The organism is Nocardioides sp. Root240 (genome assembly GCF_001428825.1).
In the GTDB taxonomy this organism is placed as follows: Bacteria; Actinomycetota; Actinomycetes; order Propionibacteriales; family Nocardioidaceae; genus Nocardioides.
In genome coordinates this window covers 66,784-179,958 of the sequence record NZ_LMIT01000012.1, presented here as the reverse complement: position 1 = coordinate 179,958, position 113,175 = coordinate 66,784, and the positions used below count along the sequence as shown (strand labels likewise).

General features: G+C 72.2%; 107 protein-coding genes and 1 tRNA gene (1 of these 108 only partly in view). 64 read left to right on the top strand and 44 right to left on the bottom strand.

What is annotated here, in order from left to right; all coding sequences use genetic code 11:
- On the top strand, positions 1–732 hold the 3' portion of the coding sequence (locus tag ASE20_RS17255) for an alpha/beta hydrolase (protein WP_056895815.1). The gene continues 231 nt to the left of window position 1, outside the view; the window shows 732 of its 963 coding nt (coding positions 232–963); the start codon falls outside the window, past its left edge; the stop codon is at positions 730–732.
- Positions 733–755: 23 nt separating this feature from the next.
- Here ASE20_RS17255 and ASE20_RS17250 read toward each other — a convergent pair whose 3' ends face one another.
- The 4 genes from ASE20_RS17250 to ASE20_RS17235 form a co-directional block, all read right to left on the bottom strand.
- Complete coding sequence (locus ASE20_RS17250; RefSeq protein WP_056895814.1) at positions 756–1,619, bottom strand: LLM class flavin-dependent oxidoreductase; 864 nt, start codon at positions 1,617–1,619, stop codon at positions 756–758.
- A gap of 27 nt (positions 1,620–1,646) precedes the next feature.
- On the bottom strand, positions 1,647–2,786 hold the full coding sequence (locus ASE20_RS17245) for a sensor histidine kinase (protein ID WP_056895813.1): 1,140 nt from the start codon (positions 2,784–2,786) through the stop codon (positions 1,647–1,649).
- A complete protein-coding gene (locus tag ASE20_RS17240) occupies positions 2,783–3,469 on the bottom strand; it encodes a response regulator transcription factor (protein ID WP_056895812.1) in 687 nt (228 codons plus the stop codon). Before ASE20_RS17240 ends, ASE20_RS17245 begins: the two co-directional genes overlap by 4 nt.
- 182 nt (positions 3,470–3,651) lie before the next feature.
- Positions 3,652–4,368: a flavodoxin family protein gene (locus ASE20_RS17235; protein ID WP_056895811.1), complete on the bottom strand. Its 717-nt coding sequence runs from the start codon at positions 4,366–4,368 to the stop codon at positions 3,652–3,654.
- Positions 4,369–4,478: 110 nt separating this feature from the next.
- On the opposite strand from ASE20_RS17235, the gene egtB reads away from it, so the two are divergent.
- From egtB to ASE20_RS17215, 4 genes are all read left to right on the top strand, one after another.
- Positions 4,479–5,762: an ergothioneine biosynthesis protein EgtB gene (egtB, locus tag ASE20_RS17230; protein ID WP_056895810.1), complete on the top strand. Its 1,284-nt coding sequence runs from the start codon at positions 4,479–4,481 to the stop codon at positions 5,760–5,762.
- The gene (gene egtD, locus ASE20_RS17225; protein ID WP_056895809.1) at positions 5,759–6,730 is read left to right on the top strand and encodes an L-histidine N(alpha)-methyltransferase; all 972 of its coding nucleotides are present in this window, start codon (positions 5,759–5,761) and stop codon (positions 6,728–6,730) included. Before egtB ends, egtD begins: the two co-directional genes overlap by 4 nt.
- Positions 6,731–6,837: 107 nt before the next feature.
- Positions 6,838–8,475 carry an alpha/beta hydrolase gene (locus ASE20_RS17220; RefSeq protein ID WP_056895808.1) on the top strand — a complete coding sequence of 546 codons (1,638 nt, stop codon included), beginning with the start codon at positions 6,838–6,840 and terminating at the stop codon, positions 8,473–8,475.
- 51 nt (positions 8,476–8,526) lie between these two features.
- Complete coding sequence (locus ASE20_RS17215) at positions 8,527–9,501, top strand: hypothetical protein (protein ID WP_157538545.1); 975 nt, start codon at positions 8,527–8,529, stop codon at positions 9,499–9,501.
- Between the two features lie 41 nt (positions 9,502–9,542).
- Here the strand turns inward: ASE20_RS17215 and ASE20_RS17210 are convergent, their stop codons facing one another.
- From ASE20_RS17210 to ASE20_RS17200, 3 genes are read right to left on the bottom strand one after another with little or no spacing between them, the layout of a single operon-like run.
- Positions 9,543–10,313, bottom strand: coding sequence for an MBL fold metallo-hydrolase (locus ASE20_RS17210; RefSeq protein WP_056895806.1), 771 nt, complete (start codon positions 10,311–10,313; stop codon positions 9,543–9,545).
- A 55-nt stretch (positions 10,314–10,368) separates the two neighbouring features.
- Complete coding sequence (locus ASE20_RS17205) at positions 10,369–11,103, bottom strand: sterol desaturase family protein (protein ID WP_056895805.1); 735 nt, start codon at positions 11,101–11,103, stop codon at positions 10,369–10,371.
- Entirely contained in the window at positions 11,100–11,831 is a 732-nt protein-coding gene (locus ASE20_RS17200) for a FadR/GntR family transcriptional regulator (protein WP_056895804.1), read from the bottom strand. The genes ASE20_RS17205 and ASE20_RS17200 overlap by 4 nt, the downstream gene beginning before the upstream one ends.
- A gap of 99 nt (positions 11,832–11,930) precedes the next feature.
- On the opposite strand from ASE20_RS17200, the gene ASE20_RS17195 reads away from it, so the two are divergent.
- Together ASE20_RS17195 and ASE20_RS17190 are read left to right on the top strand one after the other, a co-directional pair.
- Positions 11,931–12,728 (top strand): SURF1 family protein, encoded by a 798-nt coding sequence (locus ASE20_RS17195; RefSeq protein WP_157538544.1) that lies wholly within the window; start codon positions 11,931–11,933, stop codon positions 12,726–12,728.
- The gene (locus tag ASE20_RS17190; RefSeq protein ID WP_056895802.1) at positions 12,725–13,084 is read left to right on the top strand and encodes a DUF3817 domain-containing protein; all 360 of its coding nucleotides are present in this window, start codon (positions 12,725–12,727) and stop codon (positions 13,082–13,084) included. The genes ASE20_RS17195 and ASE20_RS17190 overlap by 4 nt, the downstream gene beginning before the upstream one ends.
- Before the next feature lie 6 nt (positions 13,085–13,090).
- Here ASE20_RS17190 and ASE20_RS24820 read toward each other — a convergent pair whose 3' ends face one another.
- The gene (locus ASE20_RS24820) at positions 13,091–13,228 is read right to left on the bottom strand and encodes a hypothetical protein (protein ID WP_157538543.1); all 138 of its coding nucleotides are present in this window, start codon (positions 13,226–13,228) and stop codon (positions 13,091–13,093) included.
- Between the two features lie 137 nt (positions 13,229–13,365).
- Here ASE20_RS24820 and ASE20_RS17185 point away from each other — a divergent pair, with 137 nt between their 5' ends.
- Positions 13,366–13,908 carry a peptidylprolyl isomerase gene (locus ASE20_RS17185; protein ID WP_056895801.1) on the top strand — a complete coding sequence of 181 codons (543 nt, stop codon included), beginning with the start codon at positions 13,366–13,368 and terminating at the stop codon, positions 13,906–13,908.
- A 7-nt stretch (positions 13,909–13,915) separates the two neighbouring features.
- Positions 13,916–14,842, top strand: a complete 927-nt coding sequence (locus tag ASE20_RS17180) for a rhomboid family intramembrane serine protease (protein ID WP_056895800.1) — start codon at positions 13,916–13,918, stop codon at positions 14,840–14,842.
- Between the two features lie 294 nt (positions 14,843–15,136).
- Here the strand turns inward: ASE20_RS17180 and ASE20_RS17175 are convergent, their stop codons facing one another.
- Positions 15,137–15,643: a cell division protein CrgA gene (locus ASE20_RS17175; protein ID WP_082612517.1), complete on the bottom strand. Its 507-nt coding sequence runs from the start codon at positions 15,641–15,643 to the stop codon at positions 15,137–15,139.
- Between the two features lie 71 nt (positions 15,644–15,714).
- Here ASE20_RS17175 and ASE20_RS17170 point away from each other — a divergent pair, with 71 nt between their 5' ends.
- Complete coding sequence (locus ASE20_RS17170; RefSeq protein WP_056895799.1) at positions 15,715–16,515, top strand: DUF881 domain-containing protein; 801 nt, start codon at positions 15,715–15,717, stop codon at positions 16,513–16,515.
- 24 nt (positions 16,516–16,539) lie between these two features.
- Here the strand turns inward: ASE20_RS17170 and pknB are convergent, their stop codons facing one another.
- The 7 genes from pknB to ASE20_RS17135 all read right to left on the bottom strand — a co-directional run bounded on the left by pknB (position 16,540) and on the right by ASE20_RS17135 (position 25,532).
- Positions 16,540–18,486, bottom strand: a complete 1,947-nt coding sequence (gene pknB, locus ASE20_RS17165; RefSeq protein ID WP_157538542.1) for a Stk1 family PASTA domain-containing Ser/Thr kinase — start codon at positions 18,484–18,486, stop codon at positions 16,540–16,542.
- A 67-nt stretch (positions 18,487–18,553) separates the two neighbouring features.
- Entirely contained in the window at positions 18,554–20,050 is a 1,497-nt protein-coding gene (locus ASE20_RS17160) for a serine/threonine-protein kinase (protein ID WP_056895798.1), read from the bottom strand.
- Complete coding sequence (locus tag ASE20_RS17155) at positions 20,047–21,558, bottom strand: peptidoglycan D,D-transpeptidase FtsI family protein (RefSeq protein ID WP_056895797.1); 1,512 nt, start codon at positions 21,556–21,558, stop codon at positions 20,047–20,049. Before ASE20_RS17155 ends, ASE20_RS17160 begins: the two co-directional genes overlap by 4 nt.
- Positions 21,559–21,616: 58 nt before the next feature.
- Positions 21,617–23,002 carry an FtsW/RodA/SpoVE family cell cycle protein gene (locus ASE20_RS17150; RefSeq protein WP_056895796.1) on the bottom strand — a complete coding sequence of 462 codons (1,386 nt, stop codon included), beginning with the start codon at positions 23,000–23,002 and terminating at the stop codon, positions 21,617–21,619.
- Positions 23,003–23,012: 10 nt separating this feature from the next.
- Positions 23,013–24,338, bottom strand: a complete 1,326-nt coding sequence (locus ASE20_RS17145; RefSeq protein ID WP_056895795.1) for a PP2C family protein-serine/threonine phosphatase — start codon at positions 24,336–24,338, stop codon at positions 23,013–23,015.
- Positions 24,335–24,802, bottom strand: coding sequence for an FHA domain-containing protein (locus ASE20_RS17140; protein WP_056895794.1), 468 nt, complete (start codon positions 24,800–24,802; stop codon positions 24,335–24,337). The genes ASE20_RS17145 and ASE20_RS17140 overlap by 4 nt, the downstream gene beginning before the upstream one ends.
- A gap of 4 nt (positions 24,803–24,806) precedes the next feature.
- Positions 24,807–25,532 (bottom strand): FhaA domain-containing protein, encoded by a 726-nt coding sequence (locus ASE20_RS17135; protein WP_056895793.1) that lies wholly within the window; start codon positions 25,530–25,532, stop codon positions 24,807–24,809.
- A gap of 179 nt (positions 25,533–25,711) precedes the next feature.
- Here ASE20_RS17135 and ASE20_RS17130 point away from each other — a divergent pair.
- The 3 genes from ASE20_RS17130 (at position 25,712) to ASE20_RS17120 (ending at position 28,232) form a co-directional block, all read left to right on the top strand.
- Positions 25,712–25,795, top strand: a tRNA-Leu gene (locus ASE20_RS17130).
- Between the two features lie 161 nt (positions 25,796–25,956).
- Positions 25,957–27,369 carry a WS/DGAT/MGAT family O-acyltransferase gene (locus ASE20_RS17125; RefSeq protein ID WP_056895792.1) on the top strand — a complete coding sequence of 471 codons (1,413 nt, stop codon included), beginning with the start codon at positions 25,957–25,959 and terminating at the stop codon, positions 27,367–27,369.
- Positions 27,370–27,392: 23 nt separating this feature from the next.
- The gene (locus tag ASE20_RS17120; RefSeq protein ID WP_162261024.1) at positions 27,393–28,232 is read left to right on the top strand and encodes an alpha/beta fold hydrolase; all 840 of its coding nucleotides are present in this window, start codon (positions 27,393–27,395) and stop codon (positions 28,230–28,232) included.
- A gap of 1 nt (position 28,233) precedes the next feature.
- On the opposite strand, the gene ASE20_RS17115 is transcribed toward ASE20_RS17120, so the two are convergent.
- Positions 28,234–29,256: an AraC family transcriptional regulator gene (locus tag ASE20_RS17115; RefSeq protein WP_056895790.1), complete on the bottom strand. Its 1,023-nt coding sequence runs from the start codon at positions 29,254–29,256 to the stop codon at positions 28,234–28,236.
- Between the two features lie 113 nt (positions 29,257–29,369).
- Here ASE20_RS17115 and ASE20_RS17110 point away from each other — a divergent pair, with 113 nt between their 5' ends.
- The 6 genes from ASE20_RS17110 (at position 29,370) to ASE20_RS17085 (ending at position 36,148) form a co-directional block, all read left to right on the top strand.
- Complete coding sequence (locus ASE20_RS17110) at positions 29,370–30,500, top strand: saccharopine dehydrogenase family protein (RefSeq protein WP_056895789.1); 1,131 nt, start codon at positions 29,370–29,372, stop codon at positions 30,498–30,500.
- Between the two features lie 2 nt (positions 30,501–30,502).
- Positions 30,503–32,059: an AMP-binding protein gene (locus tag ASE20_RS17105; RefSeq protein WP_056895788.1), complete on the top strand. Its 1,557-nt coding sequence runs from the start codon at positions 30,503–30,505 to the stop codon at positions 32,057–32,059.
- A 109-nt stretch (positions 32,060–32,168) separates the two neighbouring features.
- On the top strand, positions 32,169–32,966 hold the full coding sequence (locus ASE20_RS17100; protein WP_056895787.1) for an SDR family NAD(P)-dependent oxidoreductase: 798 nt from the start codon (positions 32,169–32,171) through the stop codon (positions 32,964–32,966).
- An 8-nt stretch (positions 32,967–32,974) separates the two neighbouring features.
- Positions 32,975–34,216, top strand: a complete 1,242-nt coding sequence (locus ASE20_RS17095; protein ID WP_056895786.1) for a thiolase family protein — start codon at positions 32,975–32,977, stop codon at positions 34,214–34,216.
- Positions 34,217–34,239: 23 nt separating this feature from the next.
- Entirely contained in the window at positions 34,240–34,641 is a 402-nt protein-coding gene (locus tag ASE20_RS17090; protein ID WP_056895785.1) for a hypothetical protein, read from the top strand.
- Positions 34,642–34,687: 46 nt separating this feature from the next.
- Positions 34,688–36,148 (top strand): DUF1254 domain-containing protein, encoded by a 1,461-nt coding sequence (locus tag ASE20_RS17085; RefSeq protein ID WP_056895784.1) that lies wholly within the window; start codon positions 34,688–34,690, stop codon positions 36,146–36,148.
- Between the two features lie 206 nt (positions 36,149–36,354).
- Here the strand turns inward: ASE20_RS17085 and ASE20_RS17080 are convergent, their stop codons facing one another.
- The gene (locus ASE20_RS17080; protein WP_056895783.1) at positions 36,355–37,074 is read right to left on the bottom strand and encodes a GAF and ANTAR domain-containing protein; all 720 of its coding nucleotides are present in this window, start codon (positions 37,072–37,074) and stop codon (positions 36,355–36,357) included.
- 249 nt (positions 37,075–37,323) lie between these two features.
- On the opposite strand from ASE20_RS17080, the gene ASE20_RS17075 reads away from it, so the two are divergent.
- The gene (locus ASE20_RS17075; protein ID WP_157538539.1) at positions 37,324–38,220 is read left to right on the top strand and encodes a hypothetical protein; all 897 of its coding nucleotides are present in this window, start codon (positions 37,324–37,326) and stop codon (positions 38,218–38,220) included.
- Positions 38,221–38,238: 18 nt separating this feature from the next.
- Here ASE20_RS17075 and ASE20_RS17070 read toward each other — a convergent pair whose 3' ends face one another.
- Complete coding sequence (locus ASE20_RS17070; protein WP_056895781.1) at positions 38,239–38,727, bottom strand: winged helix-turn-helix transcriptional regulator; 489 nt, start codon at positions 38,725–38,727, stop codon at positions 38,239–38,241.
- Positions 38,728–38,745: 18 nt separating this feature from the next.
- On the opposite strand from ASE20_RS17070, the gene ASE20_RS17065 reads away from it, so the two are divergent.
- Entirely contained in the window at positions 38,746–40,032 is a 1,287-nt protein-coding gene (locus tag ASE20_RS17065) for an MFS transporter (RefSeq protein ID WP_056895780.1), read from the top strand.
- 9 nt (positions 40,033–40,041) lie between these two features.
- Here the strand turns inward: ASE20_RS17065 and ASE20_RS17060 are convergent, their stop codons facing one another.
- Entirely contained in the window at positions 40,042–42,207 is a 2,166-nt protein-coding gene (locus tag ASE20_RS17060; RefSeq protein WP_056895779.1) for an MMPL family transporter, read from the bottom strand.
- A 140-nt stretch (positions 42,208–42,347) separates the two neighbouring features.
- Here ASE20_RS17060 and ASE20_RS17055 point away from each other — a divergent pair, with 140 nt between their 5' ends.
- From ASE20_RS17055 to ASE20_RS17030, 6 genes are read left to right on the top strand one after another with little or no spacing between them, the layout of a single operon-like run.
- Positions 42,348–43,487: a sensor histidine kinase gene (locus tag ASE20_RS17055; RefSeq protein ID WP_157538538.1), complete on the top strand. Its 1,140-nt coding sequence runs from the start codon at positions 42,348–42,350 to the stop codon at positions 43,485–43,487.
- Positions 43,469–44,119, top strand: coding sequence for a response regulator (locus tag ASE20_RS17050; protein ID WP_200952850.1), 651 nt, complete (start codon positions 43,469–43,471; stop codon positions 44,117–44,119). The genes ASE20_RS17055 and ASE20_RS17050 overlap by 19 nt, the downstream gene beginning before the upstream one ends.
- Positions 44,120–44,150: 31 nt before the next feature.
- Positions 44,151–44,771, top strand: coding sequence for a nitroreductase family protein (locus ASE20_RS17045; protein ID WP_056895777.1), 621 nt, complete (start codon positions 44,151–44,153; stop codon positions 44,769–44,771).
- Positions 44,768–45,217, top strand: coding sequence for a hypothetical protein (locus tag ASE20_RS17040; protein ID WP_056895776.1), 450 nt, complete (start codon positions 44,768–44,770; stop codon positions 45,215–45,217). The genes ASE20_RS17045 and ASE20_RS17040 overlap by 4 nt, the downstream gene beginning before the upstream one ends.
- Before the next feature lie 37 nt (positions 45,218–45,254).
- The gene (locus ASE20_RS17035) at positions 45,255–45,659 is read left to right on the top strand and encodes a hypothetical protein (protein WP_056895775.1); all 405 of its coding nucleotides are present in this window, start codon (positions 45,255–45,257) and stop codon (positions 45,657–45,659) included.
- Positions 45,660–45,672: 13 nt separating this feature from the next.
- The gene (locus ASE20_RS17030) at positions 45,673–46,152 is read left to right on the top strand and encodes a glutathione peroxidase (protein ID WP_056895774.1); all 480 of its coding nucleotides are present in this window, start codon (positions 45,673–45,675) and stop codon (positions 46,150–46,152) included.
- Positions 46,153–46,228: 76 nt separating this feature from the next.
- Here ASE20_RS17030 and ASE20_RS17025 read toward each other — a convergent pair whose 3' ends face one another.
- Together ASE20_RS17025 and ASE20_RS17020 are read right to left on the bottom strand one after the other, a co-directional pair.
- On the bottom strand, positions 46,229–48,601 hold the full coding sequence (locus tag ASE20_RS17025; protein ID WP_056895773.1) for an MMPL family transporter: 2,373 nt from the start codon (positions 48,599–48,601) through the stop codon (positions 46,229–46,231).
- Positions 48,602–48,668: 67 nt separating this feature from the next.
- The gene (locus ASE20_RS17020) at positions 48,669–49,259 is read right to left on the bottom strand and encodes a TetR/AcrR family transcriptional regulator (RefSeq protein WP_056895772.1); all 591 of its coding nucleotides are present in this window, start codon (positions 49,257–49,259) and stop codon (positions 48,669–48,671) included.
- Positions 49,260–49,390: 131 nt separating this feature from the next.
- Here ASE20_RS17020 and ASE20_RS17015 point away from each other — a divergent pair, with 131 nt between their 5' ends.
- Complete coding sequence (locus ASE20_RS17015) at positions 49,391–49,900, top strand: hypothetical protein (protein WP_056895771.1); 510 nt, start codon at positions 49,391–49,393, stop codon at positions 49,898–49,900.
- An 11-nt stretch (positions 49,901–49,911) separates the two neighbouring features.
- Complete coding sequence (locus tag ASE20_RS17010; RefSeq protein WP_056895770.1) at positions 49,912–51,429, top strand: flotillin family protein; 1,518 nt, start codon at positions 49,912–49,914, stop codon at positions 51,427–51,429.
- On the opposite strand, the gene ASE20_RS17005 is transcribed toward ASE20_RS17010, so the two are convergent.
- Both ASE20_RS17005 and ASE20_RS17000 read right to left on the bottom strand, forming a co-directional pair.
- A complete protein-coding gene (locus ASE20_RS17005) occupies positions 51,426–52,124 on the bottom strand; it encodes a response regulator transcription factor (RefSeq protein ID WP_056895769.1) in 699 nt (232 codons plus the stop codon). The genes ASE20_RS17010 and ASE20_RS17005 overlap by 4 nt on opposite strands.
- Positions 52,125–52,134: 10 nt before the next feature.
- Complete coding sequence (locus tag ASE20_RS17000; RefSeq protein WP_056895768.1) at positions 52,135–53,385, bottom strand: sensor histidine kinase; 1,251 nt, start codon at positions 53,383–53,385, stop codon at positions 52,135–52,137.
- 156 nt (positions 53,386–53,541) lie between these two features.
- On the opposite strand from ASE20_RS17000, the gene ASE20_RS16995 reads away from it, so the two are divergent.
- From ASE20_RS16995 to ASE20_RS16960, 8 genes are all read left to right on the top strand, one after another.
- Positions 53,542–53,844: a hypothetical protein gene (locus tag ASE20_RS16995; protein ID WP_056895767.1), complete on the top strand. Its 303-nt coding sequence runs from the start codon at positions 53,542–53,544 to the stop codon at positions 53,842–53,844.
- Positions 53,831–55,174 carry a cytochrome P450 gene (locus tag ASE20_RS16990; protein WP_225869129.1) on the top strand — a complete coding sequence of 448 codons (1,344 nt, stop codon included), beginning with the start codon at positions 53,831–53,833 and terminating at the stop codon, positions 55,172–55,174. Before ASE20_RS16995 ends, ASE20_RS16990 begins: the two co-directional genes overlap by 14 nt.
- A 268-nt stretch (positions 55,175–55,442) precedes the next feature.
- A complete protein-coding gene (locus ASE20_RS25950; protein ID WP_056895766.1) occupies positions 55,443–56,951 on the top strand; it encodes a fatty acid desaturase in 1,509 nt (502 codons plus the stop codon).
- The gene (locus tag ASE20_RS16980; RefSeq protein ID WP_225869128.1) at positions 56,951–57,151 is read left to right on the top strand and encodes a ferredoxin; all 201 of its coding nucleotides are present in this window, start codon (positions 56,951–56,953) and stop codon (positions 57,149–57,151) included. The genes ASE20_RS25950 and ASE20_RS16980 overlap by 1 nt, the downstream gene beginning before the upstream one ends.
- Positions 57,152–57,159: 8 nt before the next feature.
- A complete protein-coding gene (locus ASE20_RS16975) occupies positions 57,160–57,777 on the top strand; it encodes a TetR/AcrR family transcriptional regulator (protein WP_056895765.1) in 618 nt (205 codons plus the stop codon).
- A 91-nt stretch (positions 57,778–57,868) separates the two neighbouring features.
- Complete coding sequence (locus ASE20_RS16970) at positions 57,869–59,092, top strand: M15 family metallopeptidase (protein WP_225869127.1); 1,224 nt, start codon at positions 57,869–57,871, stop codon at positions 59,090–59,092.
- Positions 59,093–59,157: 65 nt separating this feature from the next.
- The gene (locus ASE20_RS16965) at positions 59,158–60,321 is read left to right on the top strand and encodes a CaiB/BaiF CoA transferase family protein (protein ID WP_056895763.1); all 1,164 of its coding nucleotides are present in this window, start codon (positions 59,158–59,160) and stop codon (positions 60,319–60,321) included.
- Between the two features lie 327 nt (positions 60,322–60,648).
- Complete coding sequence (locus tag ASE20_RS16960) at positions 60,649–62,133, top strand: DEAD/DEAH box helicase (protein ID WP_056895762.1); 1,485 nt, start codon at positions 60,649–60,651, stop codon at positions 62,131–62,133.
- Positions 62,134–62,217: 84 nt separating this feature from the next.
- Here ASE20_RS16960 and ASE20_RS16955 read toward each other — a convergent pair whose 3' ends face one another.
- The 6 genes from ASE20_RS16955 to ASE20_RS16930 all read right to left on the bottom strand — a co-directional run bounded on the left by ASE20_RS16955 (position 62,218) and on the right by ASE20_RS16930 (position 68,160).
- Positions 62,218–62,922, bottom strand: a complete 705-nt coding sequence (locus ASE20_RS16955) for a MerR family transcriptional regulator (protein ID WP_056895849.1) — start codon at positions 62,920–62,922, stop codon at positions 62,218–62,220.
- 53 nt (positions 62,923–62,975) lie between these two features.
- Entirely contained in the window at positions 62,976–63,545 is a 570-nt protein-coding gene (gene lepB, locus ASE20_RS16950) for a signal peptidase I (RefSeq protein WP_082612512.1), read from the bottom strand.
- Positions 63,542–65,530: an Ig-like domain repeat protein gene (locus tag ASE20_RS16945; protein WP_056895760.1), complete on the bottom strand. Its 1,989-nt coding sequence runs from the start codon at positions 65,528–65,530 to the stop codon at positions 63,542–63,544. The genes lepB and ASE20_RS16945 overlap by 4 nt, the downstream gene beginning before the upstream one ends.
- Before the next feature lies 1 nt (position 65,531).
- Positions 65,532–66,320, bottom strand: coding sequence for a hypothetical protein (locus ASE20_RS16940; protein WP_157538536.1), 789 nt, complete (start codon positions 66,318–66,320; stop codon positions 65,532–65,534).
- An 81-nt stretch (positions 66,321–66,401) separates the two neighbouring features.
- Positions 66,402–66,710 carry a MarR family transcriptional regulator gene (locus ASE20_RS16935; RefSeq protein WP_056895758.1) on the bottom strand — a complete coding sequence of 103 codons (309 nt, stop codon included), beginning with the start codon at positions 66,708–66,710 and terminating at the stop codon, positions 66,402–66,404.
- Positions 66,703–68,160: an APC family permease gene (locus tag ASE20_RS16930; RefSeq protein ID WP_162261022.1), complete on the bottom strand. Its 1,458-nt coding sequence runs from the start codon at positions 68,158–68,160 to the stop codon at positions 66,703–66,705. Before ASE20_RS16930 ends, ASE20_RS16935 begins: the two co-directional genes overlap by 8 nt.
- A gap of 192 nt (positions 68,161–68,352) precedes the next feature.
- On the opposite strand from ASE20_RS16930, the gene ASE20_RS16925 reads away from it, so the two are divergent.
- From ASE20_RS16925 to ASE20_RS16890, 8 genes are all read left to right on the top strand, one after another.
- Positions 68,353–69,564: an acetyl-CoA C-acetyltransferase gene (locus tag ASE20_RS16925; RefSeq protein ID WP_056895756.1), complete on the top strand. Its 1,212-nt coding sequence runs from the start codon at positions 68,353–68,355 to the stop codon at positions 69,562–69,564.
- A 43-nt stretch (positions 69,565–69,607) separates the two neighbouring features.
- Positions 69,608–71,797 (top strand): 3-hydroxyacyl-CoA dehydrogenase NAD-binding domain-containing protein, encoded by a 2,190-nt coding sequence (locus tag ASE20_RS16920; protein ID WP_056895755.1) that lies wholly within the window; start codon positions 69,608–69,610, stop codon positions 71,795–71,797.
- A 141-nt stretch (positions 71,798–71,938) separates the two neighbouring features.
- A complete protein-coding gene (locus ASE20_RS16915) occupies positions 71,939–72,661 on the top strand; it encodes an ABC transporter ATP-binding protein (protein WP_056895754.1) in 723 nt (240 codons plus the stop codon).
- Between the two features lie 48 nt (positions 72,662–72,709).
- Positions 72,710–74,170, top strand: a complete 1,461-nt coding sequence (locus ASE20_RS16910; RefSeq protein WP_157538535.1) for a hypothetical protein — start codon at positions 72,710–72,712, stop codon at positions 74,168–74,170.
- Entirely contained in the window at positions 74,167–74,952 is a 786-nt protein-coding gene (locus ASE20_RS16905) for an SDR family NAD(P)-dependent oxidoreductase (protein ID WP_056895752.1), read from the top strand. The genes ASE20_RS16910 and ASE20_RS16905 overlap by 4 nt, the downstream gene beginning before the upstream one ends.
- Positions 74,949–76,019 (top strand): phosphotransferase family protein, encoded by a 1,071-nt coding sequence (locus tag ASE20_RS16900; protein WP_056895751.1) that lies wholly within the window; start codon positions 74,949–74,951, stop codon positions 76,017–76,019. The genes ASE20_RS16905 and ASE20_RS16900 overlap by 4 nt, the downstream gene beginning before the upstream one ends.
- Complete coding sequence (locus tag ASE20_RS16895; RefSeq protein WP_056895750.1) at positions 76,019–76,714, top strand: histidine phosphatase family protein; 696 nt, start codon at positions 76,019–76,021, stop codon at positions 76,712–76,714. Before ASE20_RS16900 ends, ASE20_RS16895 begins: the two co-directional genes overlap by 1 nt.
- Position 76,715: 1 nt before the next feature.
- Positions 76,716–77,801 (top strand): VanZ family protein, encoded by a 1,086-nt coding sequence (locus ASE20_RS16890; protein WP_056895749.1) that lies wholly within the window; start codon positions 76,716–76,718, stop codon positions 77,799–77,801.
- On the opposite strand, the gene ASE20_RS16885 is transcribed toward ASE20_RS16890, so the two are convergent.
- Complete coding sequence (locus tag ASE20_RS16885) at positions 77,791–78,411, bottom strand: DUF3558 family protein (RefSeq protein ID WP_157538534.1); 621 nt, start codon at positions 78,409–78,411, stop codon at positions 77,791–77,793. The two genes, ASE20_RS16890 and ASE20_RS16885, sit on opposite strands and share 11 nt — an antisense overlap.
- A 281-nt stretch (positions 78,412–78,692) precedes the next feature.
- Entirely contained in the window at positions 78,693–79,454 is a 762-nt protein-coding gene (locus ASE20_RS16880) for an SDR family oxidoreductase (protein ID WP_056895747.1), read from the bottom strand.
- A gap of 95 nt (positions 79,455–79,549) precedes the next feature.
- On the opposite strand from ASE20_RS16880, the gene ASE20_RS16875 reads away from it, so the two are divergent.
- From ASE20_RS16875 to ASE20_RS16865, 4 genes are read left to right on the top strand one after another with little or no spacing between them, the layout of a single operon-like run.
- Entirely contained in the window at positions 79,550–80,140 is a 591-nt protein-coding gene (locus ASE20_RS16875; protein ID WP_056895746.1) for a PadR family transcriptional regulator, read from the top strand.
- Complete coding sequence (locus ASE20_RS24815; protein ID WP_157538533.1) at positions 80,137–80,277, top strand: hypothetical protein; 141 nt, start codon at positions 80,137–80,139, stop codon at positions 80,275–80,277. The genes ASE20_RS16875 and ASE20_RS24815 overlap by 4 nt, the downstream gene beginning before the upstream one ends.
- Positions 80,274–81,002 carry an ABC transporter ATP-binding protein gene (locus ASE20_RS16870; RefSeq protein ID WP_056895745.1) on the top strand — a complete coding sequence of 243 codons (729 nt, stop codon included), beginning with the start codon at positions 80,274–80,276 and terminating at the stop codon, positions 81,000–81,002. Before ASE20_RS24815 ends, ASE20_RS16870 begins: the two co-directional genes overlap by 4 nt.
- Positions 80,999–83,659, top strand: coding sequence for an ABC transporter permease (locus ASE20_RS16865; protein ID WP_056895744.1), 2,661 nt, complete (start codon positions 80,999–81,001; stop codon positions 83,657–83,659). The genes ASE20_RS16870 and ASE20_RS16865 overlap by 4 nt, the downstream gene beginning before the upstream one ends.
- 171 nt (positions 83,660–83,830) lie before the next feature.
- Here the strand turns inward: ASE20_RS16865 and ASE20_RS16860 are convergent, their stop codons facing one another.
- Both ASE20_RS16860 and ASE20_RS16855 read right to left on the bottom strand, forming a co-directional pair.
- Entirely contained in the window at positions 83,831–84,697 is an 867-nt protein-coding gene (locus tag ASE20_RS16860; protein WP_056895743.1) for a hypothetical protein, read from the bottom strand.
- Positions 84,694–85,194, bottom strand: coding sequence for an RNA polymerase sigma factor (locus ASE20_RS16855; RefSeq protein ID WP_056895742.1), 501 nt, complete (start codon positions 85,192–85,194; stop codon positions 84,694–84,696). The genes ASE20_RS16860 and ASE20_RS16855 overlap by 4 nt, the downstream gene beginning before the upstream one ends.
- A gap of 144 nt (positions 85,195–85,338) precedes the next feature.
- Here ASE20_RS16855 and ASE20_RS16850 point away from each other — a divergent pair, with 144 nt between their 5' ends.
- The 13 genes from ASE20_RS16850 (at position 85,339) to ASE20_RS16790 (ending at position 101,079) form a co-directional block, all read left to right on the top strand.
- Positions 85,339–86,871 carry a carboxypeptidase regulatory-like domain-containing protein gene (locus tag ASE20_RS16850; protein WP_157538532.1) on the top strand — a complete coding sequence of 511 codons (1,533 nt, stop codon included), beginning with the start codon at positions 85,339–85,341 and terminating at the stop codon, positions 86,869–86,871.
- A 53-nt stretch (positions 86,872–86,924) separates the two neighbouring features.
- Positions 86,925–87,533, top strand: coding sequence for a TetR/AcrR family transcriptional regulator (locus ASE20_RS16845; RefSeq protein WP_056895740.1), 609 nt, complete (start codon positions 86,925–86,927; stop codon positions 87,531–87,533).
- Complete coding sequence (locus ASE20_RS16840; protein ID WP_056895739.1) at positions 87,530–88,372, top strand: TIGR03084 family metal-binding protein; 843 nt, start codon at positions 87,530–87,532, stop codon at positions 88,370–88,372. The genes ASE20_RS16845 and ASE20_RS16840 overlap by 4 nt, the downstream gene beginning before the upstream one ends.
- Positions 88,372–90,096, top strand: a complete 1,725-nt coding sequence (locus ASE20_RS16835) for an acyclic terpene utilization AtuA family protein (protein WP_056895738.1) — start codon at positions 88,372–88,374, stop codon at positions 90,094–90,096. The genes ASE20_RS16840 and ASE20_RS16835 overlap by 1 nt, the downstream gene beginning before the upstream one ends.
- Positions 90,093–91,244: an acyl-CoA dehydrogenase family protein gene (locus tag ASE20_RS16830; protein ID WP_056895737.1), complete on the top strand. Its 1,152-nt coding sequence runs from the start codon at positions 90,093–90,095 to the stop codon at positions 91,242–91,244. The genes ASE20_RS16835 and ASE20_RS16830 overlap by 4 nt, the downstream gene beginning before the upstream one ends.
- Complete coding sequence (locus ASE20_RS16825; protein ID WP_082612524.1) at positions 91,244–91,714, top strand: SRPBCC family protein; 471 nt, start codon at positions 91,244–91,246, stop codon at positions 91,712–91,714. Before ASE20_RS16830 ends, ASE20_RS16825 begins: the two co-directional genes overlap by 1 nt.
- Positions 91,711–93,312 carry an acyl-CoA carboxylase subunit beta gene (locus ASE20_RS16820; RefSeq protein ID WP_056895736.1) on the top strand — a complete coding sequence of 534 codons (1,602 nt, stop codon included), beginning with the start codon at positions 91,711–91,713 and terminating at the stop codon, positions 93,310–93,312. The genes ASE20_RS16825 and ASE20_RS16820 overlap by 4 nt, the downstream gene beginning before the upstream one ends.
- An 8-nt stretch (positions 93,313–93,320) precedes the next feature.
- Positions 93,321–95,285, top strand: coding sequence for an acetyl/propionyl/methylcrotonyl-CoA carboxylase subunit alpha (locus ASE20_RS16815; protein ID WP_056895735.1), 1,965 nt, complete (start codon positions 93,321–93,323; stop codon positions 95,283–95,285).
- Entirely contained in the window at positions 95,285–96,454 is a 1,170-nt protein-coding gene (locus ASE20_RS16810) for an acyl-CoA dehydrogenase family protein (RefSeq protein ID WP_056895734.1), read from the top strand. Before ASE20_RS16815 ends, ASE20_RS16810 begins: the two co-directional genes overlap by 1 nt.
- A 157-nt stretch (positions 96,455–96,611) precedes the next feature.
- Positions 96,612–96,992: a PLD nuclease N-terminal domain-containing protein gene (locus tag ASE20_RS16805; protein WP_056895733.1), complete on the top strand. Its 381-nt coding sequence runs from the start codon at positions 96,612–96,614 to the stop codon at positions 96,990–96,992.
- A 56-nt stretch (positions 96,993–97,048) separates the two neighbouring features.
- Positions 97,049–98,938 (top strand): sulfatase, encoded by a 1,890-nt coding sequence (locus tag ASE20_RS16800; RefSeq protein WP_056895732.1) that lies wholly within the window; start codon positions 97,049–97,051, stop codon positions 98,936–98,938.
- A 28-nt stretch (positions 98,939–98,966) separates the two neighbouring features.
- Positions 98,967–99,887, top strand: a complete 921-nt coding sequence (locus tag ASE20_RS16795) for an AEC family transporter (RefSeq protein WP_056895731.1) — start codon at positions 98,967–98,969, stop codon at positions 99,885–99,887.
- A 67-nt stretch (positions 99,888–99,954) separates the two neighbouring features.
- A complete protein-coding gene (locus ASE20_RS16790) occupies positions 99,955–101,079 on the top strand; it encodes a YihY/virulence factor BrkB family protein (protein ID WP_082612508.1) in 1,125 nt (374 codons plus the stop codon).
- An 8-nt stretch (positions 101,080–101,087) separates the two neighbouring features.
- On the opposite strand, the gene ASE20_RS16785 is transcribed toward ASE20_RS16790, so the two are convergent.
- The gene (locus ASE20_RS16785) at positions 101,088–101,846 is read right to left on the bottom strand and encodes a tyrosine-protein phosphatase (protein ID WP_056895729.1); all 759 of its coding nucleotides are present in this window, start codon (positions 101,844–101,846) and stop codon (positions 101,088–101,090) included.
- A gap of 116 nt (positions 101,847–101,962) precedes the next feature.
- On the opposite strand from ASE20_RS16785, the gene ASE20_RS16780 reads away from it, so the two are divergent.
- A complete protein-coding gene (locus ASE20_RS16780; RefSeq protein ID WP_056895728.1) occupies positions 101,963–102,460 on the top strand; it encodes a SigE family RNA polymerase sigma factor in 498 nt (165 codons plus the stop codon).
- Positions 102,457–103,155: a hypothetical protein gene (locus ASE20_RS16775; protein WP_056895727.1), complete on the top strand. Its 699-nt coding sequence runs from the start codon at positions 102,457–102,459 to the stop codon at positions 103,153–103,155. Before ASE20_RS16780 ends, ASE20_RS16775 begins: the two co-directional genes overlap by 4 nt.
- 8 nt (positions 103,156–103,163) lie before the next feature.
- Here ASE20_RS16775 and ASE20_RS16770 read toward each other — a convergent pair whose 3' ends face one another.
- From ASE20_RS16770 to ASE20_RS16730, 9 genes are all read right to left on the bottom strand, one after another.
- Positions 103,164–103,973, bottom strand: coding sequence for a DUF1295 domain-containing protein (locus ASE20_RS16770; RefSeq protein WP_225869126.1), 810 nt, complete (start codon positions 103,971–103,973; stop codon positions 103,164–103,166).
- Positions 103,970–105,277, bottom strand: coding sequence for an SAM-dependent methyltransferase (locus ASE20_RS16765; protein ID WP_082612507.1), 1,308 nt, complete (start codon positions 105,275–105,277; stop codon positions 103,970–103,972). Before ASE20_RS16765 ends, ASE20_RS16770 begins: the two co-directional genes overlap by 4 nt.
- The gene (locus ASE20_RS16760; protein ID WP_056895726.1) at positions 105,277–106,551 is read right to left on the bottom strand and encodes a class I SAM-dependent methyltransferase; all 1,275 of its coding nucleotides are present in this window, start codon (positions 106,549–106,551) and stop codon (positions 105,277–105,279) included. The genes ASE20_RS16765 and ASE20_RS16760 overlap by 1 nt, the downstream gene beginning before the upstream one ends.
- Positions 106,548–108,608 (bottom strand): FAD-dependent oxidoreductase, encoded by a 2,061-nt coding sequence (locus tag ASE20_RS16755; protein WP_056895725.1) that lies wholly within the window; start codon positions 108,606–108,608, stop codon positions 106,548–106,550. The genes ASE20_RS16760 and ASE20_RS16755 overlap by 4 nt, the downstream gene beginning before the upstream one ends.
- On the bottom strand, positions 108,608–109,363 hold the full coding sequence (locus tag ASE20_RS16750) for an anti-sigma factor domain-containing protein (RefSeq protein ID WP_056895724.1): 756 nt from the start codon (positions 109,361–109,363) through the stop codon (positions 108,608–108,610). The genes ASE20_RS16755 and ASE20_RS16750 overlap by 1 nt, the downstream gene beginning before the upstream one ends.
- Positions 109,360–109,965, bottom strand: a complete 606-nt coding sequence (sigK, locus tag ASE20_RS16745) for an ECF RNA polymerase sigma factor SigK (RefSeq protein ID WP_056895723.1) — start codon at positions 109,963–109,965, stop codon at positions 109,360–109,362. The genes ASE20_RS16750 and sigK overlap by 4 nt, the downstream gene beginning before the upstream one ends.
- A gap of 40 nt (positions 109,966–110,005) precedes the next feature.
- A complete protein-coding gene (locus ASE20_RS16740; protein ID WP_056895722.1) occupies positions 110,006–110,674 on the bottom strand; it encodes a fasciclin domain-containing protein in 669 nt (222 codons plus the stop codon).
- A gap of 104 nt (positions 110,675–110,778) precedes the next feature.
- Positions 110,779–112,278 carry a molybdopterin-dependent oxidoreductase gene (locus ASE20_RS16735; protein WP_056895721.1) on the bottom strand — a complete coding sequence of 500 codons (1,500 nt, stop codon included), beginning with the start codon at positions 112,276–112,278 and terminating at the stop codon, positions 110,779–110,781.
- Positions 112,279–112,320: 42 nt separating this feature from the next.
- Positions 112,321–113,079, bottom strand: a complete 759-nt coding sequence (locus ASE20_RS16730; RefSeq protein WP_056895720.1) for a hypothetical protein — start codon at positions 113,077–113,079, stop codon at positions 112,321–112,323.
- Positions 113,080–113,175 lie beyond the last annotated feature (96 nt).

Sequence of the window (113,175 nt, the reverse complement as noted above, 5' to 3'; positions counted from 1 at the left end):
ACCGGCGTCCTGCCCGTCATCCTCTACGTCCACGGCGCCGGGTGGGTTTTCGGCGACGCCCACACCCACGACCGGCTGGTGCGCGACCTCGCGGTCGGGGTCGGCGCGGCTGTCGTGTTCCCGGAGTACGACCGGGCGCCCGAGTTCCAGTACCCCCACCAGCTCGAGCAGGAGTACGCCGTCGCGCAGTGGGTCACGCAGCACGGCTCCGAGAAGGGCCTCGACGGCGCCCGGATGGCCGTCGCCGGAGATTCAGTCGGCGGCAACATGAGCGCTGCACTCACCCTGCTAGCCAAGGAGCGCGGCGACGTCGCGTTCCGCTTCCAGGTCCTCTTCTACCCCGTCACCGACGCGGCCTTCGACACGCAGAGCTACCACGACTTCGCCGAGGGCTACTTCCTCGCTCGCGAGGGGATGAAGTGGTTCTGGGACCAGTACACGACCGACCCCGCCCAGCGTGCTGAGATCACCGCCTCGCCGCTGCGTGCGACGGCCGAGCAGCTGGCCGGCCTGCCGGCGGCACTGGTCATCACCGCCGAGGCGGACGTCCTCCGCGACGAGGGCGAGGCCTACGCCGCGAACCTGCGCCGCGCGGGCGTCGATGTGACCGCGACGCGCTACCTCGGCACCGTGCACGACTTCGTGATGGTCCACGCGCTGCACGACACCGCCGCCGCGAAGGGTGCGATCACGCAGGCGGTCGGCGCGCTGCGCGCCGCTCTCGCGGAGTAGTCAGGCCGGCGACGGAGCCGACGTCAACGCTGCGACTGACAGGCGGCGGCGATCTGCTCGAACACCGCCGGGTCTCTGTCCCACAGGCTGTCCGGACGCGGCCAGTGGATCGCGATGTCGGTGATACCGAGCTCGGCGTAACGCCCGGCGAGGTCCTCGAAGGAGTCGAGCGACTCCAGCCACGGCTCGTCGGTGAAGCCGGTGAGGAGCAGCCTCGGGACACCCGTGACGTCGCGGCCGATGTCGGCGCAGGCCTTCTCGAAGAGGGCGCTCTGGCGTCGTACCTCCTCGTACGGCGCCTCCGAGCTCGGGTTCGCCACCCAGCCCTGGCCGTATCGCGCGGCGAGGCGTACGCCGCGCGGGCCGCCGGCGGCGATCCAGAACGGCGGCCGCGGGCGCTGGACGAGGCCGGCGCCGATGTGGGCGTCGGCGGCGGTCCAGTACTCACCCGCAGTCGAGACGCCGACGTCGCTGAGCAGCGCGTCGAGCTGCTCGACGTACTCGGCGAACCGGTCAGCGCGCTCGCGGGGTGTCCAGGTCCGGCCGAGGATCTCGCCGTCTGACTGGGGTGAGTCCCCTCCCGCGCCGATGCCCACGGTCAGCCGGCCGCCGGAGATGCGGTCGATCGTCCGGAGCGCGGCGGCGGTCGGGATCGGGGTGCGGAAGTTGGGGGAGGTGACGAGGGTGCCGAGGCGGATGCGGTCGGTCACGGCTGCGGCGGCGGCGAGGGAGGTGGTGGCCTCGTCCCAGGGGGTGTGGCCGCGCCAGGCCAGGTGGTCGTAGACCCAGCCGCCGACGAAGCCCATCTCCTCGGCCTGCTGCCAGTGGGAGCGCAGGGTCGGCCAGTCGTGGATCGGCCACAGCACGACGTGCAGGTTGATCGCCATGCGCCCAGTGTGCCTTCAGCACGGGCGTCACGCCTGGCCGAACACTCCCAGCGGCAGCTGGACCGAGAAGCAGCAGCCCGGCGCCTCGTTCGCCACCCGCACCGCACCGTGGTGCGCCTCGACGATCCCCTTGACGATGGCCAGGCCGAGACCGGCTCCGGCGCCGTGGCGGGCGTCGACCTCCGGCGTGCGGGCGGTGGTGCCGCGCCAGGCGACGTCGAAGAGGCGGGGCAGGTCGGCGGCGGGGATGCCGCCGCAGGCGTCGCGCACCGACAGCTCGACGGCGTCGTCGGTGACGCGGCCCGAGACGGTGACGACGCCGTCGGCGGGGGTGTGGCGCACGGCGTTGACGAGCAGGTTCGCGACCACGCGGGACATGCCGGCGGCGTCGGCGGTGATGGTGGTGCCGGGGGCGACCCTGCCGTCGATGCGGACGCCGGCGGCGCGCGCGACGGGGGTGGTGCCGGCGATCGCCTCGGAGACGATGTCGCCCAGGTCCACCCGAGCCGGTACGACGGGCAGCAGGCCCGCCTGGATGCGGGACAGCTCGAACAGGTCGTCGACCATGCGGACGATCCGGTCGACCTCCGAGCGCATCTGGCGGTGGTAGCGCGCGGGGTCCTCGGCCATGCCGTCCTCGAGCGCCTCGGCCATCGCGCGCAGGCCGGCCAGCGGGCTGCGCAGGTCGTGGGAGACCCAGGCGACGAGCTCGCGGCGCGACTCCTCGAGACGGCGCTCGCGCAGGCGGGCTTCGCGGAGCCGGGCGCTGGTGCGCTCGAGCTCGGCCGAGAGGCCCTGCAGCTCGGCGGGGCCGGCGGCGGAGGCGGCGTACTCGCCGGTCTCGCCGAAGCGGCGGGCCGCGTCCTGCAGGTCCCGCGCCCGACGTACGACGGCCTCCCCGACCACCGACGCGAGGGCGACCGCGACCAGGCCGGCGACCAGGCACACCAGGAGCACGACGCCGCGGTCGTGCGGGGAGATGAACATGGCGTCGGCCGTGCCGACCACCCCGGCGACCACGACGCCCACGGCGACGAGGGCGACCAGGACCAGCCCGAGACGCAGCGAGCGGCGCGCGGTGACCCGCGCGACGGCGAAGCCGCCGAGCCCGACGAGGCTGGTCCAGCCCGCGGCGATCAGCACGACCTGGAGCTGGTCGCCGCTCATGGGGCGAAGCCCTCCCAGCGGTAGCCGACGCCCCACACGGTCACGAGGTGGACCGGATGGGTGGGGTCGGCCTCGACCTTCTCGCGCAGCCGGCGCACGTGGACGGTGACGGTGGAGTGGTCGCCGAACGACCAGCCCCACACCTCCGACAGCAGCTCCTCGCGCGAGTGCGCGATGCCGGGGTGGGAGACGAGGAAGTGCAGCAGGTCGAACTCGCGCGCGGTGAGCGCCACCGGCGTACCCCTGATCGTCGCGACCCGGCTGCCACCGTCGACGACGAGGGCGCCGTCGTGGACCGGCTCGGTGCGCGTCCGGGAGGGCTCGCCGGCGCGGCGCAGCACCGAGTCGACCCGGAGCACCAGCTCGCGGGGGCTGAACGGCTTGGTGACGTAGTCGTCGGCACCCTGCTCGAGCCCGACGACGCGGTCGGCCTCCTCGCCGAGCGCGGTCAGCATGATGATCGGTACCTCGCCCTGCGCCCGCAGCCGGCGACACACCTCCAGGCCGTCGATGCCGGGCAGCATCAGGTCCAGGACGACGAGGTCGGCGCCCTCGGCGTGCATGGCCGCGAGCGCGGCCTCGCCGGTGCCGACATCGGCCACGCGGTGGCCGCCGGCGCGCAGGTAGGACACCGCGACCTCGCGGACCGTCGGGTCGTCGTCGACGACCAGCACCTTCGCCACGGCAGCACGCTAGGGCATGTCAGGCAATGCCTGGCGGCGCCGAAGCCGCCCGGCACGCACGCTGGCGGCGTTGCCGATGCTGGAAAGACGCCCAGTCTGACTGCGCACCGGCGCCTTGCCATCGCACGCGCCGGACGCCTTCGGCATCCACCGAGCATTGCCTGACATGCCCTGGCCGCTGGTCAGCGGTACTCGGGGTTCTCGTGGTCGAAGCGCGCCCCGGCGTCCCACGCCGAGCGCTGGTTGCCGTACGCCGGGATCCCGTCCTGGCGGCGCAGCATCCGGGCCAGGTGCATCAGGTTCCACGTCATGAAGGTGGTGTTGCGGTTGGTGAAGTCGTTGTCGGGTCCCCCGCTCCCCTCATCGAGGTACGACGGCCCCGGCCCCGCCTCGCCGATCCAGCCCGCGTCGGCCTGGGGCGGGATCGTGTAGCCGAGGTGCTGGAGCGAGTAGAGGATGTTCATCGCGCAGTGCTTGATCCCGTCCTCGTTGCCGGTGATCAGGCAGCCGCCGACCCGGCCGTAGTAGGCGTACTGGCCGCGCTCGTTGAGCTCGCCGCTGCCGCCGTAGAGACGCTCGATGACCTGCTTCATCACGCTGCTGTTGTCACCGAGCCAGATCGGCCCGGCCAGGACCAGGATGTCGCTGGCCATCACCGTCTCGTGCAGCGCGGGCCAGTCGTCGGTGGCCCAGCCGTGCTCGCGCATGTCGGTGTAGACGCCGGTCGCGATGTCGTGGTCGATGGCGCGGACCGAGTGCACGGTGACCCCGTGCTTGCGCATGATCGCGGCGCTCACGTCGACCAGCCCGCCGGTGTGGCTGAGGTCGGGCGAGCGCTTGAGCGTGCAGTTGATGAAGGTCGCCGTGAGGTCACTGAAGTCGAGGTCCTGGTCGGTCATGCCGCCAGCATCTCCCCGGACGGCCCCGAGCGGGGTCCCCAGATGTGAACAAATGCTGACGTCCTCCGCCGAGGCTGGCCGTTGTCGGTGGGCCCTCCTAGTCTCGAATCATGACTGCGACCACGTGGACGGCAGACAGCCTCCTGACCCGCTTCGACGAGGTCAGGTCCCACACGGAGCTCCTCGCCGCTCCGTTGTCCCCCGAGGACCAGACCGTGCAGTCGATGCCGGACGTGTCGCCCACCAAGTGGCACCGCGCGCACGTGACGTGGTTCTTCGAGACGTTCCTGCTCGCCGACAACGAGGCCGGCTTCGCGCCCTTCCAGGACAAGTACTGGTTCCTCTTCAACAGCTACTACGAGGCGGTCGGGCCGCGCTACAACCGCGCCGAGCGGGGGGTGATCAGCCGGCCGGGTGCGCACGACGTCGGGGTCTACCGCGCCAACGTCGACGACCGCGTCCGCGACCTCGTCAGCACCCTCGACCAGGGCACGATCGACAAGCTGGCGGGCACGATCGAGCTCGGCTTCCACCACGAGCAGCAGCACCAGGAGCTGCTGCTGATGGACATCAAGCACGTCCTCTCGCTCAACCCGCTCCTGCCCGCCTACGCCGGCCGCCCGGCGCCGAGCGTCGACGCGACCGAGCTCGGGTGGGTCGAGGTGGAGGGTGGACTGGTCGAGATCGGGCACCGGGACGCCGGGTTCTCCTTCGACAACGAGCTGCCGCTGCACCGCGTGCACCTGGAGCCCTACCGGCTGGCCGACCGGCTGGTCACCAACGGCGAATGGCGGGCGTTCATGGACGACGGTGGCTACCGCCGCCCGGAGCTGTGGCTCTCCGACGGGTGGGCGCAGGTCAGGACCCACGGCTGGCAGGCGCCGTTCTACTGGACCGAGGTCGACGGGGTCTGGTTCGAGCACACTCTCCACGGCACCTTCCCGGTCGACCCGGCGCTGCCGGTCAGCCACGTCAGCCACTACGAGGCCGACGCCTACGCCGCCTGGGCGGGCAAGCGGCTGCCGACCGAGGCGGAGTGGGAGCACGCCGTCCGCACCGATGAGCAGGAGGTGCCGGACGGCGCCAACCTCGCCGACACCGAGACCTGGCACCCCCGCGCCGCCGGCGCGCTGACCGGCCGGCTGCGTCAGGCCTTCGGCGACTGCTGGGAGTGGACCTCGTCGGCGTACCTGCCCTATCCCGGCTTCCACCCGGCCGAGGGCGCGATCGGCGAGTACAACGGCAAGTTCATGTCCAACCAGATGGTGCTGCGCGGCGGCTGCGCGCTGACGCCTCCGGGCCACGCGCGGGCCAGCTACCGCAACTTCTTCCCCCCGGGCGCGCGCTGGGCGCTGTCCGGCGTCCGCCTCGCCGATGGAGGAGAGCCCCGATGAACGCCCGCCACGAGCCCGACACCGAGACCGCGCAGCAGGCGGATGCCAGCCTGGTCGACGACGTACGACGCGGGCTGACCCGCCACCCGCGGACCCTGCCGCCCCGCTGGCTCTACGACGACCACGGCTCGGCGCTGTTCGACGAGATCACCCGGCTGCCGGAGTACTACCCCTTCACCGCCGAGCACTCGATCCTCCAGGCGCACGCCGACGAGATCGTCACGGCGAGCGGCGCGACGACGCTGGTCGAGCTCGGCAGCGGGACCAGCGAGAAGACCCGCCTGCTGCTGGACGCCTTCACGAGCACGGGCCAGCTCGCGAGGTTCGCGCCGGTCGACGTGTCCGAGGCGACCCTGCGCAGCGCCGCGGAGCAGATCGCCGGCACCTACCCCGGCCTCGAGGTGGTCCCGGTCGTCGGTGACTTCACCCTCCACCTCGCGCAGCTGCCGCAGGGCGGCCGCCGGATGGTCGCCTTCCTCGGCGGCACGATCGGCAACCTCTACCTCGAGGAGCGCAAGGCCTTCCTCGGTGCCCTCGCCGACCTTCTCCAGCCCGGCGACTCTCTGCTGCTGGGCACCGACCTGGTCAAGAGCGCCGACCGCCTCATCGCAGCCTACGACGACAGCCAGGGCGTGACGGAGGCGTTCATCCGCAACTCGCTGACCGTCCTCAACCGCGAGCTCGGCGGCGACTTCGACCAGGCCGGCTTCTCCTACATCCCGTTCTGGGACGCCCACATGGAGCGGATGGACATGCGGCTGCGCTCCGAGGTGCCCCAGCGGATCACGCTGCCGGGCGCCGACCTCGTGCTCGACCTGGCGGTGGGGGAGGAGCTGCGGGTGGAGATCTCCACGAAGTTCCGCGTCAGCAAGATCGCCGCCGAGCTGGAGACGGCCGGCCTCGCGGTCGCGCGGGTGTGGACCGACGAGCCGGGCGAATTCGCGCTCACCCTTGCGGTCAAGAGCTGAATCCGCCGAAATATCTCCTGTTTTGGGGGTGGACGCCCGCGTCCGAAAGGGGCAGGGTCGGATCCGGCCGGGTCACCCGGCACGACCCAACTCGGAGGGATGAACACGTGAAGAGAGCACTGACGATCATCGCGTCAGGCCTGACCGCAGCGGCCCTGGTGGTCCCGGCGGCGAACGGTACGGCGGCCCCGACCGCCCAGGGCAAGGACAAGTCGCACGGCCTGCCGTCGTACACACCTCCCGCGCCGGCGTGGGGCGAGTGCGCGAGCGCCCGGCTCAAGGCGGCCGGTGCGGAGTGCGCGATGCTCGAGGTTCCCCTCGACTACGCGAAGCCCGGCGGCGACAAGATCCACATCGCGGTGAGCCGCAAGCTGCACACCGACCCCGACTACAAGGGCATGATCGCGGTCAACCCCGGCGGTCCCGGTGGCTCCGGCCTGATCTACTCCATCCTCGGCGGCGCGATCCCGGACGGCGTCGGCGCGAAGTTCGACTGGTACGGCTTCGACCCGCGCGGCGTCGGGAGCAGCGAGCCCTCGCTCAGCTGCGACCCGGACTACCCGGGCGCCGGCTACGACCGGCCCAACTACGTGCCCGTGCGTGCGGCCGACAAGGCGTGGTGGCGCACGACCACCCGCGACTACGCCGACGCGTGCAAGGACGCCGACGCCAAGGAGCTCCTCGGCCACCTGCACACCACCGACGTCGCCCGCGACCTCGACAGCCTGCGCAAGGCGGCCGGCCAGGAGAAGCTCAACTACTACGGCTTCTCCTACGGCACCTACCTCGGCCAGGTCTACGCGACGCTCTTCCCGAAGCAGGTCGGCAAGATGGTGTGGGACGGCGTGCTCAACGCCGACAACGCCTTCTACGAGGCCAACCTCGACCAGAACGTGCAGTTCGACAAGAACCTCGACACCTACTGGAAGTGGATGGCCGCCCACGACACGGCCTTCGGCCTCGGCACCGACTGGCGCGCGATCAAGCGCGGCTACTACCAGCTGCGCCGCCAGCTGGACGCGACCCCGGCGGCCGGTGGCCAGCTCGGTCCCGACGAGCTCGACGACGTCATGCTCAGCGCGGGCTACTACGTCTACGACTGGGTCGGCCTCGGCGAGGCCTACGCCAAGCTCGTGAAGACCGGCGACGGCGCCGACATCCTGGCCAACTACGGCGGCCCGGGCGACGACAACGGCTTCGCGGTCTACAACGGCGTCCAGTGCACCGACGCGGTCTGGCCCGGATGGCGCAGGACCGAGCGCGACGCGTGGCGGATCCACCGCAAGCACCCGTTCCTGACGTGGGGCAACACCTGGTACAACGCGCCCTGCCTCAACTGGCCGGCGCCGTCGCGGACCGCGATCCAGGTCAGCGGACGCCAGGTCACCTCGCGGATCCTGATGATCGGCGAGACCAACGACGCGGCGACCGTCTTCTCCGGGGCGATCGCCACGCGCAAGGCGTTCCCCTCGTCGTACCTCATCGAGGGGGTCGGCGGCACCACCCACTCGGGCTCGCTGTCGGGCATCGCGTGCACCGACGACACCATCGCGCGCTACCTCGACACCGGTGAGCTGCCGCGGCGCCGTCCGGGCAACCACAGCGACCAGCTGTGCGACCCGGTGCCCGCTCCCGAGCCGGAGCCGGCCGCCGCCCTGCAGCGCCGGGCCGCGACGGTGACCGGTGACCGGATGCCGGCCGTGCTGCGTGCCGGACTGCAGGAGGCACAGGCCACCGGACGCTGACCGGCGCTTCGCGAGCCTCCGCCGGGCTCTCCTCATGGCAGACTCAGCGCCGTGAGGGGAGCCCGGTCCAGCGTGGTGCTGGCGTGCGCGTTGCTGGTCAGTGCGTGCAGCAGCGATCCGAAGCCGGTCTACCAGGAGGCGCCGGCCCCCGAGGCGGTCGTCACGGAGTACGACGCCTCCCTCGAGCCGTCCGCCGCGGTCCTCTCGCTCGTGCCCGAGGACGCCACCACCCTCACCGTCACCGACTTCGACCAGCTGCGCCTGGTCCTCGGGTTCGCCTCGCTCGACAGCGCCAGCCCGGACCCGCAGCGCACCCGCTTCTGGGCCCGCGCGGCCCGTAGCGACGCGCTCTCCACCGGCCTGCTCCGCCCCGTGGATGCCCGGCTGCGCGCGGACTTCGGCTTCGGCCAGGACGACGTCGCGTGGGAGGCGTCGTACGCCGGCGGTGCGTCGGGCTGGGTGATCGCCTTCGCCGACGACGTCGCGATGGCCGCCGTCCAGCGCGCGGTCAGGGCCGGCATCGGTCCGCTCGAGGGCGCGGTCGTCGACGCCGACCGCCACCTGGTCACCTCCGCCGCCCTGCCCGACACCGAGGCGTCGTGGGGCGTCGAGCCGATCGTGCAGTCCCTGGTCGGCCGCGAGGCGATCTCGACCTTCGTCGACCGGTCCTGCCTGGACTTCGACGACGTCTTCGGCGCGGGCATGCAGGCCCAGCTCGCCGAGGCGCCCGCCGCCGCGCTGCGCGCGCTCGACGAGCTGGACGCCTACTCGGTCGCCCTCGGCGCCGAGCTGGCCACCGTCCAGCTCGGCCCGAAGCGCGCGGACGCCTTCGACCGGGTCCGCGTGGCCGAGGTGATGCCCCCGACCGACCCGGACTTCGGGGTGGTGATGAGCCGCGGCGTCGCCGACCCGTCGACCGGCCGGCTCGGCTACACGATCAGTGACCCGGCCGCGGCAGCCGAGCTGACGCGCACCCGGCAGCTGCCCTTCGCGGTCTGCCGGAGCCTCGGCGTCTCCGCTGGCTGAGGTGCGACGGGCGCTGGCGCACCTCAACCAGCGGTGAGGGTTCAGCGCAGCGCGTCGTACTGCCCCTTGTCGTGGGCGCAGAAGATCGTGACCTCGTCGCCGTGCGCACCCGCGAGCTCCTGCAGGCGCTCGAGGTTCGCGACCCGCGCGCGGTTGTCGACGGCCATCAGCCGCTGGAAGGCCGCGAGCGAGGCCGGGCAGCGCGGCGGGTCGGCGAGCTGGTCGCCGTGGAAGAACGCGTCGCCGGCGTGGAACAGCCAGCGGCCGTCGTCCCCGCGCACCGCGATGCCGGAGTGGCCGCGCGTGTGCCCGTGCAGGGGTACGACGAGCACGTCGTCCGCCAGTGCCTTCACCGACGCGAAGCCGAACCAGTCGTCGCCGCCCTCGCGGTGCTCGACCCAGAGCGGGTGGTGGGCCCACTGGCCCTGGACGTAGCGCGCCTTCTCCCGCATCGACGGATGCTTCGCGGCGCCGAGCTCGGTGGCGTGCACGTGGATCCGCGCGTTCGGGAAGTCGCCGATCCCGCCCGCGTGGTCGAGGTCGAGGTGCGTGAGCACGATGTCGGTGACGTCGGCCGGGTCGTGACCCAGGGCCCGCACCTGGGCGACGGCGGTCTCGCCGGCGTCCAGTGCCGGCCGGACGGCGAGGAGGAAGGGCCGGCCGAGACGGCCCTTGTCGGCGAGGTCGCCGGTGCCGAAGCCGGTGTCGACGAGGACCAGGCCGTCGGCGCGCTCGAGGAGCAGGACGTGGGCGACCATCGGCGGCGCGAGGGCCGGCCGCATGGTCGCGCAGTTGAGGTGGTGGATGCGCACGGCCCCGATCCTCACAGGACCGGGGCCGGAGCGATACCTACCGCAGCAGGATTTCCTACAGGGACAGGTCGTGCAGCCGCTGGACGGTGGGGGACGTGGGCACCGTGCTCGGGTCCGGGGCGGTGCCGAGGAGCCGGTCCGCCGTACCGGCACTGGTGACGGTGAACCAGTAGTGCTCGCTCTTGTAGTGGTGCAGCCGGTGGTTGCGCCAGATCTTGCGGTACGCCGCCGACTTCGGCCGGTAGTCGCTGTGCAGCAGGTAGTGGGTCCACTCGTAGGTCGCCATGATCACGTAGACCGACAGCAGCATCGTGAACATCGAGGAGGTCGTCGGCATCACCAGCCACCAGACGAGGACGTTGAGCGGCGCGAGGTACAGCGAGACCTGCCACGGGATGAACACCAGCGGGATCTCGCGGGGGTTGCTGTGGTGGGCGCGGTGCTTGCGCGATAGCAGCGGGTCGACTGTGAGGCCGGCGACCTTGCGCGGCTTCCAGTGCAGGATGCCGACGTGGATGCCCCACTCGACGAAGGGCAGGATCGCGACGAGCCCGACCGGGATCGCCAGCTCCCACCACGATCCCGGGCCCGACAGGACCCGGCCGACGAGCGCGCCGACGATCACGGTGCCGAGCAGGTAGGGGCTGGGGTGCTTCCAGAACTCGACGACGACCTGCGCCATCGTGGCGTTGGTACGACGACCGGCGGACCTCTCGCCGACGTACTTCCCGTCGAGGCGCGCCTCGTCGGCGGCGACCTGCTGGGCGGCGTGCACCTCGCGCGGGCTCATCGGCTCTCCTCCGTGGTCTCCAGGGCGGCGAACGCCGCGAGCAGGGCGTCCGCGGTCGGGGTCAGCACCCGGGCCGCGGCGGCGCGGGCGGTGGCGGCGTCGCCGGCGCGGACCGCGGCGGCGAGCATCCGGTAGGGCTCGACCTGGCCGACCTCCTCGCCGAGGACGGCGGCGAGCACGGGCAGGGCGGGTTCGTAGGCGGTGCGCAGGCTGTTGAACATCAGCCGGAAGACGAGGGAGTCGGCGCCGTCGACCAGTAGGTCCCAGTAGTCGAGGGCGAGCTCCTGCCACCGGACGGTGTCGTCGGTGGCGGCGAGCTCCTCGATCACCCGGTCGAGGGCGGCCGCGAGGACCGGGCCGCCCCGCTCGGCGGCCCTGGCGGCGATGCCGGGACCGACCTCGGCCCGGGCCTCGACGACGCTGCGCGCGACGGCCGCGTCGAGCCGGCCCCCGCGCACCAGCAGCCGGGGCAGCAGGTCCAGGCCCGCGGAGCGCCGGAAGTCGCGGACCATGGTGGCGCCGCCGTGGCGCACCTCCACGAGCCCGGTCTGGGCGATCCGCTGCAGCGCCTCGCGGACGGCGGGGCGGGAGATGCCGAGCACCTCGGCGAGGCGGCGCTCGCTGGGCAGCGGCTCACCGACGGCGAGCTCGCCGTCGAGGACGTCGTCGAGGACCTGGTCGAAGACCTGGTCGGCCACGGAGCGGCGGGTCACGGGTCGCAGTGCCATGCCGACGACCGTACGACGGGCTGGCCCGATGGTCAAGTGGTCATACCAGTTGGACGGGCCGATGCCGCCGGACCGCGACGGCGCTCGTAGGCTGCAGGGGTGGTGCGATGGTGGAGCGTGCGGCTGTGGGGCGCCCACCTCCTCGCGCTCGTGTGCGTCGGCTTCGCGGCCGGCATGGGCGTCTGGCAGTACGACGCCTGGCAGGAGCGGCGCGCGGCCGAGCAGGTCGACCTGACCGAGGCCGCACCGGTCCCGATCACCGACGTCCTCGGGCCCGACGACCCGTTCCCGACCGCCGGACTGGGTCGTCCGGTCGAGGTGCGCGGCACCTTCCTCGACCAGGGCACGGTCCTGGTTGCCGACCGCACCGGTGCCGACGGTGCCGAGGGCCGCTGGCTCGTGACGCCGCTGAGCGTCGGGGCCGCCGACCAGCCCGCCGTGCCCGTCGTCCGGGGGTGGGTGCCGGCGGACACCCCGATCGACGACGTCCCGGCCGCACCGGCCGGCGAGGTCGAGGTGACCGGCTGGCTGCAGCCGACCGAGTCGGCCGAGGACCTCGACACCGACCCCGACGACCGGGTGATCCCACGGCTGCGGGTGGCCGACCTGGTCCAGCTCCTCGACGACCAGGACCTGTACGGCGCCTACGTGGTCGCCCGCGCCACGCTGCCCAGCGACGCGGACGCCGGCGTGGTCGCCGCCGACCTCGACCAGCTCCCCGCGGCGAGCCGGTTCACCGGCCTGCGCAACATCCTCTACGCGATCGAGTGGTGGGTCTTCGCTGCCTTCGCCGTGTTCGTCTGGTGGCGCCATGTGCGCGAGGCCACGGCGCAGCCCCCCTTCGAGGAGGCCGCGGACGAGGACGCCGAGGGCGGGGCCGTACCCTCGGAGCCGTGACCAAGCTCTTCCCCGTCTACCGCGTGCTGGCGCTCGTTGTCGGCGTCCTGCTGCTCGTCGGCACCCTGGACGCGCTCCTCAAGTACGGGCACCACATCATCGCTGCGGACTCGTGGGCGGTCGGCTCCGACCTGCAGCAGTTCGGCGAGGACTTCGCCTGGATCTGGATGTTCCACGGCTTCATCTACATCGCCTACGTGGTCGTGGCGTTCCTGCTCAGCACCGCCGCGCGGTGGTCGCTGCCGCAGCTCGCGCTGCTCCTCATCGCCGGGCTGGTCCCCGGCCTGATCTTCTGGGTCGAGCACCGGGTGGCCGCCCGCCTGCGCGAGGAGCACCCGGAGCTCGCCCGGACCTGACCGGTCTCAGGCGCCCGGACCACCCGGACCTGCGGACTGCCACTGGGAGGCGCCGCCGCCCTGCAGCTTCTTCGCGACGGCGGCCACGGCCGCGCCGACCAGGCCCACCAGCACCAGCTTCTTCAGCACCTTCATCCTGCTCACTCCTCCTGCTCGCCGGGACGGAACTCCGCTCCCAGCATGGTCCACGGCGCAAGCCTCGGGCGTGCTCGTAGGATCGAGCAGTGGCCGGTCATCCTGGACCGGCCGATCGACCACGAGCTCATGAGACGAGGCACTCCATGGCAGACCAGCAGGCCGTCCTGAAGACCAACAAGGGCGACATCACGGTCAACCTGTTCCCGAACCACGCACCGCTGACGGTGAAGAGCTTCGTCGGCCTGGCGACGGGCAACCCGGTCGAGGTCACTCCCGACGGCCCGTACACCCCGGACCGTCGCGGCGGCTCCGCCGGCAGCGGCCCGTTCTACGACGGCGGCACCTTCCACCGGATCATCCCCGGCTTCATGATCCAGGGCGGCTGCCCCGACGGCATCGGCACCGGCGGCCCCGGCTACCAGTTCAAGGACGAGCCGCACCCCGAGCTCACCTTCGACAAGCCCTACCTGCTCGCGATGGCGAACGCCGGCCCGGGCACCAACGGCTCGCAGTTCTTCATCACCGTCGGCGCGACCACGTGGCTGAACTTCAAGCACACCATCTTCGGTGAGGTCGCCGACCAGGCCGGGCGCGACGTCGTCGACGCGATCGCCGCCGTCCCGACCGGCCGCAACGACAAGCCGGTCGAGCCGGTCGTCATCGAGTCGGTCGAGATCAAGGGCTGACACCTCAGTGACCAACCCTCCGGTCGGGGTGCCGACCTGTTACCGGCACCCCGACCGCGAGACCTGGATCCGCTGCCAGCGCTGCGAGCGGCCGATCTGCCCCGACTGCATGAAGGACGCCGCGGTCGGCTTCCAGTGCCCGTCGTGCATCGCCGAGGGCCGCAAGACGGTGCGCGAGGCCAGGACGGCGTACGGCGGCGTGATCTCCGCGAACCCGGGCGCCACCTCGGCCGTGCTGATCGGCATCAACGTGCTGGTCTGGCTGGCCATCGTCGCCAGCGGCGGCAACGACAGCCCGGTCGTCGCCTGGCTCTCCGTGCACCTGTGGGGCGTGTGCCAGGACGGTGACGCGCAGTACTACCTCGCGCAGCAGTTCTGCGAGGCCGGTGCGTCGTCGACCTGGATCCCCGGGCTGCACGACGGTGCCTGGTGGCAGCTGGTCACCGGCTCGTTCACCCACGTCGAGCCGTGGCACATCGGCATGAACATGCTCGCCCTGTGGCAGCTCGGCCCGATCGTGGAGCGGCTGTTCGGCCGGGGTCGCTACCTCGCCCTCTTCCTGGTCTCGAGCATCTCGAGCACGCTGGCGGCGTACTGGCTCTCCGGCGAGTACACCTTCACGGTCGGTGCCTCCGGCGTGATCTTCGGGCTGCTGGCCGCCTGCCTGGTCGCCGCCTGGCGCTCGGGTGCGGACCTGTCGATCTTCCGGACCACGATCATCCTGGCCGTCGTGATCAGCATCCTGCCGGGCGTCTCCTGGCAGGGACACCTCGGCGGCTTCGTGGGCGGCGCCGTCGCCGCGGCGATCCTGGTGTTCGCCCCCAGGGGCCAGCACCGGTCGTGGGTCCAGGCCGGCGGGCTCACCGTGCTCAGCGTCCTGATGCTCGCGGGCGTGGCGCTCCGGGTCGCCACCCTGGGCTCCCTCGGCGCGTGAGCCAGGTCGGTGGTTGAGGTGCGACGAGCGCCAGCGAGGAGCCTCGAAACCTCCGGGCCCGTTGCACCCGACCCTCGTGGGCTCAGTCCCAGCAGCATGGCCAGTGGTTTCGAGGCTCGGCGCCAGCGCGCCTCGCACCTCAACCCCCGGGGAGTGGTTGTCCCCAGGGTTTTCCACCGCTGTGGAGGAATCACAACCATGTAGTTCTCCCCAGCTGGGGAGAAAGTTGTGGGAAACGAACGGCGCCGGTGGACCAGGTCCACCGGCGCCGCGTTGCTCCTGGGGAGCAGGGGCTCACTCCCAGCGGGTCGCGAAGGTGAAGCCGACCGCCATGAAGCCGATTCCGACGAACAGGTTCTTCTGGCCGAGGTCGTTGAGGATCGCGATGTCCTTCGGGTTGTCGCCCGTGAGGAAGATGTAGAACACGCAGATCCACAGCAGGCCGATCAGGAAGCAGCCGAGCATCCCGATCACGACGCCGCGGCCACGGCCGAGCGGGGTCTTCGGGTGCGCGGAGACGGCGAGGCCGAGGAAGAGCGCGAGGAAGCCGATGAGGTAGTTCTTGCCCTCGAGGTCGGCGAAGAAGGACGGGCCGCCGGGCTGGTTGGGCTTGCCGTCGGAGCCGATGCTGCCGAAGCCGTCGGTCGGCCGGATGCCGAAGTAGTAGTAGAAGATCCACCCGATGCCACCGAGGATCAGCAGCAGAGCGATGGCGAAGCGCAGGCTCACCACGGGGCCGCGGTCGGCGTCCGCGAACACGTCGCCGTCCTTGTTCTTCGACAGGCGGGGCAGCTTGGCCACGTCAGGGCTCCTCGATCGCTTTCGGCCGGGGTGTCGGCCGCTCGGTAGGTGGGGGGGTGGACACTGTCAGTATGACGGGTACGCACGCGGGCGCGCCGCCGGGCCACCGCACCAGCAGGTCGCGGGCCTGGCGGATCGGCACCCCCGTCGTGGCGCTGCTCAGCGGCAGCCTGCTCGCCGTGTCCGCGGCCAACAGTGACGGCACCGATCTCCGGCCCGGACGCTACACCGATCTGGCCGGTCTCGTGGAAGCCGAGGCGAAGGACTACCAGGGCGTCGAGGACCGGTTCAACCAGCTGACGGCCGAGGTCGACCGGCTCGGCGCCGGCGTCAGCGACCGCGGCGTCGACCGGGCCCGCCGTGAGGTGGCCGAGCTGCGCGACCCCGCGGGCCTCACCCCGCGCGAGGGCCAGGGCCTGCGGATCACCATGTCGGACTCTCCCGACGAGCTGGTCGACGAGGCGATCGAGTTCAACAAGAACGCCGCTCCCGAGGACAAGCTCAAGCTCAACCGCTTCGTCGTCCACCAGCAGGACATCCAGGCCGTGGTCAACGCGCTGTGGTCCGGCGGCGCGACCGCGGTCACCATCGCCGGCCAGCGGGTGATCTCGACGACCGGTATCAAGTGCCGCGGTCCGGTGGTCCAGCTGCAGGGCGTGCCCTACTCCCAGCCGTTCGTGATCGAGGCGGTCGGCGATCAGTCGGCGCTGCTCGGGTCGATCGACGCGGACCCGCTGGTCAGCGGCTTCCGGACCGACGCGCTCAACTCCCAGATCGGGATCGGCTGGACGATGGACGCCGAGGAGCGGGTCAAGGCGCCGGCGTACGACGGCCTGCTCGACCTGCAGTACGCCCGCCCCCTGCGCCGCTGACCCCCGCCGGCCCAGCGGCTCCGGTCAGTCCTGCACCAGCCCCGGCAGGAGCCGGCCGACCTGGCCGGGACCGCCGCCCGGGCCGCCGCCCGGACCCGGGTCCGTGGGATCGGTCGGGTCGGTGCCCGCCGCGACCTCCGCGCCGTCGGAGATGCCGTCGCCGTCGGAGTCGGGGTTCGCCGGGTCGGTGCCGGCGGTGACCTCGTCCTCGTCGGAGAGCCCGTCGCCGTCGGTGTCGACCGGCTCGACCGGCTTGACGTAGATCGAGACGAACATGACCACGTCGTCGCCCTGGTTGCGGGTCTCGCCGCCGGCAGGGAGCTGCTCGGTGATCCGGCCCTTCGGCTGGCTGTCGTCGTCGGCGGCCGCGTCGCGGAAGATCGGGTTGAACCCGGCGTCGCGGATCAGCTTCTCCGCCTGGGCGCGCGTCTTGCCGACCACGTTCGGGACCTCGACCGGGCCCTCGGACACGCACAGCTCGACCATCGCGTCGGGGCCGACCGGCTGGCCGGCGATCGGCGTCTGCTGGACGACCGTGCCCTTCGGGTCGTCGGACTCGCACTGGGTGATGCTGATGTTGGCCTTGAGGATGCCGGCGTCGGTGAGGGTCTTGATGGCCAGCGCGCGGCGGCTGTTGGTGACCGACGGCATCGGGAAGTCGCACACACCGCTGGAGAGGGTGAGCGTGACGACGGAGTTGGGGTCGACGTACTCGCCGCCGCCCGGCTCCTGCTTCACGATCGTGCCCTCCGGCATCTGGTCGTCGCACTGCACGGCGCTCTGGTCGCTCTCGAGCCCGGCGTCGCCGATCTCGGTGCGCGCGTCCTCGAGCTCCTTGCCCACCACGCCGGGCACCGCGACCTGGGTCGGGGTGTCGTCGAAGAGCTTGGGCCACACCACGAAGGCGGTGCCGAAGAGGGCGAGCAGGAGCACGGCCAGAAGCACCCACAGGCCGACCCGGCTGCGGCGGTCCTGCTCGGCCGGCAGCACGGCGGGCCGGACCGCGGTCTCGGCGTGGGTCTCGCGCGGCTGCGGCACGGGCGCGGCGACGGGGACCGGGCCGGTGCCGGCGTCGGCGACCGCGGCCTGCACCGGACGACCGGCGAGGTAGCGCTCGATGTCGGCGCGCATCTGGGCGGCCGACTGGTAGCGGTCCTCGACGCGCTTGGCGAGCGCCTTCATGACGATCGCGTCGATGTCGGGGGTGAGGTCGTGCTCGTGCCGCGACGGGGGTACGGCGGGCTCGCGGACGTGCTGGTAGGCCACGGCCACCGGGGAGTCGCCCACGAACGGCGGGCGCCCGGTCAGCAGCTCGTAGAGCAGGCAGCCGGCGCTGTAGACGTCGGAGCGCGAGTCGACGGTCTCGCCGCGCGCCTGCTCCGGGGAGAGGTACTGCGCGGTGCCGACCACGGCCGCGGTCTGGGTCATCGAGGACTGGGCGTCGCTCATCGCGCGGGCGATGCCGAAGTCCATCACCTTCACGTCGCCCGCGGGGGTGAGCATCACGTTGCCGGGCTTGATGTCGCGGTGGATGATCCCGGCGCGGTGGCTGTAGTCGAGGGCCGAGAGGACGCCGCTGGTGATCTCGAGGGCCCGCTCGGGCAGGATCTTGCGGCCCTCGCGCAGGATGTCACGCAGGGTGCGCCCGGCGACGTACTCCATGACGATGTAGGGGACGACCTCGTCGGTGCCGTCGGCCTGGCGCGCGCGCTCCTCGCCGGTGTCGTAGACCGAGACGATGGCGGGGTGGTTCAGGGACGCCGAGGACTGCGCCTCGCGGCGGAAGCGGGCCTGGAAGGTCGCGTCGCTGGCGAGGTCGGTGCGCAGCCGCTTGACCGCGACCACGCGGCCCAGGCGGGTGTCGGTGCCCTTGCGGACCTCGGCCATGCCGCCGCGGCCGAGCAGCTCGCCGAGCTCGTAGCGGCCGCCGACGACCGGTCCGCCGGTGCCGTCGTTGGGTGGGTTGCTCATTCCGGGGCCCCCGATCGATTGTTCGCGGAGGAGCGAAGCGGGGGAGCGAAGAATCGGGCGGGGTGGATCATCCGTCGGCCCCCAGGTCGCTGAGCAGGTCGGTCGGGTCGGTGGTGGGATCGGTGGGCGTCGTCGGGTCCGTCGGCGTGGTCGGGTCCGTCGGGGTCGTCGGCTCCGTGGGCTCGGTCTGCTCGACCGGACCCCAGTAGGAGATGACGACGGAGTCGCCCTCGTCGAGCGTGCCGGCCGGCGAGATGTCCGCGACCGTGCCCTCGGCGCACTCGCCGGTGTTGGTCCGGTCGTAGGCCTGCACCGACACCTGCAGGCCCAGGTCCCGCAGGTCGCTCTGCGCGTCGCGGTAGTCGACGGTGCAGACGTAGTCGCCGGCGTCCACCTCGACGGTGGTGTCCGCGGTCGTGGTCCCCTCGGTCGGGGTGGTCGGCGTGGTCGCCGCCGACGTCGGGTCGTCGACGGTCGGTTCCTCGTCGTCGCCACCGCCGAACAGCAGGATGGCCGCGACGACCGCCGCGACGACGAGCAGGATCACCGCGATCGCGGCCGGCCACGGCGACTTGCCGGGCTGCTTGCGCTCCTCCTCGCCGGCGTACGCCGACGGCGAGTCCAGGCGGCGCATCGGGGCCCCGGGCACGGGGACCGGCGCGGCGACGACCGGCGGCATGACCTGGGTCGCGCCCTCGGCCGGCGTGGGCGGGGGCGCGACGGCGGCCGCACCGCTGGGGTTGCGGAAGGCCTCGGCGAACGCTGCGCCGTCGACGTACCGCTCGGCGGGGTCCTTGGCGAGGGCGCGCGTGACGACGGCCGCGAGCGGCGCGGGCACCGTCGCGGGCAACGGCGGGATCGGCTGCTGGAGGTGCGCGAGCGCCGTCGCGACGGGGGTCTCGGCCTCGAACGGGCGGCGCCCCGTCAGGCACTCGAAGGCGACCACGCCGAGGGAGTAGACGTCGGACGCAGGCGTCGACGGGTTGCCCCGCGCCTGCTCCGGGCTGAGGTACTGCGGGGTGCCCATCACCGAGCCGGTGCGGGTGAGCGCGACCGAGTCGGCGGCGCGGGCGATGCCGAAGTCGGTGATCTTGACCTGGCGGTCGGGGGTCACGAGCAGGTTGGCGGGCTTCACGTCGCGGTGCACGATCCCGGCGCGGTGCGCGACGCCGAGCGCCTCGCCGGCCTGCGCGATCAGGTCCTGCACGACGGCGGTGTCGAGGGTGCGGCCGTTGCTGCGGGCGGTGGCGAGCAGGGCGGACAGCGGCTGGCCGTCGACCAGCTCCATCACGAGGTACGGCGGCAGGTGGCCGCTCTCGTCGGCGCCGTAGTCGTAGACGCCGGCGATGCCGGGGTGGTGGAGCGCGGCGGCACTGCGCGCCTCGCCCTCGAAGCGGGTGCGGAACATCGGGTCGTCGGCGTACTCGGCCTTGAGGACCTTGACCGCGACCGGCCGGTTGAGGCGGGTGTCGGTGCCGCGCCAGACCACACCCATGCCGCCCGTGGCGATCACCGAGTCGAGGTGGTAGCGCCCCGCCCGGTCGGCGAACTGCTGCTCGGTCACTTGTTCAACACCGCTTCCATCACTGCCTTCGCGATCGGGCCGCCGAGCTGGCCGCCCGCGATCTCCTTGCCCGGCGCCTCCTGGATCATCACCGCGACGGCCACCTGGGCGTTCTGCGCCGGGGCGAACGAGACGAACCAGCCGTAGGGCGGCTTGCCCTCGACGCCGCGCTGCGCCGTACCGGTCTTGCCGGCGACGCTGACGCCGTCGATCGCGGCGGGCGAGGCGGTGCCGTCGTCGACGGTGGACACGAGCAGGTCGGTGAGCGCTGCGGCGGTCTGCGGCTTGATCGCGTCGCGCAGCTTCTCCGGCTCGGTCGTCTCGAGCACGTCGAAGCTCGCGGTCTGGATCTCGTCGACGAGGTAGGGCTTCATCAGCCCGCCACGGTTGGCGATCGCCGAGACGACCATCGCCATCTGCAGCGGCGTCGCCTGCACCGAGAACTGGCCGAAGCCCGACCGGGCGGTCTCCGCGTCGTTGAGCTCACGCGGGTCCTGCTGCTTGCCGTCGATCGTGTCGACCACGCTCTTCGGGAACACCGACTGCGCCTGAGGTCCGAGGTCCTGGAGGTAGTCGGTGTTGAAGCCGAAGGCCTCGGCGGTGTCGCGGAGCTTCTCCGGCCCGACCTTGACCGCCATCTTGGCGAAGGCGGTGTTGCAGGAGTTCTCCATCGCGGCGGCGAAGGAGATCGTGGTGGGGCTGCAGCCGCTGCGGCCCTCGTTGTCGATGACGTTGTGCGAGCCGGACGTGCCGGGGGCCTGCCAGGTCGCGCCGGACGGGACCTGGCTGTCCTGGTCGTAGACACCGGCGTCGATCGCGGCCGCCGCGGTCACGACCTTGAAGGTCGATCCCGGGAACAGCCGGGTCTGGATGGCCCGGTTGAGCAGCGGCTGGTGCTTGTTCGAGTCGAGCCGGTCGTAGGCGTTCTCGCGGGTCTCGCGGTCGTGGGACGCCAGCTGGTTGGGGTCGTACGTCGGGAAGGACACCATGGCGAGGATCCGGCCGGTCTTCGGCTCGATCGCGACCACCGAGCCCTCGCCGTCGGGGCCGACGGTGTCGCGCAGTGCCCGGTAGGCGGCGCGCTGGGCCTTCGGGTTCAGCGTCAGCGAGACGTTGCCGCCCTGGTTGGTGTCGCCCTTGAGCAGGTCGACGAGACGGTTGACGAACAGCCGCGGGTCCTCACCGGAGAGCACCTTGTTCTGGCTGCGCTCGATGCCGGTCTGGCTGCCGAGCTGGAGGTAGCCGGTGACCGGGGCGTACAGCTCCTTCTGCGGGTAGACCCGCAGGTACTTGTACTGGTCGTCGACCGGCTCGCTGCGCGCGATCGCGTTGTCGCCCACCTGGATCAGCCCGCGCTCGCGGCTGAACGCCGCCGCCGCGACCCGGGCGTTGCGCGGGTCGGTGTTGTAGTCGTCGGAGCGGAAGAACTGCAGGTACGTCACGTTCGCCATCAGGGCGAGGAACAGGAACATGCAGAAGATCGAGACCGCACGGATCGGCTTGTTCATCGCACGCCCCCTCGGGGGCGTGCGATGAACAAGCGCTCGTCCTGAGCCTGTCGAAGGGTCACGACGGCACCACCTTCACGATCTGGGTCGCCTGCTCGTCGGGGTCGTCCTCGGCCTCGGTGAGGTCGGGCAACGGCCGGCGGGCCTGGTCGGAGATGCGCAGCAGGATCGCGATGATCACCCAGTTCGCGACGAGCGAGGATCCGCCGTAGGACAGGAAGGGTGTCGTGAGGCCGGTCAGCGGGATCAGCCGGGTCACGCCGCCGATGACGACGAAGATCTGCAGCGCGAAGACCGCGGCGAGACCGGTGGCGACCAGCTTGCCGAAGCCGTCGCGCGAGATCAGCGCGGCGCGCAGGGCGCGCTCCACGACGAGGCCGTAGAGCAGCAGGATCGCCATCACCGCGGTGAGGCCGAGCTCCTCGCCGATCGCGGCGAGGATGAAGTCGGACTCGGCGTAGGGCACCTTCTCGGGCATGCCCTCGCCCAGGCCGCGGCCGACCATGCCGCCCCACGCGAAGCCGTAGAGCGCCTGCACCAGCTGGTAGCCGCTGCCGTCGGGGTCGGCGAACGGGTCGAGCCAGATGTCCACGCGCGACTGGACGTGGGAGAAGAGCTTGAACGCAGCCGTCGCGCCGCCGAAGAAGAGCAGGCCGCCGACCACCAGCCAGCCGGGCCGTTCCGTGGCGACGTAGAGCATGACGAGGAACAGGCCGAAGAAGAGCAGGCTGGAGCCCAGGTCGCGCTGCAGCACGAGGATGCCGAGGCTGACGGCCCACATCATCAGGATCGGGCCGAGGTCGCGACCACGCGGCAGGTCGATGAAGACCACGCGGCGCCCGGCGAGCGCGAGCGCGTCGCGGTGGACGACGAGGTAGCCGGCGAAGGTGATGACGAGCAGCACCTTCGCGACCTCGCCCGGCTGGAAGCTGAACGGGCCGAGCGCGATCCAGATCTTGGCTCCGTTGATGGTGCGCCCGATGCCCGGGAGCATCGGCAGGATCAGCAGCACGATGGCCGTCAGGCCCGAGGTGTAGGTGAACCGCGCGAGCAGGCGGTGGTCGGGGAGGATGATCAGCGTCCCGACGAAGAGGACGACGCCGAGCGTCATCCAGGTCAGCTGCTGGCTCGCGAGGGCGGTGTCCTTGGCGAGGTCGAGACGGTGGATGACCGCCAGGCCCAGGCCGTTGAGGGCCGCGACCACCGGGAGCAGCACCGGGTCGGCGTACGGCGCCACGATGCGCACCGCGACGTGGGCCGCCACCACGAGGATCGTCAGCCAGCCGCCGTACCCGATGAGGTTGGTGGGCACCTCGCCGTCGACACCGAGGCCGACCGCGGCGTAGGCGCCGATCCCCACGACCAGCGCGAGGACCAGGAGGAAGAGCTCCGCGCCCCGCCGGCGGCGGTGGACGAAGCCCATCAGGGCGGAGTTGGAGGCCATGTCAGCGCGGTCAGTCGATCGGCTCGAGGTCGGTGGCGGTGCCGGACTGCGCGTCGGTCGCGAGCTGCTCGACCTTCTCGCGGGCGGCGTCGTAGTCGTTGCCGTAGGAGATGCCGTCCTCGACGATGCTCTGCTTGTCCTCCGGCAGGTCGGCAAGGGCGACGTCGGAGACCTCGAAGACCTTCGACAGGCCGGGGACCTCCACGCCGCGGAAGATCACGACCTTGCCGGCGTCCTCGCCGACGTAGTACTGCCGCTGGCTCCACCACCAGGCGGTGCCGAGCACGACCCAGACCAGGCCGACGGCCACGGCGAGCGCGAGCAGGCGGCGCGGCCAGATGAAGCGCGGCGGGGGCTGCGGCGCGTAGCGCATCGCCTCGGGGTCGTACCGCGGGTCGGCGGCGATCGCCTCGACGCCCTCGGGGATGTCGGGGATCTCGGCCGTCACCGGCTCGAGCTCGCCGGTGTCACCCGAGCGGTGGCCGCGGAAGAGCGCGCGTGGCCGGCGCTGGCGCAGGTCGGCCGCGGCGCCGACGACCATCGGCTCCGGCGCGACGTCGTCGGGGGTGGCCTCCGCGACGTCGGCGACGACGCAGGTGACGTTGTCGGAGCTGCCGGCCTCGAGGCTGGCGCGGACCATCTCGATCGAGGAGAACTCCGGCGAGGCGCCGGTCAGGATCTCCGCGATCCGGGCGTCGACCAGTACGCCGCAGGCGCCGTCGCTGCAGAGGAACAGGCGGTCGCCGGCGACGAGCTCGAGCGCGAACAGGTCCGGCTCCACGTCGTGGAGGCCGTCGAGCGCCTTGAGGATGAGGTTGCGGTGCGGGTGCACGCGCGCCTCCTCCTCGGTGATCCGGCCCTCGTCGATCAGGCTCTGGACGAAGGTGTGGTCGCTGGTCAGCTGCGAGAGCTCGCCGTCGCGCAGCAGGTAGGCGCGCGAGTCGCCGACGTGGCCGAGCGCGAGCCGCGAGCCGTCGAAGAGCGCGACCGTCGCGGTCGTGCTCGTGCCGTTGAGCGCGGGGTCCTGGTCGACCTGCGCACCGATGGCGACGTGGGCCTCGTGGATGCCGTCGCTGACCCGGTCGAGGGCGTCGGCCGAGCCGGGCGGGACGTCGAGCGAGCGGAGCTCGTTGACGGCCGTGCCGGAGGCGATGTCACCGCGGGCCGCGCCCCCGACGCCGTCGCACACGGCGAGCAGCCACGGGCCGGCGTACCCGGAGTCCTGGTTGTCCTTGCGGACCCGGCCGACGTCGGAGACGGCGTAGAAATCCAGGCGCAGCGGGGGCTTCGGCGCCCGCACGGGCCTGTCGACGGTGTCGTCCGTGGGGTCGGTCACTTCCGCAGCTCCACGATCGTCTTGCCGACACGAACCTGCGAGCCGAGGCCGATCGGGACGGGCTGGGTGATCCGCTGGCTGCCGAGGTAGGTGCCGTTGGTGGAGCCGAGGTCCTCGACGTACCACTGCCCGCCGCTCGACACGATCCGCGCGTGGCGGGTGGAGACGTAGTCGTCGTCGAGCCGGATCGCCGCGTCGTTGCCGCGCCCGATCAGCACCGGCGCCTGCGCGAGGTCGGCCGTGATGCCCGTGTTGACGCCCTGCACGACCGCGACGTGGGTCGGCTGGCCGCGTCGCGGGGACGGCGGCGGCTTGGGTGCGCGCGGCTGCTTGCCGGGCGCCGCGGGCGTCGGGACGCGGGCGCCGAACATGTCGGAGCGGATCACCGAGATCGCCGACAGGACGAAGATCCACAGGATCGCGAGGTAGGCGATCCGGACGAGGAAGAGGGTCAGCTCGGACACGTCTTCAGGCCTCCTGGAGCAGTCGGAGGGTCAGCGAGGTGTGCCCGATCTGCACGCGCGAGCCGTCGCGCAGGTGGGCGCGGGCGACCTTCTGCCCGTCGACGCGGATGCCGTTGGTGGACCCCATGTCGTGGACCTCCACCTGCACGGGGCCGTCGGGCGTCGTACCGCTGGGGGAGGGGCTGGTCACCAGGAACTCGGCGTGCCGCCGGCTCACCCCCGGGTCGTTGATGCGGATGTCCGCCTCGCTGCCGCGGCCCACCACGAGGCCCGGCGCCACCAGCGGGTGCTGGGTGCCGTTGACCTCGAGCACCGCGCGGGTGCGCTGCGTGCTGCTGCGCCGGGCGTGGCCGGTCACCGCGGCCTCCGCCTGGCTGCGCACCCGGAACCGCCCCGTGCCGAGGTCACCGGCCGGTTCGAACACGATCCGGATCGGCCCCGGGAAGACGTAGGACTGCAGCTCGGCGTGCTCCGTCAGCTGCTCGCCCAGCTCGTTCTCGAGCGCGGAGTCGTAGGGCCCCAACCGCTCGAGGTCGCCCTCCGACAGCTCCACGACGAAGCTGTTGGGCACCAGCCGCCGCTGCCGCGACAGCACCTGGGCCTTGTTGTCGAGCTCGCGCTGGAGCGCCGCCGCGATCTCCACGGGCTGCACCGCGCTGCGGAAGGTGCGGGCGAACACGCCGGAGATCGCCTGCTCGAGCCGCTGCTCGAAGCGTTGGAGTCCCCCCATGTGCCTGCCTCCTCTCCGCGGTCCGGTTGGTCCGGGGCAGCACGACGTGCTCGGCCGCCCGGGTCACTCGATCGTATCGGTGGCGGCCCATCGTCCCCGGTACATCGTCGCCTGCCCCCCGGTTTTGGGTGCCGGGTCACTCCTGGGATAGCCTTGCCCGGCTGCCGAAGGGCAGTGACGCGCGAGTGGCGGAATAGGCAGACGCGCACGGTTCAGGTCCGTGTGTCCGAAAGGACGTGGGGGTTCAACTCCCCCCTCGCGCACGTGAGAAGGCCCCGGGATCTCCCGGGGCCTTCCGTCATTTCCCCCGACGGTGAGGTCCCCAGGAGGCCTGTGCGGGCCTGTCGTGCGATCACAAAAGCCTGACGTGCCGTGACAAGACCACGGCAGCACGCGGTTCCTAGGCTCGCCGTCGCCGGGCGCGGTGCCCGACTGGACCCTGACGAAGGCAGCGTGGCTGATGGCCGAGCATCTCTCCCCGACGGACGCATCGATGCTGGCGATCGAGGATCCCGACCACGGGAGCCACATCCAGATCGTCTACGTGTTCGAGGGCACGCCGCCCACGCAGGCCGAGCTCCGCGAGACCGTGGAGCAGCGGCTGCTCGGTGCCCCACGGTTCCGGCAGCGCGTGGCACGGGTGCCGTTCAACCTGGGCCGGCCGGCGTGGGTCGAGGACGAGCGGTTCGACCTGGACCACCACCTCCGGCGTACGGCGTTGCCGGCGCCCGGGGGCGAGGAGGAGCTGCGTGCCCTCTCCAACCGGCTCCTCCAGCAGTCCCTCGACCCCGGTCGTGCGCTGTGGGAGATGTGGCTCGTCGAGGGCCTGGCCGAGGACCGGTTCGCCGTGATCCACCGCGTCCACCACTGCATGGTCGACGGCGTCGCCACCCAGGACATCTCAGGGATGATGTTCTCCCCGACGCCCGAGGAGGACCGGCCGCCGGTCGAGCCGTGGACCCCGTCCGGCGGACCCTCGCGGGCCGGGCTGCTGGTCTCCGGGCTGTCCGACCTGGCCGTGCACTCCGGGCGGGCGCTGTCCGGCCTGGCGCGGGCCTCGCGCACTCCGAGTGCCCTGTGGCAGGGCGTGGTGGACAGCGCGCGGACGGTCGGCACCCTCACCGGGGTCTCCGGCGCCGTACCGGCGACGATCGTCAATCGGCCGGGAGGTCCGCGGCGTCGTACCGACTGGGTCCGGGTGCCCATGGACGACCTGCGGATGACGAAGAACGCCTTCGGGACGACGCTCAACAACGTGGTGCTCGCCGCCTCGACCGCCGCCCTGCGCCGCTACCTCGAACGTCAGGGGGAGCCGCTCGCCGACGGCATGCGGGCGATGGTCCCGGTCTCCGTGCGGCTCGACCCCGAGAAGGGCGCCTTGGGCAACCAGGTCTCCGCGATCTACCCCGAGTTGCCGGTCGGCGAGCCCGACCCCGCGCGGCGCGTGGCGATGATCGCTGCCGAGGTCGAGCGACTGCGCGCGGGGCAGGGCGTCGCCCTCGAGCGCCTGATGAACATCGGCGGCTTCGCGCCTCCGACGATCATGGAGCAGGTCCAGCGGCTGCTGCTGATCAACCCCGGCGGACACAACCTGGTCATCTCCAACGTGCCCGGGCCCGGCACGCCGTACTACCTGCGCGGCCGCAAGCTGGTCGAGGTGCTGGCCTGCGGTTCCACGATGCCGCGCCACGGCCTGAACCTGGTGATGATCTCCTACGTCGGCACGCTGTACGTCGCCATCTGCTCCGACCCCGACGTGGTGCCCGACGCCGCCGGCTTCGCCGCGGACCTCGAGGCCTCCTTCGCGGAGCTGCGCGACCTCGCCCCGGCCCGATGAGCCCGATGAGCCCGATGAGCCCGATGAGCCCGCACGACCGACGCCTGCGCCACGGGCGGGTCCGGGTGGTCGACGTCGGCGCCGGACCGCCCCTGGTGCTGCTCCACGGGCTCGGCGGCACGTGGCGCAACTGGGAGGCCAACATCCCCGCGCTCGCGCGCCGTCACCGCGTCATCGCCCCGGACCTGCCCGGGTTCGGCGACTCCGAGCCGTACGCGGGCCGGGTGGACGCCGCGCGCTACGTCGAGACCGTGGTGGAGCTCCTCGACCAGCTCGACGTGGGCACCGCGACCTTCGTCGGCAACTCGATGGGCGGGCTGATCACGATGGAGGTCGCCGTGCGCCACCCCGAGCGCGTCGACGCGACGGTGCTCGTCTGCTCCGGCGGCCTCCCGTTGACCTCCGCGCGCCACCGCCTGCTCACCCTCCCGCAGGCACGCATGATGAACCGCTTCCTGCGCCTGCACGCGGTCCGCTGGGTCGTGCGGCGCAGCGAACGGGTGCGCCTCCTGCTCGGCGGACGGGTCTTCCACGACGCCCGCTCGGTCCCCCCGGAGCTGCTCGGCGTCGCCCTCCGTGGGCTCGCCGGCGTGGGCTTCGACGCTGCCCTCGCGGCCGGCGCCGGCTACGACGCGCGGCTGCGAGCGCCCGCGATCGCCTGCCCGACACTCCTCCTGTGGGGTCGCGAGGACCCGCTGCTCCCGGTGGCGATGGGGCACGAGCTCCACCGGCTGATCCCCGGCTCCAGCCTGGAGGTCTGGGACGACACCGGCCACTGCCCGATGCTCGAGCACCCGGCGCGCTTCGACGAGCGGGTCACCGCGTTCGGCGAGCAGGTGCGCTCCGAGCGTCCCGCGTCCTGATTCAGCCCGGGCGCTGCGCTGCCCGCCAGGCGCGCGGGGACGTACCGCTCCAGCGACGGAAGGCGTGCGAGAACGAGCTCTGCTCGACGTACCCCAGGAGCCCTGCGATCTGCTGGACGGACCGGTCGGGGTCCGCGAGGTACTCCAACGCCTGTTCGCGGCGCACGTCGTCGACGAGACGCTCGAAGACCACCCCCTCGGCGGCCAGCCGGCGCTGCATGGTGCGCACGCTCACGAAGTGGTGCTCGGCGATGACGTCCAGGGTGCAGCCGCCGGTCGGGAGGAGCTCGCGCACCAGGGCGAGGATCTGGTGCTCGAGGGTGAGCCCCGACGAGGCGATGATGCTGTCGAGGTAGTCGCTGACGATCGCGCGGATCTCGGGGTTGTTGCGCGGAATCGCGCGTTGCATGTCGGCGTCGAAGTAGTCGACGCCGTAGGCGCGCTCCTCGAACCGGACCGGGCAGCCGAAGACGCCGTCGTAGAACTCCTGCTCGAGCAGCCGCGGGTGGGAGAAGTAGACGCCCCTCAGCCGCGCCGACGGTCCGGCGACGAGCGGCAGGATCTTCGTGGTGACCGCAAGACTCCACTCCTGGAACTGCCGGCTCGGCGCGGGCACCCGGAGGGTGTAGACCGTGCGGGGACCGTCAGGGGTGTCGACGAGCGCGATGTCGAAGGCGCTGAACAGCCCGTTGAGGTAGCGGATGCTGGACTGGTAGGCCTCGCGTGCCGTCGCGCAGTTCAAGGCCGCCACCATCACCGGCCCGATCGAGTCCTGTCCCTGGGCAATGCCGACGCGGATGCCGAAGTCCGGACAGGACAGCTCCTGCGCGGCGGCCTCCATCAGGCGCAGCAGCGGCGCTGCCGCGATGGCCTCCTTGCCCTGGTCGGTGACGCGCAGGGAGACGTGGAAACGGCGCTCGTAGTCCTCGGGGTCGCCGCCGAGCTCCTCGATGACCTGCACGAACGAGCTGACCACCCACGCGCGCAGGTACGGCTCGTTCGGGGTTCGCGCGGTCGCCGGCACGGTGTCATCAGATCACAAATGGCTGACGCTCGGCGACAAAACCAGGACCCCCTCGCCTCCCTACGCTCGACGAGATCCGAGAGCCGGATCCACGCACCACAGGGAGGTCCGAGATGGCGAAGTACCCCGTCGTTGTGTACGGCGCGAGCGGCTACACCGGCATGCTGGTGATGGACTGGTTGATCGACCAGGACATCGCGTTCACCGCGGTGGGCCGCGACGCCGGCCGCATCAAGGAGATGATGGCCGAGCGCGTGGTCCGCCTCGAGTCCGCGACCTACGAGATCGTCGAGGCCGAGCACGACGTCGCCGCGCTCGCCGCCGCCTTCACCGGGGCGAAGGTCGTGTGCAACACCGTCGGTCCGTTCGGGAAGTTCGGCCCGGTCGCCATCGAGGCGGCCCTCCGGGCCGGGTGCCACCACCTCGACACCACGGGCGAGCAGGGCTACACGATGGCGATCCGCGAGCAGTTCGGCGAGGAGTACGCCGAGGCCGGCCTGGTCCTGTGCCCGTCGTTGTCGTACATGCACACCATCGCCCAGATCGCCGCCGAGCTGACGCTCGAGACGCCGGGCATCGACTCGCTGGAGACCGCCACGATCGTGCGCGGACCGCGCGAGGGATCCGGTGTCACCGTCGGCTCGACCGCCTCGATCTTCGAGAGCTTCCGGCACCCGCAGCACCACCTGTGGGACAACCGCCTCGTCGCGTGGGGCATGACCGACCACTTCGAGATCTCGGTGCCCGAGCTGCTCCGCCCGGCGCTCGCCCTGCCCTGGGGCGGGACCTCGCTCCCGGTCTTCTACCAGGACGACTCGCGGGTGCGCTTCTGCAGCTCGCTCACCAGCTTCTACGACAACCCCGCCATGACGCTCGTGCTCGCCGTGGCCGAGCAGTGGGAGGCCGAGCTCCAGCACCTGCCGGTCGAGTCCCAGGAAGCCGCCATCGCGCAGATCGTGGCGTCCACGACGCCGAGCATGCCGCCGCGCGAGCGCACCACCTTGAACCGGTCGATCGACATCGCGATCGGGCGGGGCCAGCTGGCCGGCGTACGGGCGAGCGTGTCCAGCGTGGCGCCCTACATCACGACCGGCGCACTGCAGGCCGCGGCCGCGATGAAGCTGGTCGAGGGGGAGACCGACGCGGTCGGCTTCACCTCGGGTTGCAAGGCCTTCGGTCACCGCTACCTGCTGGGCTTCCTCGAGCAGCGCGGACTCGCGCGCGCGTCGGTCAGCGAGCTCTGACCATGGCCGTCATCGACTTCTTCGACCGCGGCTGGCGGGGCAACCCCGACGGCATCGCCTACGTCCAGGACGACCGGACCTACACCTTCCAGGAGGCCGGCGAGCTGTCGTGCCGGGTCGCGAACGCGTTGCTGGCCGACGGGCTGCCGAGCGGCACCAAGGGCGCGGTCTGGGCGGGCAACGACGTGACCGCGTGGGTCTGCACCCTCGGCCTCTGGCGGGCGAACATGACCTGGCTGCCGGTCAACGCCCGCAACTCCCCCGAGGAGAACCTGCGGATCCTCGATGCCTTCGACTGCGAGGTCGTCTTCTTCCAGGCTGCCTTCGCGCCGCTCCTGGGCGACCTGCGTGAGCGCCTGCCGAAGGTGCTGCGCTGGGTGTGCCTCGACGGTGAGGTCCCCGGTGCGGTCACGCTCGACGCCTGGCTCGACGGCCAGTCGACCGCCGATCCGGCCCTCGTCGTGGATCTCGACGACGTGGTGTCGATCTCGCCGACGGGCGGCACCACCGGTCCGCCGAAGGGCGTGATGAACACCCACCGCAGCATGCAGACGTTCATCGCCCACTTCCTCATGGCCTTCCCCTACGGGCCCGAGGAGCGCCCGGTGAACCTCGCCGCCGCGCCGATGACGCACACAGCCGGCGCGCTCTCGTTGCCCACGACGGCGCGTGGCGGCACGGTCGTGGTCGTCACCAGCCCGCAGCCCGACGTCCTGCTGGACCAGCTGGTCAAGCAGCAGGTCACCGAGCTCTTCCTGCCGCCGACGGTGATCTACCGGCTGCTCGAGGCCCCCGGCATCGAGCTGGTCGACGTCTCGTCCCTGAAGTACTTCCTGTACGGCGCCGCGCCGATGTCGGTCGAGAAGCTGAAGAAGGCCGTGGAGGTCTTCGGCCCGGTGATGGCGGGCGGGTACGGGCAGACGGAGGCACCGGCCTCGATCGCCTTCCTGCCGCCGGCCGAGCACTTCCGTGGGGACGTCCTCGCCACCGACGAGCGGCTCTCCTCCGTCGGGCGTCCGAGCCCGCTGGTCCGCGTCGAGATCCTCGACGACGACCACCGCGTGCTGGGCCCGGGTGAGACCGGTGAGATCTGCGTGCGTGGCGACCTGGTGATGAAGGGCTACTACAACGCCCCCGAGCAGACGGCGGAGACGATCGTCGACGGCTGGCTGCACACCGGCGACGTCGGGCACCTCGACACGGAGGGCTACCTCCACATCACCGACCGCAAGAAGGACATGATCATCACGGGTGGCTTCAACGTCTACCCGAGCGAGGTCGAGCAGGTCATCTGGTCGCACCCGAAGGTGCAGGACTGCGCGGTGATCGGTACGCCGGACGAGCAGTGGGGCGAGGCGGTCAAGGCCGTCGTCGAGCTCAACCCGGGCGAGACCCTCGACGGGAACGAGCTGATCGCCCTGTGCAAGGCCCGGCTCGGCTCCGTCAAGGCGCCCAAGAGCATCGACTTCGTCGACGCCCTCCCGCGCAGCGCCGTCGGCAAGGTGCTCAAGAAGGACCTCCGCGCCACCTACTGGGCACGCGCCGAGCGCGCGATCTGAGGACCTCCTGATGCCCGTCATGCTGCCCGGCCTCGCCGGAGGCACCTGGCCCGCGCGTCCTGAGCGCGCCCGCCGTCTCGCACCCTCCCTCAGCAGAAGGACCCTGTTCATGACATCTCTCGCAGGCAAGGTCGCCGTCGTCACCGGCGCCGGCTCCGGAATCGGCCGTGCTCTCGCGGTCGAGCTGGCGAACCGTGGCGCGCGGGTCGCGATCTCCGACATCGACGCCTCCGGTCTGGAGCAGACCCGGGCGCTGTGCGGAGGTGCGGACGTGCGCTCCTACAAGCTCGACGTGTCGCGCGCCGAGGAGTTCACGGCGCACGCCGCCGAGGTGCTGGAGGACTTCGGCACCGTGCACCTGGTCTTCAACAACGCCGGTGCCACCCTCATCGGGACGCTCGAGCACACCGAGGTCGAGGAGATCGACTGGCTGCTCGGCATCAACCTGCGCGGCGTCATCTGTGGCACGAAGGCGTTCCTCCCCACGATGCTCGCCCAGCGCGAGGGCTGGATCGTCAACATCTCCAGCATCTTCGGCCTGGTCGGGTACGGCGGGCAGTCGGCCTACAACGTCACGAAGTTCGGCGTGCGGGGCCTCACCGAGGCGCTGTGGTCGGAGCTCGAGGGAACGGGCGTCGAGGCAGTGCTGGTCCACCCCGGTGCGATCGCCACGAACATCGAGCGCGCCGCGCGACACACGGTCAACGCCGGCAAGGTCGAGGCGGACCTCGCGGCGAGGACCGGGACGATGCTGGTCACGCCGCCGGAGGTGGTCGCCGGCAACATCCTCGACGGCATCGAGAACGGCCGCCGCCGGATCCTGACGGGCAAGTACTCCCGCTCGATCTTCTGGCTCACCCGGCTGATGCCCAACCGCTACCCGGCCGTCCTGAAGCGGATGGTCTGAGGCACCCCATGACGGACGTCTACATCGCCGGCATCGCGATGACGGTCTTCGGCCGGCATCCCGCCCGGTCGCTGGAGGACCTCGCCGGCGAGGCCCTCCGGGGTGCGTTGAGCGACGCGGGTTGCGACGTGAAGGACCTCGGCGCGGCCTACTACGCCGGCGTGACGAACGGGCCCCTGCAGGGACAGCTCTCGATCCCCGGCCAGGTCGTCCTGGGCAAGGTCGGCGTGGAGGGGATCCCCGTCTTCAACGTCGAGAACGCCTGCGCCTCGGGGAGCACCGCCGTGCACCTGGCCGTCCAGGGCCTGCGCGCGGGCAGCACCGACGTGGCCCTGGCGCTCGGCGCCGAGAAGATGAACGTCGCCGACAAGGCCCGGACGCTGGCCCTCTTCGAGGGCGGCTGGGACGTCTCGCGCGCCGACGAGAACTACGAGGCGCTGGTCCGGCTGGGCGAGGGCGTGACCGTTCCCGAGGGCTCGGAGTCGGACCGGCCGTACAGCCGGTTCATGGCGGTGTACGCCGCGCTGGCCCGTCACCACATGGCCACGTGGGGCACGACCGCACGCCAGATCGCCGCCGTGTCGGCCAAGAACCACCAGCACTCGGTGCACAACCCGTTGTCACAGTTCCGCACGCCGTACACGGTCGAGGAGGTGCTCGCTGCGCCGCCGATCACCCATCCGTTGACCCTGCCGATGTGCGCGCCGACCTCGGACGGCGCCGCAGCGGTGGTGCTGTGCACCGAGGAGGGCCTGCGCCGGATCGGGGCCGACCGGTCCCGAGCGGTCCGCGTGGCGGCCAGCGTGGTGCGGAGCTTCACGCACCGCACTGCGGACGAGTTCGAGCAGGGCGTCGGGCGGCGAGCGGCCCAACAGGCCTACGCCGACGCCGGGCTGGCCCCGTCCGACATCGACGTCGCGGAGGTCCACGACGCCTCGGCCGTCGGCGAGATCATCCAGGCCGAGAACCTCGGGCTGGTCCCCGACGGCATGGGCGGTCCCGCGGCCGAGCGCGGCGACTTCTCCCTCGGCGGCCGGATCCCGATCAACACGTCCGGCGGACTGGAGTCGAAGGGCCACCCGCTCGGTGCCACCGGGATCGGCCAGCTCTTCGAGCTGACCACACAGCTGCGCGGCGAGGCCGGACCCCGGCAGGTCGACGGCGCCCGGTGCGCCATCCAGGAGAACGGCGGCGGCCTCGTCGGCATCGAGGAAGCCGCTGTCGCCGTCCACATCCTCACCCACCCCTGATCGTCACGAGACCGGAGATCACCATGCCCGCCCGTCAGGCCCGGATCCTGTTCCGCACGGCCGCGCTGTTCAACGCGGCCGCCGTCCTGCTCTTCCTGCCCGCGCTCGGCCTCGCCGAGGACCTCGGCCTGCGCCCAGTGCCCACCGACACGGTCTTCTCGCACATCGGCATCGCGGCCATCGGGCTGTTCGGCGTCGGCTACTGGATGGCGGGCGGTTCGCCTGACCGGAACCGCGGCATCGTCCAGCTCGGCCTGGCCGGCAAGGTCCTCGTGGTCGCGATCGTCGCCGGCCACCTCGTCGACGGGACGGCCAACGGGCGCCTGACCGCGGTGGTCTCCGGCGACGTCGTCTTCAGCCTGCTGTTCGCCTGGTACCTCGTCGCGACCAGGGTCCCGGCGCCCGCCCGGCCCCCGTCCGGCTGACCGCCACCGACAACCCGACCCCTCACCCCGAAAGAAGGAGCACCTCGTGCACCAGCACACCCCCCGGCGGCTTCGCCGGCTCGTCACCGCCACGACGCTGGCCCTGGCCACGCTCGGAGCCGCGTCCACCCTCGCCGGCACGGCGTCGGCCGACGCCACGTCCGACTACGACCGCGGCTACGCACTCGGGCTGGAGGCCTACAAGTACGGCCTGCCGCTGCTCGAGGTCGACAAGACCCAGCGCCTCCAGACGAGTGTCGACATCAGCAACGGGCACGGCTACGGACCCGAGAACCAGTTCAACGCCTTCCGGGACTTCTCCGACCCGGCCGACCACTGGGTGGTCTCTCCGAACCTGGACACTCTCTATGCGACGGCCTGGCTCGACCTCAGCGACGGCCCGATCGTGATCACGATCCCCAAGGTCAAGGGGGATCGCTACTGGAGCCTGCAGATGCTCGACCCCTACACGGAGACGTTCGGCAACCCCGGCTCCGTCCAGGGAACCGAGCCGGGCGCGTACGCGCTCGTCGGTCCGGGGGACGCCGCGACCGTCCTTCCGAAGAAGGTGACCAGGATCCGGTCGGCGTACGACCGGGTGCTGATCATCGAGCGCATCTACGCCGACAACGGCGACCCCAAGGACATCGAGAAGGTCCGCGACCTGCAGGACAAGTTCACGATGGTGCCGCTGAGCGCGTACCCACGGAAGAACTGGCAGCCTCCCGTGCCGGCCGACCCCGACACCACGATCGACCAGCAGTCGCTGCCGACCGGCATGGCCTACTTCGACAGGCTCGGTGAGCTGCTCGCCGAGTTCCCGCCCCCGGCGGCCGACCAGGCCGAGATCGACAGGATCGGCGCGATCGGGGTCGGCCCGGGCCGGACGCCGTCCACCGATCCCACACTCAGCCCGGAGACGGTCGCCGGCATGACGGCCGCAGTCGCGGATGCGCGGGGGCGGATCGCCGCCGACACGCAGGCGCTGCACGCGACGTCGTTCCCGACGCACAACGGCTACCTGACGCTGGCCGCCGGTACGTACGGGACGAACTACCAGCTCCGCGCGATGGTCGCCCAGATCGGCCTCGGTGCGCAGACACCCGACCAGGCGATCTACTCCCTCGGCTTCGCCGACCGGCTCGGCGCCCCGCTGTCGGGCAACAAGAGGTACGTCATCCACCTGCCGGCCGGCTGGGCCCCGCCCGTCGACGCGTTCTGGTCGGTGACCATGTACGACGCCGCGCAGTACCTGGTCGAGAACGAGATCGACCGCTACGTCATCAACGACCGCTCGGACCTCCAGCGGAATGCCGACGGCTCGATCGACCTGTACGTCCAGAGCACGCCGCCGAGCGACCCCGCGCAGGCGCAGAACTGGCTGCCCGCGCCCGCCGGCTCGTCGTTCCGGCTGGGCTGGCGCCTCTACGCCCCGACGCCCGACCGGATCGCCGGGATCGTCGACGGCACCGGCTGGAACCCGCCGGCGATCATGCCGGCGTCGTAGGAGCCCGCTCGGTTCGGGTGACCCGAACCTGATCCCGACGAGGGTCCCGGTCGAACGACCGGGACCCTCGTTGTTCGCGGGCTTCCTCGGGGGGCGGCCCCCACCGGCCGATTGTTGGACCGGAGGGGGCCTGACCACCGTCCGTCCGCATGCGGCAATCGTGTGGCTGTCCGCGCCGTACCCGCTCGGGTCGGGCGTACCCCGCGTCAGTCGGAAGCGGTCTGACCCACGTCGCTGTCGGCGACCACCCGGCGCGCGACCTCGGCGAGGCGGACGTTGAGGTGGTTGGAGGCGGTGCGGAGCTTCTCGAACGCCTCGGCGTCGCTGATGCCCTCGGTCACCATGAGGACCCCGACGGCCTTGCCGATCTCGCGGTTGTTGATGAGTCCCTCGAGGAGGTTCTGCGCGCCGGTCTTCTCACGGGCGGCCGTGATCGCCACCGAGGCGAAGGAGGCGAGAATCGCGCCGACCTCGGCCCCCTCCTGGGTCAGAGCGCCCGCCGTGTCGGAGAAGAGATTGAGCGCGCCGACCTTCTGCGGTCCCGCCGAGATCCGGTAGCCGACCATCCCGCGGACGGGGGTCTGGGCCAGGACCCGCTCGGCGAGCCGCGGCCAGGTGGGGTTCCGCGTGATGTCGGGGTCGCAGTCGAAGCGATCGGTCAGTATCGCGTCGACGCACGGGCCCTCGCGGACCTCCCACTCGGTGCGGTCGATCAGCGCCGCGACGTCGTCGGTCGTCGCCTCGAGCGTCGGGGACCGGCCGGCGCTGATCGTCGTGATGCACGCGTGGTCGCAACCGGGGACGACCTGCACGGCGATCCGGCAGATCTCGTCGTAGATGCCGGCGAAGGACTCACCCTGGTAGACGAGCTGAGCGAGCTGCTGGAAGGCAACAGCGGCCTGGTCCAGTGGAACCGAGCTGGTCATCGCCACCCACCTCCACGAATGCTGTGGTGCGTTCATCGGCACCGTCCAACACCGACCCATTTCTCGAGCCGCGGAGGAAGTATCGCACGGGGCTCGGTGAGCGAGGGATGGCCATGGCACCGGATCGGTGACATAGTCGAGAACGGCTCAAACAGTGCGGGCCACCCCAGGTCGACGACCCGCGGCAGGCGTTCCACGAGGACGCCACCGGGATCCTCGGTCGCGACCTCCTCTCGGGGTGGATTCCACATGGCACTCGATTTCGTCGTTCCCGGCCGGTTGATACCGGTCCTCCAGCACCATGACGTGGAGCAGGTACGGCGCTCCGCCCGTCAGGTGGCGGACCGTGCGCGGTTGGGCGCTCCTGACCTGGCCGCCCTCGCCCAGCACGTGACCGAGATGGCCACGGGCCTGGCCGCCGCCAGCGGAGGCTGGGTGAGCGTGCGCGACCTCGGCCCGGTCGGCGGGCCCGGCGTGGAGGCCACGGCCTTCGGCCGGGCGGACGCCCTGACCGACGCGGTCACCCCGACGTGGAACCGCTTCCCGGCGTCGCCGTCGGAGGCCGGGTCGGCGTACGTCACGGGGCTGGTCGCCGCCGCGGACGACGCGGGTGGTGCCCACGGCTGGCGGGCGTGGCACGGGCCGACGAGCCTGGGCATCCTGGTCTGTGCCGCCGTCGACGGAGGTCCGCAGGGCGCGCAGCTGCTGGAGCGCGCACTGTCCTTCCCCGCCGTGACCACGCCACGAGCGACCCTCCGGGTGCTCCACGGGATGCTCGCGGGCACAGCGGGTGTCGCCGCGGCGGCCATCGAGGTCGACCTGGCCGCACGCACCGCGCGGGCGGCCTCGGTGGGGGACGTCGTCGTCGACCTGCTGGCCGACGGGGTCCGGACGGTGGCCCCGGCACGCTGCGGCGTGGTCGGCGTGGGGAGCAGGCCGCCGGGCCTGCGGGGGGACGAGGTCACCGTCGGGTGGAGCCGCGGGCTGTCCGTCGTCGTCCACACCGCCGGCATCGAGGGCGACGGGTGGACCGCGACCGGTGGTGCGGGAGCGCACCCGGCGTTGCTGTGCGCCCGGCTGATGCAGGAGCACCGCACGGCCGCGGAGGACGCCTGCGTGGTCGCCGTCCGGGTGGGTCTTCCCTGACGATCCCCGGCCGGGGCCTCAGGCGCCCGCCGGCCGCAGCTGGTGCTCGGTCCCCAGCCACGGCTTGACCCACGTCATGTCCTCCGGCCGCAGCGGCTCGCCGCAGGACGAGCAGCGCTCGCCGTCGGTGGTCTCCCGGCCGCAGGGCTGGTGGACCAGCGCCATGTGAGCGCCACCGTCGGGCTCGACGGTGTGCTTCTCGCCCCAGATGGCGAGGTGGTGCAGCAGGGGGAGCAGGTCCGCGGCGGCGGGGGTGGCGACGTACCGCTGCCGGGTGCGGCCGCCGCGCTCGTAGTCGACGACGTCGAGCAGCCCCGCCTCGCGCATGGCGCGCAGGCGGCGGGAGAGCACCGCCTCGGAGATGCCGAGGTTGTCGCGCAGCTGCTCGAACCGGCCGGTGCCGTGGAGCACGTCGCGCACGATCAGCAGCACCCACGGGTCCCCGAGGACGTCGAGGGAGCGGCGGATCGGGCAGTACTCCGTCGACCAGTCCGAGCGCAGCGGCATGCCTGCTAGCGTAGCGCCGTGACTTCGTTGAAGAAAGCCAGCCACCTGCACCCCGCGTGGGTCGTGGCGGCGGTGGCCTTCCTGGCGCTCGTGGGCGCCGCCGGGTTCCGGGCCGCGCCGGGCGCGCTGATGGTGCCGCTGCACGACGAGTTCGGCTGGTCGACGAGTGTCATGTCGCTGGCGGTGAGCATCAACCTGCTGCTGTTCGGCCTGACGGCGCCCTTCGCGGCGGCCCTGATGGACCGGTTCGGCGTACGACGGGTGGTCGCCTCCGCCCTGACCCTCGTCGCCCTCGGGTCCGGTGGCAGCGTCCTGATGACCGCGTCGTGGCAGCTGATCGTCTTCTGGGGCGTGCTGATCGGGCCGGGCACCGGGTCGATGGCGCTGGTGTTCGCCGCGACCATCGCGAACCGGTGGTTCGAGCACCGCCGCGGCCTGGTGATGGGTGTGCTCACGGCCGGCTCGGCGACGGGGCAGCTGGTGTTCCTGCCGGTCGTGGCGAGCCTCGCCGACGGTGCGGGCTGGCGGCCGGCCTCGCTCGTGGTCGCGGCGGCGGCGCTGGCCGTCGTACCCGTGGTGTGGCTGGTCGTGCGCGACCACCCGGAGGACCGTGGCGTCCGCCCGTACGGCGCTGCGGAGGACTGGACGCCGCCGGCGCGGCACGTGGGCGGCGCCACCCGCCGCGCCCTCGAGGGCCTGGCCTTCGCGAGCAGGCAGCGCGCGTTCTGGGCGCTGGCCGTGGCGTTCGCGATCTGCGGGGCGACGACCAACGGCCTGATCGGCATCCACTTCATCCCCTCGGCCCACGACCACGGGATGTCCAGCACCACGGCCGCCGGCCTGCTCGCCGCGGTCGGGGTCTTCGACATCGTCGGCACGATCGCCTCGGGCTGGCTCACGGACAAGTTCGACCCGCGGGTGCTGCTCGTCGCCTACTACCTGTTCCGCGGCCTCGGTCTGCTCCTGCTTCCCCAGCTGCTCGCCGCGAGCGTGCACCCGAGCATGGTGCTGTTCATCGTGATCTACGGCCTCGACTGGGTCGCGACCGTGCCGCCGACCGCGGCCCTGTGCCGCGAGATCTTCGGGGACCGCGGCACGATCGTGTTCGGCTGGGTGTTCGCCTCGCACCAGATCGGGGCGGCCGTGGCGGCCCTCGGAGCCGGCGTGATCCGCGACGGCTTCGGGACCTACACCTACGCCTGGTGGGCGGGCGCGGGACTCTGCGCCATCGCCGCGGTGCTGTCGGTCGTGGTCGGCACGACGGCGACCGACCGCGAGCCGGAGCCCGCGGTCGGCACCACCTGAGCCGGACCCTCAGCGCCCGACCGGCACCAGCAGCTGGTCGGGGAGCTGACCGGGTGCCACCACCGGTCCAGGGGTACGACGCCGGCGCGGCCACGCCCGGTCGCCGAGCAGCACCAGCACGGCCGGCAGCACGACCAGACGGATGAGGGTGGCGTCGACGAGGATCGCGGCCGCGAGGCCGACGCCCATCATCTTCATCTCCAGCATGGAGAGGGTCGCGAAGATGGCGAACACCGACACCATCACCGCCGCGGCGCTGGTGATCACGCCCGCGGTGTCGGCGATCCCGCGGTGCACGGCCTGGCGGACGGGCAGCCCGCCGTCGACGAGCTCACGGACCCGGCTGAGCACGAACACGTGGTAGTCCATCGAGAGGCCGACCAGCACGACCAGCACGAACACGGGGATCCAGTCGATCACGAAGCCGGGGCTGGTGAAGTCGAGCAGGGACTCGCCGACGCCGTGCTGGAAGACGATGGACAAGATGCCGAAGGCAACGCCGACCGACGCCAGGTTGAGCACGGTCGAGACCACGCCGAGCAGCACGCTGCGGAACGCGGCGATCATCATCACCATCGTCAGCAGCAGCACGAACCCGAGCAGGATCGGCATCCGCTGGCCCTGCTTGGTCGCGTAGTCGAGCGACTCGGCGGCGCCTCCGCCGACGTACACGTGGGCGCCGTCGAGGGAGTCGAAGACCTGCGGGACCAGGGAGGTGCGCAGCCGCTCGATCGCCGTGGTGGCGCGGTCGTCGGACTCGTCGTACGGCAGGGCGAGGTCGATCACCGACGTGCGTCCGTCGGCGGAGGCCTGCACCGTCGCGCCACTGGTGACGAAGCCGTCCTGCCCGGCCGCGGTGGCGAGCTCCTGGAGGCCGGCCGCCGCGGCGGGGGCGTCGACACCTGTGACGACGACCTGCGCGGAGGTCCCTTCCGACGGGTACGCCGCCGTGATCGCCCGCAGCGTCTGCACCGCCGGGATGTCGTGGGGCAGCGTCTCGGCGCTGGCCTGGTGGGTCTTCATCGACAGCGCGGGCACGGCGAGCGCGAGGACCACGGTCGAGGCGACGACCAGGGCGGCGACGGGGTGCCGGACCACCGGGCCGAGCAGCCGTCCGCTGATCGAGCCCGTGCGGGTGCGTCGGGTGAGTCGCCACAGCAGCGGGACCCGCGGCCGGTCGACCCAGCGCCCGAGCTTGGCGAGCAGCGCCGGCAGCACGGTGATCGAGCCGAGCACCGCGACCGCGACGACGATGATCGAGCCGGTCGCGAGCGAGTTGAAGGTGACGTCGGTGAGCACGAAGAGCCCCGCCAGGGCGGCGATCACGGCCCCGCCGGACACGAGGATGGCGTGGCCCGAGGTCTCTGCCGCGATCGCGACGGCATCGATCGTGGTCCTGCCGGCGGCGCGCTCCTGCCGCTCGCGCTTGAGGTAGAACAGCGAGTAGTCCACGCCGACGGCCATGCCGATCAGCACGATCATGCTGGTGACGGTGGACTCGGCCGGGACCAGGTAGGACACCGGGGCGCTGATGCCGATGGTGGCCGTGACGCTCGTCGCCGCGAGCAGCACCGGCAGCCCGGCCGCGACGAGGGCGCCGAACGCCAGGAGCATCAGCACCAGCGTGATCGGCAGGCTGATGAACTCCGCCGAGTGCAGGTCCTCACCGACCCGCTCGTCGATGGCGGCGTCGATCGTGACGTCGCCCGCCTGCGCGACCCGGAGGTCCGGATGCGCGGACTGGACGGCGGCCGTCGCGTCGAGCAGCGGGTCGGCGTCGACCTCGTCGGACGTCAGCTCGACGGGGACCATCAGCGCCGTACCGTCCTCGCTCGGCACCGGCTCGCCGACGTCCGCGACGCCGGGCAGGCCCGCCATCCGCGACGTGACGTCGGCCGCGGCCGAGCGCGCCGCGGCCTGGTCGAGGGACCCGGACGCGGCGGTGATCAGGACGTTCTCGGTGGGCGGGTGGTCGAGGCCGGACCCGTCGAGCAGCGCCTCGGCCCTCCCGGAGTCGCCGACGCGGTAGTCGGCGTCGGAGACCTCCTTCGTGGGGACGGCCATCGCCAGGCCGACGGCGACGACGACGAGCAGCAGCCAGGCGCCGATGGCACGCCACGGGTGGGTGGCGCTCCAGCGCGCGGCGCGGCTGGGCAACGCGGAGAGGTGGGACATCGCGGGACTCCTCGGGGGCTTCAAGGTCGGTACCGACGAGCCTGTCGTCGTACCCGCCCGGGGTCAGGGGTGGTGCGTCCCGACCGGTGGTGGTGCCTGCACCACTGCCCTCCCGACCGAAGTCACGACAGGATGGGGCGGTGAGCAGGTGGCCCGAGCACGACGTCGAGGCGCGTGCCGGCCGCTGGGCGGTGACCGGGTACGCCGCCCTGCAGGTCCTGCTGTTCGTGCCCGTCGTGGTGGCCTTCGTGCTCGTGGTCGTCAGCGCCGCCCTCGTCGTGGTCTGGCTCGGTGTGCTCCTCCTCGCCGGCCTGCTGCCGGTCATGCGCGGCCTCGTCGGGTGGCACCGCACGATGTCCGGCCGGATCCTCGGCGCGCCGACGACGGCGCCGTACCTCCCGCTCCCGGGCGGCCCGATCGCCAACCTCCAGGTGCGCGCGGCCGACCCGATGACCTGGCGGGACCTGCTCTGGATGCTGTGGGCGATGAGCGTCGGCTTCGTGGTCTCGCTGCTGGCGGTCGTGCTCCTCCTCGGCGTCGTGACCTGGCCCGTGTGGTGGTACGGCGTCGGCCCGCTGATGCGCGCCCGGGCGTGCGTGGACCGGGCGCTCCTGACGGTCGGGCGGACCGAGCACCTCGAGCGCCGCGTGCAGGCGCTCACCGAGTCGCGGGCGGTCGTCGTCGACCACTCGGCCGCGGAGCTTCGCCGGATCGAGCGGGACCTGCACGACGGCCCGCAGGCCCGGCTGGCGGCCGTCTCGCTCCACCTCGGCCTCGCCGACGACCTCTTCGAGTCCGACCCGGACGCCGCGCGCCGGCTGATCAACGAGGCCCGCTCGACCTCGTCGGCGGCGCTCGGCGAGCTGCGTGACGTGGTCCGGGGTGTGCACCCGCCGGTGCTCGCCGACCGCGGCCTGACTGGCGCGGTCTCGGCGCTCGCGCTCGACATGGCGCTCCCGGTCGAGCTCGCGCTCGACGTACCGGACCGGTTGCCGGCGCCCGTGGAGTCGGCCGTCTACTTCACGGTCGCCGAGTGCCTCGCCAACGCCGGCAAGCACGCCGGCGCCGACCAGACCTGGATCAGCCTGCGGCACGCCGACGGCGTCCTGCGCGGCGAGGTCGGCGACGACGGTCGCGGCGGCGCGGACCCGAGCACCGGGTCCGGTCTGCAGGGGATCGCCGCCCGCCTGGCCGCGTTCGACGGCATCCTGTCGGTGTCCAGTCCGGCCGGTGGGCCGACCGTCGTCCGTTGGGAGGTCCCGTGCGCCCCCTCCGCCTAGTCCTCGCCGAGGACCACGCGCTCCTGAGGGCCGGCCTGACCCAGCTCCTGGAGGCCAAGGGCTTCGAGGTGCTGCACGCCGTCGACAACCTGCCGGCGCTCGAGCAGGCGCTCACCGACCCCGAGGCCGACGCGGCCGTGGTCGACGTCCGGATGCCGCCGACGTTCACCGACGAGGGCCTCCGCGCCGCGATCGCCGCCCGCACCCGCCGTCCCGGCTTCCCCGTGCTCGTGCTGTCGCAGTACGTCGAGCAGCTCTACGCCCGCGAGCTGCTGGCCAGCGGCGAGGGTGCCGTCGGCTACCTCCTCAAGGACCGCGTCTCCGACGTCGCCGAGTTCGTCGACGCCCTCCACCGGGTCGCCGACGGTGGCACCGTGCTCGACCCGTCGGTCGTGGCCGCAGTCCTCGAGCGCCGCCGCGACACCCCGCTGGAGCGGCTCACCGACCGTGAGCGCGAGGTGCTCGGGCTGATGGCCGAGGGCCGCGCCAACGCAGGGATCGCGCAGGCGCTCGTGGTGACCGAGAAGGCCGTCGCCAAGCACATCAACAGCATCTTCACGAAGCTCGACCTGCCCGCCGACACCGACGACCACCGCCGGGTCCGCGCGGTGCTGGCCTACCTGCGCGTCTGAGTCCGGGCCCAGCGCCCGCGATACTCGACCCATGAACCCGGTCGCGATCGCCGAGCCGCTCCGCTCCCGCTGGAGCCCCAGCGTCTTCGACGCCCAGCACGAGCTCACCGACGCCGAGATCACCCGGTTGCTCGAGGCCGCCCAGTGGGCGCCGAGCTCGGGCAACCGCCAACCCTGGCGGTACGTCGTGGCGACCCGCGGCAGCGCGGCGCACCGGGTGCTGGTGCCGCACCTGAGCCGCGGCAATTCCGGTTGGGTACCGCGTGCATCCGTGGTCTTCTTGTCGGTCGTCGTGCTGGGCACCGACGGCGACGAGCTCAAGGACGTCCTGATCCCGGCCCACGACGTCGGCCAGGCTTCCGCGCACCTGACCCTGCAGGCGCACGCGATGGGCCTGCACGCCCACCAGTTCGGGGGTTTCGACCACACGGCGGTCGCCGCCGGGCTCGGCATCCCGGACGACGCCCGGGTGCTGGCCGGCATCGCGGTCGGCGTGCGCGGCAATCCCGAGGAGGTGCCCGAGCGCGACGCCGAGCGCGACCAACGGGCCCGCAGCCGGCGCCCCCTCGCCGAGACCGCGTACGACGACCGGTGGGATCACCCGTGGCCCGGTCTCGCTCCTTCCGGACCCACCACCGCCGAGCAGGGATGAGGCCCGGCAAGGGCCCGTTCGTCGCGCTGCTCCTCGTGGCGGCCGTGGCCAACCTGCCCTTCGTCCACCACACCTGGCAGCAGTGGCGGATCGACCGCGACGGCGTCCACGTCACCGCGGAGGTGACCGGCACCGACGTGCTGCGCTCGGACCACTACGTCGTCCGCCTCCGCCTGCCCGAGGACATCGACCCGGACCGGCGGACCTGGCCGATCGAGGTCGACCGGTCGGCGTACCGGACGGCGGAGGACAGCGGCGAGATCGGCGTGACCGTGCTGCCCGGCCACCCGTCGGCGCAGCGCGTCGACGGCGAACGGGCCGACGCGCTGGGCTGGATCATCATCGGCGCGGTCGACCTCCTGCTGGTCCTGCTGGCACTGCTGCTGTGGACCGTGCGCCGCCGCATGACCTCCGACGTCATCGCCGGGAGCACCTCCGAGGAGTGAGGCTCGGGGTCAACCGATCCGTCCCGAGGAGGACACCATGACCACGATCACCGCTCCCCGCACCGCTCCGGCCCTCGCCCGTCGTACCCGCCTGTGGTTCGGGGCCGACGCCGTCGTCACCGCCACCAACGCGCTGGCCTACCTCGTCCTCGCCGGACCGCTGGCCGACCTGCTCGGGGGCGAGGCGGGTGCCTACCGCGAGCTCGGCCTCTTCATGGTCGGGTACGCCGTCGTGGTCGGCCTGTACGCCCGCAGCCGGATGCCCTCCGGTGCCGGCTGGGCGATCGTCGCCGGCAACGCGGTGGGGGTCCTCGCCTCGCTCGAGATCGCGGTCACCGGCGCCTTCGGCCTCGAGAACGCCGGCCGGGTCTGGGCCGTCGCGCAGGCGCTCGTCGTGGCCGACCTCGCGCTGCTCCAGGCGCGCTCGCTTCGGGCGCGCTGACACACTGGAGGCCATGACCACCCTCCACGACTTCTCCGCCACCGCCATCGACGGCAAGCCCGTCGAGTTCTCGTCCTACGACGGCAAGGTGGTGCTGGTCGTCAACACGGCCTCGAAGTGCGGTTTCACCCCCCAGTTCGAGGGACTGCAGGAGCTCTACGACACGTACGGCGACCGCGGCTTCACCGTCCTGGGCTTCCCGTGCGACCAGTTCGCCAACCAGGAGCTCGACGGCGACGACGAGATCGCCGGCTTCTGCCAGAAGAACTACGGGGTGACCTTCCCGATGTTCTCCAAGATCGACGTCAACGGCGACGAGACGCACCCGGTCTACCAGTGGCTGAAGTCCCAGAAGGGCGGCCTGATCGGCGGCGGCATCAAGTGGAACTTCACCAAGTTCCTCGTGGGTAAGGACGGCCAGGTCATCGGCCGCTACGCGCCGACCACCAAGCCCGAGAAGATCGCCGGAGACATCGAGAAGGCCCTCGGCTGAACCGGACCCACCCGCAGGTACGACGAAGGTGCCGCCCCGGTGGGGGCGGCCCCTTCGTGCTGTGCGGACCCGGGCGTCAGACGCCGGCGAGCTCGCGGTCCTGGTCGAGGTCGTCGTCCAGGTCGCCCGTCGGACCGGCGGAGGCCGGGTGGCGCTCGAGGGACTCACCCTCGACGTCCACGTTCGGCAGGACCCGGTCGAGCCACTTCGGCAGCCACCAGGCCTTCTCGCCCAGCAGGTAGAGCGTCGCGGGGATCAGCACCAGCCGGACGATGAAGGCGTCGAACACGATGGCCGAGGCCAGCGCGAATCCCATCGACTGCACGATCGGCTCGCTCTGCAGCATGAAGGCCGCGAACACCGCGATCATGATGGTCGCCGCCGCGGTGACGACGCGGGCACTGTTGCGGAAGCCGTCGACGACCGCCTCGCGGGTGCTCATGCCGTGGACGTGCGCCTCGCGCATCCGGGTCACCAGGAACACCTGGTAGTCCATCGCCAGGCCGAACACCAGGCCGATCAGGAAGATCGGCATGAAGCTCACGATCGGCTGCGGCTCGAAGAGCCCGAACATGCCCTCCTGGAAGACCGCGACGGTCGCGCCCAGGGTGGCGAGCACCGACAGCAGGAAGCCGAGGGTCGCGGTCAGCGGCACCAGGATCGAGCGGAACACCAGCATCAGCAGCAGGAACGCCAGGCCGATCACGATCGCCAGGTAGATCGGCAGCGCCGAGCTGAGGCGGTCGGAGATGTCGGTGGTGATGGCGGTCAGGCCGGTGATGCCGATCGTCGTACCGGTGTCGGACTCGATGCCCGCCTGGCCGTCGCGCAGCGCGAGGAGCAGGTCCTGGGTGGCGGTCTCGTCCGGGCCGGAGGACGGGGTGACCTGGATCATCGCGCCGGTGGCGGCCGCGGTCTGGTTGCCGTCGGCGTCGTAGGTCGCGTTGGTCGCGACGACCTGGGCGTTGGCGACGTCGGGCAGGCCGTTGATCCAGCCGGTCACGTCGTCGAAGGCGCGGTCGCGGCCGCCCTCGGCGACGTCGGTGGCGTCGACGACGGCCAGCAGCGGACCCTCGCGACCGGGGCCGAAGTGCTCGGAGATCAGGTCGGAGGCCTGGCGCTGCGTGGTGGCCGGTGCGGCGGTGCTGTCGGTCGGGAACGCCAGGTGCAGGTCCTTCAGCGGTACGGCGAGCGCGCCGAGGCCGATCACGACGACGGCGGCGAAGGCGACCGGGTAGCGACCGACGGTGCGCGCCCAGCGCACGCCGTTGTTGAGGATCTGACCGGACTCGTCACGCCGCGGCTGGTAGCGGCGTACCCGGCCACCGAAGGCCTTGGACTTCAGCATGCCGAGGACGGCGGGCAGCAGGGTCAGCGCCACCAGGACGGCGACGAACACGGTGGCCGCGGCAGCCAGGCCCATGGCGGTGAGGAACGGGATGTTCACCACGGCGAGGGCGGACAGCGCGATCAGCACGGTCAGGCCGGCGAACACGACGGCCGAGCCGGCGGTGCCGACGGCGATGCCGATGGCGTGCTCGCGGTCGTCGGTGTGGTGCAGCTCGGTCCGGTAGCGGGCGAGGATGAAGAGCGCGTAGTCGATGCCGACCGCGAGGCCGATCATCGAGGCCAGCATGGTCGTCGAGGAGTTGAGGTCCATCAGCGCGGTCATCGCGGTGACACCGGACAGGCCGATGCCGACGCCCATGACCGCGGTGACCAGCGGCATGCCGGCGGAGACGAGCGAGCCGAAGGTCAGCACCAGCACGACGAGCGCGACCGCGAGGCCGATCAGCTCCGAGGTCATGCCCATCTCGGGCTGGGTCTTCGAGCCGGCGCCGTTGACCTCGGCGGTGAGGCCGGCGTCGCGGGCGGCGTCGAGCGCCTCGTCGAGCTGGTCGATGCTGGCCTGCTCGACGTCGGCGGGCGTCTTGACGTCCCACGAGAAGGTCATCAGGCCGACCCGGCCGCCCTCGGCGGACGGCGAGACGGCAGCGGCGTCGGCCTTCGCAGCGGCGACGTCGCCGTCCGCGGCCTTCGCCCTGTCGACGTACGCCGAGCGCTGGGCGTCGGCGAGCTCGACGGGGTTGCCGAGGCTGGGGTTGGCGGCGGCGTCGTCCGACATCTGCGGCAGGGCGCGGATGTCGTCGACCAGGTCGGCGACGACCGGGCCGTAGGTCTGGTCGTCCAGCGTGTGGCCGTCGGGCGCGACGAGCACGACGTTGACACTGGCGTCGTCGAAGGCGTCCCCGGAGGCCGGGAACAGCTCCTTCTGGATCTGCGCGGCCTTCTCCGAGGGGATGCCGGGGATGCTGAACTCGTCGGTGAAGGGCTTCGCGACGGTGCCGGCGAGACCGCCGACGACGACGGCGAGCATCAGCCAGGCGGCGATGAAGAACGGCCAGCGCCGGTAGGCGGTGGAGCCGAGCTTGGCGAGCAGGCGGGCCATGGTGAGGTCTCCTGGTGGGTGGTGCCCGGGGTCTCCGGACGGGATCGGGTGGGGAAGGGGCGGAACGTCAGGCGAGGGTGCTGCGGATGTCGGCGACGCAGTCGTCGAAGTGCTCCGAGAACGTCCGGTCGGCATCGGCCGCGAGGCGCTCGAGGGCGTCGTCGAAGCAGGTGATGAGGACGCGCAGGATGGTGCGGACCCGGAGGTCGGGGAAGTCGTCGCCCTCGCGTTGGCGGATGCAGTCGCCCAGCAGGGTGGCGGCGACCTCGAAGCGTTCGTGCACCAGCTGGATGAGGCGCGGGTCGTTCATGATCGCCTCGCGCACCGCCGGCAGGTGCTGCTCGTTGCCGGCCTTCTCGCGGGTCGCCTCGTGGGCGAGCACGAGCAGGTCGTCGAAGAGCCGCCCCGTCGGGCCGCCGGCGACGAAGGCCTCGACCTGCAGGTCGTCGACCTCCGGCTCCGGGCCGAGGACGACCTCGGCCTTGCCGTCGAAGTAGTTGAACACCGTCCGGCGCGACACGTCGGCGGCAACGGCGAGGTCGTCGATGGTCCAGCCGTCGAAGCCACGCTCGACCGTGAGCTGCACCGCGCACTGCTGGAGGCGCAGCGCGGTCTGGTACCGCTTGGCCTCCCGGCGGTTCGTGCACAGTTCGCTCATGAGTGCATCTTTGCACCCACTGGGCATATGGTGCAACTTTGTGACGGCCGTCACCCGGTTTCCGGTGAGTGTTCACTGGATACGATCTGCGCATCCCCGCCGGACCTCCGGCCCGACAGCCCGGAGTGTGCGTGACCGTCTTCCTCGTGCTCGGCCTCGTCGGTCTCGGCGTGCTGCTGCTCTCGCTCGTGGCGGGCGACGTGCTCGACGGCCCGTTCCACGCGCTCGAGGCCGACTGGATCTCGACGGCTGCGCTCGGCGGCTTCGTCTCCGCCTTCGGCTTCGGCGGCGCGATCGCCGACGGCACTGGTGCGCCGCTGCCCGTCTCGCTCGCCGTCGGGGCCGGGTCCGGCGTCGTGGTCGGCTGGTTCGCGCTGTGGCTGACCCGGCTGGTCAAGGACGGCCCGAGCGACGGGACCGTCTCGATCGGCGACAGCGTCGGCCAGGTCGCGAAGGTGATCACCGCCATCCCCGCCGAGGGGTACGGCGTCGTACGCGTCGTCGTCGGCGGTCACCCCCTGCAGCTGAACGCCAGCGCCCACCTGCCCATCGAGGCCGGTGCCCAGGTCAACGTGACCGGCGTGCTCTCCCCGACCGCGGTCAGCGTGACCGAGGTCTGGCAGTCCCCCTCCCCTGAGTGAAAGTGGAAGCCATGAATACCGCCGTCTGGGTGCCGATCGCCGGCATCGTCGTCCTCCTGGTGCTGCTGGTCCTGCTGGTCACCAGCCGCTACAAGGTCGCCGGACCCAACCAGGCGTTCATCGTCACCGGCCGCAAGGGCAAGGCGGTGATCAACCCGGAGACCGGTGAGCTGACCACCGACCTGTCCGGCCAGAAGGTCGTCCTCGGTGGCGGTGTCTTCGTGGTGCCGTTCGTGCAGAAGCTGGCCACGATGGACCTGTCCAGCCGCCGCATCTCGGTGCAGATCCGCGGCGCGGTCTCGGGCCAGGGCATCAAGCTCAACCTCGACGGCGTCGCGATCGTCAAGGTCGGCGGCAACGCCGACCAGATCCGCCTCGGCGCGCAGCGCTTCCTCTCCCAGCAGGGCGACATCGAGACGTTCACGCAGGAGGTGCTGGCGGGTGCGCTGCGCTCCATCGTCGGCGGCCTGACCGTCGAGCAGATCATCCGTGACCGGGCGGCGTTCGCGCAGCGCGTGGCCGACGAGTCCGAGAGCTCGCTCACTGGTCAGGGCCTGATCCTCGACGCCTTCCAGATCCAGGACGTCACCGACGACGGCACCTACCTGGCCGACCTCGGTCGACCGGAGGCCGCGCGCATCCAGCAGGCAGCGGCCATCGCCGAGGCCAACGCGCGCCAGGCCGCCGAGCAGGCGCAGATCGCCGCGGAGCAGGAGATCGCGGTCGCGCAGCGCACGCTCGCGCTCAAGCAGGCCGAGATCAAGGCCGAGACCGACGCCGCCGCCGCCCAGGCCGCCGCCGCCGGTCCGCTGGCGCAGGCCGAGCGGGACCAGGCGATCTTCGCCGAGCAGGAGAAGGTCGCGGTCCAGCAGGCCGCACTGACCGAGCGCCAGCTCGAGACCCAGGTCCGCAAGCCGGCCGACGCGGAGCGCTACCGCGTCGAGCAGGAGGCCGAGGCCCGTCGTACCGCTGAGATCGCGGCGGCCGACGCCCGCAAGGCCGCCACCATCGCGGCCGCGCAGGCCAAGGCGGAGGAGACCAAGCTCAGCGGTGAGGCCGAGAAGGGCCGCCGTGCCGCGCTGGCCGAGGCCGAGGCGATCGAGGGCATCAAGCGAGGCGAGGCCGAGAAGGGCCGTCGTCTCGCGGAGGCCGACGCGACCCGCGCCGAGGGTGAGGCGCAGGCCGCCGCCACCTTGGCCATCGGCCAGGCCGAGGCCGAGGCGATGGACAAGCGGGCCGAGGCGTTCGCCCACTACAACGACGCCGCCGTCCTGCAGATGCTGATCGAGGTGCTGCCGCAGATCGCCAAGGAGGTGGCCTCGCCGATCGCCGCGATCGACCAGCTCACCGTGCTGTCGACCGACGGCGCCAGCGCGCTGCCCAAGCAGGTCACCGACAACGTCACGCAGACCCTGCAGATGCTGAAGACCGCGACCGGCCTCGACCTCGAGGCGCTGATCAAGAAGTCGGTCGGCAACGCCACCGACGGACTGACGCCGCCGGCGCTCGACGGCTCGGCAACCTCCTAGGCGCTCCCCGGCGCGACCAGCCCGTTGTCGTACGCGTAGACGATGGCAGCGGGCCGGTCGCGCAGCCCTAGCTTGGTGAAGATCCGCCCGACGTGGCTCTTCACCGTCAGCTCGGAGATCACCAGCTCGTCGGCGATCTCGCCGTTGCTCCGGCCCAGCGCGATCGCCCGCAGCACCTCGAGCTCGCGGGCGGTCAGCGGGTCGGTCGCCGCGCTGCCGCGACGCGGCGCCGCCGGGGTCGTCGTCCGGAACTGCTGGAGGACGCGTCCGGTCACCGACGGGTCGAGCCAGTGGCCGCCGTCGGCGACCGTGCGCACGGCGCGGATCAGGTCGTCGGCCGAGGAGTCCTTGAGCAGGAAGCCGGACGCGCCGGCGCGCAGCGCGCCGGACAGCATCTCGTCGTCGTCGAAGGTCGTCAGCACCAGGACCGCCGGCCCGTCGGGGCGGGCGACGACGCCGGCCGTGGCGGTGATCCCGTCGACGCGCCGCATCCGGAGGTCCATCACCACGACATCCACGCCGGGGTCCTCGCCGTCGGCGAGACCGTCCAGCGTCGGCGCCACGTCGCCGCCGTCACCGCACTCGGCGACGATCTCGAAGCCGTCGCGCCGGCGCAGGATCCGCCGCAGGCCGGAGCGGACCAGCTCCTGGTCGTCGACGAGGACGACGCGGAGCAGTCGGTCGGGCGCGGTCATGCGGGGTGGCTCATGTCAGTCCTGGCTTCCTGATGGTGCGGCCGCAGGGCAGGTCGACGGCGAACCGGCCGACCGGGCCAAGCCGGACGTCGACGACCCAGCCGTCACCGTCCGGTCCGGCCTCGAGGGTGGCGCCGAGCTGAGCGGCGCGGGCCTGCATCCCGGCCAGGCCGGAGCCGAGGCCGTCGCCGCGGACCCGTCCCGCCGGGAGCGGGTTGGTGATGCGCAGGTGGGTGCCGGTGCCGGTGCCGTTGACGCGGAACCGGACCTGCGCGTGCGCGTCGGCGCCGCCGTGCCGCGCGACATTGGCCAGTGACTCCTGGGCGATCCGGTAGAGGCCGAGGCCGGTGGCGTCCGGCAGCGTGGCGGGATCGCCCTGCTCGTCGTACTCCACCCGGAGGCCGGCGCCGCTCATCTCGCGCACGAGTGCGGCGATGTCGGTCGCGCTCGGCAGCGCGTGCCGCTCGGAGGCCCCGGTCGCCATCGCACTGACGGTACGGCGGATGTCGGCCATCGCCCGGCGTCCGACCTGCTCCGCGTCGGCCAGCGCGGCGTCCACCTCCGCCACGGCGTCGGCGGTCTCCTGCGGACTGGCGGCGTCGCCGACGTCGCGGAGCGCACGCCGGGCGCCGGTGACCTGGAGCAGCGAGACGCTGAGGGAGTGCGCGACGAGGTCGTGGATCTCGCGGGCGATGCGCTCGCGCTCGGCGACGGTGGCCTGGTCCCACGCCTGCTCGCGGGCGCGTCGCTCGGCGATCAGCGCGCGCATCTGCCACAGCAGCATCGAGCCGACGACGAAGCCGAGCAGGAGCACGAAGGTGTAGAGCGGGGCGCCGTCGAGGCCCGGCCCGAGCGCGGCGCCGATCAGCACGACCTGCGCGATCGCGGCCACGGACAGCCCCTCGCGGACCCCGTCGCGGGCGGTGATCTCGGCGGTCGCGAGCGCGAGCATCGCAGGCGCCAGGTCCACCGGTCCCTCGGGCGGGCGGGACAGCAGCAGGCAGGCCGCGACGACGGTGCCGAGGATGTCGACGTACCAGGGGAGCCAGCGGCTGGTCGTGAACTGGATCGCCGCGGAGGCCATCACCAGCGGCACGCAGACCAGCAGTGGGTCGAGCGGCCAGAGCGCGTCGCGCAGCGCCAGGCTGACGACGACCGACAGCACCTGCCCGAGGTGGGAGACCAGCGGCACCCACCACGGGTAGAGGATCTGGTGCCGGTCGAGGTTGGCCTCGATGCCGGCGCGCAACCAGCGCAGCATGACCCCCAGCCTAGGGAGCGCGCGGGGCGCGGTCATCCCGCCGGGGGAGGGCGGTCGACTCCTCCCCAGGTAGGACGCGAGGTGCCTGCCGTCGACCGATGTCCGGCGGGTGCGGGCGCCGTAGGTTCGGTGCATCAACAATCGACAGAGAGGTCGGTGAGCACGATGACCTGGAGCGAGACGCACCGCCGCTGGCAGGCACTCCGCGCGGTCGAGGAGGAGCTGGCGCGCACCGAGTCGCCGGTCCTGCCCTGGCGCGAGGAGTACGCCGAGCTGTTCGGTGACCGGGCCGGGCTGCTGGCCGCCCTGCGCTACCGCTGGGAGCTGACGGTCAACACCCAGATGGACACCCACCTGCCCGAGCGCGAGCTCGAGGAGCACCGGCTCCGCCTGGCCCGCCGGGCGCGTGGCGTGCTCCGGGTCCTCGTCGCCGAGGACGTCACGCGTGTCGTCGCCTGACCTGCGCCGCCGTGGGCGGGTCCTCGCGGACACCCCGCGCTCCTTCGCCGCCTGGACCCTGGCCCACGGCCTGCAGCGGGCGTTGATCCAGCGCGGGGCGCGCAAGGGCGACCTGATCAGCCGGATGGTGATGGACCCCGCGCTGCGGCTCGACCCCTACCCGGCGTACGAGGAGCTGCGCGCCCGCGGCGCGGTCAGTGCCAACGGCCTGATCTCGGCCAGCGTCGACCACGCGGTGTGCAACGAGGTGCTCCGCAGCGATGCGTTCGGCACCGCCGGCGGGCAGGGCGAGCTGCCCAAGCCGCTGCAGTGGCTGCACCACCGGGTGATCGACCCCGACACCCTCGGCCCGGTGGACCCGCCGTCGATGCTCGCGGTCGACCCGCCGCTGCACACCCGCTACCGCAAGCAGGTCGCCCGCGCCTTCACCGCCCGCAAGGTCGGCCGGATGGGGGACCGGGTCGACTCCGTCGCCGCCGAGCTGCTCGACGAGCTGGCCGGCTCGACCGGCTTCGACCTGATCGACGCCTACGCCTCGCAGCTGCCCGTGACGGTGATCGCCGACCTGCTCGGCGTACCCGCGTCGGACCGGGAGCGCCTGCTGGTCCTCGGCAACGAGGCCGCCGTGACCCTCGACCCCGGCCTGTCCTGGAAGCAGTTCCGTCGCGCCGAGGTGGCTCTCCGCGAGATGCACACCTGGTTCCGCGGCCACGTCGAGCAGCTCACCGCGAACCCGGGCGACGACCTGATCAGCCAGCTGGTCCAGCTCGACGGCCCCGACCGGCTGGACCCGGTCGAGCTCCACCAGGTCGGCCTGCTCGTCCTCGCCGCCGGCTTCGAGACCACCGTCAACCTGATCGGCAACGCCGTCGCGATGCTCGACGGCCACCCCGACCAGCTGCGCTGGCTGCAGGAGAACCCCGACGGCTGGGGCAACGCCGTCGACGAGGTCCTCCGCCACCAGCCTCCCGTCCAGCTGACCCTGCGCATCGCGCTGCGCGAGACGGAGGTCGCCGGGAAGACGTTCCTGCCCGGCCACGGCATCCTGCTGTACGTCGGCGGTGCCAACCGCGACCCGGCGGTCTTCACCGATCCCGCGTCCTTCGACGTCACCCGCCCGAACGCCGACCAGCACCTCTCCTTCTCCGCCGGGGTCCACTACTGCCTCGGCGCCAGCCTGGCCCGGCTCGAGGCCGCGGTCGCGCTGCGGGCGCTCTACGAGCGGTTCCCGGACCTGCACGTCAGCGGGCGGGGCGAGCGACGACCGACGCGGGTGCTGCGGGGCTACGAGCGGCTGCCGGTCGCGACCGGGGTGCCCGTCGACGCCTGAGGTCGCCTCGCCGCTCCCCGCGCCGCCCGACTGCTTGTAACTCGGTGTTGCGGAGTACTGCCACGGAGTCCTGACCGGTCAGGACTCCGTGGCAGCTCTCTCTAACACCGAGTTACAAGCAGTCGGTGGCGTACGCCCGCGGTCCGGCCATCGCACGACCGGTGACGCCCGTCACTTTACAACCAGCCACCTCTTGTCAAACGACCTTTACAACTCGTACCTTTCTGTCAAGCGACTACGAACGGTCGCGGAGATGGAAGGTAGGACGATGACCGGATCGATGGAGATCGGACAGACCGTCCCGGACGGTTCCACCGAGCAGTGGAAGGACAAGAAGCGCTACCTCTGGCTGTGGGGCCTCATGGTCCCCGGGTTCGGGGTGCTGTTCGCGCTGGCCTACATCGCGACGGGCGGCTGGTGGGGCTTCACCCTCGTCGCGCCGTTCCTCGTCAACTTCCTGATCCCGCTGCTCGACCTCGCCATGGGCACCGACCAGAGCAACCCGCCGGACGAGGTCATCGAGGAGCTCGAGAACGACAAGTACTACCGCTGGGTGGTCTTCGCCTACGTCCCCATGATGTTCGCGCTGGTGTTCGCCGGCTACTACATCATCGGTGAGGGCAACCCGGTCGCGTGGCTGCTCAACCACGTGGGCCTCGGCAACTGGGGCGACGCGCACCTGAGCGCCAACCTGATGGCCGACCACCTCGAGCTGCCGTGGTGGGAGAAGGCCCTGTGGGCACTCTCGATCGCGGGCGTCGTCGGCATCGGCATCAACACCGCCCACGAGCTCGGCCACAAGAAGGAGTCCGTCGAGCGCTGGCTCGCGAAGATCACCCTGGCGCCGACCTTCTACGGCCACTTCTACATCGAGCACAACCGCGGCCACCACGTCCGCGTCGCCACGCCCGAGGACCCGGCGTCGTCCCGTCTCGGCGAGAGCCTCTACCGCTTCTGGCCGCGCACCGTCTGGGGCTCGCTGAAGAGCTCGTGGGAGGTCGAGGCCAAGCGCTACCGTCGCAAGGGCACGCACCCGTTCCACCTCGGCAACGACGTCCTCAACGCCTGGGCCATGTCCGTCGCGCTGTGGGCCGCGGTCATCGCGCTCAACGGCTGGCAGGTCGCGATCTACATCCCGATCACCGTCGTCTTCGGCTTCTCGCTCCTCGAGGTCGTCAACTACCTCGAGCACTACGGCCTCAAGCGCCAGCGGGTCGGCGAGAAGCAGCGCTACGAGCGGGTGCTGCCGATGCACAGCTGGAACAGCAACAACATCGTGACCAACATCTTCCTGTACCACCTGCAGCGCCACAGCGACCACCACGCCAACCCCACCCGCCGCTACCAGGCCCTGCGTGACTTCAAGGAGTCGCCGGCCCTCCCGACCGGGTACGCCGGCATGATCAACCTCGCGCTGATCCCGCCGCTGTGGCGCAAGGTCATGGACCCCCGCGTGGTCGAGCACCTCGACGGCGACGTCACCCTGGCCAACATCGCGCCGGGCAAGGAGGCGAAGTACCTCGCCAAGTTCCCGCCGCCGGCCGTGCACGACGTGCACAAGGAAGACCTGTTCGCGCAGAAGTTCGAGGGCGAGGTGCTGGCCGCCAAGTGCCCCGGCTGCGCCTACGTCTACGAGGTCGCCGCGGGCGACGAGCACGAGGGCTTCGCCGCCGGTACGGCGTGGAGCGACATCCCGGACGACTGGTGCTGTCCTGACTGCGGTGTTCGCGAGAAGATCGACTTCATCCCGTTCGACCCGGAGAAGGTGAAGGCCTGATGACCATGAAGATCGTCGCTGACCTCGACAAGTGCGAGGGCCTCGGCATGTGCGAGGCGATGGCCAACGACTACTTCGAGGTGGACGAGGACGAGGACAAGGTCACCGTCCTCGACGACGCCCCGCCGGAGGCGGACCGCGCCCACGTCTACGCCGCCGTGCAGGCCTGCCCCGTGCTGGCCCTGACCCTGGAGGGCTAGGCCCGACCATGTCCATCCTCGCGGGACGCCCCGCGACCGAGGGGGTGGTCGGCGCGCTCGCGTCGGCCGCCCCGTCCCTGCGCGACCGCCTCCTCGAGGCGGCCGTGCAGATCATGACGACGGCCGGCTGGGGCCGGGTCACGATGGCCCGCCTGGCCGACGAGGTCGGCGTCAGCCGCCAGACCGTCTACAACGAGATCGGCACCAAGAACGACCTCGCCGAGGCGATGGTGATGCGCGAGCTGGACCGCTTCCTCGCGGGCGTGACGCAGTCCTTCGACGAGAACCCCGACGACCTGATCGCCGCGATCCAGCACTCGGCCCGCCGGGTCCTGAAGTACGCCGAGGACAACGCCCTGCTGCACGCCGTCGTGTCCGCGACCCACGGCGCCGATACCGAGCTCCTGCCGCTGCTGACGACCCACTCGGAGTACCTCCTCGAGGGGGCCAAGCTCGTCATCGGCGAGCGGGTGGCCGACTATGACGTCGACCTGCCCGAGGGTCGCCTCGAGGCCAGCATCGACATGGTGGTCCGGCTGGTGCTGAGCCACGTCATGCAGCCCACCGCGACCCCCGCGCGTACGGCCGACGACATCGCCTGGATCGCAGAACGCGTCCTCGGCTGAGGCTCGCCGTACTACCCTCGGTGTCGGGAGGACTGCCGGGAGGGCCGGTGGCGGGGAAGGGGCCATGGGGCTGGCGCGACGACGCGTGAGGATGAACGCTGCACTGACGACAGGGCTGTCGGCGGTGCTCGTCGCCGCGCTCGCGTCCGGCTGCGGCTCGTCCGGCAAGGACCCTGAGCAGGGCGCGCCGAGCAAGCCGGCCGCGGCCTCGACGAAGCCAGCCCCGAAGGACTCCCTCGACCCCGCGCACGCGGTCTCCGCGCCCGGCAGGTTCGACGGCACGCAGTACGGCGACGACCTGCTCCTGGTCAGCGAGGACAGCCTCACCGACGACGACATGGAGCAGCTGCTGTCCGTCACGGTCGGCAAGGGTCGCGACCGGAAGAAGGGCATCGCGGCCTACAGCAAGCTCGCCTACGGCAACTTCACGACCGACGGCAAGTTCTACAACATCGCCGCGGTCGACCCGGGCCAGTACCGCGCGTTCACCGGCAGCCGCAGCGCCGAGTTCCAGGAGCAGTGGGACCGGATCGCCGGCGGCGAGATCGCGATCATGGACCGGCTCCAGAAGGAGCTCCCGGTCGACGGTGACGGTTACGTCGACATCGGCAAGCAGCGCATCCACGTCGGCGCCTGGTCGCCGGCCGAGGTCGACGCGATCGACGTGATGGTCAACGCCAAGTGGGGCGAGGAGCTCGGCCTCAAGAGCGACAACGCGGTGCTGATCAACACCGGCATCGCCTCGCCGCAGGCGGTGCGCGAGGTGATCGAGAAGAGGTTCGGCAAGAAGCGGTTCTCCATCACCGCCCTCGACATCGTCGCCCAGGAGGGCATCGACCTCGGGACCTTCCAGACCGTCGTCCCGGTCGGCGCGTTCAGCGACGCCGTCGGGTCCTTCCGCTACACGCCCATCGGCGGCGGGCGGATCGCTCCCGACCCGGCCTGGGTGCGCTCGCACATCGTGACCGAGCAGGTGCCGATCCTCGGCTCGGTGACCTGCAACAAGTACCTCATCCCCCAGCTGCGCGCGGCCCTGATCGAGGTCGTCAACCGCGGCCTGGCCAAGGAGATCCACGCCAACGAGTACGCCGGTTGCTACTACCCCCGCTTCATCGCCGGCTCCACGAAGCTGTCGAACCACTCGTTCGGCCTCGCGCTCGACTTCAACGTGCCCGGCAACCAGCGCGGCACGGTCGGCCAGATGAACCGCGAGGTCGTGTCGATCTTCAAGTACTGGGGCTTCGCGTGGGGCGGCGACTGGGCCTGGACGGACCCGATGCACTTCGAGATGGCGCGGATCGTCAACCCGGGCTGACCCGGCTACTGGACAGTAGCCGACCGTGACAGCACCACTGTCACGATCCGTGCCATGATCGCCCCATGACGTTCGAGCTTGGTCAGGGAACCGGTCCGCTCAAGGGCCTCAAGGTGGTCGAGATCGCGGGCATCGGGCCGAGCCCGCACGCCTGCATGATCCTGGCGGACCTCGGTGCCGACGTGATCCGCGTCGAGCGGCCCGGCGGCCAGATGCTCACCGGCGGCTCGCACGACCTCCTCAACCGCGGCCGCCCGAGCGTCGCGCTCAACCTCAAGGACCCCGAGGCGGTCGCCACGGTGCTCGACCTGGTCGAGCAGGCCGACGTCCTCGTCGAGGGCATGCGCCCCGGTGTCGCCGAGCGCCTCGGCTTCGGTCCCGACGAGTGCCTCGCGCGCAACCCGCGCCTGGTCTACGGCCGGATGACCGGCTGGGGCCAGGACGGCCCGTGGTCGCAGGCCGCCGGCCACGACATGAACTACATCGCCATCACCGGCACCCTGCACGGCCTGGGCCAGACCAAGGACAAGCCGCAGTTCCCGACCAACCTGGTCGGTGACTTCGGGGGCGGCTCGACGTACCTCGTCATCGGCATCCTCGCCGCGGTCTTCGAGGCCAAGGCGTCGGGCCGGGGTCAGGTCGTCGACGCCGCGATCGTCGACGGCACCGCCAACCTGAACGCGATGACCTCGGCCTTCCTCGCCGGCGGTGGGTTCAAGGAGGAGCGCGCGGCCAACCTGCTCGACGGCGGGGCGCCGTACTACGACATCTACGAGACCTCCGACGGCGAGCACATGTCGGTGGGCGCGCTGGAGCCGCAGTTCTACGACCTGTTCGTGAAGCTGCTGGGCATCGAGGGCACCGCCCCCGACCGCTGGGACCTCGCCAGGACCGACGAGCTGCGTGAGCTGATCGCGGCGACCTTCCTGACCAGGACCCGCGACGAGTGGTGCGCGATCTTCGACGGTACGGACGCCTGCGTGGCCCCGATCCTCCGGATCAGCGAGGCGCCCGACCACCCCCACATCAAGGCGCGCGAGATCTTCGTCGAGCACGAGGGCATCGTGCAGCCGCAGCCCGCGCCGCGCTTCTCGCGCACGAAGGCGACGCTGTCGCACCCGCCCGCCCCGGGCGCCGGCGCGCACACCCGCGAGGCCCTCGCGGCGTGGGGGATCAAGGACGTCGACGGGCTCGTCGAACGCGGCGCTGCGGTGCAGATCACGGAGTGACCTGCTGGGCTNGGGGAGTCCTGACCGGTCAGGACTCCCCGCCGGTTGCCGTTGCGCCGTGGTGGACGCACGAACACCGAGTTACAAGCGGCGGCGTGGCACGGCGCAGGGCGGCCCACGCGGCGCGGATTCACTCCCCGCGCGCTGAGCACCGTAGGCTGGAGCCACCGATCCGGCCAGTCTTGCCCCGGGTCCCGGCGCACCGCTTGCGGCCGCGCCCCTCGCAGGAGGCACCGCTTCACCGCCTGTCACCGGACAGGCAGCACGGCGAGACGCCCAGCAAGGGGATCGCCGCGCACTGCGTCGCGCTTCCCGGAGAGAACCACTTTGTCTTCCACGTTCGCCGATCTCGGCGTCCCCTCCGACCTGGTCGCCGTCCTGACGGCCGACCAGATCACCGTCCCCACGCCGATCCAGGCCGCGACGCTGCCCGACTCCCTCAAGGGTCGCGACGTCCTCGGCCGCGGCCGCACCGGCTCCGGCAAGACCTACGCCTTCGGGATCCCGCTCGTGGCCCGGCTCGCCGAGGGTCGTACCCGCCCGGCCCCCAAGCGCCCCCGCGCGCTGGTGCTGGCGCCGACCCGTGAGCTCGCCTCGCAGATCGCCGCGACCATCGCGCCGCTCGCCAAGGCCGCCGGCATGAGCACCACCACCGTCTTCGGCGGTGTCGGCCAGGGCCCGCAGGTCAACGCCCTGCGCAACGGCGTCGACATCCTCATCGCCTGCCCCGGCCGGCTCGAGGACCTGATCGGCCAGGGTCACTGCAGCCTCGCCGACGTCCAGGTCACCGTGCTCGACGAGGCCGACCACATGGCCGACCTCGGCTTCCTGCCCGCCGTACGACGCCTGCTGGACCAGACCCCCAAGGGTGGTCAGCGGATGCTCTTCTCCGCCACGCTCGACGGCGCGATCAACGTGCTGGTCAAGCGCTTCCTCGCCAACCCGGCCGTCCACGAGGCCGACTCGGCCCAGTCGCCCGTCGCGAAGATGGACCACCACGTGCTGCACGTCGAGCGCGAGCAGCGCATCCCCGTGCTCCTCGACCTGGTGAGCGCGCCCGGCCGGACCGTGGTGTTCACCCGGACCAAGCACGGCGCCAAGGCGCTTGCCCGCCAGCTCAACAAGAACGGCGTGCCGGCGGTCGACCTGCACGGCAACCTCAGCCAGGGCGCCCGCACGCGCAACATGGAGGCCTTCCACAGCGGAGCCGCCACGACGCTCGTCGCGACCGACATCGCCGCCCGCGGCATCCACGTCGACGACGTCTCGCTCGTCGTCCACGCCGACCCGCCGGCCGAGCACAAGGCCTACCTGCACCGCTCGGGCCGTACCGCCCGCGCGGGTGCCGCCGGCACCGTGATCACGCTGATGACCAGCGAGCAGCGTCGCGACGTCAGCGACCTGACCCGCGCGGCCGGCATCAAGCCGACCACGACGCGGATCTCCGGCTCGCACCACCCGGTCCTGCTCGAGCTCGCCCCCGGTGAGCGCAGCCGTCCCGGCGGCATCGACCTCGGCCCCTCGCAGCCGCAGGGCGGCAACGGTGGCGGTGGCGGCGGTCGTCGTAGCGGCGGCGGCGCGAAGAAGCCGGCAGCCAAGAAGTCCGGCGGCCAGGGCGGCCAGGCCAAGGGCCAGGGCGGCCAGGGCGGCCAGCGCTCCGGCGGCCAGGCTCGCTCCGGCCAGGGTGCCGCGAAGCCGGCAGGCCAGCGCTCGGGCGGCAACCGCAGCCGCTCGCGCAGCCGTGCGGCGGGCTCCGGCTCCGGCTCCGGCTCCAGCCACTCCGCCAGCAGCTTCAGCTCCGGTCGCCGCTGACTTGTGCTGACTCGCACCTGACGACTCGGTCGCACTTCCGCGTGAAGAGCGACCGAGACGTCAGGTGCGACGCAATTCGGGAGGTCAGGAACGGCGGGGGTTGCGCGCGGCCCGCGCCACCGCGGACTCGTACGCCGTCACCAGGCCACCCACGGAGAGCGGCTTGAGCCGCTCCATGATCTCGCGGAAGTGCTCGGAGGTCGCCGCGTCGTCGTAGAGCGGGGCGAGCTGGCTGTTGATGACCTCGTAGAGCTCCTTGGCCATCTGCTCGCCGTGCTCCTGGTAGACCGCGGCGGCAGCGACGGCCACCTCGCGCGGGAACCCGAGCTCGAGCAGCCGGATGCCGATGGCCAGCTGGTTGCTCGCCACGAGGTACGACGACCCGCGCAGCCGCAGCACGCCCAGCGCCTGCAGCGTGGCCACGTCGTCGGCGGTGAGGGCGCGGCCGGCCTTCTTCTCCAGGGCCACCCGGTCCATCTCGACCGGCAGGTCGGACTGCCACGGCGCGAGCATCGTGCGGGCCAGCGCGATCTCCTCCGGGGTCGCGTCGTCGGGGATCCCGGCGACGTACCGCTCGATGGCGGACAGCGTGAAGCCGTGGCTCTGCAGTTCGAGGACGAGCTCGATCCGCGCGATGTGCTCGGCGGAGTAGTAGCCCGAGCGGCCGCGCCGGATGGGCGGCGGGACCAGGCCGCGGGAGGTGTAGAAGCGGACCGTGCGGACGGTGAGCCCGGTGCGCTCCGTGAGCTGCTCGAGGGTGAGCAGGTCACTCGCGTCGGGGACCGTCATGACCATGACAGTATCACTGTCAGTATCGGGTGGGCGGCACCATTGCGCCGTGGTCACGAACGGTCCGCGACCGTCCCGACGACCGCGGTGAGCGGCACCGAGCCGTGGCTCCCGGCGAGCTCGTGCAGGCGCGAGTCCCGCGAGCTGGTGCGGTGGTCGCCCATCAGCCACACCTCGCCGGCAGGGACCACGACGTCGAAGGCCAGGGTGCTGCCGCGCGTCCCCTCGGGGAGGTAGTCCTCCTCCAGCGGCTCCCCGCCGACCAGCACCCGGCCGGCCGCGTCACAGCAGGCGATCGTCTCGCCCGGGAGGCCGACCACCCTCTTGACCAGCAGGGGTGGGGCACCGGCACCGGACCAGTCCCCGGGGTCGGCGAAGACCACCACGTCTCCACGGGCGACGCCCTGGCCGCCCGCAGTGCGGGTGTCCATCCACACGGAGTCGCCGGGCTCGAGCCACGGAGCCATCGAGTCCGACGTGACGGTGATCCGCTGCCACGGCAGCGCCCGCGGCACCACGACCGCGGCAGCGAAGGCGAGCAGCGCAGCAGCCAGCGCCACCCGCTCACCCCGCCCGAGCAGGACGGGGCCGGTCCGGCGATCCGGACCGGCCCCTGCTCTCACGGACGGACCACCTTGAGGGTGACCGCTGCCGAGCTGCTCGCCTTCACGGCGGCACTGCCGGCGTACTTCGCGACGACCCGGTAGGTCCCGGCCGGCAGCTTCGCCAGCGTCACGCTCACCGTGCCCTTCACGAGGGTCCCGGTGCCGACGGCCTTGCCGCCGGCGTACACGGTGACCTTGCCGGTGGCGGTGGGCGTCGACGTGACGGTGACCCGGGCGCTGGCCCGTTGCGCCGTCGTGACCGTCGTGCGGGACAGCTTCACCGTGGTGCGGCTGGCCACCGGGGCCGCCGGGGTGACGGTGAACGGGACCGGCTCCGAGGACGAGGTCATCCACGAGGTCCCGTCGGCCGGGGCGAAGACCGCCACCAGCGAGTGCGCCCCCGCGGCCAGCGTGGCCGGCAGGGTCAGCGCGGCCTTGCCCTCCGCGTCGACCGGCCCGCTCGCGACCAGGTCGGCGCCGTCGACCAGGGACACCGTTCCCTCCGGGACCTTGCCCTCGGCCGACGCCTGGGTGACCGTCACGGTGGCTGTCGCCGGCGCGGTGGTGCCGACCTTCTGGCCGGTCGCCGAGAGGGCGAGGCCGGTGGCGGTCGCGTGACCGCAGGCCGTGGTCGAGTCGACCTGGCCGCCGGGGTTGCCGTTCACGCAGTCGCGGGCGCTCGGGGTGAGCGGGTTCTGGGCCCAGAAGTCACGCGCGACCAGCTCGAAGCCCTGCCAGTGGACGGGCATCGGGCTCTGGTCCTCGTCGCGGACGAGGTGGTGGAAGCCGACGTTCACCCAGGCGACGGGGTTGGTGAGGTTGGCACCGCTGGCGGCGTAGTCGAGGACGCCCTGCAGGGCGCAGGAGGGGTTCTGGTTCTGCGTCGCGAACTCCTGGCAGGCGTTGTACTGCGTGAAGGTCACCTCGGGGGTGGTCTCCGCGTTGCCCTCGTACGGGTCGTTCTCCTCGAACTCGATCTCGTAGCCGCGGGGGTGCTGGTCGTCGTTGAGGCTCGACGGCGCGTAGACGTTGTAGATCCGCCGCTTCCTCATCTCCAGGGTGCGGGCCGTGTCGACCGGCGTGATCGTCGACGTGAGCACCGGACCCCGCGTGCCGGCGCCGGTCACCTCGCTGTCGATCATCCGCACCTTCTGGCTGGACGCGCCGTCGATGCCGAAGTCGACCCGCCAGAAGGCGTTGTGGTGGTGCGACGTGGCGTGGTCCGTGCTGCCCGCCCCGACCGGCCAGCCGTACGCCGGGTCGGCGAAGTCCTCCGGCGAGATGTCACCGGTCGCGCCGAGCCGAGCGGTGATCGTGCCGTTGTCGGTCATCCGGTACTGGCTCTGGTACTCGTACCAGTCCACCTTCGAGACCGTCGACACCACGAGCTCGGAGCCCTGGTCGGTGAAGAGCAGCTTGTCGTCGATCGAGCCCCAGTCCTGCTCGTGGGAGCGGTAGGACAGGCCGGTCGCGACCTCCTGGACGCAGATCGCGGGGATGGTCCGCTCGACGTACTTGTTGGTGGTCCCGCTGCGCTGCAGCCAGACCTGCTCGACGTCGATCAGCTCGCCGTCGGGGCACTCCGACTCGTCGAGCTTCTGGAGGTACTGGTTGCCGAAGCCGTACGACGTGATGTCGTTCCACTGGTGCTGGCCGGAGTCGTAGGGCACGTTGAGCTGGGCCAGCGACAGCGAGTCGAGCACGCGGCGGTAGCCGGTGTCACCGGGCGCCTTGACCGACAAGGCCTCGATCACCAGGCCCTTCTTGCTGTCGATGTTCCAGCACATCGACCAGGAGGTGCCGTTCTCGAGGGTCCGGACGATGGAGCCCTGCTGGGAGCAGGCGGCCGGGGTGGCGACCGGCTCCTGCGCGACAGGTACGGCGCCGGCGGGCGCCGCGGTCGTGACGGCCACGAGCGTCGCCGCTCCGGAGGCCAGGGTGGCGAGGGCGGTCAGGGCCCGGCGGGCCCGGCCGGTACGGGGGTGACGGACGGAGATGTCCATGTCAGCTTCCTCCCAGGGACGACTCGATGTCGCGCTCGACCAGGACGATGACCTTCTGCGCGGAGAGGTCGACGACGTAGTCGGCGGTGGACAGGTACGTGCCGGACGGCTCCTGCACCTGGAGCTCGACACAGCGGTGGCGGCCGCACGCGTCGTCGGCCCGGGTGACCGACGTCGAGTAGTAGCTGCCGCCGGTGACGATCAGGTCGTCCGCCGTGATGGCGTGGCCGGTCATGGCGGTGTACTCCGTGCCGAGCTTGCGGCCGTCGGAGGACTCGATGAGCAGCTTCGTGGCGGCGTACGCCTCGGACGGGGCCGGCGCGGGCTGCAGGCCCTTGGCCTCGTCGGTGCCCTTCACCTGCCCGGAGTAGAGCTCGACCCGGACCGCGAGCACCTCGTCCGCGGCGTAGTCGTAGTAGGTGACGGTGACCGGCCGGGTGGTGGTGTCCGGGTCGAGCGACGCGAGGTCGACCGACAGCAGCTCGGCGCCGGGCTCACCGGCGAGGGTGCGCGCCGAGGCGGGCAGTGCCCGGGCGGCCAGCGCCTCGGCGTACCCGAGCTCCTCGATGCTGAGCGGGTCGCGGGGCTTGCCCAGCGACGCGGGCTTGCCGGCCGACAGGTCGTCGACGGTGTCGATCTCGGAGGACACGGACTGCTCGGCCGCGACGGGACTGGGCTGCCACATCCGCAGGGCCAGGGCCACCGCCACGATCCCCAGCGCCAGGACGGCGGCGAGGACGAGACGGGGTGACCGGGCCAGCTGCGGAGCGGGGTGCAAAAGGGGGCGCACTCGACTCTCCTGACTGTTGGGATCTCTCGTCGCCCGAGCGACAGGAGCACGCTAGGAAGCGGGTGTTTCCGGTCCCGGCGATCAGGAGTGACGTTCTGGCGCCCCCAAATGAGACTGGCTCTCGACCGTCTGCGGGAGCACCGGTCCGCGCGCCAGGTCGAGCACCCGGCGCCCGAGCATGAAGCCCGCCAGGTCGGGGGTGCGGACCAGGTACTCCTGCTCGACGAGGTGCTTCACGATCCGGTAGACCGTCGCCTTCGACATCGGCAGGGCGTCGACCAGCTGCTTGCTCGTGATGCCGGGGCCGTGCCCGGCGACGGCCTCGAGGACCGCGAAGGCGCTGTCGACCGCGGCCGGCTGGCGGGCCCGGAAGCCCGCGTCGTCAGCCACGCTGCTCGCCGCCGGGCGGCTCGCCGGGCACGAGCACCTCGGAGCGCAGCGGTGCCTCGTGCAGGCCGATGCCGCTCACGGCGTCCCGGCGGGCGAGGACGGCGCGCCAGCACAGCCCGGCGACGGCGACCGCCGCCAGGACCGTCAGCACGTCGTGGTCGCCCTGCGCGAAGTTGGTGCGCAGGTCGACCCACGTCAGCACCGCCGTGCCCACGACCCCGGTGCAGGCGAGGGTCGTGGTGCGGGCGGTGAACTCGCCGAGGCGGTGGGTGAACGGCACCACCGCCAGCGCGGTGATCCCGTACGCCGTCATCAAGATGACCGTCGCCCACACGAGCATGTCGTACGACGCGGCGCCGGGTGCGTCCCCGCGGGCCAGCGCGACGAGCGGGGGAGCCAGCACGACGGGCAGAGTCGCGACCAGGGCCGCGCCGGGGATGGCGCTGCGGCGGCCGGTCCGGCCGAGCACGGCCGGGAGGATGCCCTCGCGGGCGAAGGCGAAGACCAGGCGGCTGAGGGCCGTCCAGGCGCAGACCGCCAGGGCGACGTACGACAGGGCGATGGCGAGCAGCACCAGGCCGTCGGGGAAGGACACGACCTCGCCGGGGGCGAACCAGCGCCCGCGCAGCCGGTGGTCGGCGATCGGCCCCGCGACCAGCGTCGAGCCCAGGAGCAGGCCGCCGGTGATCAGCACGCTCGTCCGCATCGCCCGGGGCACCGACCGGAACGGCTGCTCGGCCTCCACGGCCAGCGCGGCGCAGGACTCGAACCCGATCACCACGGTCATCACCATCGCCGCGCCGCGCAGCACCTTGCCCGGTTCGGCGCCCTCGAGCGAGAGGGCGGCCGGCAGGTCGACGCCGTGCCGGGCGGCGATCGTGGCCAGCACGACGAGCAGGGTCGCGAGCGCGACGGCCTCGGCCGAGAACGCGAACCGGCTCGACCAGCGGATGCCGCGCCACAGGACGAGCAGGCACACCCCGGCGCCGAGGACGACGAGGAGGGCGAGCACCGGTGCCGACGGCTGGGCGCCCCCGAACGCGACGGCGGCGCGGCCCACCTGGTTGCTCGCGTCGGCGAGGCCGTAGTCGACCAGGGAGAGGTACCCGAGCAGCAGCGCGCAGCCGACCACCAGACCCGCGGTCGGGCCGAGACCCTTGGCGGCGTAGGTGTAGAGCGAGCCGGTGGCGGTGAACCGCGAGGCGAACTCGCCGAAGGCGGCCGCGAGGACCCAGCACAGCCCGACCCCGATCAGCACGCTCAGCCAGGCGCCCGGGCCGACGACGCGGTGCAGGGAGAAGGCCGTGCTCAGTGCGCTCGCCGACGGGCAGATCACCGCGACGGAGTGCGCCACCAGGTCGCCGTAGCCGACCGACCTGCGGTCGAGGCCGTCGAACACAGAGCGGTCCTGCAGGCGGGGTCCGCTGCGGTGCGGGGGCGGGCTCGACACCGTCGGAAGCGTAGGAAGCGGATGGGTCGTCGGTGTTTCGCCGTCGTGACGCGCACCGACGTCCTGAATGACCTGCGTCACGTCTCGGGGAGGGGGCCAGCCCTTGACCTTGACAGTAATGGTGTCACAATCGTTCGTGGGGACCACCCCACCACCACGCCAAACGAACCAGGCAAGAAAACAAGGACGGTCATGGCAGAAGCATTCGTGTACGACCACCTCCGCACTCCGCGCGGCCGGGGCAAGGCCAACGGCTCGCTCCACGAGTCGAAGCCGGTCGACCTCGTCGTCGGCCTGCTGGACGCGCTCCAGGAGCGCAACCCGGGCCTCGACCCGAACCGCGTCGACGACGTGGTGCTCGGCGTCGTCTCGCCCGTGGGCGACCAGGGTGGCGACATCGCCAAGACCGCTGCCATCGCCGCCGGTCTCCCCGACACCGTCGCCGGTGTCCAGCTCAACCGCTTCTGCGCGTCCGGTCTCGAGGCCGTCAATCAGGCCGCCAGCCGCGTCCGCGGTGGCTTCGAGGACCTGATCATCGCCGGTGGTGTCGAGTCGATGAGCCGCGTGGCCATGGGCTCCGACGGTGGCGCCTGGGCGTCCGACCCGGCCACCGCGTTCAAGGCGGGCTTCGTGCCGCAGGGCATCGGCGCCGACCTGATCGCGACCATCGAGGGCTGGAGCCGCGAGGACGTCGACGCCTACGCCGCCCAGTCGCACCACCGCGCCGCCAAGGCGTGGGCCAACGGCTACTACGACCGCCCCGTCGTGCCCGTCAAGGACATCAACGGCCTGGTCGTGCTCGACCGCGACGAGACGGTCCGCCCGGACACCTCGGTGGAGGGCCTCGCCGGCCTCAAGCCGTCGTTCGCGCAGCTCGGTGCCGACGCCGGCTTCGACGACGTCGCCCTCGAGAAGTACCACTGGCTCGAGAAGATCAACCACGTCCACCACGCCGGCAACAGCTCCGGCATCGTGGACGGCTCCGCGCTGACCCTGATCGGCAACGAGCAGGTCGGCCAGGACCTCGGCCTGACCCCGCGCGCGAAGATCGTCGCCACCGCCGTCTCCGGCGCCGACCCGATCATCATGCTCACCGGTCCGGCCCCGGCCGCCCGCAAGGCGCTGGCCAAGGCCGGCCTCGAGGTCGGCGACATCGACCTGTTCGAGATCAACGAGGCGTTCGCCGCCGTCGCGATGCGGTTCATGCGCGACATGGGCATCGACGACTCGGTCACCAACGTCAACGGCGGCGCGATCGCGATGGGCCACCCGCTGGGTGCGACCGGCGCGATCATCCTCGGCACGCTGATCGACGAGCTCGAGCGGCGCGACCTGCGCCGCGGCCTCGCCACGCTCTGCGTCGGCGGCGGCATGGGCATCGCCACGATCGTCGAGCTCGTCTGAGCTCCGTCCCGCCCTTCTCGAACTCCAGGAACCGAAAGAAGACATGAGCACTGACACGCAGACCGCGGTGCGCTACGACCGCGACGCCGACGGAATCGTCACCCTCACGCTCGACGACCCCAACCAGAGCGCGAACACCATGAACGAGCTCTACCGCGAGTCCATGGCGGCCGCGGTGGAGCGCCTCTACGCCGAGCAGGACGACATCACCGGTGTCATCATCACCTCCGCCAAGAAGACCTTCTTCGCCGGCGGCGACCTCAAGCTGATGGTCCAGACCACCAAGGAGAACGCGGGCGACGTGTTCGCCCAGTGCGAGGGCATCAAGCAGGCCCTGCGCAAGCTGGAGCTGTTCCCGAAGCCGGTCGTGTCCGCCATCAACGGCGCCGCGCTCGGCGGTGGCTACGAGATCACCCTCGCCACCCAGCACCGCATCCTGGTCAACGACCCGAAGATCAAGGTCGGCCTCCCCGAGGCGACCCTGGGCCTGCTCCCCGGCGGCGGCGGCGTCACCCGCGCCGTGCGCAAGTGGGGCCTGCAGACCGCGCTGATGGACGTGCTGCTCCAGGGCACCCAGTTCAACCCGGAGACCGCGCTCAAGAAGGGTGTGGTCGACGAGCTCGTCGCCACCCAGGACGAGCTGGTCCCCGCCGCGAAGGCGTGGATCAAGGCCAACCCGGACGCCGCCCTGTCGCCGTGGGACGCCCCCGGCTACAAGATGCCCGGTGGCTCGCCGAAGAGCCCCGCGCTCGCCGGCTTCCTCCCGGCCTTCCCGGCCCTGCTCCGCAAGCAGCTCAAGGGTGCCGACTACCCGGCGCCGCGCGCCATCCTCTCGGCCGCCGTCGAGGGTGCGCTCGTCGACTTCGACACCGCCTCGCGGATCGAGTCGCGCTACCTCGCCAACCTGGTCGTCAACCAGAGCTCGAAGAACATGATCCAGGCGTTCTTCTTCGACCTCCAGGCGATCAACTCCGGCTCGCTGCGCCCGCAGGGCATCGAGCCCTACAAGGCGAAGAAGGCCGTCGTCCTGGGCGCCGGCATGATGGGTGCGGGCATCGCCTACGTCCTGGCCAAGTCCGGTGTCGAGGTCGTCCTCAAGGACATCTCCGTCGAGGCCGCCGAGAAGGGCAAGTCCTACTCCGAGGGCCTGCTCGACAAGGCGATCAGCCGCGGCAAGTCGACCGACGAGAAGAAGGCCGAGCTGCTCGGCCGGATCACCGCGACCGCGGACCCGGCTGCCGCTGCCGGCGCCGACCTCGTCATCGAGGCCGTCTTCGAGGACCCGGCCCTCAAGGCCAAGGTCTTCGCCGAGATCCTGCCGCACCTCGCGCCCGACGCGCTGCTGTGCTCGAACACCTCGACGCTGCCGATCACCGAGCTCGCCGCGGGCCTGGAGAACGACGCCGACCGTCCGCGGTTCGTCGGCCTGCACTTCTTCTCGCCGGTCGACAAGATGCCGCTCGTCGAGATCATCGCCGGCAAGGAGACCTCCGACGAGGCGCTGGCCAAGGCCTACGACGTCGTCCAGCTGATCCGCAAGACGCCGATCGTGGTCAACGACAGCCGCGGCTTCTACACCTCGCGCGTCATCGGCTTCATGGTCAACGAGGGCATGGCGATGCTCGCGGAGGGCGTGGCGCCGTACTCCATCGAGCGGGCCACCACCTCGGCCGGCTACCCGGCTCCGGTGCTCCAGCTCTCCGACGAGCTGAACCTCGAGCTGATGGCCAAGATCGCCAAGGCGACCACCGACGCCAACCCCGACATGCCGGTCCACCCGGGCCAGGCCGTCGTCGGCAAGATGCTGGAGGCCGGCCGTGCCGGTCGCCTGCGCGGCGCGGGCTTCTACGACTACGAGGACGGCAAGCGCGGCTCCATCTGGGCCGGTCTCGCCGAGCTGTTCCCCGTGGCCGAGGAGCAGCCGCCGATCCAGGACATCCGGGACCGGATGCTCTTCGCCGAGGCGCTCGAGACCGCGAAGACCTTCGAGGAGGGCGTCATCACCTCGGCGGCCGCCGCCAACATCGGCTCCATCATGGGCATCGGCTTCCCGCCGAACACCGGTGGTGCCGCGCAGTTCATGACCGGCTACGAGAACAAGGCCACCGGCGAGATCGGGCTCGACGCCTTCATCGCCCGTGCCGACGAGCTCGCGGCGAAGTACGGCGAGCGCTTCCAGCCCACCCCGTGGCTGCGCGAGCTGGCCGCGTCGGGCAAGGGCTTCCCCGCCTGATCCGTCGGCCTGATCGGTCGGCCTGATCGGTCGGCCTGACCTGCACCACCTGATCGGCTGACCGGGCCGGCACGTTCGGACTACCCGAACGTGCCGGCCCGGTCCTTTTTCCGTGCCCCTCGGCCTCGCGAGGATGGAGGGATGACGGGGAGGGCGTTGTTCCGCGGGGTCCTGGTGGACGCGCTGCGCGTGGAGTTCGGTGCGGTCGAGGCCGTGACAGGCGTGGACCTGCGGGTCGAGCAGGGCCAGGCCGTCGCGCTCCTGGGGCGCAACGGCGCGGGCAAGTCGACGACGATGCGGGTGCTCGCCGGCGTCGTACCGCCGTCGGCGGGGTCGGCCCTGGTCGGCGGGTACGACGTCCGCGAGGCCACGCTCGAGGCGAAGCGTGTCGTGGGCTACTGCCCCGACGTGGGTGGGTTGGTGCCCCGCGCCACGCCGTGGGAGCACCTGCAGCTCAGTGCCCGGCTGCGCGACCTCGCCGACTGGGAGGGCCGCGGCCGCCGCCTGCTCGAGCGCTTCGACCTCGGCGACGTCGCCCACCGGGTGACCTCGGGCTTCAGCCACGGCATGTCCCGGCGCCTCAGCGTCGTCCTCGCCGCGCTCCACGAGCCCGACGTGCTGCTGCTGGACGAGCCCTTCGACGGCGTCGACCCGGTCGGCGTCGAGGCCACCTTCGACGTGATCGAGGACGCCCGCGCCCGCGGCGCCGCCGTCCTCGTCTCGACCCACCTGCGCGACCTCGCCGTCGAGGTCTGCTCCGAGGTGGCGGTGCTGCGCGGGGGTTCGCGCATGGCCACCATCTCGTCCGGCTTCATGGCCGGCGACGAGGGTGCCCGTGCCTATCGCGCCCTGCTTGCTGGTTGAGCGCGCTGCGCTCGCGATCCTGACGTCCACCGGAGGAGCGATCACGTGGTGAGCGCGGGACACAGGAGCCGGTCGGGTGCTCGAGGCCAGTGGCGGCGGGCGCTCCGCGACGTCCGCCACCTGCTCGCCTTCCGCGCCGCGACGGTACGGCGCCGCCGCGCGGCCGGCTCCGCCCTCGCGGCGATCGGCGTGGTCACCGTTCTCGCGGCAGTGCTGCCCGCCGGGATGCGGGTCGACGCGGACCTCGGGCGGATGCTCGCGCCGGGACTGGCCGGCGTGGCGGTCGGTGCGGCCGCGGCCGGTGGCGGCGGGCGGGAGCTGATCGGACGTGACGCCGCGGCGGTGCACCCGATCAGCCCGGTGAGCGACCACCTCGGTGCGCTGGTGCTGGCGCCGCTGAGTGCGGGCTGGCTGATCCAGGCCTGGGCGCTGCTCGGCCTGGTCGCGGCCCTCTCCGGCGTCCGGGCGCAGGGCATCGCGGTGGCATGGGTGCTGATGGCGACCGCGCTGGCGCAGGCGGTCGGCTGGACGGCGGAGTGGCTGCGGCGCAGGGGTCCGGGCTGGGCGCTCGGGCGGTTCGTGCTGCCCGTCGTCGTCGGTCTCCTCGCCGCACCGGTCGCGGCGGTGGTGGGGCGGATCGTCCGTACCGGTGGTCCTCTCTCCCTCCTCGCGACGGCGGCCGCGCTGCTCGCCCTGGCGGTCGGGCTGGTGGTCCTGGGGGCGCGGGCCGCCCTCGCCACGTCGCGGCTGGTGCCGCGCGACGAGGGCCGGCTCGAGTCGCGGACCTACGCCCTGCGCACGACGCCGCGCAGCGACCTCGCCGTGCTCCGGCGCATCGACCGCGGCTCGGTCTGGCGCAGCGTCCCACTGCGGAGGGGGACCTGGTTGCTCGCGCTCGCACCCGGCTCGATCGCACTGGCCGGCGGCCTGTCGTGGTCTGCGTTGGTGCTGATGCCGGGCCTGGTGGCCTCCGGCTGCGTGCTCCTGTTCGGCGTGAACCTCTGGTGCCTCGACGGCCGCGGGCTGCTCTGGCGCGAGACCCTCCCGGTCCCGCCCCGCACCGTGGTGGCCGCCCGGACGTGGGTGCTCGCGGAGCTGCTGCTCGGAGCCGGCGCGGTGACCCTGCTGCTGGGCGCGGTCCGGGCGGGCCGGCCGACCGCGGCGGAGCTGCTGGCCGTCGTGCTCGCCCTGGGGGTGGTGGTCGGCCAGGCCGTCTCCGCCGGGCTGCGCTGGTCCGCCGCCCACCCGCACGCCGTCGACCTGCGCTCCGCCCGGGCCACGCCGGCGCCGCCACTGGTGATGGTCGGGTACTCGCTGCGGCTCGCCGTCGCGACCACGGTCACCGGCGTCCTGCTCGGCGGGCTGGCCGAGGCCGGGCGGACCGACCTGCTGCTGGTCCTGGCCGCGGCGCTGGGCGCCGTGTCGGCGTACCGGATCAGCCGGGCGGGCCGCCGGTGGAGCGATCCGGTCCGGCGCGCCCGGGTGGTGTCGATAGTGTCGGCCGGGTGACCGACCAGCCGCTCCGCGTCCTCATCACCGGTGCCTCCTCCGGCCTCGGCGCCGCCCTCGCCCGTGCCTGGGAGGCCCGTGGCGCGCAGGTGCTCCGCACCGACCGCGCCGCCGACGAGTCGGCCGGCGAGTTGCACCTCGACATCACCAGCGACGCGGACTGGGCGGCTGCCCGGCAGCACGTCGATCGGACGTGGGGCGGGCTCGACGTGCTCGTCAACAACGCCGGCATCGCCGGCGGCGGCCGGCTCGACGTCTCCGGCATCGATGAGTGGCAGCGGCTGGTCGACATCAACCTGCTCGGCGCCGTGCGCGGCACCGCGACCTTCACGCCGCTGTTCAAACAGCAGGGGAGCGGCCGGGTCGTCAACGTCGCCTCGCTCGCCGGCCTCGTGCACCCCGCCGGCATGGCCGGCTACAACGCCACCAAGGCCGCGGTCGTCGCACTGACCGAGACCACCGGGCACGAGCTGGCGGCCCACGGCGTGACGGCGCACGTCGTGTGCCCGTCGTACTTCCGGACCAACCTGATGGCCGGCGTCGAGGGGCGCGACGCGGCGCTGCAGCACGTGATGGCCCGGCTCGTCGAGGACAGCCCGATCAGCGCCGACGACATCGCGACCGCGGTGCTCGACGCGATCGACGCCGGCACCGAGCTGATCATCCCCGACGACGCGGCGCGTGGCGCCTGGCAGCTCAAGCAGTCCGACCGGGCGTCGTACGACGCCGTGATGCGCGCGCAGGCCCGCAAGCTCGACCAGGTCGCGGAGGCGGGCCAGTGACCGCAGGCGACGAGTCCCGTCCGGTCCGCAGCGAGGACGCCTTCGACGTCGACGCGGTCGCCGCCTGGCTCGGCCGCGGCCCGGTCGCCGAGGTGCGCCAGTTCCCCGGCGGCGCCTCGAACCTGACCTACCTCCTGCGGATGGCGGAGGGCCCCGACCTCATCCTGAGGAGGCCGCCGGCCGGCACCAAGGCCAGGGGAGCGCACGACATGGGCCGGGAGTTCCGGATCCAGAGCGCGCTCGCGCCGGTCTTCCCGCAGGTGCCGACGATGGTCGCGTACTGCACCGAGGACGACAGCCCGATCGGCAGCGAGCTCTACGTCATGGAGCGGCTCGACGGGCTGATCCCGCGCAGCGAGTTCGGCTTCCCCGTCAGCGCCGACCAGGCCGGCCGGCTCTGCGACGCGGCCGTCGACACGCTCGTCGCCCTGCACTCGATCGATGTGGCCGCCGTCCCCGGCCTGGCCGCCCTCAACAAGGGCGAGGGCTACGTCGCGCGCCAGGTCGGCGGCTGGATCCAGCGCCTCGCCAACGCGCGCACCGACGACACCGGCGACTGGTCCGACATCACCTCATGGCTCCAGGACAACCAGCCGGCCGACGTCGCGCAGGCGATGATCCACAACGACTACCGCCTCGACAACATGGTCCTCGCGCCAGAACTGCTCAGCGACCCGACGCGGATCGAGATAGTCGGCGTCCTCGACTGGGAGCTGGCGACCGTCGGCGACCCGTTGATGGACCTCGGCTGCGCGCTGGCCTACTGGGTGCAGGCCGACGACGACGACTTCTTCCGGCTCACCCGTCGCCAGCCGACCGCCGACCCGGGCATGTGGACGCGCCAGCAGGTCATCGACGCCTACCTCGCCCGCAGCGGCCGCTCGCTGACCGCCGAGGAGTGGCGCTTCTACGAGGTGTTCGGGCTGTTCCGGTTCGCGGTGATCGCCCAGCAGATCTGGTACCGCTACTTCCACGGCCAGACCACCAACGAGGCCTACGCCGCCTTCGGTCCGGCCGTCGCGGGCTTCGAGGCGCGCTGCCGCCGGATCCTGTCCGGGACCCGCTGATGGGTGTCCTCCTCCTGGTCCGGCACGGACAGGCCTCCTTCGGGTCCGACGACTACGACGTGCTGTCCGCGACCGGCTGGGAGCAGGGTCGGGTGCTCGGCCGCTGGCTCGCCGAGCACGGCCCGGTGCCCGGGTCGGTCGTCCACGGCGGGATGCGCCGGCACCGCGAGACCTGGGAGGCGATCGCGTCCGGTCTCACCGCCACACCCGCCGCGGGTGTCGACGAGGTCGGTGTCGACCAGGTCGGTGTCGACCAGGACTGGGCCGAGTTCGACCACCTCGCGGTGCTCGCCCGGCACGCGGAGCTGACCGGCGTCGTGATGGATCACGGCGTCGACCGCCGTGCCTTCCAGGAGCACTTCGAGGTCGCCACCGGGCACTGGACGACCGCCGACGTGAACGCCGGCTACCCCGAGCCGTACGACGCCTTCGTCGCGCGCGCCCGCCGCGCCCTCACCGCCGCGTCCACCCTGCCCGGGCCCGCCGTGGTGGTCACCTCGGGCGGGGTCATCGCGGCGCTCGCGGCCGCGCTCGTCGTACCTGAGGGCGGGGAGATCGGCCCGGTCTGGGCCCGCTTCAACACCGTCATCGCGAACACGTCGGTCACCCGGGTGATCGTCGGCGCGACCGGCGCGCGGCTGCTGACCTTCAACGAGCACCCGCACCTGCCGCGCGAGCTGGTCACCTACCGCTGACGTGTCCGACCAGCTCCTCAACGGCGTCATCGCGACGGTCCTCGGCACCGGGGTCGCCGTCGTGCTGCTGCTGCCCGTGGCGGCGGTCCAGTACCGCCGCGACGGCCGGCTCGAGGCGCGCGACCTGGCGATCCTGCTCTCGGGCGCGGTCTACGGACTGGCGCTGTGGACGTACACGCTGCTGCCGATGCCCGTCGACGGCGACTTCGTCTGTGCCGGGCGGCAGACGACGCCGCTCGAGACCATCGGCGCGATCGCGTGGCGCGATGCCGGGACCCGCGACGGGATGGCGGCGCTGGTGCGCGACCCCGCGTTCCTGCAGGTCGCGCTCAACGTGCTGCTCTTCGTGCCGCTCGGCTACTACGTCCGCCAGGTGCTGCGCCGCGGCGTCGTGGTTGCGACCCTCCTCGGACTCGCCACCTCGCTGCTCATCGAGACGACGCAGGCGACCGGCGTGTGGCATCTCTACGACTGTGCCTACCGCCTCTTCGACGTCGACGACCTGATCATCAACACCCTCGGTGCGACGGCGGGGTCGCTCGTCGCCGCGGTGTTCGTACGACGGCAGCGGCCCGAGGTCGTCTGGCCGACGTCGCTGACCGCCGGGCGTCGCTTCGTCGGGATGACCTGCGACGTGCTCTTCGTGGTGCTGCTCGGGGCAGCGCTGGTCGTGGCCTACCGTGGCGTGCACCTCTACCTGCTCGAGACCTCGTACGAGGACCTGCAGGCCACACCGCAACGGATCCTGCAGTGGGGCGTCCCGGGCGCGCTCGAGGTGCTGGCGGTGCTGCTCGCCGGCCGCACGGTCGGGGAGTGGGTGGTGGCGGTGCGTGCGGTCGCGGGTCGCGTCCCGGCCCCGGTCGCCCGCGTGGTCAAGCTGCTCACCGGCATCGGGCCGTTCCTGGCGCTCGCCGCGATCCCGGGTGGCTGGACCGTCCCCGTGCTGGGAGCGTTCGCGCTGGTCTCGGCGGTGGCCGTGCTGCGGAGCCGGAGCCGGCGCGGGCTGTCGCACGCGCTGGCCGGGATGGAGCTGGAGCTCGTCGTACCGGCCTCGGCGAGGACCCCGGTCGAGCCGGTCAGCCCCTGAGCCGGTCGAGGACCGTCGACGTCGTCCTGCGGACCGCATCGCACTCCGCCGGCGTGTCGTCGCCGGGGACGCCGAGGTCGACGGCCAGGAAGGCGTCCTCACCGGTCGGGACGTAGGCCTCGCAGTCCCCGTGACCGTCGAGGGCGGTCCGCACCAGGGCGGGCAGGCCGCCGATCTCGTCGAGCGTGGTGCGGAAGCCCATGCTGTCGTCGGCGATGGTGCCGCCCTCGGCCTGCCGCAGGTCCTCGATCGACGTGCGCCAGTTGTCCGCGCCGTCGGCCGAGTTGATCAGGGAGAGCGTCAGTCGTCCCCCGTCGCCGGAGTCGCCGAAGTACCAGCACTCCGCGCGGTCGTCGCTGGGTCCGAGCGGGTCCGGGGTGGCCTTGATCGCGTCGCCGGAGGCGGGGGCGCCGGCATCGGTCAGTGCGTCGGTCGCCTCGTCCGTGCTGAACCACTGGCACGGGTCGTCGGTGGGGAGGACCGACGGGAGCCCAGCGGGCTTGTCGGCCGGCTTGTCGGCGGTCTTCTCCGCGCCGTCGCTCGAGCAGCTGCTCAGCCCCGCCCCGCACAGGAGCAGGAGCGTGGCCAACGTCGTCCCGGATCGGCGCATGGCGGCACAGTAGCCGTCGGCGGTCGCCTTCACAGACGCTTCCGGCCTCTGTGAAGGAGCCCTCCCTAGTGTCGTGCCCGGGCCGAGCACGACAAGCGGCCTGCACGGCGCACCGGGTGGTGGTGGGCCGGTCGCGGATACCCCCCATTCAGCGATCGGTACCACCCGGGGCGACGCCGCAGGCCAGGTGCTCGTTGACCTGGCGCGCCGGTCGGAGGACCCATGGGGACGTTCCGGACCTCCGACCGGCGTACGCCGGTCTCGGATGAGCCCGGATGAGCTCAGACGAGCTTCTTGAGGATCCCCAGTGGCGCGTGCTTCATGACCGGCGCCATCGCGGCCCAGGGGAGCGGCGGCACGTGCGCGTCGGCGACCTCCTTCTCGATGGCCGCGACCATCGCCCGCACGCCCTTCTCGGTGGACGCCATGAGCGGCGTGGACTGCTCGACCTTGTCGTTCATCTCCGAGCGGATGTAGCCCGGGTAGAGCACGGTCACCTTGATCTTCTTCTGCAGCCGCGTGCCGTGCAGCTCGGTGCGCAGGCCCTCGGCGAGGTGCGCGACGCCGGCCTTGGTGGCGGCGTAGGTCGTCATCGCGGCGGGCATCCCGCGCAGCGCCGACATCGACGACACCATCACGAGGTGCCCGGCCTCCTGCGCGCGGAAGATCTGCATCGCCGCCTCCGTCTGCGCGAGCGCGCCGACGAAGTTGGTCATCGCGGTCTCGAGGTTGGCGTCGAACCGGCCGGTCCCGAGCCGCGCGCCCTTGCCGAGCCCGGCGTTGACGACCACCCGGTCGATGCGGCCCAGCTCGTCGTTGAGCTCGTCGAAGGCGGTGAACACCGCGGCGTGGTCCTGGACGTCGAGCGCCCGGATCGCCACCCGCCGCTCGGGGTGGGCCGCGAGGATCTCGGCCCGCAGCTCCTCCAGCCGTTCGGTACGACGGGCCGCCAGGGCCAGGTCGTTGCCCCGCGCCGCGAACTGCCGGGCCATCTCGGCGCCGAGACCGCTGGACGCGCCGGTGATCAGGATCGTCTTGCTCATGGCCGGAGTGTGGCAGCACTCGACAGGTGACCGCATACCCGGTATACATAGCCATACCCGGTATGCACTTCCCCCCTTTCTCCCCGGAGGCACCCATGTCCGTGAAGCACGCACTGCTCGCCCTGCTCGAGCAGCAGCCGATGTACGGCTACCAGCTGCGCGTGGAGTTCGAGCAGCGCACCGGGACCACCTGGCCGCTCAACGTCGGGCAGGTCTACACGACGTTGACCCGGCTCGAGCGCGACGGCCTCGCCGCGGCGCGGGGGGAGGACGCCGAGGGGCACGTGATCTACGAGATCACCGCTGCCGGGCGCGACGAGGTGGCGAGCTGGTTCACGACGCCGGTCTCCCGCGACCAGCCGCCGCGCGACGAGCTGGCGATCAAGCTCGCACTCGCGGTGACGGTGCCCGGGGTCGACGTCGGGACCGTCATCCAGCAGCAGCGCAGCGCCACCATGGCGGCCCTGCAGGACTACACCCGGCTCAAGCGGCAGGCCGGCCGCGACGTACCGACCGAGCCCTCCGACCTCGCGTGGAGCTTGGTGCTCGACTCGCTCGTGTTCGGGGCGGAGGCCGAGATCCGGTGGCTCGACCACTGCGAGGCCCGGCTGCGACGGGCGGCGATCGAGCGCCCCGCCGCGGGTACGCCGACCGCGGCCCCCGCGTCCGAGAGGAGCACCCGATGAACGCCGGACTGCTGGACCAGGCCCGCCGGCTCAACCGGGCGGAGCGGCGCTGGCTCGCCGACGCGCGCGACCGGCTGCGTCGTACCCGCGCCCTGACGGACCACGCTCCCGCCGCCGACGAGGCGGGCGCCCGATGAGCGCGCGCGAGGCGGTCCTCCGCCTGACCGACGTGAGCCGGGTCCATGGGTCCGGAGCCAACGAGGTGCACGCGCTGCGCTCGATCTCGTTCGCGGCGTACCCGGGCGAGCTGGTCGCGGTGATGGGCCCGTCCGGGTCCGGCAAGTCGACCCTGCTCACCCTCGCGGGCGGGCTGGACCGGCCGACGTCCGGCATGGTGACGGTCGAGGGCACCGACCTCGACCGGCTCAGCCTCGACGGGCGCGCCCGGATGCGTCGTACGTCGATCGGCTACGTCTTCCAGGGCTTCAACCTGATCCCCGCGCTGACCGCCACCGAGAACGTCGCCCTCCCGCGCGAGCTCGACGGCGTGCCGGCGCGGCAGGCCCGCGAGGATGCGCGCCGGGCGCTCGCCGAGGTGGGCATCGGCGAGCTCGCGGACCGGTTCCCCGACGACATGTCCGGCGGCCAGCAGCAGCGGGTCGCGATCGCGCGCGCCGTCGTCGGTGAGCGGCGACTGATCCTCGCCGACGAGCCGACCGGCGCCCTCGACACCGAGACGGGCGAGGAGATCCTGCGGCTGCTGCGGGCGCGGTGCGACGCCGGCGCCGCCGGCGTGCTGGTCACCCACGAGGCGCGGCACGCTGCCTGGGCGGACCGCGTCGTGTTCCTGCGCGACGGCGTCGTCATCGACGAGACCGGGGCCGACCCGGTCGAGCTGCTGACCGAACCCGCAGCCCGATGAGCGGTACGACGCGAGGCGGCTGGAGGGTCGCCCTCCGGCTCGCGCGCCGCGAGGCGCTGCGCCGCAAGGGTCAGACCGTGCTGATGCTGGTGCTGATCTGCCTGCCCGTCCTGGCCGTGACGGCCGCCGCGATCGTGTGGCGGACCCAGGACGTGACGAGCGTCGAGGGCCTGGACCGGCAACTGGGCTCCGCGGACGCGCTGGTCGAGGGCACCGGTACGCCGACCGTGGTCCAGGACTTCGAGGGCGGCAACTACCTGACGCCCGGCAGCGGCTCGGAGGAGACGCCGTACCGGATGCAGTCCGCGAAGGACGTGCGCAAGGCCATCGGCGACCGGCCGATGGTGCCGTACCTGCGCTCGTCGCTGTCCTTCGACGCCGCGAAGGGGCGTGGCGACACGGACGTGGTCGAGACCGACCTCGCCAGCCCGCTCAGTGACGGGCTCTTCGAGAGGGTCGAGGGCCAGTACCCACCCGGTCCCGGCGAGGTCGTCGTCAACCAGGCGCTGGCCGACCGCGGCCCCGGCATCGGCGACGAGCTCGTCGTCCACCGCACCACGGCGGAGGGTGAGCAGGACGCCACGGTCCGCGTCGTCGGCATCGTCGAGTCGACGGAGAGCAGGGGCTACGAGCTGGCTGCCGGTCCGCCCGGCACCTTCGGCATCGCCGAGGAGAGCCCGGCGCGCTGGCTCGTCGGCGGCGGCCCGGTCAGCTGGGACGACGTCAAGGCGCTCAACGCCGCCGGCCTCGTCGCCACCTCGCGCCAGGTCGTCACGGACCCGCCGCCGGACTCCGAGCTGCCGCCGGAGCTGGTCGTCGACGACGGCGGCACGGACGCGGTCACCCTCACCGCCCTCGGCACGGTCGTGGCGATGGTCCTGCTCGAGGTCGTGCTCCTCGCCGGCCCGGCGTTCGCCGTCCGGGCCAAGGCACAGGCGCACACGCTCGCCCTCGTCGCCGCGTCCGGCGGGACCCCCCGCCAGGCGCGTCGTACCGTGCTGGCGTCGGGGGTCGTCGTCGGTACGGTCGGCGGCCTGCTCGGCGTCGCGCTCGGCATCGCCGGCGGCGCCGTCGCCGTCCCGATCGCCCAGCACTTCAACGGCACCCGCTTCGGACCCTTCGAGGTCCCCTGGCTGCTGCTCCTGCCGATCGCCTTCTTCGGCTTCCTGTCGGCCGTCCTGGCCGCGGTCGTCCCGGCGTTCTCGGCCTCGCGCCAGGACGTGGTCAGTGTGCTCGCCGGCCGCCGCGGGGAGGGCTCGCCGTCGCGCCGCTCACCCGTCCTCGGCGTGGTCCTGCTCGCGATCGGCATCGGCTCGGCGGCGTACGGCAGCCGCCCGGGAGGTGCCGCGCCGCTGCTGGTCGCGGGCTCCGCGATCATCTCCGTGCTCGGCATGATCCTGTTCGTGCCGGTCGCGGTCAGCCTCACCGCGCGTCTGGCCGGACGCCTCCCGCTGCCGCTGCGCTTCGCCGCCCGCGACGCCGCCCGGCACCGCACGCGCACGGTTCCCGCCGTGGCGGCGGTCGGTGCGACGGTCGCCGGCGTCGTCGCGCTGGGCATCTCGCTCTCCAGCCAGGAGGCCGACAACCTGCGTCACTACAGCCCGCAGCTGGCCGACGGCTACGGCAGCGTCGCGCTCGGCGGCAGCCCCGCGCCGGACCTCGCCGCCATCGATGCCGTGATCGCGCGCTCGCTGCCCGGCGACCAGGTCGAGGAGATCCGCGGCCTGCAGTCCAACTCGCCGACGGGCGGCTACGACGTCGGCTTCAGCCAGCGCGGGAAGCCCTTGGAGCTGTCGTACTGGTCCAGCATTGGCTCGCCGTACGCCGTCGGGACGGTCGTCCCCGACTACATCGCCATGACGGACGACGAGCGGGCCCGTGCCGACGCGGTGCTCGCCGACGGCGGCGTGGTGCTCCTGCACGACCCGGACTCCGAGGACAGCGCCGGCATCCGCGCCACCGAGCTCGACGGCGACCGGGTCACGGTCGAGCTGACCGAGTGGACCAACGGCACGGAGGTGCCCACGACCCGCGGCTCTGCGACGGTCCCCGCGGTCCTCGCCCCCGTGACCCGCACCTCGCCCGCCATGGCCGTCCTGTCGCCCCCGCTGCTCGCGAAGATCAACGGGACCGAGACCACGACCGGCCTGCTGCTGCACGCTCCGATCAGCCGGGCCGAGCAGAAGGACATGGAGGAGGGCCTCGCGGCGCTGCCCGCGGCGCCGTACCTCTACGTCGAGCGCGGCTACCAGACCGACCCGGCCGTGAAGGTCATCCAGTACGTCCTCGCCGCCCTCGGCGGGATCCTGATGCTCGGCGGCACGCTGACCGCGACCTTCCTCGCGCTCTCCGACGCCCGCCCCGACCTCGCCACCATGGCGGCCGTCGGCGCGCGCCCGCGCACCCGCCGCAGTGTCGCGGCGTCGTACGCCGCCGTGGTCGGGCTGGTCGGTGCCCTCCTCGGCGCACCCGTCGGCTTCATCCCGGGCATCGCGGTCAGCCGACCGCTGACCCAGGACTTCTCGAGCGGAACGAGCGCGCTCGACATCCCGTGGCTGCTGATCGCGGCGGTCGTGATCGGGCTGCCGGTGCTGACCGCGCTGGTGGTCGGGGCGTGCGCGCGGGGGCGGCTGCCGCTCACGGCGCGGATCGACTGAGCGGGACCGGGTCGTGCCTCGGTGGTTGAGGTGCGAGGAGCGCCAGCGACGAGCCTGCTNNGGTGGTTGAGGTGCGAGGAGCGCCAGCGACGAGCCTCGAAACCTCTGGCCGTGGTGCTGGGACCTGCTCGTGCTGCTGGTATCCGCGAGGGCGTGGCCGGCGGAAGCAGGTCAGCAGGGTCGCGGCAGCCGCACCGTGTCCATCGCGTCCTTCGGTGTGACCGGTCGGACGCAGTACGTACCGAGCTCGGTCGGGACCGCGCGGCGGCCTTCGACGTGCCACTGGAACACCCGCACCTGCTGTCTCGTGCGGGTGTCGGGTCGCGTGTCCAGGCTCTCCCAGGTCATCACGTCGCCGGCGCGGTCGAGCCAGAGGTTGTCAGGGCCGAAGGTCCGGTCCCGGGGTGTCCTGAGCACGACGAGCTCCAGGCGGTCCCTGGCCGCCGAGTGGACCACCCAGCGGTAGCCGGTGGGCACCAGGTTGAGCAGGCCCGAGGTCAGCTGGTGCTCCTCGTGGACGACCAGGAAGCCGCCGCCGAAGCCGCCGTCGCGCGTCGTCGCGCCGAGCAGCCGCCAGCGTTCGGTGACCCCGTCGTCGTGCCCGAGGGTCACGGAGGCGCCGACGCCCGACAGGCCCCAGAACAGGACGATCGAGCCGTTCGCGTCCTCCTGGAGGTCGACCGTGGGGAGGGTGTCGCGGCCGTTCGGGCTGTAGACCTCGCCGACGTCGTACCACTTCTCCTTCGCCATCGCCGGGTGCAGCGGCTCCAGCGCGGGCAGCTCGGCCAGCGTCGGCGCAGGCGTCGGGAGGGGAGTGGGCATCGGGTCGGGGGAGGCCGACCGGTCCGGTCGTACGGCGAGCGCGATGCCGGCGACGACGAGCAGCACGGCCGCCGCGGCCAGCCAGGGTGCGACGGACCGGGGGCGGTGCGAGGGCAGGGCGGCGGGGGCCAGCGACGTGGCCGTGACCTGCCCGGCGCGCGCGTCCAGTGCGGCGACCAGACGCTCCTCGACCCGGCGTTCCTCGACAGGGGTCACGGAGCCACCTCCTCGGTCTGCTGGGTCATCAGGGCACGTTCGAGCGCGGCCAGTGCGCGGTGGGCGGTCGACTTCACAGCGCCGCGGGAGATGCCGGTGGCGGCCGCGATCTCGGCCTCGCTCAACCCGCCGTAGTACCGCAGCACCAGCACCTCGTGCTGGCGCCGCGGCAGGGTCCGCAGCGCGACCAGCACCTCGCGGTGCTCCTCGGCGAGCACGGCGAGGTCGGCCGGATCGGAGTCGAGGTCGCGCGGGGCGACGTACCCGCGGGCGGTACGACGACGCCGCAGCGTCGAACGGGCGCCGTTGACCACCGCCGTCCGGAGGTACGCCGCCGCGGCCTCCGGCGGCACGACGCGACCGAGCGCCCGGGCGAAGGCGTCGTGGACCACGTCCTCGGCGGTCGGCAGGTCGTCGACCAGGAGCAGGGCCAGCCGGACGAGCGCGAGCCGGTGCTCGTCGTACAGGCGGGCGAGGTCGTCGCGGCCCAGCGTCATCGCCCCACCTCCCGTGCCCGTCGTGGCCTGTCACCATTCAAGACGTTCGGGAGCCACCGAGGTTGCTCGATGGCGGGAGAAATCCGCGGGCGCCGGGTTAGCCTGCCGGTGGCGCGGGAGGCGCCGACTCGGGTTGGGGGAGAGATGGCAGTGTTTCCTGCGCGCTCGGTGGCGCGGTGGCTGGGCGGCCTGCTGGTCGCGGCGCTCGTCGTGGTGGCGCCCGCGGGCACGGCTCGTGCGGCCGTGACCCAGGGCATCCAGGGCACGGTGACCGGTGACGGTCACGGGCTCTCGGGCATCGGGGTGTGGGTGGTGCCGGTTGACCCGGACACCCCCGTCACCGGCGACATCTCGTACGTCCCGTGCGACATCGAGTGCGACGTCTTCGAGGCCGACGCCGACGGCAGCTTCGACATCAGCCTGCCGGTCGGGGAGTACTGGCTGCTCTTCGCGCCGGCCGTCCGCGGCGACTGGGCACCCGAGTGGTGGCAGGACTCCCCGACCCGCGAGGGTTCGGCGAAGGTCACGGTCACGGCGGACGCCGTCACCACGGTCGACGCCGTGCTCGAGCACGGCGGCGCGGTGACCGGCACCCTCCCGGGGATCACCGAGGCCCACGACGTGCTCGTCGAGGCCTGGCTGCCCGACGCCACGATGGCGAGCGGCTTCCACCGGGTCGCGATCGGCGGCGCCGACGACCAGGGCCGCTACAGGGTCGGCGGACTTCCCACGGCGCCCGGCTACCGCCTGCACTTCCTCGACCGGACCGCCAAGCGCGAGGGCTGGTGGAACGGCCAGAAGTCCGTCGCGACCGCCACCCCGCTCGCCGTGGGCGCTCCCTCGACGGTCAGCGGCATCGACCCCGAGCTCGCGCCCTGGGGTGTGGTCGCGGGCCGCGTGACCCAGGCTGTCGACGGCTCCGGAGCCGGCCTGGCATCCGTCACGGCAACCCAGGGCAACGGCTGGACCAGCCTCCGCACGGCCACGACCGACGCCTCGGGTCACTACGCGTTGCAGCTGCCCGCCGGCACCTACGCGCTCAGCTTCACCCACCCCGACCTCCGCACGCAGGAGGTCGCCGCGCAGGTCGTCACCATCGGGGAGCAGACGACGGTCGACCGGGCGCTCGACCCGAAGGCGATGGTCAACCTCGTCCTGCCGACGGTCCGCGGCGTGCCGCGGGTCGACGCGACGCTCTCGGTCCCGCAGTCCACCTGGTTCCCGAGCGGGGCGAGCCTCACCTACCAGTGGCGCAGCGCGGGGATCGCGATCCCCGGCGCGACCGGTACGACGTACCGGCCGCGGGCCGCCGACGTCGGCAAGCTGGTCACGGTCCGGATCACGGCGAGCAAGCCCGGCCACACCTCGACCTCCGCGTTCGCCTCGGCCACCGACGTCGTGGCCCGCGGCGTCCTCCGCCTCGGCTCGACCGCCGTCGTGCGGGGCACCCTCCGGGTGGGCAGCCGCCTCGTGGCCGTCCCGCCGGCGACCACGCCGGGTGCGTACCGGAGCTACCGCTGGCTCCGCGACGGCAGCCCGGTCCGGGGCGCGACCTCGTCGTCGTACCGCCTCGTGAAGGCCGACCGCGGCAGGCGGGTCGCGGTGCGGATCACCCTCACCCGCCCCGGCTACGTGACGCGGGTCGTCACGGTCACCCGGACCGGTCTCGTCCGCTAGGACCATTTACAGACAGGCTTGACTGTTTGTTTCTCCGGCGCCATGCTGGCGCCATGTCGTCGACCACCCGCGTGCCGCAGGAGGAGCGCACCCGCGCCATGCGGCTGCGGCTGATGGAGGCGACGGTCGAGCTGCTGGTCGAGAAGGGCTTCAGCGGTACGACGACCACGCTCGTCTCGGAGCGGGCCGGCGTGAGCCGCGGTGCCCAGCTGCACCACTTCCCGACCAAGAATGACCTCGTCGTCGCCGCGGTCGCGCACCTGACCGAGATCCGCGGCTCGGACCTGGAGGCGGCTGTCTCGCGGCTGCCCGACGGTGCCGGACGCACCGAGGCCGTCGTCCAGATGCTCGGCGACCACTTCGCCTCGCCGGTCTTCACCGCCGCGCTCGAGCTGTGGGTCGCCGCCCGGACCGACGCCGCGCTGCTCGAGGCGGTCGCGCCGCTGGAGCAGCGGGTCGGTCGCGAGACGCACCGGCTGACGGTCGAGCTGCTCGGCGCGGACGAGTCGCGGCCGGGCGTGCGCGAGCTGATGCAGGCCACGCTCGACCTCGTCCGGGGCCTCGGCCTCGCCAACACGCTCGGCGACGACGCCCGTCGGCGCCGGAAGATCCTCAAGGAGTGGTCGCGCTCTCTCGATGCGGCCCTGAAGGAGAAGTCATGACGGTGCTCGACGACGTGCTCGACGACCTGGCCGCCGAGGGCGACCAGCTCCGCGCGGCGGTGGCCGGCCTCGACGCCGGTGGCTGGCGCACGCCGACCCCGGCCGAGGGCTGGGACATCGCGACCACGGTCGCCCACCTGCTCTGGACCGACGAGGTCGCCGTGCTGGCTGCCGGCTCGCTGACTGACGAGGGCAAGCAGGCGTGGGACGCGGTCGTGCTGCTGGCGATCGAGGACCCGACCGGCTTCGTCGACAAGGAGGCGCTGCGCATCGGGGAGCTGCCGGCCGACGAGCTGCTCGCCCGCTGGGACACCGCGCGCCCGGGACTCGTGGAGGCGCTCCAGGCCTACCCCGACGGGTTCAAGATGCCGTGGTTCGGCCCGCCGATGTCGCCGACGTCGATGGCGACCGCCCGGTTCATGGAGACCTGGGCCCACTCCCTCGACGTGTACGACGCCCTCGGCACCCGTCCCGAGGTGACCGACCGGATCCGGCACGTCGCCCACATCGGCGTCCGCACCCGCAACTTCGCCTACGCCAACAACGGCCTCGAGGCTCCTGCCGAGGAGTTCCGCGTCGAGCTGACGGCTCCGAGCGGCGCGACCTGGACCTGGGGCCCGGAGGACGCACCCCAGAGGGTCACCGGCCCGGCGTACGACTTCTGCCGGCTGGTCACCCAGCGGGTGCACCGTGACGACACGGACCTGGTCGCCGTCGGCGCGGACGCCGAGAAGTGGCTGACCATCGCGCAGGCGTTCGCCGGCCCGGCCGGCGGCGGAAGGGAGCGTCTCGATACGTCGCTCGTCCCTCGCGACCACTCGACGACCGAGGAGATCTGATGAACCCCCTGAAGGTCGCCAACTGCAGCGGCTTCTACGGCGACCGGCTCTCGGCGCTCAAGGAGCAGCTCGAGGGTGGCGACGTCGATGTCATCACCGGCGACTACCTCGCCGAGCTGACCATGCTGATCCTCGGCATGGACACCCTGCGCGACGCCGACCTCGGCTACGCGCGGACCTTCCTCAAACAGCTCGAGGGCACCCTGGGCCTCGCGCTCGACAAGGGCGTCAGGATCGTCAGCAACGCCGGCGGCCTCAACCCGGCCGGCCTCGCGACGCAGATCCAGAAGCTCGCCGCCGAGCTCGGACTCGACGCCAAGGTGGCCTACGTCGAGGGCGACGACCTGCGTCAGGCGAACCTGTTCGACGCAGCGCTGACCGCCAATGCCTACCTCGGCGCGTTCGGCATCGCCTCCGCCCTGACCCGTGGCGCCGACATCGTCGTCACCGGGCGCGTGACCGACGCCAGCGTCGTCGTCGGTCCCGCGATCGCCCACCACGGCTGGCTCCCGACCGACCACGACGCGCTGGCCGGCGCCGTCGTCGCCGGCCACGTCATCGAGTGCGGCACGCAGGCCACCGGCGGCAACTTCTCCGGCTTCACCGACCTGTTCCGCGCGGGTGCCCCGATGACGAAGCCCCTCGGCTTCCCGATCGCGGAGATCGCCGCCGACGGCAGCAGCATCATCACCAAGCACGACGGCACCGGCGGCGCCGTCACGGTCGACACGGTCACCGCGCAGCTGCTCTACGAGATCCAGACGACCCGCTACCTCAACCCCGACGTCACCACCCACCTCGACTCGATCCGGTTGCGCGACGTCGGCCCGGACCGGGTCGAGATCTCCGGCGTCACCGGCGGCCCGCCGCCCGAGAAGCTCAAGGTCGCGGTCAACACCCTGGGCGGCTACCGCAACCAGGTGGAGTTCGTGCTCACCGGCCTCGACATCGAGGCCAAGGCCGAGTGGCTGCGCAGCCAGCTCGACCCGCAGCTCACCGCGGCCGACGTGACGTGGACCCAGACGCCGTCGCGCGGTGGCGACGCGGACACCGAGGAAGGCGCCTCGGTCATCCTGCGCTGCATCGGCAAGGATCCCGAGGCCGGTCCGCTCGGCAAGCCGTTCACCGGCCCGGCCGTCGAGCTCGCGCTCGCGAGCTACCCCGGCTTCACGATGACCACGCCGCCGCAGAAGCCCAGCCCGTTCGGCATCTACAAGCCGGAGTACGTCGAGCGGTCCGCCGTCGAGCACACGGTCGTCCACCACGACGGCAGCCGCGAGGTGATCGCCGACCCGACCACGTTCGTCGACCCCGCCGAGCTCGACACCGAGCTGGGGAAGCGGCCCTCGCCGTACCCGGCCCCGGCGGACACGATCACCCGCCGCATGCCGCTGGGCAGCTTCGTCCACGCCCGCTCGGGCGACAAGGGTGGCAACGCCAACCTCGGCCTGTGGGTCAAGAACGACGGCTCGCCGAAGTACGAGGCCCGCGTCCAGTGGCTCGCCAAGATCGTCAAGGACCGCAAGGTGCGCGAGCTGGTGCCCGAGGCGAAGGACCTCGACGTCGACGTCTACGTGCTGCCGAACCTCGGCGCCGTGAACATCGTGATCCACGGACTGCTCGGCGACGGCGTCGCCGCGTCCACGCGCTTCGACCCGCAGGCCAAGGGCCTGGGTGAGTGGGTCCGCAGCCGCATCGTCCACATCCAGGAGGACCTACTGTGACGACGTTCAACCACGGCTGGACCGAGGAGCAGCTCGCCCTCAAGCAGAGCGCCATCGAGTTCACCAAGCGGGAGGTGACGCCGTACCTCGACCAGTGGGAGAAGGACGGCGAGCTGCCGCGCGAGCTGCAGAAGAAGCTCGCCCACGCGGGCCTGCTCGGCGTCGGTGTCCCGGAGGAGGTCGGAGGCGACGGCGGCACCCTGGTCGACATCTGCGCGGCCCAGGAGGGCTTCATGGCGGCCGGTTGGTCGGGCGGCGCGATGGCGAGCGCGTTCACCCACGGGATCGCGATCCCGCACATCATCCAGAACGGCTCGCCGGAGCTGATCGACGCCTGGGTCCGGCCCACGCTGAGCGGCGACCTGATCGGCTCGATGGCCGTCACCGAGCCCGGCACCGGCTCCGACGTCGCCAACATCAGCACCCGTGCGGTGCGCGACGGTGACCACTGGGTCATCAACGGCGCGAAGACCTTCATCACCTCCAGCGTCCGCGGCGACTTCGTCACGACCGCGGTCCGCACGGGCGAGGCCGGCGCGCACGGCATCTCGATGATCGTCGTCCCCAAGGGCACGCCCGGGTTCACCGTGTCGCGCAAGCTCGACAAGATGGGCTGGCTGGCCTCCGACACCGGCGAGCTGTCGTACGTCGACGTGCGTGTCCCGGTCGGCAACCTGGTCGGCCAGGAGAACCACGGGTTCTACTACATCGCCGAGAACTTCGTGACCGAGCGGATCTTCCTCGCGCTGATGGGCTACGGCCACGCGATGCGCTGCCTCGACCTGTCGGTGCGGTACTGCAAGGACCGCGAGACCTTCGGCAAGCCGCTGGTGAAGAACCAGGTGGTGCGCGCCAAGCTCGTCGAGATGCACCGCCAGGTCGCGGTCGCGCGGAGCTACACCCTCGAGGTCGCGCAGCGCTACGTCGCCGGGGAGAACGTCATCGCCGAGGCCTGCCTGGCCAAGCAGACCGCCGTCGACACCGCCGTGTGGGTGGCCGACCAGGCCGTGCAGCTGCACGGCGGGATGGGCTACATGCGCGAGTCCGAGGTCGAACGCCACTACCGCGACGTCCGCCTGCTGCCGATCGGCGGCGGCGCGACCGAGGTTCTCACCGACCTGGCCGCCAAGCTCCTGGGCTACGCGTGATGGGCCTGCTGAAGCCGCTGGGCGGCGAGGTCAGTGTCCACATGAAGGCGCCGGTCGAGCAGGTCTGGGCGCTGGTGAGCGACGTGACCCGGATCGGCGAGTTCTCGCCGGAGACCTTCGAGGCGGTCTGGACCCACGGCGCCACCGGCCCCGCGGTGGGTGCCCGCTTCAAGGGGCACGTGAAGCGCAACGGCGTCGGGCCGACGTACTGGACGCCGTGCACGGTCACGAAGTGCGTCCCCGACGAGGTCTTCGAGTTCGGTGTCGGCCTCGACGACCACCCGATCAACACGTGGGGCTACCGGATGCAGTCCGAGAACGGCGGCACCCGCGTCACCGAGTACTTCCGGCTCACGCCGGCCTGGTACATCCGCGGCTACTGGCTCGCCCTGGGCCGGCTGCGCGGCAGGACCAACGAGCGCGGCATGCGCACGACCCTCGAGAGGATGAAGGCGGTGGTGGAGGCATGACCACGACGGAGACCGAGCAGACCCCCGAGCAGCTGCGGCGTACCGCCATGCAGGCCAAGCTCGAGGCGCTGCACGCCGAGCAGACCAAGGCGGTCGAGGCCGGCGGCAAGTACATCGCCCGCCACCACGAGCGCGGCAAGCTCACCGCCCGCGAGCGGATCGAGCTGCTCGTCGACGAGGGCTCGGCCTTCCTCGAGCTGATGCCACTGGCCGGCTGGGGCAGCGACTTCGCGGTCGGCGCCTCGCTCGTCACGGGCATCGGCGTCGTCGAGGGCGTCGAGTGCATGATCGTCGCCAACGACCCGACGGTGAAGGGCGGCGCCCTCAACCCGTGGTCGCTGAAGAAGTCGTTCCGGGCGGCGGAGATCGCGGAGAAGAACTTCCTCCCCTCGATCAACCTCACCGAGTCCGGCGGTGCGGACCTCCCCACCCAGAAGGAGATCTTCATCCCCGGCGGGCGCGGGTTCCGCGACCTGACCCGGTCCAGCGCGCGCAAGCAGCCCACCATCTCGGTGGTCTTCGGCAACTCGACGGCGGGCGGCGCGTACGTCCCCGGCATGAGCGACTACGTGATCATGGTCAAGGAGCAGGCCAAGGTCTTCCTGGCCGGTCCGCCGCTGGTGAAGATGGCGACGGGCGAGGAGTCCGACGACGAGACCCTCGGCGGTGCCGAGATGCACTCGCGGGTCTCGGGCTCCTCCGACTACCTCGCCGTCGACGAGCACGACGCGATCCGGCTCGCCCGGCGCGCGGTCGCCCGGCTGAACTGGCGCAAGAAGGGCGATGTCCCCACCGTGGACTACGCCGAGCCCGACCTCGACCCCGAGGACCTGCTCGAGCTGATCCCGACCGACCTCAAGGAGCCCTTCGACCCGCGGGAGGCGATCCTGCGGATCGTCGACGGCACGAGCGACACGAACGGGCAGCCCTTCGACGAGTTCAAGCCGCTCTACGGCAGCGCCCTCTGCGTCGGCTGGGCCCAGATCCACGGCCACCCCGTCGGCATCCTCGCCAACGCACGCGGCGTGCTGATGAGCGAGGAGGCCCAGAAGGCCGCGCAGTTCATCCAGCTGGCCAACCAGAAGGACACCCCGCTGCTCTTCCTGCACAACACGACCGGCTACATGGTCGGCGCGGAGTACGAGCAGGGCGGCATCATCAAGCACGGCGCGATGATGATCAACGCGGTCTCCAACTCGAAGGTCCCGCACCTGACGGTGATCATGGGCGCGTCCTACGGTGCCGGCAACTACGGCATGAACGGTCGCGCCTACGACCCGCGCTTCCTCTTCACCTGGCCCTCCGCGAAGTCGTCGGTCATGGGTCCCGCCCAGCTGGCCGGCGTCCTGGAGATCGTCGCCCGCGAGTCCGCGGAGAAGAAGGGCGAGGTCTTCGACGCCGACGGCTTCAAGGGCATCAAGGAGATGGTCGAGCAGCAGATCGAGGAGCAGTCGCTGCCCTACGTCCTCTCCGGGATGGTCTACGACGACGGCGTCATCGACCCGCGCGACACCCGGACGGTCCTGGGCATCTGCCTGTCCGTCATCGACAACCAGCCGATCGAGGGCGCCATGAACTTCGGCGTCTTCAGGATGTGAGCGCGGCCATGATCACCCGAATCCTTGTGGCCAACCGTGGCGAGATCGCCCGGCGGGTCTTCCGCACCGCACGCCGGCTCGGCATCGACACCGTGGCCGTGCACTCCGACGCCGACGCGGGCCTGCCGTTCGTGCGCGAGGCCGACGCTGCCGTGCGACTGCCGGGCAACACGCCGGCCGAGACCTACCTGCGCGGTGACCTGATCATCGCCGCCGCGAAGAAGTCCGGCGCGGACGCGATCCACCCCGGCTACGGCTTCCTGTCCGAGAACGCCGCCTTCGCGCGGCAGGTCGCCGACGCCGGCCTGACCTGGATCGGTCCCGACCCGGACTCGATCGACCGGATGGGCTCGAAGATCGAGTCGAAGAAGCTGATGGAGGCGGCCGGCGTACCCGTGCTGGGCAACCTGTCGGTCGACACGGCGACCGAGGAGGACCTGCCGCTGCTGGTCAAGGCGTCCGCGGGCGGCGGTGGCCGCGGCATGCGCGTCGTGCGGGCGCTCGCCGACCTGGCCGGCGAGGTCGAGCTGGCCTCGGCGGAGGCCGAGTCCGCCTTCGGCGACGGCACCGTCTTCGTCGAGCCGTACGTCGAGCGCGGCCGCCACGTCGAGGTCCAGGTCGTCGGTGACGGCAAGGGCGGGGTGCTGGTGTTCGGCGAGCGCGACTGCTCGCTGCAGCGCCGCCACCAGAAGGTCGTCGAGGAGGCGCCCGCCCCTGGCCTGACCGAGGAGGTCGCCGCTGCCCTGCACGACGCGGCCCGCAAGGCCGCCGAGGCGATCGACTACCGCGGTGCCGGCACCGTCGAGTTCCTCTACGACGCCGACACGCAGCGCTTCTACTTCCTCGAGATGAACACCCGCCTCCAGGTCGAGCACCCCGTCACCGAGCAGGTGTACGGCGTCGACCTGGTCGAGCTGCAGGTCGCGGTCGCCGAGGGGCGGGACCTGCCCGCGATCGACCCGGAGCCGGACGGCCACGCGATCGAGGTGCGCCTCTACGCCGAGGACCCGGCGGCCGACTACGCCCCGCAGACCGGCCGCCTGCTCGAGCTGGAGCTGGAGCACGACGACACCTTCGCGCTCGACGGTTACGGCGTGCGCCTCGACACCGGCTTCGAGTCGGGCGACGAGGTCGGCACGTTCTACGACGCGATGCTGTCGAAGGTGATCGTCTGGGCGCCGACGCGCGAGCAGGCGGCGCGGTCCCTGGCGCGGGTGCTGGAGAAGGCACGGATCCACGGCCTGACCACCAACCGCGACCAGCTGGTCGCGTCACTGCGGCACCCGGCCTTCCTCGACCTCACCGGCCTGGCGACGTCGTTCTACGGCGACCACCCGGAGACGCTGGCGAGCGCCGGCGCGGACGACCTGCTGCCGCTCGTCGGTGCGGTCGCGCTCGCCGAGCACCGCCGCCTCGGAGCAAGGGTGCAGTCCCGGATCCCGGCCGGTTTCCGCAACGTGGTGGCGGGCCCGCGCACGACGCGCCTCGGCCTGGCCGGCGAGGAGGTCGACGTGCAATGGTACGGCGGCCGCGACGGCTACCGCAGCGCCGAGCGCGACGACGTGACCGTCGTGTCGGCCGCGCCGGACGAGGTCGTCGTGGACGTCGACGGGGTCACCCGCCGCTACGACGTCCGCGTGCGGCCGGACGCGGTGCTGGTGGACGGACCGCGCGGCGGGGCGACGCTCCGGATCGTGCCGCGCTTCGTCGACCCGTCGACGCAGGTGGCCGCGGGCTCCCTGCTCGCGCCGATGCCGGGCAGCGTGATCGCCGTCCGTGCGGCGGTGGGCGACGTCGTCCAGGAGGGCCAGCCCATCCTCGTGATGGAGGCCATGAAGATGCAGCACACCATCGCGGCGCCGTACGCCGGCACCGTGACCGAGCTGTCGGCGAGCGCCGGCCAGCAGGTCGAGGCGGGCACCGTGCTCGCCGTCGTGGAGGCCCTCGAGGCCAGCTCCGAGGAGGAGAACTGATGACCCAGACTGCGTTCACCGAGCCGGAGGAGCGCGTCGCGCTGCGCGAGGCGGTCAAGAAGCTGGCGGGCAAGTACGGCCGCGAGTACGTCGACAAGCAGGCCCGCGAGGGCGGCAAGATGACCGAGATGTGGCTCGAGATGGGCCAGGCCGGCTTCCTCGGCGTCAACATCCCCGAGGAGTTCGGCGGCGGTGGCGGTGGGATGTCCGACCTGGCCGCGGTGCTGGAGGAGTCGGCCGCGGCCGGTGCGCCGCTGCTGATGATGGTCGTCTCGCCGGCGATCTGCGGATCGATCATCAGTCGTTGCGGCACCGAGGAGCAGAAGCAGCGGTGGCTGCCCTCGATCGCGGACGGCACCCACCTGATGGCGTTCGGCATCACCGAGGCCGACGCCGGCTCGAACTCGCACCAGATCACCACCACCGCGACCCGCGACGGCGACCACTGGGTGCTCAAGGGCCAGAAGACCTTCATCTCCGGCGTCGACGAGGCGCAGTCGGTGCTCATCGTGTCGCGCACCGAGGACGCGAAGACCGGCAAGCTCAAGCCGGCGCTGTTCGTCGTCCCGACCGACGCGCCGGGCTTCACCAAGCAGCCGATCCCGATGTCGTGGAACGCCCCGGAGAAGCAGTTCACGCTGTTCCTCGACGATGTCCGCGTCCCGGTCGACGCGCTCGTCGGCGACGAGGACGGCGGCCTGTGGCAGCTCTTCGCGGGCCTCAACCCGGAGCGGATCATGGGTGGCGCGATGTCGTGCGGCCTCGCCCGCTACGCCCTCGACAAGGCGGTCGCGTACGCCAAGGAGCGCTCGGTGTGGAAGGACCAGCCCATCGGCGCCCACCAGGGCATCGCGCACCCCCTCGCCAAGGTGAAGATCGAGCTGGAGCAGGCCCGCCTGCTCTGGCAGAAGGCTGCCGCGCTCTACGACGCGGGGGACGACTTCACGGCCGGGGAGTACGCCAACATGGCCAAGTACGCCGGCGGTGAGGTCGCGTGCAACGCCACCGACGTGGCCGTCCATACCCACGGCGGCAACGGCCTGACCCAGGAGTACGGCCTCGGCAACATGCTCGTCGCCGCCCGGCTTGGCCGGATCGCCCCCGTCAGCCGGGAGATGATCCTCAACTTCGTCGCCATGCACTCGCTGGGTCTTCCGAAGTCGTACTGAGCGATTTCGGGAGTTTCACCGGCCGGCCGGTGAAACTCATGCTTGGACGACGAAGTTTCCTCGTCCAGGCGTGAGTTTCGTCGTCCAAGCACGCCAGTTTCACCGGTCAGCCGGTGAAACTGGCGCGCGACCGCCGACGAGCAGGCATGATCCCGCCATGCTGCGGTTCCTGCCCTACACCCTCGTCGGCCTGCTCTGGCTCTTCTGCCTGATCGACGTGATCACCTCGCGCGAGGACAGCGTGCGCAACCTCGCGAAGACGTGGTGGCTGCTGATCGTGCTGTTCTTCCCGCTCGCGGGCTCGATCGCGTGGTTCGTCGCCGGCCGGCCGGTCGTCGAGCGGCCGATGACGCGTGGGCAGGGCGCTGCGCCGGGATTCCCGGAGTACGAGCGGCGGGGCCGCTTCGCCGCGGAGGACCCGGAGAAGGACGAGGACTTCCTGCGCAGGGTCCGCGAGCGGGCCGAGGAGCAGCGGAAGCGCTACGAGGCGCAGCGGCGGGAGCAGGAGCGGGCACAGGAGCCCGACGTCGAGGAGTAGCGACTGCCCGGCGGGTCCGGCGATTTAAGTCGAGTAAGTCTATGTAGTATCTGTGCATGACCGCACTGACCCAGCCCACCCGTCGTACCGTCCTCCAGGGTGCGGGCGCGGGCTGTGCGGTCGCGCTGACGACGCAGGGGGCTCCGGCCTCCGCGGGCGCGCTCGCGCAGCGGCGCCCGCTCGACCGCCCCAATGTCATCGTGGTCACGATCGACGACCTCGGCTGGCGCGAGCTCGGTTGCTACGGCAACACCTTCAACGAGACGCCGCAGATCGACCGGCTGGCCCGCGAGGGCACCCGGTTCACGCAGGCGTACGCCGCCGCGCCCCTCTGCTCGCCGACGCGCGCCGCGCTCGTGACGGGCCGCTATCCCGGGCGCACCGGCATCACCGACTACCTGCGGGGCGAGGAGGCCGCGAGCGACCTGCACCTGTCGACGCGCTTCCGCTCCCTCCCCGAGGTGCTCGCGCCACGGGGCTACACCACCGGCCACATCGGCAAGTGGCACCTGACCGAGACCTACCACGGTCGCTACCGGTCACGGCCCGGCAACCCGTACGCGCACGGGTTCGACGAGGTGATCGCCTCGGAGCAGCGCTACATCGGCGGCGGCGACTACTTCCACCCCTACTTCTTCCTGCCCGGCCTGCCGGCCCGCAGCCCGGGCGAGTACCTCACCGACCGGCTCGCCCAGGAGGCCACCGGGTTCATCCGGCGCCACCACGGCCGGCCGTTCTTCCTCCACGTCGCCAACTACGCCGTGCACTCCGACCTGCGCGCCAAGCCCGGCCTGCTGGCGAAGTACCGCGACAAGCACGGTGCCGGCGTCGACGGTGCCCGACCGGTGCTGGCCGCGATGCTGGAGAGCATCGACCAGCAGGTCGGCCGGATCGTACGGACCCTCAAGGACCTCGGCATCGCGCGCAACACCCTCCTGCTGGTCACGAGCGACAACGGCGGCGCACTCCGGGCCGCCAACCGGCCGCTGCGCGGGGGCAAGGGCCAGCTCTACGAGGGCGGTATCCGGGTCCCCCTGGTCGCCTGGTGGCCGGGCACCGGTGCCGCCGGCCGGGTGAGCGCCGAGCTCGCGAGCACGATCGACGTGCTGCCCACCGCGGCCGGGCTCGCCGGGGCGGACGTCCCGGCGGGCGTCGACGGCATCGACCTGACCGGCGTGATCCGCGGGACCGCGACGACCGACCGGGACACGCTGTTCTGGGCCTACCCGCACCACATCGGCTCCAGCCACCCGCACGCCGCGGTCCGGCAGGGCGGTTACAAACTGGTCCGGCAGCTGCGCAACGGCCGCGACGAGCTCTTCGACCTCGTCGCCGATCCGGCCGAGACCAACGACATCTCCCGCCGTGCACCCGACATCCACGAACGGCTGGGCGGGCTGCTGGCCGGGCACCTCGACGAGCTCGACCTGTTCGCTCCTCCGCCGGGCAGCGCGGACTACCCCCGAGCCGTGTCGACGGGCGGCTTCCGACGGGTGGCGGGCGCGCCGCTGCGTCGTAGTGTGCAGACGGTCGGCTCCGCGCGCTTCGCGCTGTCCCTCGCCACCGCCCCGCTCCTCGCGGCCGGCCACCGCCAGCTCCGCCTGGGCGTCGTGCAGGACGCCGACAACCACCTGGTGCTGCGCTACTCCCACCGCCGTCGCGGGCTGCGCTGGGAGCTGCGCCACCGCGGTCGCCTGGTCGACGCGGGGGCCGAGCCGGTCCGCACCCTCGACGGCACCGTCGACCTCTCGCGGCCCGGCGCGCGCCTGGCCATGGCGGTCCGCGGCAGCCAGGTCACGGCGTACGCCGACGAGGGCTCGGGTCGCTGGGAGATGCTCTTCCGCTTCGACGTCGGCGGGGTGCTCGACTTCGGGTCGCGCGCGGTGCGCAGCCGCTACCGCTACGCCGCGACCTCCGGCCGGGGCTTCCGGGCACGATTGGCCTGACGCGCGACGCGGGTGGTGGGATCGACCCGTGGGAGGTGTGCTCGAGGGCTTCGTGACGATCGCGATCGTCATCGCCCTCGGCGCCCTGCTCGCGCACGTCGGGATCGTGGACGCGAAGGGCCAGCGCAGCCTGTCGCTGACCGCGTTCTACCTCGCCAGCCCGGCACTGCTGGTCACCGTGCTGGAGGACTCCGACCCCTCGCGCGTGCTGTCCGGCCCGCTCGTCGCGACCGCCGCCGGCGTCGTGGTGAGCGCGGGGATCATGGTCGCGATCGCGGTCTGGCGGCGGCTGGACCAGGGCACCGCGGTCATCGCGATGCTGTGCTCGGCGTACGTCAACGCGGGCAACCTCGGCATCCCGATCGCGGCCTACGCGCTGGGCGACGCGGCGCTCGTCGTACCGGCCCTGATGATGCAGCTCCTCGTCCTGCAGCCGCTGGCGCTGACGGTGCTCGACGTGGTGACCAGTCCCGAGCGCCCCTCGCTCGGCAAGATCCTGTCGCGACCGGTGACCAACCCGCTGACCATCGCCTCCTTCCTCGGCCTCGCCCTCGCGATCACCGACACCGAGCTGCCCGAGGTGGCGCACCGGCCGCTGGAGCTCGTCGGCGGGATGGCGGTCCCCGCGATGCTGATCGCGTACGGCGTCGCGCTCCGGCTCGGTCCGCTGCCCGGCCGCGGCGTGACGCCGCGGGCGCTGGCGACGGTGTCACTGCTGAAGATGGTGGTGCAGCCGGTCGCGGCGTACCTCGTCGGACGCTTCGTGGTCGGCCTCGGCGACCACGACCTGTTCGCCGTCACCCTGCTCTCGGCGCTGCCGACCGCGCAGAACGTCTTCGTCGTCGCGACCCGCTACGACCGCGGCATCCTGCTCGCGCGCGACGCCATCTTCGTGACCACGCTGGCCTCCGCGCCGGTCGCGGTCCTGATCGCCGCGCTGCTCGCCTGAGCTGCTCCGGGCGCCGTTTCAGGCGGTGCTCCGCTGGTCGTCGTACCCGATGTCATAGGTTTCGCGTGTGGGAGTCGTCGGAGACATCGATCGCGGGCAGCGCCGCAATTCGGTGTTCGGCTTCCCCCTGGCCGTGATCTACAAGTTCTTCGACGACCAGGGCAACTACCTCGCGGCGATCCTGACCTTCTACGCCTTCCTCTCGATCTTCCCGCTCCTGCTGCTCGCGACGTCGATCCTCGGCTTCATCCTTGACGGCCGCCCCGCGCTGCAGGAGCAGGTCCTCGACTCCGCCCTCGGGCAGTTCCCGATCATCGGTGACGCGCTCGGCCGACCCGAAGGCATCCAGGGCTCGACGGGCGGCATCATCGTCGGCTCGCTGACCGCGCTCTACGGTGCGCTCGGCCTCGGCCTCGCCCTGCAGAACGTGCAGTCGGCGGCCTGGGCGGTGCCGCGCAACAGCCGCCCGCACCCCGTGATGACCCGGGTCAACAGCCTCTTCCTGCTGCTGGTCGCCGGGCTGGCGATCTTCGGCATCTCCGTCGGCTCCGTGCTGCTGACCGAGACCAACCTCGTCGGCAGCCTCTCGCGCCACGGCTGGTTCCACTGGCTGGTCCGGCTGGTCACCATCGGGCTGCTCGGCTCGCTGATGACCGTGCTGCTGCGGATGGCCGCCGCGCGCGCGATCCGCGACCGCGGCATCCGGGCCGCGCCGGGTGGCTTCACCGTCGCGGTGCTGTGGCAGTTCCTGCAGTGGATCGGGACCGCCTACGCCACCAACGTGATCGCCAGCGCAGAGAACAACAGCATGAACCAGACCTTCGGCCTGGTCCTCGGCCTGATGGGCCTGCTCTACATCGGTGCGGTCATGGGCGTGCTCGGCATCGAGGTCAACGTCGTCCTCGCCCGCCGGCTCTGGCCGCGGGCCCTGCTGACGCCGTTCACCGACTCCGTCGACCTCACCGAGGCCGACCGCCGCGCGTACGCCATGTACGCCCAGATGCAGCGGCACAAGGGCTTCGAGACCGTCGCGGTCCGGTTCGAGGGGCGCGACGGCGACACCCACGACATCGTCCTCGACCCGCGCACCGAGAAGGTCATCAAGCAGCACCTGCCCGGCATGCCGCCGCGGCCCGAGGCGGTCGACGAGCCGACGCAGCCGTTCCAGCTGCCGCCGCCGCCCGCGATCTGAGGCTCCGCCTACTCCGCCCGGAGCAGCCCGCGCAGGGTGGCCAGGGTGGCCTCGTCGAGGCCGAGCCCCTCACGCAGGTACGTCGCCCGGTCGCCGTAGCGCTCCTCGACGGCCGTCCACGCGGTGTCGAGGTACTCCATCGCGACGACGAGCGTCGGCTCGTAGACCGCGACGAGCTCGGGGCCGCCGTGCTTCTCGATCTCGGCCTCGACGCGGGCCCGGCTGGCCGCGCTGCTGGCGTTGGTCAGCAGGTAGTCGCTCTGGATGGTCGGGTCGTCGACGCCGGCGATGTGGAGCAGGAGGGCGGCGACCCAGCCGGTGCGGTCCTTGCCCTGCGAGCAGTGGAAGAGCTGGGGGCCGCCGGTGGCGAGCTGGCGGAGCACGCCGCCGAAGGCGACGCGGCAGCGCTCCTGGTCGACGAAGCCGCGGTAGACCTCGTCCATCAGTGCGACGGCCTCGGCGCGGCTGGTCAGGCTGGAGAGGCGCTCGATCGGGATGCCGATGGAGTCGAAGTGGAGCGGCTCGGCGCCGGGGACCTCGGGGTCGGGGTGCAGGGCGATCTCGGTCGGGGAGCGGAGGTCGATGATCGCGCGCAGGCCGATCGCCTGCAGAGCGGTGAGGTCGACGTCGGTGAGGCGCAGGTCGTTGGAGCGGAAGAAGACCCCGGTGCGCAGCCGGCCGCCGTCGACCGTGGCGTAGCCGGTGCCGGCGACGTCGCGGAAGTTGTCGGCGGAGGCCAGTCGGAGGTACTCGTCGTTCGCGCTCACAAAAGGAGCCTAGGTGGCGTGCAACCCTTCTCGGGTCCCGGGTGGTGGAAGAGCATGTGAACGCTACGCAATCCCTGCCGCGGGCGCAGGGAGCACGGGGATCGACAGGAGGACCGGTGGAGGCTCGGGCCGACTTCGACGCCTTCGTCGGCGCCCGGTCGAGCGCCCTGCTCCGCACGGCCTACCTGCTGACCCGCGACCACCCCCTCGCCGAGGACCTGCTCCAGACGGCGCTCGCCAAGGCCTGGTTCGCGTGGCGGCGGATCGACGGCGAGCCGGAGGCCTACGTCCGCCGGATCCTCGTCAACACCTACGCCACGTGGTGGCGCCGGCGCTGGAACGGCGAGCACGCGACCGACGAGCTCCCGGAGCCCGCACCCACCGGCGACGTGCACGCTCACAGCGACGCCAGCCACGACCTCTGGTCGGCGCTCGGCCGGCTGCCGCGCAAGCAGCGCGCGGTCGTGGTGCTGCGCTACTTCGAGGACCTCACCGAGGCCGAGACCGCACGGGTCCTCGGCTGCAGCGTCGGCAACGTGAAGAGCCAGGCCAGCCGGGCCCTCGCGAAGCTGCGCATCGACCCCGCCCTGACGATCGAGGAGGACCCGCGATGAGCTCGCTCGACGACCTCAAGGAGACCCTCGGTGCCCACGCGCCCGAGGTCGACCACGACCTCGCGGCCCGCCCGGGTGCCGTGGCCCACCGGGTCACCGTCGTACGACGCCGGAGGGCCGCCGTCGCGGCGGGTCTCGCGGCCGCGGTGGTCGCCGGCGGCAGCTGGTACGCCGTCGCGGGCCCGCAGCGCGACGACCACCCGCCGGTCGTGTCCGGCACGGAGGACCGCGCACCCGTGGACGAGGCGCCGACCTTCCCCTCGGAGGCCGGTGGCTACCACTACCGCGCCGCCATGCTGGCCGAGCCCGGCGAGCGCATCTTCGAGCGCAGCACCGTGCTGCCCCGCGACGTCCAGTTCGCGATCCACTGCACGTCCGCGGACCAGGTCGAGGCCGGGCCGAGCATGCCGTGGATCACGGTGGACGTGCTCGGCTGGCAGGTGCTGGAGGTCAGCTGCGGCAAGGGCGGAGCGCCCGACGACGACCCTGCGGCCTACCTCTACGGCCCGAAGCTGGAGGACGGCGGCGCGACCCTGGTCGGCCGGCGGACCGACGCGGACGGCACGGTGCGCGAGCGCCGGTTCGCCGCGGACCGCAACATCACCTTCACGGTGCGGCTGACCGACAAGGACGGGCGCGACTGGACCAAGCCGGTCGACGGCCTCGAGATGGGCATCGGCATCTACGGCAGGTGATGCCGGGCTCAGCGTCGTGGCGGCCGGGGCACGAAGCCCGAGGTCCGGGCGGCGTACTCGGGGTAGCCGGGCCGCTGCATCATGGTCTGCTCGAGCAGCCGGGCGCCGGTGGCGAAGACCAGGAAGTACGTCATCGCCAGCGGTGCCACCAGCGTCGCGAGCCCGGCGACCCAGCCGGACGCGAGGCCGCCGGCGAGCCAGGTGCCCCACCACACGCACGCGTCCCCGAAGTAGTTGGGGTGGCGGGTCCACGCCCACAGGCCGGAGTCGAGCACCTGCGGCCGGGTCTCCCGGGGCTGGGCACGGTACGCCGCCAGCTGGGCGTCGCCGACGGCCTCGAACACCAGGCCGACGAGCCACAGCACGCCGCCGGCGACGACGAGCGGCCACCACCGGACCTCGAGCACGACGCCCACGGCGACCGGGAGCGCGATGAGGGCGAGCGCCAGGCCCTGGACCAGGAACACCTTGCGGACCGCGACCCCGATGCCGACGGCGGACAGCGGGCCGCCGAGCAGCTTCTCGTAGCGCGGGTCCTCGTCGCGGTGACCGGCGCTGCGGCGGTGGATGTGCGCGGCCAGGCGCAGGCCCCAGACCACGACGATCGCGACGAGGAAGCAGGTCCGCAGCGGGTCACCGGTGTCGCGGGCGAGCGCGACGGCCCCGCAGGCGAGCGCGGCGACGACGAAGCCGAGGCCCCAGGCGACGTCGACGATCGCGACCCGGCCCTGCCGCTGCGCGGCCGCGGCGGTCACCCCCATGACGAGTGCCGCGGCCGCGAGGGCGGTCCCCAGGGAGACCAGGACGGACGCGATCACCAGGACCGCGTCCAGGGCAGGTGGTGGTCGCCGCCGGGGCGGACGAGCAGGATCTGGTCGACGCCCATCCGGCCGTCGCGGAAGGCCATCGAGCCGCCGACGAGGTAGAGCCGCCAGACCCGGACGAGCTCCTCGCCGACGAGCGCGGTGATCGCGTCGATGTTGGCCTCGAAGCGCTCCAGCCAGCCGGCGACGGTCAGCACGTAGTGCTCCCGCAGGGCGTGCACGTCGCGCGCCTCCAGGCCGGAGGCCTCGAGCAGCCCGACGGTCTCGCCGACCGGTCGCATGTGCATGTCGGGGGCGATGAAGGACTCGATGAACGGGCCGCCGCCGGGCCAGCGCCCGGTGCGCGACATCTGCTGGACGAGCACCCGGCCGCCGGGGCGGACGGAGTCGTGCAGCACCTGCGCGTACGTCGGGTAGTTGGCCTGGCCGACGTGCTCGCCCATCTCCAGCGACGCGACGGCGTCGTACTCCGCGCCGCGCAGCGGCACGGCGTCGCGGTAGTCGCACAGCCGGAACTCGACGAGGTCGGAGAGGCCCCGCCGCCGCGCTGCCGCCTCGGCGAACTGCTTCTGCTCCTTCGAGATGGTCACCCCGGTGACGCGGGCGCCGAACTGCTCCGCCGCGTGCAGGGACAGCGACCCCCAGCCGCAGCCGACGTCGAGCAGCCGCATGCCGGGCTTCAGGCCCAGCTTGCGGCCCACGAGGTCGAGCTTGGCGTGCTGCGCCTCGGCGAGCGGCTGCTCGGGAGAGGAGTGGTAGCCGCAGGAGTAGGCCATCGTCTCGGGGTCGAGGATCTGCGCGTAGAAGTCCGCGGTGGTGTCGTAGTGGTGGCTGATCGACTGGCGGTCGCGGTCCTTGCTGTGCAGCCGGCCGCGGATCCGCGCCTGGGTGGCCGGAGGAGCGGGCGGACGGCCCACGAGGTCCAGGCCGAAGGCCGCCCGCACCGCTCCGGTCAGGGCGCGCAGGCCGGGCCGTCGTCCCGACAGCCCGCGCTCGGCGGCGACGGCGAAGGCGTGGGTCAGCGCCGCGTCCAGGTCGCCGGGAACGTCCAGCTCGCCGGCCACGTAGGCCTGGGCGGCGCCGAGCTCGCCGGGGTGCCACAGCAGCCGCCGCAGGGCGTCGGGCGAGCGCAGCTCCACGACGGGTGCCAGGTCAGGCCCCGCCTGCGAGCCGTCCCACGCCACGAGGCGGACCGGGAGGGAGCCGCCGACGAAGGGGCGCAGCGCCCCCTCGAGGCGGGCGGCGACGCCACCGTCGGCCGGGGCGGCCGACGGGCGGTGATGCATCACGCTGGTCATCACGCCTCCCGGGTGAACGTCAGCTGGTGGTCGTCGATGTAGCCGGCGGCGAAGCCGCCGCGGCAGTACTCGAGGTAGAAGTGCCACATCCGGACGAACGTCTCGTCGAAGCCGAGCGCGGCCACGCGCTCGCGGGCGCCGAGGAAGGCGCGGTCCCACCGCTGCAGGGTCGGCGCGTAGTGCGCGCCGAAGGCGAGCTCGTCGACGATCCGCAGCGTGGTGTGCTCCTCGACGGTCTCGCGGATCGCCCGGACGGAGGGAAGCGCGCCGCCGGGGAAGATGTACTTGGTGATGAAGGTGTGCGTCGACCGGGTGGCGAGCATCCGGTCGTGCGGCATGGTGATGGCCTGGATCGCGACCGTCCCGCCCGGGGCGAGGACGTGGTCCAGCGTGCGGAAGTACGTCGGCCAGAACTCCCAGCCGACGGCCTCGATCATCTCCACGGAGACCACGGCGTCGTACCGGCCGGCGGGCTCGTCGAGCAGCGCGCGGTAGTCGCACAGGTCGACGACGACCCGGTCGGCGTGGCCAGCGGCGGCGATCCGCTCGCGGGCGAGCTGTTGCTGCTCGACGGACAGCGTGATGGAGCGGACCTCGGCGCCGCGAGCGGCTGCCCGGATCGCCAGCTCGCCCCAGCCGGTGCCGATCTCGAGGAGGCGGGTGCCCGCGCCGACGCCGGCCTGGTCGAGCAGCCGGTCGATCTTGCGGTGCTGGGCCGCGGCGAAGTCCTCGGTCAGCGCGCTCTCGAGGTCCTCGAAGAGTGCCGCCGAGTACGACAGGGTCGGGTCGAGGAAGGCGGCGAACAGGTCGTTGGACAGGTCGTAGTGGTGCGCCACGTTGGCCTGCGTGTTCTCGCGGGTGCCGCGGTGGCTGCGGGGCAGCCGGGGTGTCACGAACGCCCGCAGCCGCTGGAGGGCAGGCGGCACGAGGCGGGCGACGTCCGCAGCGAGCACGGTGAGGAAGTCGCCGAGCGTGCCGTCACCGAGCTGGCCGTCCTCGGACCAGGCGCCGGTCATGTAGGACTCGCCGAAGCCGATCAGCTTGTCGCGCCCGATCCGGGCGAACAGCTCGTCGGGCCGGTGGACCACGACGGCCGGTCCGCCGAGACCGAGCACCTCCGCCGGCCGGTCGGTGTGCTCCAGACGCACGGTGACGTGCAGCCGGGACACGGCCGAGCGGAACAGGCGCTCGGCGATCCGGGCGGAGATCCGGCCCTCGGGGGCGGCCTGCAGGCTCGTCCAGGGGGCGGTGGCACGGGTGTCGGTGACAGTCATCGGATGCTGCCTTCCTGGAGGCTCCGCTCGTCGGCGGGGCGGGGTTGGACGGGGAGGCGCCGCAGCCACAGCGCGATGCCGTGCGCCCGGATGAGCGCGGCGCCGCGGAGGCTGGCGAGCGGGAGCAGGGGAGCGGGGGCCGGTTCGCCGGTCAGGCCCGCGTCGAAGCGCGCGCCGTCGTCGGTGCGCAGGCCCACGGCGAGCCGGAGCCGACCGGTCGTCGGATCAGGCGGCGGGGCGATGACCTCGTAGTGGCCGTCGGTGCCGTGGAACGGGGAGACGTAGAGCGCCTTGTCGACCACGGCGCGCCCGTGCTCGTCGGTGTCGAGCAGGTAGGAGTGCCGGCCGCCGTAGGTGTTGTGCACCTCGACGACGGTGGCTGCGGGACGGCCTCTCCCGTCACGGTCCTTCCAGCACCAGTGGACCGTGATCGGGTTGAAGCACTGGCCGAACGCGCGGGAGTGCGCGGCCATCAGGGCGCGGCCGCCCCGCAGGTCGAGGTCGTGCGCGGCCAGGAACCGGTCGAGGCCCTCGCGCACCGAGTCGGTGTCGCCGTCGAAGTGGTCGCGGCCGAGGAACCGGCCACGCCCGCCGGGCGCACGGCCGTGCGCGTCCACGCGGTCGAGGTCGACCACCCACAGGCGGGTGCGGTGCTCGAACCGGTTCGCGATCGGCTCGCGCCGCTGGTGGACCAAGGTGGTCCGGTACGACGTGGCGGCGACCTCGTCGCGCACCACGTTCGCCGGCGCGACTGGGCCCCCCCACAGCAGGCCCAGCCGCTCGGCAGCCTTCAGGCCGGACCGCGCACCGTCCTCGTGGAAGCCCCACCCGTGGTAGGCCCCGGCGAAGGCCAGGCGGTCGCTGTCGAGCTCGGGGAGCCGGCGCTGCGCGGCGACCGAGGACGGCGTGTAGAGCGGGTGGGCGTACTCCCGTCGGGCGATCACGGTGGCCGGGTCGACCAGGTCCTCCCCGCCGAGCGTCACGAGGTAGCGGGTGCCCGTGGGGAGTCGCTGCAGACGGGTCATGTCGTAGGTCACCAGCACACCCGCGCGGTCGGCGGCGGGACGCCGGAAGTTCCACGACGCGTGGGTGTCGGTGGCCCCCGGCATCAGCCGCTCGTCGGTGTGGAGGAGTGCCGTGTTGGGGCTGTAGGGCAGCGCGCCGAGGACCTCGCGCTGGGCGGAGGTGGGCTCGGCGAGGAGGGCGATCGCCTGCTCCGGGTGCGTGGCGATGACGACGGCGTCGTACTCCTCGAGGCCCGCGGCCGTGCGTACCTCCACACCACCGGTCGTCTCCTTGACGGAGACGACCGGTGCGCCGGTGCGGATCTCGGCGCCGCTCCCCCTGAGCGCGGCGGCGACCGCATCGACGTAGGTGCGGGACCCGCCGGTCACGGTGCGCCAGGGCGGCGAGCCGAAGACCTGCAGCATCCCGTGGTGGGAGAGGAAGGCGAAGAGGTAGGCAGCGGGGTAGTCGAGCGCGGTGTCGGGGTCGCAGGACCACACCGCCGCGACGAGCGGCTCCATGAAGTGCCGCCGGAAGTACGGCGAGAAGCGGCCCTCGTCGAGGAAGGCGGCGAGCGTCGTCGGGTCCGCCGCGGGGTCCGTGGCGGCCTCCAGCAACCGGCGGGCGCGGCGGTGGAAGCGCGGGACCTCCCGCAGCATCCGCAGGTACGCCGGGTTGCGGTGGTTGCCCGTGCCGGACGGGAAGACGCCGCGCCGGCCCAGCGCGCCGGCCCACTCCAGGCCGGTCGCCTCGTCGCTGATCGACATCGACATCTCCGACTCCTGGGTCGGGACGCCGAGCTCGGCGAACAGCCGCAGCAGGACCGGGTAGGTGCGGCGGTTGTGCACGATGAAGCCGCTGTCGATGCGCAGCGCGCGCCCGGTCGGGTCGGTCACGTCGTGGGTGTCGGCGTGCCCGCCGAGTCGGTCGTCGGCCTCGAGCAGCGTCACGTGGGTGCCGTTGGCGGGGCGCGAGGCGACATAGGCCGCGGTGAGTCCGGCGACGCCGGAGCCCACCACGGCGATCCGCCGTGGTGTCGTGGTCGTGGACATCAGGTCGCCAGGTCCAGGACGGCGATGGGCGTGGTCGTCGGGAGCTCCGAGCCGCCGTCCGGCTCGATGGTGATGCCGACGGCCTTGGCGTGGGTGGCGTCACCCTCGAGACGCAGCTCGGCGTCGGGGTCGTCCGGCATCAGGCCGGCCGGCACCATCGCGCCGTCAGGGCGCTGCAGCCAGAGCTCGTAGACCTTGCCCTGGGGAGCGGGAGCCATGTCCTCGGTCTGGATCACCGCGCCGCCCAGGCTGCGGGAGAGGACGACCGTGGCGCGCGATCCGTCGGGGAACTCCTTGTCCACGCGGGTCGCGTCGGCGGCGCGAAGCACCTGCTCGACGGCCGTCGCGGGCGGCGGGGTCGGGTCCTCGGTCCACGGCCGCAGCCAGGCGGTGCCGACCGCCAGCAGCAGCACCACGGCGGCTGCGGCGATGAGCGGGGTCCCGGCGATGCGCTGCACCAGCGATCGTCGGGTCCGTCGGGCGGCGAGGTCGTCGACGGGCTCGGCCGCCGGCTCGGAGGTGATCGGAGGCAACGGACGGATCGACCGGATCCCGCTGAGGACCGCGTCGCGGACCGCGGCAGGCGGCTCGACCGGCTCGGTGCCGAGCAGGGCGGCGGCCTCGCCGAGGCTGGCCACCTCCTCGCGGCAGCCGGCGCAGTCGGCCAGGTGGGCCTCGAACCGGGCTCGCTCGTCGTCGTCGAGCGCGTCGAGGGCGTACGCGCCGGAGAGCGCGTGCAGGTCGTGATCGGTCATCGTCCTACTCCGATCGAGTCGCGCAGCCTGATCAAGCCGTCGCGGATTCTGGTTTTTGCGGTCCCGACCGGTAGGTCGAGCAGGGCGGCCACCTCGGTGTGGGTGTAGCCGCCGAAGTACGCCAGCTCGATGGCCTCGCGCTGGACGTCGGTCAGGTGGGCGAGAGCGGCCCGGACCCGCCTCGCCTCGAGCGAGGCGTGCGCCGCCTCGGCCGTCTCGTCGTGCGCGACGGAACGGTTGGTCTCCTCGTAGGTGACGTCGCGTCGCGTCGCCGCCTCGGCGCTGCGGACCCGGTCGACCGCCTTGCGGTGGGCGATGGTCATCAGCCAGGCCAGGGCGCTGCCCCGGTCGGCGTCGTACCGGCCGGACTGGCGCCAGACCTCGAGGAACACCTCCTGGGTGACCTCCTCGGCCTGGGCGCGGTCCCGGACGACCCGCAGCACGAGCCCGTGGGCACGGGCCGCCGTGGCGTCGTACAGCTCGGCGAACGCGGCCTCGTCGCCGCGTGCGGAGCGCTTGAGCAGCGCGCCGAGGTCGGGGACCGCGCCGGCCGGCGCCCCCTGGTGGGGGGCGCCGGCCGCGTTGCCGGTGACCGGATCCATGGTGCTGATCCTTCCGGAGTCAGTCAGTCCTGACGAGGGGTCACTTGACCCCGGTCAGCACCTTGTCGATGACGTAGACCGTCGCGTTGGCGGTCGGGATGTTGCCGCAGAGCACGTTCGCGGTGACGGTGCCGTCGGACACGGTCATGCCCGACTCGGCGTCACCGGAGATCGTGAGCTGGTCGCCCACGAGCGTGTCCTGCTTGCCGACGACGGCGTCGGCCTTGTCGTTGGCGCCGAGCACGTGGTGGGCGAGGATCTTGTAGAGGGTGCTCTGGTCGCCCTTCTCCTTGCCCTCCATGACCAGGCCGTTGAGGTCCTTGGCCGGGATCTCGGCGAACGCGTCGTTGTACGGCGCGAACACGGTCAGCGCCTCGGCGCCGTTCAGGGTGTCGGCCAGGCCGTCGATGCTGGTGACAGCGGTGACCAGCGTGCTGAGCAGCGGGTTGTTGCTGGCAGCGGTGGCGACCGGGTCCTTGACCATGCCGTCGAACGAGCCCTTGCCCGAGGTCGGGATGGCGGAGCAGCCGGGGCCGAAGGTGTCCGCAGCCGCGCCCTCGGCCATCGGGCTGTCCGAGGTGTCGGAGGAGGTGTCGTCCGAGCCGCTCTTCGGCTCGTCGTCCTCGCTGCTGCACGCGGCGAAGGTGGCGGTCAGGGCCAGGACGGCGATGCCGGCACCGGCGGAGCGGCGGATCTTCTGAAGCTTCATGGTGATGCCTTTCAGGAGGGGCTTGCGGTGTTTGTTCTCGTGAGTACTTCGGTGCCGTGCCGGAACCGGATGGGTCGGATCGGCAGAACTTCTGGTGATGCAGGTCACTTGACGGTGACGAGCAGCTCGTGGATGCCGCTCGCGCCGTCAGGGAAGGGCTCGGCGCGGGCCGCGGTCTGCGGCTCACCGTCGCCGGAGACGGCGCGCACGGCGATCCGGTGCGATCCCGACTTCGCGGGCCAGCGGTGGAACCACTGTCGCCAGTAGTCCTCGCCCGCGTTCGGGCCGAGCTGTGCGTCCTCCCAGGCGCCGCCGTCGATGCGGACCTGGACCTTCGCGATGCCGCCGCGCTCCTGCGCCCAGGCGACACCACCGATCACGGTGTCCCCCGCGTCCAGCTGGGCCAGCGCCTTCGGGGTGTCGATCCGGGCGGAGATCTTGATGGGGGCGTCGGTCGCCCAGTCCCGCTCGGTCCAGTACGCCTTCTGGTCGTCGTACGTCGTGAGGGTCAGCCGGCTGAGCCACTTGGTGGCGCTGATGAAGCCGTAGAGGCCGGGAATCACCATCCGTACGGGGAATCCGTGCTCGCGCGGCAGCTGCTCGCCGTTCATGCCGACCGCGAGGATGGCGTCGCGCCCGTCCGTCGCGAGGTCGAGCGGCGTGCTGATCGTCATGCCGTCGAAGTCGGTGGAGAGGATCTGGTCGGCCTTCGTGCGGTCGATGCCGGCGAGGTCGAGCACGTCGGTGAGCCGTACGCCGAGCCAGCGGGCGCCGCCGACGTACGGACCGCCGACGCTGTTGGACACGCAGGTGACCGTGATGTCCCGCTCGATCATCGGCATGTCCAGCAGGTCGTCGAAGGTGAGGACGACCTTCGTGTCGACGTCGCCGTCGATGGTCAGGGTCCAGTCCTCGCTGCTGATCACCGGGACGTCGAGCCGCGTGTCGACGCGGTAGAAGTCGTCGTTCGACGTGCGGAAACGCGTGATCCCCGGGACCTGGTCGTCGAGGCCGCGGGGGAAGGCGGGGGCGGGATCGGTGGGGTCGGGCAGCGCGATGTCCTCGGGACGGGCGCGGACCGAGGAGACGACCCGGCCGGCGAGGCCGCCGACGGCGGCGGCAGCGGTCAGTGCGGCCGCGGTGAGCAGCACCGTTCGCCGCGAACCGTCGGTCTCGGCATGCTGCTGCGTCCGGGCCAGGAGCCGGAGGGCCAGCGGGCCGGTGACGGCCGCGACCAGGCTCGGGAAGACGTCGGTCGGCTCGGCGCTGGGTCGCAGCAGGGCGGCGACCGCCGCGACGGCGACCAGACCGACGAGCATGCCCATGCCCACGGCGAGCCGCCGGCGGGCGACCGCGCCGGCGATCGCGGCCAGGACGAGGACCCCGGCCATGACCGATCCGACGAGCACGGTCTTGTCGGAGCTGCCGAACTGCTCGATCGCCCAGTCCTTCATGGGCGTCGGGGTGAGGTCGATGACCGTCGACCCGACGGCGAGGACGGGGGAGGCCGCCGGATCGGTGAGCGCTGCTGCGAGGTGGGCCAGACCCACCCCGACCAGCGTTGCGAGGATGCCGTACGCGGACCAGAGGAGTCGTGCCTTCATGGGAGGTGTTCGTCGCCGACCCCCCGATCGGATGGGAGGGGGTCAGCAGCGCCTCACGACGATCGACGTCGCGGACTCCGCCATGCAGGCGGTGCCGAGGTCCTCGGCCCGCAGCAGCGGGGCCAGGTCGTCGGTGCCCCCGCCCTCGCCGGGGCCGCTGACCGCCCAGCGGTAGAGCCGGTACTGGTCGGGCTTCCCGGTCGCGACACGCGTCCACGGCCCGCCCGCCTCGCTGAACCACGTGGTGCGCGACCCGCCGTCCGCGGTGAAGCCACCGCCGAGGTCCGGGTCGCCCCCGCTCGTCCGGGCCGCGACCAGCTCGCCGTCGCGGACGACGTACACCTGCAACCGCGTGGAGTCACCGCCCTCGTGGCCGACGATCCAGCCGGCTCCGGCCTGGCCGAGCTCCAGCTGCACGTCGAGGAGGTACGGCGTGTCGGAGTCCTCCGGGATCGTCGCGGTCATGACCTCGGTGCCGTCCTGCACCTGGAGCAGGTCCTTGCCGTCGCGCTCCAGGAGCTGGGCGCTGAGCTCCGTGCCGTCGTCCGCGACGGTCGGCGTGCCGGCCGGGAGCTGCGCGACCTCCTTCTCGGTGAAGATCCGGACCAGGTCGGCCGGGCCCTCCACCGTGATCGCCTGCTCGGGAGCGGCCTCGTCGGGCTCGTCGCTCGATGAGGTGGAGGTCCTCGTGGGCGCCGGATCGGGCACCGCGGTGGGCTCGTCGTCACCGCAGCCGGCGAGACCGACGACGGCGAGGGACAGGACAGCGGAGAGGGCGGCGGGGCCGAGGGACGTCTTCATGCCCGATCAGACGCCTGAGGGGGTGGTCCGGTTGGCTCGGTCGCGCGTGGCTCGTCCTGACTTCTCGCTGCTGGATCCTGGTTCGGGGCCTCCTGC

Coding starts and splice junctions, on each gene's coding strand:
- ASE20_RS17250 (WP_056895814.1), bottom strand. CDS start 1,619: ATGGCGATCAACCTGCACGTCGTGCTGTGGCCGATCCACGACTGGCCG.
- ASE20_RS17245 (WP_056895813.1), bottom strand. CDS start 2,786: ATGAGCGGCGACCAGCTCCAGGTCGTGCTGATCGCCGCGGGCTGGACC.
- ASE20_RS17235 (WP_056895811.1), bottom strand. CDS start 4,368: ATGACCGACCAGGACCTCGACTTCAGTGACCTCACGGCGACCTTCATC.
- egtB (WP_056895810.1), top strand. CDS start 4,479: ATGACTGCGACCACGTGGACGGCAGACAGCCTCCTGACCCGCTTCGAC.
- egtD (WP_056895809.1), top strand. CDS start 5,759: ATGAACGCCCGCCACGAGCCCGACACCGAGACCGCGCAGCAGGCGGAT.
- ASE20_RS17205 (WP_056895805.1), bottom strand. CDS start 11,103: ATGAGCCCGCGCGAGGTGCACGCCGCCCAGCAGGTCGCCGCCGACGAG.
- ASE20_RS17200 (WP_056895804.1), bottom strand. CDS start 11,831: ATGGCACTGCGACCCGTGACCCGCCGCTCCGTGGCCGACCAGGTCTTC.
- ASE20_RS17185 (WP_056895801.1), top strand. CDS start 13,366: ATGGCAGACCAGCAGGCCGTCCTGAAGACCAACAAGGGCGACATCACG.
- ASE20_RS17170 (WP_056895799.1), top strand. CDS start 15,715: ATGACGGGTACGCACGCGGGCGCGCCGCCGGGCCACCGCACCAGCAGG.
- pknB (WP_157538542.1), bottom strand. CDS start 18,486: ATGAGCAACCCACCCAACGACGGCACCGGCGGACCGGTCGTCGGCGGC.
- ASE20_RS17155 (WP_056895797.1), bottom strand. CDS start 21,558: ATGAACAAGCCGATCCGTGCGGTCTCGATCTTCTGCATGTTCCTGTTC.
- ASE20_RS17150 (WP_056895796.1), bottom strand. CDS start 23,002: ATGGCCTCCAACTCCGCCCTGATGGGCTTCGTCCACCGCCGCCGGCGG.
- ASE20_RS17135 (WP_056895793.1), bottom strand. CDS start 25,532: ATGGGGGGACTCCAACGCTTCGAGCAGCGGCTCGAGCAGGCGATCTCC.
- ASE20_RS17120 (WP_162261024.1), top strand. CDS start 27,393: ATGAGCCCGCACGACCGACGCCTGCGCCACGGGCGGGTCCGGGTGGTC.
- ASE20_RS17110 (WP_056895789.1), top strand. CDS start 29,370: ATGGCGAAGTACCCCGTCGTTGTGTACGGCGCGAGCGGCTACACCGGC.
- ASE20_RS17105 (WP_056895788.1), top strand. CDS start 30,503: ATGGCCGTCATCGACTTCTTCGACCGCGGCTGGCGGGGCAACCCCGAC.
- ASE20_RS17100 (WP_056895787.1), top strand. CDS start 32,169: ATGACATCTCTCGCAGGCAAGGTCGCCGTCGTCACCGGCGCCGGCTCC.
- ASE20_RS17095 (WP_056895786.1), top strand. CDS start 32,975: ATGACGGACGTCTACATCGCCGGCATCGCGATGACGGTCTTCGGCCGG.
- ASE20_RS17090 (WP_056895785.1), top strand. CDS start 34,240: ATGCCCGCCCGTCAGGCCCGGATCCTGTTCCGCACGGCCGCGCTGTTC.
- ASE20_RS17080 (WP_056895783.1), bottom strand. CDS start 37,074: ATGACCAGCTCGGTTCCACTGGACCAGGCCGCTGTTGCCTTCCAGCAG.
- ASE20_RS17075 (WP_157538539.1), top strand. CDS start 37,324: ATGGCACTCGATTTCGTCGTTCCCGGCCGGTTGATACCGGTCCTCCAG.
- ASE20_RS17070 (WP_056895781.1), bottom strand. CDS start 38,727: ATGCCGCTGCGCTCGGACTGGTCGACGGAGTACTGCCCGATCCGCCGC.
- ASE20_RS17060 (WP_056895779.1), bottom strand. CDS start 42,207: ATGTCCCACCTCTCCGCGTTGCCCAGCCGCGCCGCGCGCTGGAGCGCC.
- ASE20_RS17045 (WP_056895777.1), top strand. CDS start 44,151: ATGAACCCGGTCGCGATCGCCGAGCCGCTCCGCTCCCGCTGGAGCCCC.
- ASE20_RS17040 (WP_056895776.1), top strand. CDS start 44,768: ATGAGGCCCGGCAAGGGCCCGTTCGTCGCGCTGCTCCTCGTGGCGGCC.
- ASE20_RS17035 (WP_056895775.1), top strand. CDS start 45,255: ATGACCACGATCACCGCTCCCCGCACCGCTCCGGCCCTCGCCCGTCGT.
- ASE20_RS17030 (WP_056895774.1), top strand. CDS start 45,673: ATGACCACCCTCCACGACTTCTCCGCCACCGCCATCGACGGCAAGCCC.
- ASE20_RS17025 (WP_056895773.1), bottom strand. CDS start 48,601: ATGGCCCGCCTGCTCGCCAAGCTCGGCTCCACCGCCTACCGGCGCTGG.
- ASE20_RS17020 (WP_056895772.1), bottom strand. CDS start 49,259: ATGAGCGAACTGTGCACGAACCGCCGGGAGGCCAAGCGGTACCAGACC.
- ASE20_RS17010 (WP_056895770.1), top strand. CDS start 49,912: ATGAATACCGCCGTCTGGGTGCCGATCGCCGGCATCGTCGTCCTCCTG.
- ASE20_RS17005 (WP_056895769.1), bottom strand. CDS start 52,124: ATGACCGCGCCCGACCGACTGCTCCGCGTCGTCCTCGTCGACGACCAG.
- ASE20_RS17000 (WP_056895768.1), bottom strand. CDS start 53,385: ATGCTGCGCTGGTTGCGCGCCGGCATCGAGGCCAACCTCGACCGGCAC.
- ASE20_RS25950 (WP_056895766.1), top strand. CDS start 55,443: ATGACCGGATCGATGGAGATCGGACAGACCGTCCCGGACGGTTCCACC.
- ASE20_RS16980 (WP_225869128.1), top strand. CDS start 56,951: ATGACCATGAAGATCGTCGCTGACCTCGACAAGTGCGAGGGCCTCGGC.
- ASE20_RS16975 (WP_056895765.1), top strand. CDS start 57,160: ATGTCCATCCTCGCGGGACGCCCCGCGACCGAGGGGGTGGTCGGCGCG.
- ASE20_RS16970 (WP_225869127.1), top strand. CDS start 57,869: ATGAACGCTGCACTGACGACAGGGCTGTCGGCGGTGCTCGTCGCCGCG.
- ASE20_RS16965 (WP_056895763.1), top strand. CDS start 59,158: ATGACGTTCGAGCTTGGTCAGGGAACCGGTCCGCTCAAGGGCCTCAAG.
- ASE20_RS16955 (WP_056895849.1), bottom strand. CDS start 62,922: ATGACGGTCCCCGACGCGAGTGACCTGCTCACCCTCGAGCAGCTCACG.
- ASE20_RS16945 (WP_056895760.1), bottom strand. CDS start 65,530: ATGGACATCTCCGTCCGTCACCCCCGTACCGGCCGGGCCCGCCGGGCC.
- ASE20_RS16925 (WP_056895756.1), top strand. CDS start 68,353: ATGGCAGAAGCATTCGTGTACGACCACCTCCGCACTCCGCGCGGCCGG.
- ASE20_RS16920 (WP_056895755.1), top strand. CDS start 69,608: ATGAGCACTGACACGCAGACCGCGGTGCGCTACGACCGCGACGCCGAC.
- ASE20_RS16915 (WP_056895754.1), top strand. CDS start 71,939: ATGACGGGGAGGGCGTTGTTCCGCGGGGTCCTGGTGGACGCGCTGCGC.
- ASE20_RS16895 (WP_056895750.1), top strand. CDS start 76,019: ATGGGTGTCCTCCTCCTGGTCCGGCACGGACAGGCCTCCTTCGGGTCC.
- ASE20_RS16885 (WP_157538534.1), bottom strand. CDS start 78,411: ATGCGCCGATCCGGGACGACGTTGGCCACGCTCCTGCTCCTGTGCGGG.
- ASE20_RS16880 (WP_056895747.1), bottom strand. CDS start 79,454: ATGAGCAAGACGATCCTGATCACCGGCGCGTCCAGCGGTCTCGGCGCC.
- ASE20_RS16875 (WP_056895746.1), top strand. CDS start 79,550: ATGTCCGTGAAGCACGCACTGCTCGCCCTGCTCGAGCAGCAGCCGATG.
- ASE20_RS24815 (WP_157538533.1), top strand. CDS start 80,137: ATGAACGCCGGACTGCTGGACCAGGCCCGCCGGCTCAACCGGGCGGAG.
- ASE20_RS16870 (WP_056895745.1), top strand. CDS start 80,274: ATGAGCGCGCGCGAGGCGGTCCTCCGCCTGACCGACGTGAGCCGGGTC.
- ASE20_RS16865 (WP_056895744.1), top strand. CDS start 80,999: ATGAGCGGTACGACGCGAGGCGGCTGGAGGGTCGCCCTCCGGCTCGCG.
- ASE20_RS16855 (WP_056895742.1), bottom strand. CDS start 85,194: ATGACGCTGGGCCGCGACGACCTCGCCCGCCTGTACGACGAGCACCGG.
- ASE20_RS16850 (WP_157538532.1), top strand. CDS start 85,339: ATGGCAGTGTTTCCTGCGCGCTCGGTGGCGCGGTGGCTGGGCGGCCTG.
- ASE20_RS16845 (WP_056895740.1), top strand. CDS start 86,925: ATGTCGTCGACCACCCGCGTGCCGCAGGAGGAGCGCACCCGCGCCATG.
- ASE20_RS16840 (WP_056895739.1), top strand. CDS start 87,530: ATGACGGTGCTCGACGACGTGCTCGACGACCTGGCCGCCGAGGGCGAC.
- ASE20_RS16835 (WP_056895738.1), top strand. CDS start 88,372: ATGAACCCCCTGAAGGTCGCCAACTGCAGCGGCTTCTACGGCGACCGG.
- ASE20_RS16825 (WP_082612524.1), top strand. CDS start 91,244: ATGGGCCTGCTGAAGCCGCTGGGCGGCGAGGTCAGTGTCCACATGAAG.
- ASE20_RS16820 (WP_056895736.1), top strand. CDS start 91,711: ATGACCACGACGGAGACCGAGCAGACCCCCGAGCAGCTGCGGCGTACC.
- ASE20_RS16815 (WP_056895735.1), top strand. CDS start 93,321: ATGATCACCCGAATCCTTGTGGCCAACCGTGGCGAGATCGCCCGGCGG.
- ASE20_RS16810 (WP_056895734.1), top strand. CDS start 95,285: ATGACCCAGACTGCGTTCACCGAGCCGGAGGAGCGCGTCGCGCTGCGC.
- ASE20_RS16805 (WP_056895733.1), top strand. CDS start 96,612: ATGCTGCGGTTCCTGCCCTACACCCTCGTCGGCCTGCTCTGGCTCTTC.
- ASE20_RS16800 (WP_056895732.1), top strand. CDS start 97,049: ATGACCGCACTGACCCAGCCCACCCGTCGTACCGTCCTCCAGGGTGCG.
- ASE20_RS16775 (WP_056895727.1), top strand. CDS start 102,457: ATGAGCTCGCTCGACGACCTCAAGGAGACCCTCGGTGCCCACGCGCCC.
- ASE20_RS16765 (WP_082612507.1), bottom strand. CDS start 105,277: ATGACCAGCGTGATGCATCACCGCCCGTCGGCCGCCCCGGCCGACGGT.
- ASE20_RS16760 (WP_056895726.1), bottom strand. CDS start 106,551: ATGACTGTCACCGACACCCGTGCCACCGCCCCCTGGACGAGCCTGCAG.
- ASE20_RS16755 (WP_056895725.1), bottom strand. CDS start 108,608: ATGTCCACGACCACGACACCACGGCGGATCGCCGTGGTGGGCTCCGGC.
- ASE20_RS16750 (WP_056895724.1), bottom strand. CDS start 109,363: ATGACCGATCACGACCTGCACGCGCTCTCCGGCGCGTACGCCCTCGAC.
- sigK (WP_056895723.1), bottom strand. CDS start 109,965: ATGGATCCGGTCACCGGCAACGCGGCCGGCGCCCCCCACCAGGGGGCG.
- ASE20_RS16740 (WP_056895722.1), bottom strand. CDS start 110,674: ATGAAGCTTCAGAAGATCCGCCGCTCCGCCGGTGCCGGCATCGCCGTC.
- ASE20_RS16735 (WP_056895721.1), bottom strand. CDS start 112,278: ATGAAGGCACGACTCCTCTGGTCCGCGTACGGCATCCTCGCAACGCTG.
- ASE20_RS16730 (WP_056895720.1), bottom strand. CDS start 113,079: ATGAAGACGTCCCTCGGCCCCGCCGCCCTCTCCGCTGTCCTGTCCCTC.